This window comes from Microcoleus sp. ARI1-B5 (genome assembly GCF_036705795.1).
Classification (GTDB): Bacteria; Cyanobacteriota; Cyanobacteriia; order Cyanobacteriales; family Microcoleaceae; genus Microcoleus.
Map to the genome: position 1 here is coordinate 1 of NZ_JAUBVK010000032.1, position 82104 is coordinate 82104.

An 82104-nucleotide genomic window follows, 5' to 3' on the forward strand; every position below is an offset into this window, starting at 1 on the left:
ACAGCAGCTTTAAATCTCAGTAATCCTACCCTACCAACCGGATTTAGCATTGTCGGAAATTTACCTGCAACTGTCGCAGCCAACGGTAGTGCTAGTTTGCAAGTTCAAGTAGATACAGCAACAGCAGGAAATAAAACAGGTACGCTGCAATTTGTCAATAATGACAGCGATGAAAATCCTTTTGATTTTGCGATTTCCGCATCAGTCACAGCCACAGCAACGCCTGCACCCGTAACGACTCCAACGCCTGCACCCGTACCAACTCCCAATCCGACTCCGACTCCCAATCCGACTCCGACTCCCAATCCGACTCCAACGCCAACGCCGACGGGAACTCCGACTCCAACGCCGACGGGAACTCCGACTCCAACTCCGACTCCAACGCCTGCGCCGACGGGAACTCCGACTCCAACGCCGACGGGAACTCCGACTCCAACCCCAACTCCAACGCCAACGCCTACGGGAACTCCGACTCCAACGCCAACCCCGACGGGCACTCCGACGGCAACACCAACCCCTGATACAGACTGCATTTGCGACAAAATTGAGTATCCCAATCTCAACCAACCAAACCAACAAATTGATAACATTATCAATGGTGGTGGTCTGCTAATTGGTACTCCCAAAAACGACGCATATTTGGGCAGCAACAATCCCAATATCTTCGATGCCAAAGAAGGCAACGACAATCTATTTGGTGGCGAATTTAACGATATCTTCAACGGCAATGAAGGCAACGATTTTATTTACGGCAACAAAGGAGACGACTTCCTGTTTGGCGGCAAAGGAAACGATATCATTCTTGGCGATTTTGGTGAAGATACTCTTTTCGGGAATCAGGGCAACGATTCAATTAACGGCAAAGAAGATGATGACTTAATCTTTGGCAATGAAGGCAATGACTTCATCGACGGTGGCAAAGGAAACGATTCCTTATTCGGCGGTAAAGCAAACGATGTAATTCTCGGCAGTCAAGGCAATGATAGTCTCTACGGACAACTCGGCGACGATACTTTGTGCGGCGGTGCAGGAGATGACCTAGCTTATGGCGGTCAAGGCAATGATTTAATTGACGGTAGTAAGGGCAACGATTCGATTTATGGAGACTTAGGAAATGACACGCTTCTCGGTTGCGAAGGTAATGATATTTTGTTTGGAGGTTTAGGCAATAACAGCTTGAGTGGCGGTTTGGGTAAGGATACTTTTGTCATCGGATTCGATGGAGGATTTGATATTGTGTCTGATTTTGTGACAGGTCAAGATTTGATTGGATTGTCGGGAGGTTTGAGTTTTAACCAGTTAGAAATAACTCAGAACAATAACAATGCGCTGATTAAATTTAAGGGAAGTGGAGAAGTATTTGCTTCGCTAACTGGAGTCAATGCTACCTCCATTGGTGTTAACGATTTCCGCACAATCTGACTGTGGCATTAGGGTGTGTCAGCTTGTAGCTTTTGGATGATTGAGAAAATTATGCACTTTGCATCCTACTGCTGAACAGCTTAGTAAGGTGCGGAGCGAACATAGCTTCTCGATGATTGATAAAATAACGCATCCTGACGCACCCTACGACTCAAATCTCAAATCTCAAATCTCAAATTGGCTGAGGGTATTTTCTAGTTTTTCGGCAATGCCTTCTACCCAGTTTTCGTCTTGTTTGGTATAGCTGCGCGGCGCGTTAGCGCCTAAGATTAACACGCCTTGAGTGCCGATCGGCTGACAGATGACTCCTTGGGTATTTTCTGGCAAATAGTCGAATTCGATTTTGCCGGGATAGATATTGAGATTTACTAAATAAACTGGTTTGTTTTTGTCGAGCACTCGCTGCAATATTGGCCCTGGCTTGACTTCGGAATTGATGCCTAAGATGCCGCGCCTCAATAAGACTTTTCCTCGATATACAATGACGATCGCCCTTGTGGCAGTATTTGTCAAGAGCAAACGCGACGCCCAAGCTAATTCTAGTTTGACAGCCTCCGGCAAATCCGGTGCCAGCTCGAAACCTTCTTCGCCGATAAGCTGTACGGAATCGGGCGATCGAGCTTGCACCTGCTGCCACAGCAAACCTGTTAAAATCAGCAGAGCGCTGATAATTACTCCCAAAACGTCCGATCGAGCTTGAGAATCTGTAATTTGCTCTGTCAGCAAGCGGTTGACCATCAGCAGCGTACCTGCTAACCCTCCTGCAACTAAAGGCAATTGCCGCAACACTTTATTTGGGTCAGATTTTGTCATTGGTCAGTTGATAGTTGACAGTTGACAGTTGACAGTTGACAGTTGATAGTTGATAGTTGATAGTTGTCATTTAGGCTTTGACGCACTCGCTCACCCAGAAACCGGGTTTTTTACCGAGATTGAGGGTTTTAACCAAGTAGTTTGGTTGAAAAACCCGGTTTCTGGATACCCGTGCTTAAGTTTTATAATTAGTAGTTGGTAATTTAACAACTGCCAATTGCCAACTGCCAACTGCCAACTGCCAACTGTCAACTGTCAACTGTCAACCGACTTCGCCAATTTCAACAATTCGCTGGAACAGATAGCCGGTGCCGCGGGCGGTGAGAATTAATTCAGGGTTGCTGGGGTCGTCTTCCAACTTTGCCCTCAGCCGGGAGATGTGAACGTCCACTACACGGGTGTCTACGTGGCGTTCTGGCGTGTATCCCCAGACTTCCTGCAAAATTTCCGATCGCGAAAAAGGCTCTCCAGAACGGCTGACAAGCAGCTCTAACAAGCTAAATTCCATGCCTGTGAGCCGAATTCGTTCGTCGCCTTTGTAAACTTGGCGCTTGTTGGTGTCAATCCTAATGTTGGTGACGTGGATGACTCCAGAGCTGGGAATGCCTGACGCGCCGTTTTTGTCAACCCGGCGCAGTACCGAACGGATGCGGGCTTCGAGTTCTTTGGGAGAGAAGGGTTTGACGACGTAATCGTCGGCGCCTAATTCTAAACCGGTGATGCGATCGGCTACGTCTCCCAAAGCGGTTAGCATGATGATGGGTACGTCTGACTCTTTTCGCAACTCCTGACAGACGCCGTAACCGTCGAGTTTGGGCATCATCACGTCCAAAACTACTAAGTCGGGTTCGGTGTTGCGAAATGTTTCGAGAGCTTCTTCGCCGTCAGCAGCGGTGACGACATCGTAGCCAATCATGGAAAGGCGAGTCTCCAGAATGCGCCGGATACTGGCTTCGTCATCGACTACCAGAATTTTTTCTTTATGGTTTTCCAATTTACCGAGCACTCCTTAAGTTACATTTCAGATAATGTTAATTTTTTGTACCCTATCATAGAAGACACAGATTGAATCATGTGCGGCGATCGGTCTGAAAGCTTGATAATTGCTTTAACTCAGACTTTTCTAAATGTTAGGGTGACTATTTATCATGGTAAACAATGCCTAAGCCTCGAATACAATATATTTGTCGGGAATGCGGCTATGATTCACCACAATATTTTGGCAGGTGTCCTAGCTGTCAGAAGTGGGATTCTTTTGACGAGCAGGTAGAACAACCTACTGCTGGTGTGCCGCGGGCTGGTTTAACTGGGGTGACAACTAAGGCAGCGGGCGGTTCGCCCCCTGATAAGTCGAAGGGTCAACCGAGGGTATCTTTTAGATTATCGCAGATTGCTGACCAAACTCAGTCTCGCTGGCCTTCTGGTTTCGGAGAGCTCGATCGAGTTTTGGGAGGCGGGATTGTTCCGGGCTCGCTGGTTTTGATTGGCGGGGAACCGGGAATTGGGAAATCGACGCTGCTGTTGCAGGTGGCGAATATGTTGGCGCGCAAGGATAGAATACTGTATGTCAGTGCGGAGGAGTCCGGCCAGCAGGTGAAGTTGCGATCGCAGCGTTTGGGCGTGGCTAATCCGGTCGATCTGTCAAGCAACGGCGGACATAAATCTGGCAGCAACGGGGAAGTTAAAACGGATTCCGAGGACAATTCAGCGGAGAATTTCTACTTGCTTCCGGAGACGGATTTAGAAGTGGTTTTGCGGGAGTTGGAAGCGCTGAAACCGAATGTGGCGGTGATTGACAGCATCCAAACTATTTATTTTGCTAGTTTAACATCGGCTCCGGGTTCGGTGGCTCAGGTGCGGGAATGTACTTCGGCTTTGATGCAGGTGGCGAAAAGAGAAAATATTACTTTATTTATTGTCGGTCACGTTACGAAAGATGGAGCTTTGGCGGGGCCGAGGGTTTTGGAACATTTGGTAGATACTGTACTTTATTTTGAGGGCGATCGCTTTGCTTCTCACCGGCTTTTGCGATCGATGAAAAATCGTTTTGGCGCGACTCACGAAATCGGTGTTTTTGAAATGGTAGCACACGGTTTGCGAGAAGTAGATAATCCGTCGGAGTTGTTTTTAGGCAATAAAGATGAATTTTCGCCCGGTACTTCGACGACTGTTGCTTGCGAAGGAACTCGACCGATTTTAGTAGAAATTCAGGCGTTAGTCAGCCCTGCGAGTTTTGGTTCGCCGCGCCGTTCTACTACTGGTGTGGACAATTCTAGATTGCAGCAAATTTTGGCTGTTTTGGAGAAAAGGGTGGGGATTCCTTTATCTAAGTTGGATACGATTGTGGCGTCGGTGGGCGGGTTGAAGGTGGAGGAACCGACGGCGGATTTGGCAGTTGCGATCGCTGTTGTGGCCAGTTTTCGCGATCGGGTGGTTGATGCGCGCACTGTTTTGCTTGGGGAAGTCGGTTTGGGGGGACAGGTGCGGCCTGTTGCTCAGTTAGAATTGCGGCTGAGGGAGGCGGCTAAGTTGGGGTTCAAAAGGGCGATCGTTCCTAAGAATCAACCCGTACCGGATTTGGGAATGCAGATTATTCCGGTGGCTAAAGTGATTGATGCAATTATTGCGGCGATTCCGGCTACTCCGGCTCAGTTGCAGTCGGATGATATGGAGTTGCAGTCGATTGATTTGGAGTCAGAGGATTTATCAAATTGAGATTATGTTAAGGTAGCAATAACTGGGTAAATACAAATCTAAGACTCACATTATGAAAGCCTACGAATTTCCAGCAAAAGTTACATCGGAAGGAAAAATAAACTTGACAGATGACATTTTAAAATACTTGGCAGTCAACCAAGATGTAAGAGTGATCATTCTGGTGAATGAACAAACAAACTCAGAAGCAGATGAAGTAGAGGAAAAAACAGATTGGCATCGTCTTGCCGCCGAAGAATTCTTTGCTGATTGCAGCGAAGAAGATGCAATTTACGATGAGGTTTGAGCTATGACTAATTATCAGTCGGGAGAATTAGTTATAGTCGCATTCATCTTCGCGGGTGCAGCCGAAACTAAACGCCGTCCTGGTTTGGTACTGTTGGACACAGGAGATGAAGACATGATTGTTGCCAAGATAACCAGTCAAATTCCTCGTACAACCTTTGATGTCGAAATTCAGGAATGGCAACAAGCAGGATTAAAGCGACCTTCAGTGGTTCGTTTACATAAACTGAACACATTACAAAAAAGTTTAGTTGAAAGGAGACTGGGAATATTAACCCCTGATGATTTGGCGCAAGTGCGAAATAGAGTAAAACAAATCTGGTCTTTTCTTTGATGAAAATACAATATCGCAAGCTTCATTAGTCATTCCCAATTCTTCAATATAAAATGTATAGGGAGGCACGAGTTATGTATCAAGTAGATATTGTTGAGGCTCAAGAAAAACTGCTGGAATTAATCGAGGCGGCGATGAGAGGCGAAGAAGTTGAGATTAGTAAAGATAATCAGCCCGTTGTAAAATTGGTAGGAATTCCCAAACAAGCTAAACCCAATCGGAAAGCAGGAAGTGCTAAAGGCATGGTTTGGATGTCCGATGATTTTGACGAACCGCTAGAAGAATTTAAGGAGTACATGGAATGAGGCTGTTGTTGGACACTCATGCCTTTATTTGGTACAGGACAGACAGTTCAAGACTCAGCATAACAGGGCGATCGCTAATTGACAACGGAGATAACGATATTCTCCTCAGTACAGCTAGTGTCTGGGAAATGGCGATTAAGCACAGCATAGGCCGGCTAAATTTTAGTAGGCCTTTTATGGAGTTTGTCAAGCAGCAAATCGCAGTTAATAGAATTGAGATACTCGAAATAAGTTTTGACCACATTGAGGTTGTGGCTTCACTGCCTTTGCATCACCGCGATCCATTTGACAGGCTGATAATTGCCCAATCTATGGCCCAACAGAGACCCGTCTTGAGCGTTGATGCTATTTTTGATGCTTATGCGATCGCGCGGCTGTGGTGAATTAAGTTAGTATAAAAATAAAGAGGCAAAAAGGAGGTAATAGCAACGTGAGCGTTAGATTACATCCCCATGCTCGAGCACGATTGATTGAGAGAGGTGCAACTGAGGCAGAAGTAATTGCCACTGTTGAAAGTGGCACAACTTTTCCAGCTCAATTTGGCAGAACCGGATTTAGGCGCAACTTTTCCTTCAATGCCCAGTGGCAGGGAAAAGTTTATGCTATGAAGAAAGTGGAGGCGATCGCAGCGTCAGAAGGCGAAGACTGGCTAATTATCACTGTAATTATCAAATTCTTTTGATCAGGAGATTCCCGTGAAACTGACTTACGATCCGAGATACAACGTAGCTTATATATACCTGCAAGAAAAAACCGCACAGGTAGAAACTATCCAGGTTAGCGATCAAATGAATGTGGACATTGCCGCCGACGGTACTATTTATGGAATTGAATTACTCAATGCCAATCAACAATTAGGGGCAGATAGTCAAGGAAAACTGATTGTTGTCAACGAAGCTTTGGGAGAATCTTCCGAAATTCAGCTTGCACTTTAAGGGCATTGAAAACACTGAGTAAAAAAGTGGTTAGTGGATGAATACGAGGAGTAAGATCAAATGTTTAAAAACCCGCACGCAAACAGGATGAAAAAAATACAATGAGAAGGATTTAACAATTACAGGAATTACGCAAGGAGTCAATTTTCACACTATTTTTGATGCTTGTGCGATCGCGCGGCGGTGGTGAATTAACTTAGTGTAAAAATCAAGAGGCGCAGATGAAACAATTTAGAATCATCATTGAAAAACATCCCGACGGTTATGTAGCCTATCCCTTTGGCATCAAAGGTGCCGTAGTTGGTGAAGGCGACACCTATGAGGAAGCATTAGCTGATGTCAAGTCAGCTATTCGCTGCTACATCGAGGTATTTGGCAAAGAGATAAATGCCTTTGAATTTTTAAATGAAAAAGCTGACTTTCAACCTAGCCAGGAAGCAGGATAAATGAAAAAAAATTACACCATGAACGATTTAACAATTCGTTATACAAATCGCCAAACTACAGATAATGGGATTACTGCACATACTCATACTGTGGTGTTCGCTCGTCCGCTTACAGTTGAAGAACAGCAACAATTTACACAAATATTCAAGATTGTTTGCGAAAAGATTGAGGCATCACAAGGTTTAGATAATATTTTTTTAACTCAGCTTAATGTGACATTCACTGCTCCTAACCAGGCACATTATACAGTGAACCAGCACATTTTAGCAGGCTCGTGGAAGGATGAGCTCTTTGCTAGGTTAGCTGCATTCAGTCAGGAAGTTGCGAGTATTGCTGAACATGATGGCAATCCTGTCTTTAGCAAACTAAGAAAGTTAAAGCAACTGCAAGATTGGGCGCATTCACAGATTGACAATAGTGCCGAACCAGAAGTTAGACCAGATATTGCAATTACAGTGTTGCAGTTAATTGATGAAGTTGAAAGGTTGCAAAACCAAGTTAAGCAAAGAGAAACTAAATCAACAACTGCGTAATGTTGTAAAATAAAAATCAGAACTTATCAATTTTTAAATTAGCCGTTTAGCCGAAACATGAAGAAGGCAAAAAAACACCGTAAAAATCCGTGGTTTAACGAACTAAACGATATCATTCGAGGTGCATCGGGCGGCTTTTTGTTCGGGATTCCGCTGCTGTATACGATGGAGGTTTGGTGGATCGGTTCCTCTACTAAACCAGCGCAAATGTCGATCGCGATCGCAACTACTCTTATCGCCGTTTTCTTGCTGACTCGCACTGAAGGTTTTCGCAAAACCAAGGATATCCGGTGGCGAGACGCTGCAAAAGATACCGTAGAAGCGATCGCGATCGGGATTGTCGGTGCCGCATTTGTCCTGTTTTTGCTGCAAGAAATTACCCCGGATACTCCGCTGCAAGAAGCTTTGGGGAAAATCATCTTTGAAGGACTGCCTTTTTCTTTGGGAGTGGCTCTGGCAAACGGTTTTTTGAGCGGCGATCGCTATCAAAGCTCAGACAGCGACAGCGAACCTACGATTAACCCAACTGTAGCAGATATCGGCGCTACTTTAATCGGCGCTACGATCATTGCTTTCAACATCGCCCCAACTGACGAAGTACCCATGCTAGCCGCAGCTATTTCGCCGCCTTGGCAATTAGCAATTATCGCCGCTTCGCTGCTAATTTCCTACGGTATTGTATTCGCAGCCGACTTTACTTATCAAGCAAAACGCCAGCAGCAGCAAGGAATTTTTCAGCGTCCCCTCAGCGAAACTGTGATGGCGTATTTAGTATCGCTGGCGGCTTCTGCATTTATGCTGTTTTTCTTCCAAAAACTCAGTTTTGACGATCCGTGGTCGATTTGGTTGGGCTATACATTAGTATTGGGATTGCCGGCGACAATTGGCGGCGCGGCGGGGAGGTTGGCGGTATGAGTGAAAGTAACGAAGGGCGATCGAAAAGAAGTCCTGCTGAATGGGTGACATTTGCGATCGCCTGTTTCATCCTGTCTACCATCACCGGACTCGTACTCTACAACTGGGCGACTAAAAAACAGGAACCTCCGGTGATTTCTGTGACTCGCAACGAGCCAATTCGCGAAACCCAAGGGCAATTTTACGTACCGTTTACAGTTACTAACACTGGCGGCGAAACGGCAGAATCAGTGCAAGTTATAGCCGAACTGCGCGTCAACGGCGAAGTCTTGGAATCCGGCGACCAGCAAATTGATTTTTTGTCAAGCGGTGAAACTCAAGAAGGAGCTTTTATTTTCAGCCGCAATCCAGCGCAAGGTCAATTAATCGTGCGATCGAGCAGTTATCAATTGCCTTAACAAAGAGCGGATTCGGTGGTTTCAACAGCTCAAAAGTCAATTGATATCATGTCCCGTAAATTACCCGCAATAAAAAAGGTTCGATCGTTCGGAATGCGAGTCCTTAATAGATGCGGAAGGGAGTCCGAACGATCGAACCAATCTGATTGTGTCGTTCTCCGAGAATATGATATCAATTGTTAACTCTTTCTCTTCTCTTCCTTAGCGCCCTTTGCGTGTTCTTGCTTTCGTTAAATAAAAAAACCTTGCACCTTTTCGGCATTTATAGCTAAAGTCCCTCTATGCTGGGACGAAAGTGCGTGCAGGCGCGACTTCAATCGCCCGCTTTGTCCGTGCGATCGCCCTACCGCTTCAGCATAGTGTGTTCCCACTTCCAAACACAGCTAGAAATCAAATTCGTGCAGATATGAGCCGTAATAGGCACCAACAAATTGCCAGTAGCTAAAACACTGTAACCCAGCAACAATCCCACAGCAGTCGCCCAAACAGCATAAGGCCACTGATCCATTCCTCCCAAGTGCAGAATGCCGAAACAAAAACTCGATAAAACTAAACCGGTCACATTCAATCCCAAACCAGACAGCATCACGCCTCGAAATAGCAATTCTTCGCTAAGTCCCGGCAGCAGTCCCAGCCAAATTAAATCCGGCCAAAACAAAGGTTTGAGCACTACTTCCAAGTAAATGTCTGCACTCCGGCGATAACCCGGCCAGAGGCGATAAACGATCGCACTGCCACCTGTAATTGCCAGTCCGATCGCACATCCTGCGAGCAAATCCATTACGATCAATTTGACTGGCAAAAGCGATACCGATCCAAATAGCAACCACAATTTAGCTACCGCCAGCAACATAATGGCTGTCACGCCCATTGCTACTAAAACTTGAGTGCGCGTCAACGGTTCAATTTCGGGATTTTCGGGAAGTTTTTCTGCCACTTAATCAAGTTTATATTTTAGGTTTTAGATTGTTAGATTTGTTTAATGGAGTCAGACAAACACCGCAGGGGAGAGATGTCTGCACCCAAGGAAGCTGGACTGATGCCGGCCCGCAAAGCGACCAAGACTCCGATCGCCTCTAAATACGAGTTTACCTGCAAAGCTTTGATTCCGAGTTTTTCTGGGGAAGCTTGCATTTGAGTTTTGTTGTCACCCACTGCGATGATTTGTACTGTCGATCGCCCGCTCAAACTCAGAATAGCACTGCCGCCGCACGCTGTGGCGGGTATCACCACCGCATCGACTCGATCGGCTGCAATCACCGATTGGTCGCGATCCTCGGCTTTGTGCGCTGTAAATTGGGGAGCTTTGCTCAGCCCCGCGAGCACGCAAGGTAGGAAAGTATAACCGATTTCCTCCGCAGCCGATCGCGGGGACAGGTGCGGATCGAGGGGAAGCGGCAGAAGCGCGGGGGCGTGGGCGCAGGGGATTTTAAACGTTCTGACGACGAGGTGACTGATGAGGGCTTCCGCGCCTGCGAGGGGGTCAACTCCTTTACCGCGGCGGTAGTTTTCGAGCGCTTGGCTGCCTTCATCGTCGGGAAATCTGGCGACAACTGCGATCGCCTGGACTTTTGCTTGTGCGATCAATTTGTCGGCTGCGCGCAGTAAACTGTCGGGATTGCCGATCGTCCCCCAGGATGCCCCTGATTCAGACATTCGCAATTCTACTTGCAAAGGGCGATCGGTCAAAATACAATCAGTTACGTTTAAACCCAATGTAGCTCTAGCAGCATCCACCGCTTGCAAGTGGCGCAACTGCAACTCCGGTTCCATCGCCGAATCCAGGATTAAGCCGATGCGATTTTGATGTACCGGTTGCAAGCCCCAGCATCCGGCTGCAAATTTGTCAAGGGCGTAACCTTCAACGTAGAGGGCGTTTGGTATCGGCCAATAAAGTTGAGCGCCGTTGAGGACGTTGGGGTGAGCGATCAGGGTGTCGGAGATTTGGGCGATCGCCCTAGCAACGGGCAGCGCATCGCCTGCAAAGCCACCGATCGAGGCTCCAACGCCTGTGGGGACTATCAAAACCACTGTTAAAGGGCGGGGGTTCACGCTGCTACGGGGGATGCTTCCACGAGCACGTAGCCTTCTACCAAAGCCTTTTGTCGATCGACATCCACGTCTGTGACTGCCCAGCGCAGGGGTTCGCCGTGCTTTTGCAGTTCAATTTCAATAGCTGAGTGCAGTTCTTCGGCGGTGTCGTGGAGGTCTACTTCTGCGGAAATGAAATGGGTTGTCATAGGGCGATCCATAGTGGTTTTACCGCGAGCGGTACTTAGGTACTTACGTAAATCTTAGCTTAGTCCTAGGATTTACCGAACTGGCGATCGTAAACAATGTCTTCTTTTTCGGTTTCTATCTTCAAATTCGATCGGGGAAAAGCAACGCACAGCAACACATAACCTTCTGCCTGAAGATCCGGACTGACGCCCATGCAATCAACTTGCTCAACTTGACCCTCAATAACTTTAGCAGCGCAAGTAGTACAAACCCCCGAATTGCAAGAGCTCGGCAACTCAATACCCGCAGCGTTGGCCGCCCGCAGAATTTGTTTATCTTCCGGCACTTCTACGGTATAGGTACTGCCTTGGTGGATCAATTCAACAGTGTAAGTCTTAGACATATTGCGATTATTGGTTTTAATTCCCAGTTGGAATTTGCGCTAGATTTGCAAACAAAGCAATGAGTATTTTACCGCTGTTGGTGATTTTGTGCAAGTGGACAACTACATTGTTTATTGCTAATTATTTTCATTAATTGGCTGAACGGGCGATCGGCATTTTGTCAAGCATTTTTTCACAAATCATCACGAACAGAACGGGCGAACTCTGCCTGAAAGCACTTATACGTAACTAATACCATTTTTCCAAACTTATGCAACAGTATTCGTAGGGTGTGTCGCTAAGAGAAAATCCCTAAATGAGATCGACAATCTGATAGCCACGCACCTTACACATGGGGTGGAGAAAAAACAACACTTGTTTTGTAGCACGGCTTTTTATAAATGGTATAATGTTTGCCATCAACCCAACAACTCATCAACAGCAACACTAAAACCCGCCAACACTAGCTGAGTGCTGATTGTAGAACCCAAATTAAAAGTCAACTTTTGAGATTGAGTCACAATCATAATCCAGCGACTTTCAGGGAAAACAATCCAAACTTCCAGACAACCAGAATCCAAATACTCTTGTGCTTTGAGAAATATCTCTTCCGCAATATCAGTAGGAGAAACAATTTCAGCAATTAATAGCGGACTTTGAGGAAAAGTAGGAACATCGCCATATTCAGCAACAAGTTCAGCAGTCAGATAAGCAACATCAGGGCGACGCACTCGCCTGTCAGTACGGCAAGGAACTTCCGTATAAACTTCACCACCTTGTCCGCTAGATATCTTGTAATTTCTCCAAGAAAAATCTAGTCTAGATTGGATTCGACTGTGTTTTACTGTCATGCCATTTTTCTCCGATATTTGCCCGTCCACCCATTCCATATCGTCGGCGGGACAGGCTATAAAGTCTTCTAGAGAAACATTTTCTGATAAAACGGCTGTCATTACCATAGCCATTTACTCCCTTTTGCAGAATTCACTGATATTATACAGAACTTAGGCCCCGGTGCGTCGAAACCAATTTTCTACTAATTTTGCGAACTCTTTATTGTGGGGTGGGCTTTGAGCAGCGCCCGGTGCGTCGAAACCCGGTTTCTACGAATTTTGTGTTAACTAACGAGAAATTTATGAATAAACGAGGTTTTTGAGGTCATCGCAGGAGTTATGATAGCTTTATATTCTGTTACACGGTCAGGTTTATTTGCGCTTACCTACTTAATCTGGGTAAGTTAATCCCAAGCCAGATATTTACAGTCAGTTTTCAGACCTGCGACTAGAAGACGGTTTAATTATATTTAGAGGAGAAATGAAATCATGACAAATTCAACTTTGGGTCATCATGCGGTGGTGATTGGCGGGAGTATTGCCGGACTGCTGACGGCTCGGATTTTGACTGATTATTTTGAGCAGGTGACACTTATTGAACGAGATTGTTTTCCCCTTCAAGCAGAACCCCGCAGGGGCATTCCTCAATGTAATCAACTGCACATTTTGCTGACCCGAGGCCGTCAAATTATCGAAGAGTTGTTTCCGGGCTTGGAAGCAGAACTCATTGCTCAAGGAGCGGTAACAGTGGATATGGGAGGCGATGTGGAATGGCTCAATCCTTTTGGCTGGACTGCTCGTTTCCCCTCTGGATTTACAGTGCTCTCTTTCAGTCGGTGCATTTTGGATTGGTTGATTTACCGCCGGTTAGCGGGAATGAGCCAACTTCATTTCCTGGAGGAAAGCTATGTCACTGAGCTCATTTCAACTCCTGATGGAACGAGCATTGCTGGAGTGAGAGTCCGGCAGCGCCAGCAAACCGGAGAGACTCAAGAGCAGACCTTGGTCGCTGATTTGGTGGTGGATGCAAGCGGGTTTAATTCGCAAGCCCCCAAATGGCTGAAAGCATTGGGCTATGAGGCACCAAAGGAAACAATGATTACAACTGGCATGGGATACGCCGGCCGCGTCTACGAGATTCCTGCGGGATTTGAATCCGATTGGAAAGGCGTGTACCTGCAAGCGGCTCCACCCGAACGAACTTCAATGGCTATCCTGTACCCGATTGAAAATAACCGTTGGCTTCTGGGATTCTGTGCCACTGCACCCCACCGCCTCCCAAAAGATGAAGCTGCCCTTTTGGATGCGCTCCAGCAGTTACCCAGCCCTATGATTTACAACGCACTCAAGCACGCAAAACCTTGTACGCCGATCGAAATTTACTATCCTCCCGGCAATCGGTTATGCCACTACGAAACTCTGAAGCGACAACCCGAACGGTTTGTGGTTTTAGGAGATGCTGTGTGTTCGTTCACACCAATTTACGGTCAAGGCATGACCGTAGCCGCATTGGGGGTGAAGACCTTAGAGGCCTGCTTGCAAAACATTGTCGGACAACCCTCACCCAGCCTAACTGGATTGGCAAAAACATTTCAGAAACGACTGGCACAGATAAATGCAGGGCCTTGGATTGCCTCTACGACTCAAGATGCTAAATACCCGAGCGTTCGAGGCACTATTAAGGCTTCCAGCGCCCCGTCCAAGTTCATGGGATGGTACATGAACCAAGTCATTCATTTAACCGTTCGCGACACTCAAACTACACTCAGTTTGTTTGAAGTGTTCCATATGCTGAAATCGGCTGGCACACTGTTTCAACCTCGAATTTTGTTGCAGGTCTTAAAGCAGGTACTGGCAGGTCGATCGAACTCAAGTCAAGTTAAGAAGTCATTGACTCCTTTGTAAGACCAACTCTTACAAATTACCACTCACCTATTCCTACTTACCAATTTACTCAATATCAATTTGATTGGGAGGCTTAGGTTGATTCGGTTTGTCATCGTTCAAAGTTTTACGCCCAGAACTAGCATAATCCTTGTACAATTCCACAAACATCTTTGTCAACTGCTGCAAAGAAAGTTGTTCCCCATTAACTTGAGCTTTCATATAAGCTTTAAGCACTTCAATGTAAGCCAAACCGAGAGCAAGCGTGAGAGTTGCTGCGGTTGCAGCGGAGATAGCACCGCCGACAACAGTACCCGCACCCGGAATCATTTTAATCAAATTAGTAACAATACTTCTGCCCACAGCAGTAACCCCGCCTGTGCCGCTAATAGCAGACAGCATCGCCGAAATAAACCCCTTATCAAAGGGCATTCCAAAAATCACAGTAATATTAGCAATCATTGCCGTTTGCATCGTCATCAAAATCGGCGCATCAGCAAAGGGTACAGGAGTCGCACCGACAATTGCAGAACCTGCAACATAAGCACTTAGATACTTAAATGCCATATCGGATTTGAGCGCAATATTGGCAATTTGTTCTTTAACAAAAGCTTTTTTAGCTACTTCCGGCAGCAGTTGAAAAGTTGCATCTACTAACTTGTCTAAACCGTGAGATTTTACTGTATAATCCTCATCAATTTCTTCCGGTTCAGCCATCACAGGGATAATTTGACTGACTGGCAAATTCATGTGTTCCAGTTGCTTGAAAAACTCGCTCGGCTTTTTAGATGTCGTCTGAGTCAGCACTAAAATCACTGGGACCTCTTTGACTTCCATTTCTTTTAGCCAGTTTTCTTCCACAGATTCTATTCTATTGGCGCTGTGATTGATGCAGTACCAGATGACGTGAATGTGTTCTTTGGGGTGCAGGAGTCTTTGGTCTTCAATCAGTTTAGCAACGTTTAATTGAATAATTTTAATTTGTTCGTCGTTGAGTTCGAGTCCGGGAGTATCGTAGACGGTAATTGGGCAATTCGGTTTGGTATATTGGCGAATGCCTTGAGTGATGGGGCGGCCGACTCCGGTTTCTGCTAAGCGCTGGCGAAAAACCGAATTGATCAGGGTACTTTTGCCGACTCCGGTTTTGCCGATGACTAAAACATTGCACTGTCCCACTTGGTTTTCTGCCTCTTTGAAGGCGTAGTAACTTCTATTTAAAAGCTCGTCTAAGGAAAAGTCGTCTGACATGGCGGTTTGCTCCGATAATGGTGGGAGATTAATTAAATACCACCGAATAGAATTCCGATGCTCTACAAACGAAGTCCGCGAATGCGGACTGGGGGAGTCTTAACAATATTGTAGCAATTTGATTTAAGAACTGGTGCAACGGGTCGAGGAGAGTTTTGTGTCGCGTGCTGCTAAATGAAAGGTTGTAAAATTTAGTTTAAGCTAGCAATCGATCGACATCGATGCTAAAACCGATCAGGATTTGTTGAGTGCGGGCGGTATCGCCGGATCTAAATGTCAATATTTGATTTTGAGTCATCACGAATATTAAACGACTTTCGGGAAAAACTAACCAGACTTCCTGACAACTAGATTCTAAATATTCCTGTGCTTTGAGAAAGACATCTTCAGCGATATCGGTGGGTGAAACTATTTCGGCAACTAAAGGAAAACTTTGGGGTAAAGTGGCAAGATTGCCAAATTGTGCAACTAATTCGGGTGTGAGATAAGCGACATCGGGGCGGCGAATTTGTTGGTTAGTGCGGCAAGGTGGTGAAATATAAACTTCTCCTCCTTGTTTGCTGGAAATCATGTAATTTGCCCAAGCACAACCCAGGCTTGATTGAATTTTACCATGCTTGAGCGTGGCTCCATTTTTCTCCACGAGTTGTCCGTCCACCCATTCCATGTTGTCGGGGGGATTAGCCATGAAGTCTTCTAAAGTAAAATTATTCTGTGCAGCAGTAGCAGTGACCATAGTTATTTATTCGCTTTTAGTAAACTTACTTGTTACTATTATGGCTGATGCGGTGAGAAGTTGTTGGGTGATGGGTAAAATCGCGCTTCAGTATATTCGCTAATCCGAGTTCCAAGTATTCCATGAATTAATATTCCCTTTGATTTCAGAACTTGCCTGTATGATGTTCGCTCAAACCTTCACCACTGGCGCAAACTCCTCTAACTGCACTTGTAAGTCATCCACCAGCATTAAACGATACCTTTCTGTAGCTTTCACCTTTTGGAAAACATAACTAGCAAAATCATCACACCACTTTTGCCTCTCAAGTTCATTCGAGATGTTCAACGCTCTGATTGAGAGGTTATAAGGGTATTCTTCAAATTTGATATCTCGATCGTTTTCAAAATCATGCTTTCCTAAAGTAAGAGTGATTGTTGAGTTGCGAAACTCATACCAGTTGTCAGTACCATCAGAAACCAGCTCAAATTTGAGAGCTAATATAAACTCTAATTCTTTGACTAACTGTTCGATTTCCTGCGGAAAGTCTAGAAAAATATCTAATGTGCGAGACATAAAAACCTCCTTTATTGAAACTCAGTAAAAGTGATGTCATAGCTATCGCCAATAATTCGGACGCTATCAATTTTCCCGCGTGTAATATTTTTGGCCCTTTGCAAACCTCGTTCAGCCTCAGCTTCTATCAACCCAGACGCCCTAGCATCTATAATTATATCCCTAGCCTGTCCGCCTCGTCTAATCGAGTTGTTGATCTGATTTTTTACTGTCGCGCTTGTAGCACCGGCATCTAGACTTTTGAATTCAGTGGGTTTTCCATCTACCTCAGCATCGGGATTTCTACCTCCATCGGTTTTTTCTACCAAGGCTTTAACATTTTTTCCCTCTCTTTCTAGAAATTCAGCAATCGCTCTTTCGGTTTCACCAAAAGCTCGTTCTGATTCATCAATACTGCCACAATTAACCGAATTTTGCTCAGGGGTTTGGTTAGTCCCGTTATTCACCATTTTTTGTCCGTTAAAATTTGAATTCCATCGCACATTATGAGCCAAGCCACTTTAGAAACGTATAGCGAAATCTTGTCGGGCGGCTTAAATCCTGGTAAGTGACTCCTGGAATCGCGCACTGAGGAGTCTCAAGAATTATGGCACTTTTGCAAGAAGTCTGCTATTACTATTATGACCGATCGCCAAGGGCGATCGTACTTTGACCACAAAAAAGACAAATATCACCAACTCCACATCCTCAGCTATCAAGCAGTTTTCGGTTATGTTTTTGATGACGGCTTTCTTCAGACCAGTCTTTCAGCATTGACCATGTATCTCAACTCCTGATTTATTTGTCATTTGCCATGCTTGACAAATCTAGTGAGTGATGATAAACTTAAGTCTTACAAAATAACATAAGTAATTAAAAAATTTTGTAAAGTTAATTTATTATGACGAAAAAAAATCGTAAAATTCGTTGCGGTATTAATTACAAACATACTTTATTAGAATTATCTGTTAATAGGAAAGATCCATGTGAAGTAATTAGAGAACTAATTTCCAACTCCTATGATGCTACAGCATCTGTTATTGAAATATATCCTTTACTTCAATATGAAGGGTTTATATTTATTGATAATGGGATTGGTATAAGCTCTGAAAAAGAAGTTAATGGAGTAGCTCCAATAGATGCTTTCTTCTCAATAGGTCTCTCAACTAAAACTCTTGGGGAATCTATAGGCTACAAATGTCAAGGATCAAAACTTTGCTTTGCTTCAGGAAAATTTGCACTTATTACCCGATGTAAAGAGGACACGGAATATTACTGGCGTTCTGTAGTTATAGATAATCCAAGAGATACTTTAGACTCTGAACAAGATAACATTGAAATTCAAGAAGATATACAACCTTGGTTAACATTAAGAAAACTATTACCTCAGCCCGATGCTAGAACAGTGTCTATTATTCAACATTTAGATGAGACATATTTTAAATCAAATTTAAAAACAGGAACCATCATTATTGTCAAAAAATTAGAAGTAGATAACTTTTCCAACTATTACGGTACAGACAAAAAATATCCCTATATAAAAAGTTATATTAGATTTTATACCAGACATGGGGATGTCAGAAATTTAGATTATGAGAGAACAGGGTTTAGCGCGAAAGGAGCTACAACTTTTAAAAATTCGTCTCCTACCTATAATGATAAATGTCAGCTTTTTATTTGGAAAGGCAGTGAAAAAAACAGTAAATTAGAAAAAATTCCTCCTGGATATCCATACATTGAAAAACCAAGTGTTATTCCAGGTATGGAAGATCATTTCTGGAAACCGCCAGCAGAAATAAAGCGACTGAATTCAGGTAGATTTTATTATCGTAACTCTCATGTGTTTAAATTTCACGGAATTACGTACTGTTTGGTATTAGCTATTGATGGTAACCGAAGAGCTTTAGAATACTATGAAGATTTAGATCGCCAAGGAAGAAAAAAACAGTCAGGTATTGGATTTAGTTCACAAAGAGGAACTTTTGTTTGTTCGGAAGGACTAAAAATATGTTCTTATAATGAAATATTTAATGAGAGCTTATTACAAGATTATAGAGTTTTAAGTGATAATAAAGCTCAAACCCATTATGCTTTGATGATTAACGGTAGTTTTCTGCTAGTAACCAACAGAAATTCTTTAAGTGAAGCATCAATTAAAATTTTAAGAAATGACGATTTTTTAGAAGAAATTAAAAACTTCCTAGATCGCTCCTTGAATGATGGCAAAGTTTTTAAACAGTTGATAGAGAGAATAGGAAATGAAGTTAGTGAATCAAAAAGCGAAGTTCAAGTCAAGCAATTTAATAAAGTTAAAAATTCAATTCTTCAAAGAGATCATTTTTATATTTTAGATATTGAAATTTTAAAAAGTAAAAAATTTTTTGTTCCTAGTTTAGGAGAAGAACATGGAGTAGGTGCGTTATATACACTGTTAGCTCATTTGGTTTCTGTAAGCTCTCCTTACTCTAAGTTTTGGTTAAGGCCTTTAAATTTTTCCGGTCAAGGAATTGATAGTTTAGCCACCGAATTTAATGATGAAAAATTCCAACAAGAACTCAAAGGATTAGAATATAAATATATATTTTCAACCTATGAGCTATTTAACCATCCCTTAGTCGTCACCGATCATATTGTATGTTGGAAACTGGATGAATCTCTGCAAGAAGGTGATTCGGTTGATGATGGGGATTATAAAGGAGAAATTTCCTTTGCTAATGATTTAGAAGGTATAGGGTGTGAAATTATTAATATACAAAATGGATATGGTTCTTGTCATAATTCTAATATTAAAGTCATTTGCTTAGAAAAATTAATAGGTAAAACTTTCCGGTGTGAATGGAAAAGAGGTTTTAGCAGTTTAGCTTCACACTCATCAAGGAGACGAGCCAGATAGTTAAAAGTTATAAACATCAATAGGATTAATTTCGTTATCGATTAGAGTTCCTTAGCCAGAAAGAATCGGTCTTTATCAGCCCCCATTATTGGGCGGGGTTTGTATCGCAGGGTTTGGCGTAGGAGAAACAGTAGCATTTACATTTCTGGACAAATCAAAACCACAGAAACCGGGTTTTTTACCATATCTGCAGGCTGTAACGCATCTTCTGGGCAAAAAACCCGGTTTCTAACCACCCCTGCGTCTAGGACTAATTTAGAAATGTTCCAGTAGAGATTTCTCTTGTGCATAAACCTTTCGCAGCGACTCCACGGCTATTGATCGCAACATAAACTTAATCACCCCCACCATTTCCCCCCACTCCAACAATTCAGAAACAGAAACAGCTTTGTGAAATCTCGCCGCATAAAAATCCACCCAAAAATCCGGCGCGTGTCTCTCTTTCTGACTCGCTATCCGGCGCTTCCAATAACCAAAATCTAAACCAGAGGGCGATTCCACTCCCAAAACAGGCGGAAAGTCGGCATAACTCACAAACCGACTCATGCCTTTGGCGTGCACGTACAGGATATGCGCCCAGCACTCGAAGCGATATATTTGTTCTACCTTGATTTTCAGCAGCCGCGCGATCGCCTCTTTTGTGACAAACCGGCTCAATCTGTGTCTGGGGGTTGATTTTCGCGAAAATTTTGTTAACATGATTTATAGCAAATCCTTTGTAAAGAGTACAAACTTTTGTAAAGGGATTGAATTTGGATAGGCGATCGTCTTTAAGTTTTCCAGACGTTGGGGCGATCGCTTTTTACGATATTTTTATTAAAAACTAAATCTAGTTTTTTGTCAATGGGTTTAATTAGATTGCGGGTTAAAGAATTTGCTGCTGAGAAAGGCTGGACGATCAAAGAGGTTTCTGAGCGATCGGGAGTCATTTACAGCACACTCACCACCTATTCACGTTCTCCGGGAATGGCAATGGTTGATTTTACTTGTCTGCTGAAGTTGGCACGTACTTTTGACGTGATGGTGGAAGATTTGGTTGAGGTCGTCAAAGAGTAGGCGATCGCTTTTTACAGTACAATCCTCTGGCTTATATCAATCACATCTCAAGAGGTTATGGGCTTAATTAAGTTGCGGGTTCGAGAGTTGGCTGCTGAGAAAGGCTGGACGCTGAAAGAAGTTTCAGAGCGATCGGGCGTCGTCTACAGCACGCTCAGAACCTATGCCCGATCGCCTGGATTAGCAACAGTTGACGTGACAGCCTTGCACAAGTTGGCTAGGACTTTTGATTTGTCGATCGAAGATTTGTATGAGATTGTGCAGGAGTGAGCGATCGCTTTTGACGATAAAATTTTATCCCAGAGTAAATCTAGTTTTTTGTCAATGGGTTTAATTAGATTGCGGGTTAAAGAATTTGCTGCTGAAAAAGGCCCGACGATCAAAGAGGTTTCAGAGCGATCGGGAGTCATCTACAGCACACTCACCACCTATTCACGTTCTCCGGGAATGGCCATGGTTGATTTTACTTGTCTGCTGAAGTTGGCACGTACTTTTGACGTGATGGTGGAAGATTTGGTTGAGGTGGTAAAAGAGTAGGCGATCGCTCCTGTCTTCAGACTTCCCTTACAGTTTAAAAACTAAATGTCTTGCCCTGTATGCGATCGCTCCACCACTGCACAAAGCAGCTATGTGTTGTTTTGGTTTTGACTTGCTTCTATTTTTGGTTGCTCAGCCTTCATGACATATTGCTCCATAAATTCCAGCAAAACATCCCTCATATTTTTACCGTCCCTAGCAACAGCCGACTTAAATCGGTTCCGCAGCTCCGGTGGCATTTCTACTCTAATAGCCACAGTCTTGTTTTCATCCATACAGGCTCAAGGCTTTACAACATATACATTTTGACATTTTTATGTAGTTTGCCTAAAAACCAGCTTTTTGCATACAGGTGCATTGTTTTAATTATATGCCTTAGTGCATACTAATGCAATAGTGCAATTAATGCCGTTTTCCGCGAAAAACGCTACAGAGCGTTAATTTAGGTCATTTAGGTATGATTTACGCTCATAAACCCGGTTTCTGCAAAAAATCTTGAGTTTGGCTTTGTTAGTACATTGTGGTCAATTGTAACCACTTTATAAATAAAAAAAGCGCCTGAGTTCCCCCAGACGCATACCATAAAATCAACAAATTGTCAACCCTAACCTAACCGTTCAAAGCCTCAGCACCGCCGGAAACTTCCAGGATTTCCTGAGTAATTGCTGCTTGCCGCGCCTTGTTATAAGTCAGCGTCAAACTACGGATCAAATCGCTAGCATTCTCACTAGCATTGTTCATCGCCGTCATCCGCGCAGCCAACTCGCTAGCAGCAGACTCTTGCAAAGCCCGCAGCAATTGGTTGTTCAAATACAAAGGCAAAAGTGCCTCCAGAATTTGCGCCGGATCTTGCTCGAAAATCATGTCGCGCGGCAAACTCTTCGTAGGTGAAGAAACCTTCTCCCGCGATACTTGAAACTGTCCGCCTTTCGTTGTCAAGCGGAAGATTTCATCATCGGGAGTTTCCAAGCCTTGGGGGTCGAGGGGTAACAAGGTTTGAATTACCGGACGCGAACTAATTAGCGACACAAACTTAGTGTAAATTAGCTCAACTCTGTCCACAGTTCCCGACAGGAACAAAGACAGCAATTCGTCAGCAATTTGCGCTGCTTCCGGTGCTGTGGGAATTTGCTCTAAGTTAGTGTAAGTAGCATCGATCGGCTGTTCGCGGCGCTGGAAATACTGAGTAGCTTTGCGTCCTACCAACACGTATTTGTAGTCTAAGCCTTCAGCTTTGATTTCCTTAGCGCGATTTTCGGCGTATCTGATGATGTTGCTGTTGTAGCCGCCGCACAAACCCCGATCGCCCGAAACCACCAAAAGTCCCACCGATCGCACTTCGCGTTTTCTCAGCAGCGGTAAATCCTGGCTTTCAAACTGCAAGCGTTCCGCCAAACCGTACAATACCTCTGCGAGCCGATCGGCAAAAGGCCGAGTAGCAGTCACCTGTTCTTGAGCGCGGCGCACCTTAGCAGCAGCCACCAAGCGCATTGCTTCTGTAATCTTTTTAGTGTTCTTGACCGACTTAATGCGATCGCGAATAGTTTTCAGATTTGCCATAACTTTCTCCTTTTTTCTTAGCCTTTATTTCCGAGTTATTAGCTGCGGTAGGGACATGGCATGGCTGATTGGTGTCAACAAACACGTTAAACCGAACAAACACGTTAAACCCACAGTCCGGCAGGGGTTAAAACCCCTGCCTCAAAGCTAAAGTCCTCTCAAAGAGGACTAATGAGCTATTCAGTCCTCTTCAGAGGACTTTCGCTATTAGACAGGGGTTTCAACCCCTGGCGGACTAGCGGGTGGGCGAGAGGATTTGGTGGACTAAAAGCTTAAGTTGACACTAAGGGCAAGGCCTAAGTCCCTACAGACTTCGTGCTAATTACGCAGAAACCAAGAAAGTTTGCTTGTATTCCGCGATGCCTTCTTTCAGCAGCTTCTCAGCTTCATCAGTCAAAGCCTTACCGCCTTGAACGATTTCGCCGTACTTCGGCTTGCTAGTCCGCAAATAATCGCGCAAACCAACAGTAAACTTGCTAACTTTTTCTACATCGATGTCATCCATGTAGCCGTTAATGCCAGCATAGATCACAGCCACTTGTTCGTTCATCGGCAGAGGAGAACTTTGCGCTTGTTTCAACAGTTCGCGCAAGCGTTGACCGCGGGCCAATTGATTTTGAGTAGCTTTATCCAAGTCAGAAGCAAACTGAGAAAATGCTGCCAGTTCTTCAAACTGCGCCAATTCCAATTTCACCTTACCGGCTACTTTTTTCATGGCCTTAGTTTGAGCAGCCGAACCTACCCGCGATACCGAAATACCGGGGTTTACAGCCGGACGCAAACCAGAGTTGAACAAGTCAGAAGAAAGGAAGATTTGACCGTCGGTAATCGAAATTACGTTGGTAGGAATGTAAGCAGAAACGTCGCCTGCTTGGGTTTCAATGATTGGCAAAGCTGTCATGCTGCCTTCGCCCAAATCGTCGCTCAATTTAGCAGCGCGTTCTAGCAAGCGAGAGTGCAGGTAAAACACGTCTCCGGGATATGCTTCGCGACCGGGAGGACGGCGCAGCAACAAGGACATTTGGCGGTAGGCCTGTGCTTGCTTGGAAAGGTCATCGTAAATGACCAAGGTGTGCTTGCCTTTGTACATGAAATACTCGGCTAAGCTAGCGCCTGTGTAAGGTGCCAAATATTGCAGGGTTGCGGGGTCGCTAGCGTTGGCTGCTACGACGATTGTGTAGTCCATCGCGCCCTTTTCTTGCAGGACGTTGACGATGTTAGCTACTGTGGAGGCTTTTTGACCGATCGCCACATACACGCAAATTACATCTTCCGATTTTTGGTTGATGATTGTGTCGATCGCGATCGCAGTTTTACCAGTTTGACGGTCGCCAATAATCAGTTCCCGCTGTCCTCTTCCCACAGGAATCATCGCATCAATAGCGGTAATCCCTGTTTGCATCGGTTCGTAAACAGAACGGCGAGAAACGATACCAGGTGCCGGAGATTCAATCAAGCGAGACTCAGTAGTTTTAATATCGCCTTTACCGTCGATCGGACGCGCCAAAGCATCAACTACGCGGCCCAACATTGCTTCACCAACGGGGACTTCAGCAATTCTGCCAGTAGCAGTAACTGCGGAACCTTCTTGAATGCCGAGACCTTGGCCCATCAACACTGCACCGACGTTATCTTGTTCGAGGTTCAGTGCGATACCCACGGTGCCGTCGGCAAATTCTAGCAATTCGCCGGACATAGCTTTATCCAAGCCATAAATCCGGGCAATACCGTCGCCTACTTGCAAAACAGTACCGACGTTAGAGACTTTTACATCTTGGTCGTACTGTTCAATTTGCTGGCGAATAATGCTGCTAATTTCGTCAGGTCTGATTGCTGCCATGTCAGTTATTATGTGTCAGTTGTCAGTTGTCAGTCAGTCGATTTTAGATTTTAGATTTTAGATTTTAGATTTACTCGCAGCTCCGTGAATCTGGGAGTTTGAACTAGCGTCTAAAATTTTTATCTTTCCACGACTTTAAGTCTAGTGCTTCTACCCATTTTTTGGCGGGTGGATGTTTTTGGCAAGAAAGAATTGAGATTTGGTAGTAAGTATTTGGGACTAACCACTCAAAAACAGAAATTCATTGATTTCTGCCTTTTGTTTAATTCTTCCCTTATTCTTTCTTCCTTCTTCCTTCTTCCTTCTTCCTTCTTCCTTAAATTAGGAACTCAAGCGAATTCCGAGGCGGCGCAATTGTCCCCGCAGGCTGGCATCAATTACTTGAGAGCCTACTTTGATTACCACACCGCCGATTAAATCTGCGTCAATTTTGGTTTCAATTTCTACGCTTCGAGCGCTGGTCATCGCCTGTACTTTCTCGCGAACAGTTTGCTGTTGAGCGTCTGAAAGCGGAACTGCCGATGTAACTTCAGCCAATACAGTTTGGTTGAGTTCTCGGAGCCTTGCCAAGTATTGTTGACCAATTCCTTCTAAAAAAACAATTCTTCCTTTGTCTACTAATAGCTTCAGAAAGTTGTGCATCAACGGGCTCATTTCGTCACCCGCTATTTGCCCAATTACGGCTTTTTTAGCATCCGGTTTGATCAGCGGATTTCCTAAAAATTGACGCAAATCTTCCGAACCTTCTAGCAGGCTAAGCAAAGAACGAATGTCTTCGCCGAACTTTTCTGATAGATTGCTGGACTGAGCCAGTGACATCAAGGCAGATGCGTAAGGCTGCAAGACTTCTGTGCTGACTGTACTCACGTTTTAGCCTCCCAGTAACGCAATGCTGCGATCGATTAATTGGTTTTGAGCGCTGTCGTCCAAGCTAGTTTTTAGCTGGGCTTCCACCCTTTCTAATGCCATAGAAGCAACTCTCGCTCTGAGTTGGGCGATCGCTCTTTCCCGCTCTGCTTCCAACTCTTGACCTGCTGTTGCTTTCATGCGTTCAACGTCCTGCGCCGCTTGAGCTAGAATTGCTTCTTTGGCTCCGATCGCATTTGCTTCAGCAGCGGAGCGAATTCGTTCCGCTTCTGCTTGAGCCTGAGTCAATTTTTGCTGTTGTTCTGCTAGAGCTGCTGCTGCATCTTTTTGGCGAGTTTCTGCATCTTTAATCGCCTCTTCGATGGCGGAGCGTCTTTCGCTGAGGATATTCCCTAAAAAGCCGCGCCCGAAGTAAAACAGCAATCCAATAACAATGCTCAGGTTAATCAGGTTGGTTTCTAAAATATCGAAATTTAAACCGAAACCACCTTCCCGGCTAGCTTCTGTGGCTAGCAATAAAACAGTCCCCATGATTCTCTTCCATAATTGCGCGTGCAGGTTGGATGAACCGATTTTAGATTTTAGATTTTAAAATTCACCCAAAATCTAAAACTGTTCGATCGAGCTATTTTGCCAGTGCTGTGCCTAATAGCTTTTCAAGAATTTGTCGGCTCAGGACATCTACCTCTTGTTCTAGCGAGCGCATTGCCTCTTGTTTTTGCTGCTCAATCTCTTGGCCTGCCTTTTCTCGCGCCACTTGAGCTTCTTTTTGAGCATCAGCTACTTTCGCCGACGCGATTTTTTTGGCATCGGCTTGAGCCGTAGCAATTACTGCTTGAGACTGTTTGCGAGTTTCTCCCAGTTTTTGTTCGTATTCCTGCGCTAATTTCTGGGCTTTCGCCAAGCGTTCCTGAGCTGACAGTTGAGTGGTGCGAATGTATTCGTCCCGCTCGTCCAGCATCTTAGTCATGGGCTTATAGAAAACCGCATTCAGGACTACCGTCAAAACTAGGAACTGCAACGCCATAAAGGGCAAAGTTGCATCAAAATCAAACACTTTTAGTTCCTCCTTGTTTTTGGGGCGGAAAGACATCCGCCCCTTTTTGCAGTCCTTCAGTATTAAGCGAAGGGATTAGCAAACAGCAGCACCAATGCAATAACCAGACCGTAGATGGTCAGGGATTCCATGAATGCTAAGCTCAGCAGGAGAGTACCGCGAATTTTGCCTTCTGCTTCCGGCTGACGGGCAATACCTTCTACTGCTTGACCGGAGGCATTACCTTGACCGATACCAGGTCCGATCGCGCCTAAACCAATAGCTAGACCGGCGGCGATAACAGAAGCAGCAGCAATTGTCGGATTCATGATAAATTTCCTTAACCTTAGTGTACAGAGTTCAAGAGAGAATATTGGGTAATTAGTCATTAGTCATTAGTCATTAGTCATCAGTCTAATGACTGCGGACTGCGGACTCTTCGCTATTAGCCTTTACCCAATTTGAGAGTGTTAATCGTGGTGTTCGTCGCCGCCGTGTCCTTCCAATGCTTCGTGAATGTAAGCTCCTGCCAAGGTGGCAAATACCAAAGCTTGAATCGCACTGGTAAACAGACCCAACATCATTACGGGCAGAGGTACGAACAGGGGAACTAATAGCACCAGAACCGCTACCACTAATTCATCCGCTAAGATGTTACCAAATAAACGGAAGCTTAGGGAAAGTGGCTTGGTGAAATCTTCCAAAATCGCGATCGGCAACAAAATTGGGGTCGGTTCGATGTACTTAGTAAAGTAACCCAAACCCCGCTTGCTGAAACCCGCATAAAAATATGCCAGAGAAGTCAGCAAAGCAAGTGCTACCGTCGTGTTGATATCGTTAGTCGGAGCAGCTAGTTCGCCTTCTGGCAACTTAATTAGTTTCCAAGGAACTAAGGCCCCCGACCAATTGGATACAAAAATAAACAGGAACAATGTGCCAATAAATGGCAGCCAAGGACGATACTCTTTCTCGCCGAGTTGATTTCTAGCCAAGTCTCGAACGAATTCTAAGGCGTACTCCATGAAATTTTGCATTCCGCGCGGAATTCTCTGCATATTGCGAGTTGCCGCTAGGGAAGCTATCACGAGGAGAGCAATCACAATCCAGGAGGTAATGAATACCTGCCCGTGAACTTTGAGACTGCCTATGTGCCAGTAGAAATGCTTGCCTACTTCCAACTCAGCGAGGGGAAAAGCATTAAAAGCATTTAAGACATTTAGCATTTCCATTCACAAGAAGTTCACACAGTGGAGGGTTCACCGACTGCCTGACCCATTTGCAGGGTCGGGAACAAACAGGCTTTGCAGCATATAAAAGACGATCGCGCCCTTATACGTCAGAAATCCCAAAAATATGGGCAAAATCTGTAGCTCTTTCAACTGAGTTGCTACTACAATCAACCCAATAAATACAGCTAACCTATTTTTACTCAGACTCGTCTTTTGCGGGCCGATGCGTTCAACGTCTTTAGCCAACATTCTCAAGTAAACCACACCTGCGATCGCCCCAAGCATATAATTTAGGGCAATGTTGAGTGAATAAAAAATCCACACCGAGATAAAAATTATTCCCGTGAAAGCGAGCGTGACCACAAACAACTGTTGCTGAAGTTTGTAGAAATCTTGCATAGCGTCGGTGGACTCCGGTTCGGACGAACCTGTCTGAGAGATGTCCCCCGTTTCAGCGATGGATGCGCGAGATTGATCTGACAAGGTTACTTGACTTTTAAAGCAGTCGGTGTTAGTTGACTCCCACTACAATTAATTCGGTTGAAACCGTCTTGTAGCGACAAGTGTGACAAACGTTACAGCTCGTACACTTCACATCGAATAATACCACGTGCAGGTAACATAACTTAAAAAAAAATGAATTTTTCGATCTGCTTCAGAGAACGGTAGAGTCGAGGCCGAGCAAGAGCGATCTGCTCTGCCAGGCTGGAGGCTGGTAACGAGCAAACGAGTAAAACGCTTGTATCCTGGTTATCCTGGTTCCCAGGGTGGAGCCTGGGAACCCATGTAAGCGAGGCTCTGCCTCCGGAAAGGCCAGTCGAAGTGTCCCGAAGGCCGCCAGGGAATTAATTCCCACAGCGAGTAGCACAAGTCGGTTTTTAGGCGACGGAAAATAATAATTTTTAGTCGGCGACCGAGGACTTTCGCTCTCTCGACAGGGGTTTAAACCCCTGTCCGACTATCGGGTTGTCGGATTGTCCCGAAGGTCGCCTGGAAATTAATGCCCACAGCGAGTATCACAAGTCGGTGAAAAATTGAGATCTTGCAACAATATCAATCAAAGGTTATATCGTGGGGTAGGGCGGGTTTATTTAACCTGTTTGCACCATTTAAAGCTGTTGGCGAACCCGCCCCTACAAGTTAATTGAGAAGGGTGCCTGATGTCAGTTAAAAACCGACTTCTACGCTGAACCCCTCAGCCGTCAACCATTTAACTACTCGGCGGTAGTCGCACTTCTCGCTAAATGCGAACCAACGGTTACATTCTGATTCATATTCTGAACGGCGCAATACATCCTTGAAGCGACCAAATGCTCCTCGCCCTTGGATAGCAACCCCCAACAGATCTCGCAACCGCTCATCTGCAACAGTTTCAATGAAATCTACCATGTCTTGATAGCTATCCCTTGAACCTTCTTGAGGAATTGGCAAGTACCGGCGATCGAACTCAGATTCTACTTCCTCATAATTCTCATCTTCTTCATTAGGAATAATTTCCAATGGAGCATCATGGCATCCAATCAAAACCTCACCAGTTTCACGGTCAATATAGCCATAGATTCCTTCCCCATTTCGACTCTTCATAGTTTCAGTGATTAGGGAGATATCATTCTGTAAAATCTCTGTTTCCATTTTTTTAGTCCTTGCCTGCTTTTTCTGAATTTCTCACAGGCATTTAACGAGTATAACCCGAGCTCATTCAATCACCTTAAACTCTTGCAGCGCCGGGATGAAATTTTTATTCTCGTGGCTCGATCGACTGAGCTTGATCAAAGCAAACCGCTGTAGAGGCTGCAAACTCGCCCACTGAGCCAAAGAGATTGTCACGCCGAGCTCTTGGGCTTTTGCAGAAACCGACTCCGGTACAGTTGCAGCATCCATCCACGGGGGATTGTCATCAACGGCTAAATCAGTTCCCGGCTTTCCAGTCTGTTTAATTAATACTTGGTTAAGCTGCTCTCGGTAATCGCTAATTTCTGATGCAGTCAAACAAGGTTTCTCTACAAGCATTTGACGTTCTGCTTGGTTGAAATGATTCCAATCCTGCAACTTTAATTTAATGCCGCAAGTATCTAATTTGAGACGTACTTGCATCGGAATGCAGCGCAAAGCTTCGACAAAATCAGCTTCAAATTCAAAGAATGTCATAGATGTATAGACTTGCAAACTAGATTTTTTTTCTTAACCGCAGAGGACGCAGAGAGCACAGAGTAAGAGAAGAGAGAGAAATCGATGCAGGTTTTTTGCTTTCTATCAATAATTGCAGAAAATGCGATCGCCATTTATAATTAAATTATATTACAAACTATTGACATGAACGCCGTAGACTACCTCCGGATTAGCTTGATAGACCGCTGCAACTTCCGCTGTCTCTACTGTATGCCGGAAGGAAGCGAGTTAGACTACGTATTGCAGCAGCAGTTGTTAACCCACTCGGAATTGCTAACTCTGCTGCGGGAAGTTTTCATACCCGTGGGATTTACCAAGTTTCGCTTGACTGGAGGGGAACCGCTGCTGCGGCCTGGGGTGGTGGAATTGGTGAGGTCGATCGCATCTTTGCCGGAAACGCGAGATTTGTCAATGACAACTAACGGCTTTTTGCTGGCGGGAATGGCCGAAAATCTCTACAAAGCTGGTTTGCGCCGGATTAATATTAGTTTGGATTCGCTGGAGGCGGAAACTTTTGATAAGATAATTGGCAGTCGCGGACGATCGCGATGGACGCAGGTTTGGGATGGAATTCAAGCAGCTTATCAAGCTGGATTTGACCCGCTGAAACTGAATGTTGTGGTAATTCCCGGTGTCAATGACGGCGAAATATTGGATTTAGCGGCGTTAACAATTAACCGGAACTGGCACGTTCGTTTTATTGAGTTTATGCCGATCGGGAATGGGGATTTATTTGGCGATAAAGGTTGGGTAGCCTCAGCCGAATTGCGGCAACAAATTAACGACAAATACGGGTTGGTTGAGTCAGGAATTCGCGGAAATGGGCCGGCGGATGTGTTTCAAATTCCGGGGGCGAAAGGCACTTTAGGATTTATCAGCCAAATGTCCGAGTGTTTTTGCGATCGCTGCAACCGGATGCGTTTGTCTGCGGACGGGTGGCTGCGGCCTTGTCTGCTCAACGAAACGGGGCAAATTGACTTAAAAACTGCTTTACGGAATGGGGTGTCTACAGGCGAATTGCGCGATCGAGTGCGGCACATATTAGAGATTAAACCGGAGATTAATTTCAAGCAGCGAGATTCGGGAACTACTCAAGGAAATTACAGCCGCACCATGTCTCAAATTGGCGGGTGAACTGCCCTTCGTCGATCGCTCTTTTTGTTATGTGGGCCAGAGGGGCGATTCCCTACGGGATAGCTGCGCTTCAGGTACTTGGGCAAAAATGGGCGATCGATCTTTGTCAACTCTGTATCGATAATTTATTTGCTACACTTAAGACATCATCCAATTTTGTAAGTCAGATGAACACCATCTCGATCGCCATTTCAGACCTGCTGATTCTGAAGCTACAAAAAGTTGCTGCCCAGATGAATGTATCGATCGAAGAATTAATCTTGATGAGCATTGAAAGCTCGATCGCGCAACGAGAAAATGCCGCAGCAAATACCGATCGAGATATCTTCAATAAAAATGCTGAAATTTCGAGCGAGGTAATTGACAAATTTTATACTCTTGCTACGGAATGGCAAAGTGAAGTGGCGGGAATGTCTTCGACAGCTCAAATGTCTCAGCATCCTGCATATCAGGAAATTATTAATATGGGATCTAAAGTCGTGCCGCTGTTGCTATCGGAACTGCAAAAAAATCCCCTTTACTGGTTAGCTGCCTTGAATGCAATTACGGGTGAAAATCCCATTAAACCGGAACAAAGGGGAAGGGTAAAACAGATGGCATCAGCTTGGATAGAGTGGGGTAGAGATCGAGGCTACGCGATTGAAGAGAATGTATAGAAGACCGGAACTTGAAATTAAATGGCCTAACTTGTCTCGCACTGATTATCGAGTTACTAGCCAAAAGTCACAGGAATATAATTGCTTTGCATGGGCTGCTGGTGAAGAAGATCGCTGGTGGCAACCGATACCTGGAGAGCAATTCTATTGGCCAGAAGGCGTGCCGCAAGAGGAGACTTTAGACGCATATATTCAGGCTTATCAAACACTGGGATATGAACTTTGTAATGGTGATATATTAGAAGCTGGATATCAGAAAATAGCAATATAGGTTGACTCTAGCGGTATCCCAACTCATGCAGCCAGACAGTTACCTAATGGTAAGTGGACAAGTAAACTTGGATGGTTAGAAGATGTTGAACACGAATTGGATGGATTGACAGGCGACAGGTATGGAGTTGTCGGTCAAATTCTTAAACGTGCCATAAATTAGGGAAAGGCGATCGCTTTACATCAACCCAATTTATAAATAATTATATTAAATGCGATCGAGTGCGGCACATATTAGAGATTAAACCGGAGATTAATTTCAAACAGCGAGATTCGGGAACTACTCAAGGAAATTACAGCCGCACAATGTCTCAAATCGGCGGCTAATTATCTATCTGTCGGAAAAGTAAGGTAGGCTTTGATGTCTGTTATAGTTAGTTCAGAAAAATCTGCCTAAACTTCCGCTTTAGCCTTACCTTGGAGGGATTTAACTTTTGATTTGAGCCTTTTTGTGAGCAAGTGCAGCCACATTCTGGGTGGAAAAAGATCCCAAGTTTGCCAAACTATTTGGTCAGTTGTATTAAGGGCTGAATCGGGGATTTCAGTATTCTTAAATAATACGTTGTTCTTGAAATAGCCAATAGCTTTAAACTTGGGAAGTAAACTCTTTATCTGTTGAAGTGTGATTTGTCCCTCATAGAGTTCGTCATCTTCATACTCTGTGTAAAAATACTTGGTATGAGACAAGGTTTTAAGTCCTCCTTTAATCAAGTTTTCCTCTGCGCCTTGTACGTCAGCCCAAATTAAGTCAATTTGATCGATATCTTGTTCTGCAAACCAACTATCTAAGCTGCGCGTTGGCACTTTTAGTGTATTTTCCTTAAACTTACACCAAGGGTAGACTTCTAAATGATTTTTTGGAGTTTTGAGTGAAGAAGATTGCAGCCATTCTGATGATTTGAGCCATTCTGGACAGTCCGTTTCGTCATTGGTGCTCTGATAAAATTCAGCTTCTCCATCTACGTCTGATATGGCGATTGGATGTAATTGGCATCGCGGATCCTTGACTGTGTTTTGATGTATTTTTACGCAGCGAGGATCGGGTTCAAAACAATGCAATTGAATGTCTGAAAATTCTCGGAGGAAATCTAGGGAGTCTTCGCCGGTGGATGTCCCTATTTCTAAAATTACCGGGTTGTTTTTTTGGAGTAGTTTACTAAAAGTTTGTTTTTTCATGACTAACCCCTTTTTATTATTTATTGATGATAATTGACTGTTCTCAGAACAGGCTTTCCGGTCTGTTCCACAAAGAGTTAATTTGATTGTGGGCTGGGCCCTCCTAGCCCGCCCCAAGCATCGGAGATTCTTCGCTTCGCTTGTGAATGACAACTACTCAATTGGATTTTACCACCGGGTGTTAGCCATATTAGGGGTTTTGATAAGATCGATCGCACTTCATCTAATCCCATCTCCACATCCGCCAAAATCTCCCCAACTCTCTTCCCACCACCTTGTAGGGGCGGTGCCCCCGTGCCCGCCCTGTCTGGGGGGGGTACACAAGCTTGCAGAAACTCAAACTCGGCACTTGACAAATCGACCAATTGGTAGTTTCCATCAAACACCTAAAGAGTTAATTTGATGAGCCTGGGAACGAGCAAAGACTTAACTTCCAGGCTAGAGCCTCGAAACCGAGATCCCGAGGCTCTGCCTCGCCTGCGGACAAAAACAGGAGGCAGAGCCTCATGGAATGCGTTCCCAGGGTCTAGCCTGGGAACGAGCAAACACCTAGGCTTTGCGCGAACGACGGCGAATCAGCACACTCATGACTTGCTTCGGATTGGCTGCACGCTGTAGGGGACTCCAATCGCCCACTTGGGCAAATCCCAGGCGGTACAAGGTGAGTATGGTTTCCCTGACACCCTTGGGCGAACCTGTCACCGTTAAACACACCACATCCTGTTCGGATTCTGCTGCTGAGTCGTCATTTGGTCGATCGAATTTGTTGTCCTCAGGCAAGAATTCCTGTGACATAATTATGTTCTCCTGGTTTTGGGTTTTCTAGAAAAACCCAAAAACCCAGCCGCCCCGCTTTTCAAGACATAGCAGGGCGGCTACACAGAGTGTTATCATACTCCGTTAGCCTCCAGACTGCTGCTTTCAGTTTGGCGGTGAGCTGTCCATTGCTGCTGGTAACAGCTTTGGGCGGAGCGGAGCGGAGCGAGTGCAACCCAATTTTTGGGCGACGCGGGCTACTTCCTCTACAAGCAAAGCAACCTCTCACTTCAAAGCCTAGCCGCAGACGGGGGCCTGTGTCAATCCCTTTGAGATTTTACCGGGAGTAAGATTAAATGAACCGCGAAGGCGCTAAGGACGCAAAGGAAGAGAAAGAAGCAGATGCAGTTCTTCCTTCGCGCACTTCGCGTCTTCGCGGTTCGTTCAAATAATCAAAAAGCCCTATAATTTCGGTGTTAGCAAAATGAGCTGTTTTGATAAGATCGATCGCACTTCATCCAATCCCATCTCCACATCCGCCAAAATCTCTCCTATGCTTTTGCCAGACCGGCTTCCCTCTTTCTCCCCCCCTTGGCAAGGGGGGGCTGGGGGGGGTACACAACCTTGCAAAAACTCAAATTCAGCACTTGACAAATTGACCAATTGGTAGTTGCAATCAAACACTTGTTGACTGGGCCAACCGTGCATACAACCACTCAACTCTGGAATTGCCGCCAAAAGTGCCTTATCGTCCGACCAATCAATTTTATTAACAGGCTTTTTGCCCAAGAAAAACTCGTAATGAGTGATTTCCGTATCCAACAATTCAATTAATCGATAAAGCTCCCGTTCCGTCAAACCCTGAGCTCTTTCTATCAATTCCGGCGCTTTCCCCAAAAGTCTTTCTAACTGCCAATATCCCGGATTTGAAAAACCAAGAAATTCCAATCCCGAAGCGTCAATTAACTCGAACAAAGTCTCAATATTGTAGTCAATTTCCTGCGGGTGAACGTACATATCAGCAAAACATTCGTCCCGCTGATTTTCTCCTGCCCAACGCTGTTTTTCGTACTTGACAAGGCGGTTGTTTTCTGGTAAGGAAGCAAAGATTTGACGGCCGACTTTGACGCCATCGGGATAATCGCCTTTTTTGTTGCCTTGGAGAAGTCCGATCGCCCTTTGCATCAGTTGAATTTCCCAGCGTCCGAGCTCAGCATACACAAAAATGTGCATCAACCCACCCGGGGCCAACTTCGCCGCCAGCGCTTGAATGCCCCGGATCGGATCGGGTAAGTGGTGCAGCACGCCCACGCAGTTGATCAAATCAAACTCGCCCTCTAACTCGGCGGCATCGTACAGGCTGAGGTGGCGGAAATCTGCTTCGCGCGCTCCGGAGCGCCGACAGCGTTCTTGTGCTACTTTCAAAGCACCTTCACTCAGGTCGATCGCCGTTACCGCAGCTTCAGGATTGAGGTGAATCAGGTAATCGGTACTCGAACCAGTGCCGCAGCCAGCATCTAAAATTCGGATATCGAGTTTTTGCGGCTTTTGGCCGGTGCAAAAATTGTAAGCATCCGGCCAACTCCAGCGCCAGTTGTAGCCCGGGGGCGGTTCGTCGGACAAGGGATCGGGCGGAAAAGGGAAAGTATCGTAAAGCCGCCGCACGGCAGCACTGATATCGGGCGTAGTATCCATAGGTGAGGGATTAGTGCGTGAGTTTTGAGATTGCCATGAGCTGCGACAGAACGGCGCTACGCGGTACACTCCTATGGCTTCTAGGCGAGTCAATCTAAAATCTCAAATCTAAAATCTAAAATCGACTGACAGCTTCCGCGTAATAAAACTTATCATTTTTTCTCATATAAGCTCTCTTAAATCTATACAATAAATCTCGGCAGGCTTTTTAACAAACGAGGACTGTCCATCCCCACCGCTGAGCTTTCGGGTACAGCGGAGTCGTCTTTCGGCAGAAAGTAAAAGGCACAGACAAAGGCAGAAGAAAATTTGGGATTTTCTTTTTCCTTAATTGACGGCACTTGCTGCGATCGCCCACTGGTCAACTCTCCTGCCGAGTCTTGTGTTCCCGGGGTGTACGGGCGAAGCAAGTCCGGAGGGAGTGCCCCGCGCCTGTCTTCGGGTCGGACATTTCCCGGCAGGAAGAAAGATGAAACCAAAACATTTTAATCTAAGAAAGTAAGCGCCCTAACCTCATGACAGGTCAAGGCAAAAAGTAAACAAAGCAAAAATACCTAATTTTACCTGCATCAGAAGGCAAGGTTAGTCTGGGTAAATGCTGCAACGATTTAGATAGGGAGCGAAAGAGTCTAATGACTGTAAAAGCAAGTGGTGGAAGCTCAGTTGCACGTCCGCAACTATATCAAACTGTACCGGTCGCAACAATTTCGCAAGCAGAACAGCAAGACCGCTTCCTACAGCGGGGCGAACTCAGCGAACTGGCAAGTTATTTCAGTTCAGGGGCTCTTCGGATCGATATCTCTGCGACGCTGACCCAAAACTCGGAACTGATAGTATCCCGCGCAGCCAACCGGATTTTTACCGGCGGTTCCCCGCTGGCATTCTTGGAAAGACCGCAAGAACCTGCGATGGCTGTAGCAGGCGCGGCTCGCGGCGGTTCAGCGAATGTCTCTGAAGGCATGAAACTGGGAAATGTCACCTACGTAGAAAGCCGCGCTGGCGGCAACGGCGGTGGCGGTGGTTTCTTGGGGCTAGGAAATCTATTTTCTGGCAACGGTGGCGGCTACAGCGGCCCAATCCCCGCAGGGTTTCAGCCGATCAATGTCTCGCGCTACGGCCCGGGAAACATGACCAAATCTCTGCGGGACTTGAGCTGGTTTTTGCGCTACATCACCTACGCGATCGTAGCTGGCGACCCGAACATTATTTCGGTGAACGTGCGCGGATTGCGGGAAATCATCGAAAATGCTTGCTCTTCGGCGGCCACAATTGTGGCAATGCAGGAAATGAAGGCAGCATCTTTGGGCTATTTCAGAAACAATGCAGAGGCAAGTGCGATCGTCGGACAGTATTTCGACGTAGCAATTACCGAATTCAAAGCTCCCACACCTTCAGACAAGGTGCGGCAGCGCGAAAGCAACGACCAGCAAGGGCTGCAACTGCCTCAAATCTACTTCAACGCAGCCGAGCGACGGTCGAAATTCGTCATGAAAACCGGTCTGTCTTCGGCCGAAAAGCTCGAAGTAATCAAAGCAGCTTACCGCCAAGTATTCGAGCGCGACATTAGCCGCGCATACAGCCAAAGCATTTCTGACTTGGAATCCAAGGTCAAAAATGGCGAAATCTCGATGAAAGAGTTTATTCGCCGCCTTGGCAAATCTCCTCTGTACCGTCAGCAATTCTACGAGCCGTTTGTCAACAGCCGTGCTGTAGAATTGGCCGCCCGCCACTTCCTAGGCCGCGGTTTGAGCTCGCGGGAGGAATTTAGCAAGTATTTTGCGATCGTCACCAAAGGCGGCCTGCCAGCCCTCGTAGACGCGATGGTTTATTCCCAGGAATATTCCGACTACTTCGGCGAAGAAACAGTGCCTTACCTGCGCGGTTTGGGCCAAGAAGCTCAGGAGTGTCGCAACTGGGGCCCGCAAATCGATCTGTTCAATTACAGCGCTCCTTTCCGCAAGGTTCCTCAGTTCATCACCTTGTTTGCGGGCTACACTCAGCCGCTGCCAGACCAGCACGTTTACGGTGTTGGCAATGACCCCTTAGAAATTCAGTTCGGCGCGATTTTCCCGAAAGAAACTCGCAACCCCAAGAACCGTCCAGCTCCCTTCGGCAAAGACACTCGCCGTATCCTGATCCGTCAAGGTGCGGGGATTGAAAATCAATTGAGCAACCCGGAGGCTCGCGGTAAGGCTCCAGGCTCTCTGGGCCCCAAGGTCTTTAAACTAGACCAGTTACCAGGCGGCTATGTGGCTTCCAAGAAAACTGCCCGCGGTGTCTCTAGCAGCTACAGCAACAGTTCCAGTGTCAAATTTACCGAAAGTTCCACCCAAGCGGTGATTCGGGCAGCTTACCTGCAAGTGTTCGGTCGCGACGTGTTCGACGGCCAGCGCCAAAAGGTGGCGGAAATTAAGCTGGAAAACGGCGACATTCCGATGCGCGAGTTTATTCGGATGTTGGCGAAGTCAGACGTGTTCCGCAATATGTACTGGAGCAAGCTGTACGTTTGTAAGGCGATCGAGTATATTCACCGCCGACTCCTGGGACGCCCTACCTACGGCCGCCAGGAAATGAACGCTTACTTTGACATTTGCGCTAAGAAGGGTTTCTACGCGCTGGTCGATGGCATCATGGACAGCATGGAGTACAACGAAGCTTTCGGGGAAGATACAGTGCCCTACGAGCGCTATGTGACTCCCGGTGGTTTGTCGATGCGGACGATGCGATCGGGTTCCGTCGCTGAGCAAAATGTCCAAGCTGTGACGCCAGAAACTCCTCGGTTTATTGAACTGGGTGCAGCAGGCGATCGGGGCGATTTCGAGTTGCAAACTCGCCTCGCTCAAGGTGTCAGCAAGCGGCGCGAACAAACTAAGGTGTTCAAGCTGACGAATACTTCGGACAAAGTAGCTTTGAAAACTTTAATTCAAGCTGCTTACCGTCAAGTTTTTGAGCGCGACATCAACCCATATGTTGTGAAGAATGAATTCACGGCGCTGGAAAGCAAACTGGGCAACAATGAAATCAATCTCAAGGAGTTCATTGAGGCTTTGGGATCCTCCTCGCTGTACGTTAAACAGTTCTACGCACCTTATCCCAATACTAAGGTGATTGAGTTGGGAACGAAGCACTTCTTAGGCCGCGCTCCCCGCAATCAAGCGGAGATTCGGACCTACAACCAAATCTTGGCAAGTAAAGGGATTAAGGGCTTTATCAACGCGATGTTGAACAGTGTTGAATATGCCGAGGCGTTTGGCGAGGATACTGTTCCTTACCGTCGCTTCCCGACTCTGCCTGCTGCGAATTTCCCGAATACCGAAAGGCTGTACAATCTACTCACTAAGCAGAATGATGAGTTGGTGATTCCTAGCTTTGAGCCGGTAGCTGCTACTGACAGAAGCTAACAACAAACTGCAAGAAAGTTGATTTTGTAGGTTGACAAAAATCCCTCGCTATGGTAATGCTGTAGCGGGGGATTTTTCGTAAGGGCGATCGGGCATTGGGAATCCAGTAACAGATGAATCCAAAGGGCAATAACGAGCAATCAAATCCACTGAAAAAACTCAGGACTCCCCCTACAACCCCAGAGGCTCAATTAATTCAAAATCGAGAGACTTGGCTACCGCGTGCAGAAGCTCTAGCAGTAGATAAAGCTCAGGAAGTGATGAATGACCTTTACAGGGAGGGAGCAGAGTACGGTGATGGAAGTTGTGCTTTCATGGTAATGAAGGAACAATTTGAAGGAGGCGTAGGAAATCCACCGCAGTCGCTAAAAGATAGCACCCTCCACGCTGGAAAGTGCAAGGAGTACATTAAGGGACTTCGGAAGCATTTAGCAAAGTTGCCCTCTGAGGCAAAGCAAAAAATTGAGCAGGAAATTGTCAAGATGGAAGAGGCGCTAAAATGGGCTGAAGACTACCGCAACAGCGATGAACCGGAGATTCCCAGATGGGCAAAACCTTGGAAAGAACAATTGGGGAAATAAAGTAATGCTTAAGTTAGACAGCAAGCGCAGTCGTTATTTAGAAATGGATTGGCAAAGCAAGCAGCATCTATTTGCGATCGAGCCGAATGACTCTCTAATCTGTTGCGATTTAAGAGGTTGTATCTTTGATAAACTAGATTTATCGGGATGTGAGTTTTTTGGTTGTCGCTTGAATGGAACATCTTTTCAAGGAGCCACTTTATATGAAACAAAATTTATTGGCTGTTTTTCTGATGAAGGAGATCGCCCAACGGATTTTAGCAATGCGATCGCCACAAATGTATCAGTAGAAGATTGTCACATAAACTTTCTATCAAAAGAACATCAGCCAAATTTTCACAATAGTTTCTGGGATGATGATTTAATCTTGGCAGACTCTATCCCACAAGTTATGAAATGGCCTGCGGAAGTGGCAAAGGCGGCTGCTGATACACTCTCAGAAGGGAATGATGTTAGATATAATGCTGCTGTAAAATTGGGAGAATTAGATAATCCTGTGGTTGCTCTTCTACTGGGTTGCTTGCTTGCTGACAAGGAATGGGATGTAAGGGCGATCGCCCTGGAAGTGTTAGGAAAGCTACGACATCAGGAATTTCGGTACGGTGACGGAGTATTATTAGAGTTGATGTTTTTGTGTCTGGGAGACAAGCATTCGATCGTGCGGCAGACAGCGGCAGAACTTGTAGAAACTATTTCACCGCCAGAGCGCGTTTTGCTGACTTCTATTAATAGAATGGTTGTAGGTACTTCCGATGAGGAGCGACTGGCTGGTTTGCGGGCGGTTATTGAACTCTGCCAACTCGATGATAATTATGTTGATTTATTGGATCGAGAAGTAATTGATGCTCTACTTTTAAAGGAAGGATCTGAAATTCGCAGCGAATCCTCGCGGCTGCTGGAGATTATTGGCGATCGGGCGTTATTTTAGATACCAGACTTCTTCAAGAAGTCTGGTATCTACAAGAATTATTGAAATTGGCAAAATTCTAACATCCGTTTGATTTTTGGCAACTGTCTTTCAGATTTCCGAAAAGCCAGCCAGATACAATTGTTAACAGCCTGTGCAGGTTTGAGGACAAGTGTCAAGCGATTTTATTTCACCCAATCTGCACACAAGTAGTCGAAGAACGCTAAAGCCAAATCCCAATACAACCGCTTGTCTAATTGCTCTTAAATCGGGAATAATTAGTTTGGGTTGAACGTCGATTCTTCTACTAAAAACTACGCGCCAAAAGCGGGGGCGATCGGCAATTCTTCGCTGTAAGCAATCCAATCTTGGGTTAAAAGCCATTGAGACAGTGGGTTTAAATCTGCTTGACTGATTCCTTCGGAAATCGGAATCGCCATATTTGGTGGCCCGACTAGCCAGAAGTTCTCCTCGAATAGCAATTCATATTCAATATCAGACAAGGTAATTTTTTGTGTGGCAATTACAAGGTCTAGTTTTCCTGTTTTGAGTTGTTGGATTAATTCTGGCGTTAACCCAAATTGTATCGTGTAAAAAGTGCGATCGTCCTGCGGTAATTTACCCAGAATTCGTTCTATAAAAAATTCTTGTGGCGTACCGATTCTGATGGTTTGCGGAGTTTGGGCTGTTGAGTTTTTGTGGGGAACTGATTCCAGTTTCTCGATCGCACCAGCAACTTGAGTATACAGTCTTTGTCCCGCTTCCGTCGGCACCATCCGCCTCGGAGTCCTTTGAAACAAGGGATTTCCCAAAGCTGACTCTCTTGCTGCGACGTGTTGGCTGACACCCGGTTGGGTGAGGTGGAGAACTTGGGCGGCCCCCGATACGGTTCCCACGCGGTAAACCTCGATAAAGCTGCGGTACCATTCAAAGTTAATCATAAAGAAGGCAGTTCCGCAACGAGCACGCGATCGGATGTAACGGATTTAATTGAGATATTGCACCATTTTCAATAAGGCTTTTATGAACGGGCTAGGAGGGCCCGTTCCACAAAGAATGAATTTCTTGTGGAACAGGCCGGAAAGCCTGTTGCTGACAATGCTGCAACATCTCAGATGTAACGGATGTTAGGAAGTTCGGCATTGGCATTTGCCATAACTATATTTATACCAGCCCGAAACTTTTATAATTTGTATTCTAGATGAATTCGCCCTAGGATGAGAACAACAGGTACAAAGACACCCGCAAAAGGAATAGACTATGACTAGCCAAAAAGTTCTGATTGTTTTAACCAGCCACGATACTCTGGGCGAAACCGGCAAAGAAACTGGTTTCTATCTCCCAGAGGTAACGCACCCGTTGGACGCTTTTACTCGGGCCGGATTAACGGTAGATTTTGTCAGCCCAAAAGGCGGCAAAGCTCCAATGGTGGGGATTGATTTGGAAGACCCGCTAAATAAGGCTTTTTTAGACGATTCCGAGCAGGTTTCGCGAGTGGAAAATACGCTCAATCCCGCACAAATTGACCCCGCACAATACGGCGCTATTTTCTATGCTGGCGGACACGGGACGATGTGGGATTTCCCAAATAACGATCGGCTCGCTGAGATGGCGGCTGCTATTTACGAAGCAGGCGGAATTGTCGGTGCTGTCTGTCACGGGCCTGCCGCATTAGTCAATATTAAGCTATCTGATGGCACATACCTGGTTGCTAACAAGACTGTGGCTGCTTTTACTAATGAAGAGGAAGCCGCTGTGGGACTGACTGATATAGTCCCGTTTTTGCTGGAGTCAACATTAATCGAACGCGGGGCGAAGTTTACCAAGGTTCCTAATTTTGAGGTTTGTGTTGTGGCGAGCGACAGACTCGTCACAGGTCAAAATCCCGCTTCCGCCGCAGGTGTAGGCGAACGAATGGTAGAATTGATGCAAAATCAACTGACTAAATAATCGATCGGGGCGGTGGCAATTTTGGGCCCTTTCTACATTCGGTTAACCGTATTAAAATAGCTGCTTTTAGTCGAGAACATTACGGCTAACTGTTCGTCGTTGATTGGAAACTGCCCAATTCGCGATCGCCCGCGTTAGATAGTGTCCGGTGAATTACCGGCAATCAATGCGATCGCAGTCACTATTTTAGTTTACTTGAAAATTTAAAAATTCAAGTTCTCACTACTAACCAATGGTATTTAAGTGGGGTTGGTGATTGCGGATTATGAAATACATCCGGATATTGACAGACAAATAAAATATCAAAATAAACCGCTACTTGTTCGGATTGCTCAAATACCGAAATGAAGAAGTTATTAGGGCATAATGTTATAAAACAGGGAATATGGTATGGAACTAAATTTACGGAAATTTTATAAAGCTTGCAATCCCAGCTACACCCTGGCGGTAGCAAATGCAGAAGACAGACAATATTATATCGATTTTTCGTCAGTGCGGGGCGGCACAATCGTAGAACAATTGGAGCGTACCATCAGCCGTCTCTCGCCCGATGTACCTACCTGTCAATTGTTCACCGGTCACATCGGCTCGGGCAAATCAACGGAATTGCTGCGGCTGCAAGCACAATTGCAGGAGCAAGGATTTCATGTGGTTTATTTTGAGTCTAGCAAAGACTTAGATATGGCTGATGTCGATATCACTGACATATTGTTGAGCGTGGCGCGTCAGGTGAGCGAAAGCATTGAGAAAATGAAAATTAAGCTGCAACCGACAGGTTTTAAAGCTTTGCTGCAAGGGGTTGCGGATGTTTTTCAAACTCAAATAGATCTGAAAGCTGAAGCTGCTGTCCCCGGTTTGGGTGCAGTCAATGCCAGCACGGAGGGAGAATTTTCTTTGTCTTTGGGAATTGGCAAAATTACTGCGAAGGCGAAAGATGCTCCGAATTTGCGATCGGAGTTGCGGCAATATTTGGAGCCCAGAACCAACGTAATTTTAGATGCGCTAAATAAGGAGCTGCTGGAACCGGCTAATCAAGAACTCAAGCGCCAAGGTAAACAGGGACTTGTGGTAATTATCGACAATCTCGATCGCATCCACCTGTGCGCGAAACCGACGGGGCGCCTTCAGCCGGAATACCTGTTTGTCGATCGCGGCGAACAGTTGGCAAGACTGAATTGCCACGTCGTGTATACAATTCCTTTGGTGCTGATTTTCTCTAACGATTTGGGCCAGTTGACCAACCGTTTCGGGGTCGATCCCAAAGTTTTGCCGATGGTACCGGTGCAGTTGAGCGACGGTTCTGAGTGCTCTGAGGGTATCGAATTGCTGCGGCAGATGGTTCTGGCGCGCGCTTTTCCGACGGTGCAGCCTTCTGGGCGCTATGCTTTGGTTGGCAAAATTTTTGATTCTGGGGAAACACTCGATCGCCTTTGTCGAGTTAGCGGGGGTCATGTCCGCAATTTGCTGCAACTGCTGTATAGCTGTCTGCAGAAACAAGACCCTCCTCTGTCGCGGGAAACTTTGGAAAATGTGATCGTCCAGCGCCGCCACCAGCTTACTTTGGCGATCGAACCGGATGAATGGAAATTGCTGCGCCAAGTATCAGCTACCAAAACAGTCAGTGGCGAAACTAAATACCAAATTTTGCTGCGCAGTCTCTGGGTATTTGAATACCGTTACGGCGAGGATTACTGGTTTGATGTCAATCCGATTTTGGCTGACGCTAAAGAGTTTCGGGAAACAGAAGATGCGGCGCAACAGCTTTGAGCTGTAAAATACTCACAACGCCCAATTAACTTCGTTTGTAGTGAGGACTTTAGTCCGCATAAATGAGAGGACTAAAGTCCTCACTACCAACCCTGATTATTCTCTAAAACCGTTGCAGCGGACTATTGTCCGCTGCAAGTTCCCCTAAATGCTTTGCACTGCATTTAGTGAGAACAATATGTTTACTATATTATGATGTTACCTGCGCACAAGTCAAGAGTTTTATTTAACTGAGTTGAATAATAATTTTCAATCTCTGCTCAAAAAAGCTGTACAATAAATTTACCAAAATTAGTTTGATTCTTCATTCTGCCTTCGGCCTTCTTCCTTCTTCCTTCTTCCTTCAAACTATGATTAAAGGCACTACTAAACTGCTCGGAGTAATCGGTCATCCGATCGCACATTCTCTGTCGCCGGCGATGCACAATGCTGCTATTTCTCATTTGGGAGTCGATTTTGTTTACCTGCCGTTTCCGGTAAAACCAGAGGATTTAAAAGCTGCTCTTGCAGGATTTGGTGCGATCGACCTTCGGGGATTTAGCATCACGATTCCGCACAAACAAGCCATCTTACCGCTGCTGTCGTCGGTTTCTCCGATCGCCCGATCGATCGGCGCAGTCAATACCGTATATCGCACTGACAAAGGTTGGTGCGGCACAAATACGGACGTAGAAGGCTTTCTCGCACCGCTGCAAACGGGGGGTTTTCAAACTTTCCAATCAGATTCAGATCCCCCCCAGCCCCCCTTAACAAGGGGGGAGAATTGCGTCAAAGTCCCCCGGGAGGGGGATTTAGGGGGATCTCCGGGTTTAAAAACCCCCCTAGGGGGGGGTTCCGATTGGAGTCAGAAAGTAGCGGTAATTTTGGGGAATGGCGGCGCGGCGAGGGCTGTTGTGGCTGGATGCGCTCAATTGGGATGTGCCGAGATTCACGTTGTCGGCCGCAGCGCACCAAATTTAGCGGAATTTCAGCAAAGTTGGGTAACTTCTGGGATGCCGGTGCAGAATTTGCAGGTGCATACTTGGGATAATTTGTCAATGTTAATCTCGCAGGCGGATTTGCTGGTGAACACGACTCCTGTGGGGATGTACCCGCACGGGGAAAAGTCGCCGGTTTCTGCTGTTACGCTCGATCGAATGAAAGCAGGTGCGATCGTCTACGATCTAATTTACACCCCGAATCCTACCCAGTTTCTCAAAGATGCACAGCTTCGGGGGGCGCGAGCCATTGACGGACTCCCCATGCTAGTTCAACAAGGAGCAGCCGCCTTGAAAATTTGGCTGGACACAGAATCCGTCCCAGTAGATGTGATGCGCCAAGCCTTGCGGCAGCATTTAGGCCTAGACTAATGCCATGAAGGCTCGCGGTAGGGAAACGGCATTGCCGTGTCCGGCGCTTAAGTAGGAATTTGAGCATGAATTCGCGCTAAGCTGAGGGTTAAAATATACTTGCGCTGCCATTTATGAAATTTCGAGCTATCAGCCTTTTTTTTGCTACTTGCGCGATCGGAATTTTTAGCTTGGTATTCACTCCACCAGCTTGGGCTCGGACACAGATTAAACTTTCCGACCTTTCTTATCATGAATGTCCGGCCCAAATGGCAGAAGGAACAGTCACCAGCGGCAGTTCTATGGAAGCTAACTGTTTTTTGATTACTGGGAAAGCTGAAAATAGCAGCGGCAAACCTGTTGTCAATGCTGATATTTTCGGTCGCGTTTATGATGCAGATGACAATCCGGTGATGCAAAACCGGACTCGCTTGGGTTCAATCGAAGAAGTTCCGCCCGGAGTTAGCGATTTTCAGCTCAGAATTTCGGTTGCTGCCAATCAACCAACACCTTTGAAACTCAAGCAATTTAAAGCTACAGGTTTTACAGGCGTGGTTCGCCGCTGACAAAACTATTTGAGATTTTAGATTGCTGATGGGAGATTTTCCGTGGGCCGTTGAGAAACCCAGATGCAGTTTGCCATGGACGAGGGTAGATTTTGAGATTGTTGAGTGGCTGGCAATTTCCCATCTCTAATCTACAATTAATACCAGTTTCATCAAATAATGCAACAGTAGGGAGGCCCAAACGATTATTCAGTCATTCCCTATTCTTCAATCGCCAATCGCCAATCGCAAATAGCATAACTCCCCGGTTGAAAAGCCGGGGAGTTAATCTAAAAATCTCAAATCTAAAATTTAGTCGTCGGCTGCTAGGTCTGCCAAACAATTTAGCCTAGATGCTTAAAAATTTAAGCTTTTCCAACTACAAGGCTGTTTGCAAGCTGGTCAAAAGACCGATCAAGAATTCCGAGCCGAACTGAAGTACAAAAAATGCAATCAGCGGAGAAAAGTCAATCCCTCCCAAGGGGGGAATAATCGATCGGAATAGATTCAGGTAAGGGTCTGTTAACTGACTCAAAATCGAAAACGGGGGGTCGTACCAATTGATATTGGGGAACCAGCTTAACAGCACCCTAAAAATCATCAGGACTACATAGATTTGCAGAAATGTCGCTAGCGTGGTTGCCAAAAGGCCTATGGAATAACTCATAAATTTCGGTTGTAGTTTGAGTAAAGTTTACAGACACTTTAAATTCAAGTTTAGCATAGCTGGGGGAGAGTGCCAGAGGGGGAGAGGGGGAGAGTGCCAGAGGGGGAGAGGGGGAGAGGGGGAGAGTGTCCGAGGGGGAGCATTGGGAGCATCCCTCTGGAGTGTAAAAAGCGTTTTTTTAGAAGTGCGAGCTCGCTTCGTGCTCTGGGGCTGGCACTCTCGTGTGAAAGTCGATCGCCCGCATCGATACTCCCAGACCAATCTAAAATCTTAAATGGATTCAGGAGTCTTCGGCGATCGAACCCTCGCTGCTGTGGGCTTGCGAGTTCCCGTTTACATCGCCCAGTTGCAGCCGCACGTCATCGATGGCCTGATTTAGCTGAGCAATTTTATCTTCCAAACTCAGCCTTGCTACTTCCATCCCTTCGGCTTCGAGTTGGCTGGCTTTCCTCTGGCGGATCTTTCTTGCTTTTGCGTCTGAAGGTTCGCTCAGCAAAGCTTCAGCAGCGCGCCGCGACAGCACCGCGCCCAAAACTGCACCCACCAAGCCCCCCACTGCGGCTCCGGCAATAAATCCGCCTGTAAAACCCTCTCGATTGCTCATAGCTCCACTCAACTGCGCGATATTTCCTTAATTTGTCTATTTTGACACTCTCTGGAGTGAGAAACCGGGAGACGATCGTTCGATTTTAGATTTTAGATTTTAGATTGAAGAATTTTCGATTGACATCGATCTCAAACGATTGGGAGGGAAAAAACCCACAGGCGCATCAAGTCGGTTAATTGCCAGGTAAGGCGATAATTCCGACTTCTGAGTTGAAGCGGATCATTTCCAAAGATCGATCGCCATAAAGGTCTTCAATATGCTCTAAGCAGCAGTCGATCGCAAAATCATTCAACTCAGCCGGCTCTATGCCGTACATATCCTCAAACACCTCAGAGTCTACCCGACAAAAGCGCGGTCGATCGGCATAAATCCCGCATTCTCGCGTCCCTTTGTCAAAATTGATACACCAACCGTCATCTCCTACTAAGCTCAAATAGAGCGCCAATTCCTCTTCAGATAAATACTCGTCTAAGTCAGGGCGCTCTGTTGGTTCTAGGTAACAACAAGCACCGCACTGCTTTACGCAACGCCAAGTAGCCATAGTTTTATTTTAGATTTTAGATTTTAGATTTTAGATTGAGCTGGCGAGGCAGAAAATGCACAACCGCAGCAGATTTTAGCTTTTCAAGTATATCAATTGCCAGCGCCGGAGGCGGAAAGTCCCCGGTTCCCTGTCACTGGGAGGTCGATCGTTCTTTACAATTTGTTGATTTTTGTAAACTTCCTTAAAAAATAGGGTCGATCGCCCGGTAAAATCAGAAACGGATTTTCTAATTCAACAATCTAGACTTACTCACTACAGTCAGGAGGACACATGGACTTTATAACGGATCTTTTTAGCGGCCTGGGCGGTGTAAACTTCCAACTCATTGTTCAGGTAGCTTTACTTGCAGCAGTGGTGCTTTCGGGCCCGATCGTGATTTTTCTGTTGGCAGCTAAAGGCGGCGACCTGTAATTATAGCACGCTAGGCGGCGATCGACAATTGGGAGTTTTCAGTTTTAAATTATGCAAAATTGCCAAAGCTCGATCGCCAGTCAAGTCGATTTTAGATTTTAGATTTTAGATTTTAGATTGACTTGCAGCGCAGTAAATCTGCGAGGTTGAATTTTGGTCTCAAATTGTGGATTTGAGCCTAACACTCGTGTATGTGGCACGGTACCTGTTTTTGGCCTGGCCAATTTTCCCTGATTTTCACCGCGCCCGACGAGCTTTTTCATCGAATACCGAGGGCGTGTTTAGCAGTTTGAATCAAATTCTCAAAAAAAGGCAGAGATACATCGACTTCTTTAGCATCCTTGCGGGAGTTGCCCAACAAACCGATGTTTTGTCCGGGTGCAACAGCCAAAACTTGGCCTTGAGAGTTGCGAATTCTCAATTCCTCTTGAGAACCGGCGGGAGACAGACTGCAAGAATAAGTGCGATCGCAATAATCAAACTCAACTTTCCCGAACACCGGCGGTCTGGAACTAGCAGCACTTGCCGGCAAGCGGACACCCAACAATTCCAGCTCAACCGAAGTCTTGCCATTAAAAGTATTTTCCCGCAATCGGTAAGCAATATCAACCCGCCGAGGCAAAGGAAAATATTCGCCCCAACGCCAAGCAATCCCCTTCACACTAGCCGCTCCTTTTTCATCTTGAGTTGCAGTTAGTTTAACGTGACCTCCTTTACCAACAATTTTCTGTTCAGTTATGCAAACGTTAGGCGTCCAAAATACCGGAGCCTTATTTTCTATGCCGCAAGGTTCCAGAGCATCAATTTGTCGGTAAAGGTCGAGATTAATCTCAGCCAAATCCGCTCGCACGTCTACTGAAACCAGCGGCTTGAGGTGTTCCGGCTGCAAACATTGATTGGCAAAAATTGACAGTTGATTGCGGAATTGTTCTAGATTCTGGGCCGGCATAGAAAAACCGCCCGCCGCTTTGTGCCCGCCAAATTTAGTTAATAAATCCGCGCAAAAATTCAGCCCGTCAAATACATTAAACTCAGGAATTCCCCTCGCCGAACCCCGGATGATTTTACCCGTCTCGCCACCCTCATCTTCAAAAGTACCGATAAAAACGGGCACGCCGTAGCGTTCCACCAACCGAGAAGCCACAATCCCGATCACGCCGTGGTGCCAACCGGGCTGCACGACAACTAACACCCGTTCTTGCTGCAAGTCGAGCGCACTTTTCTCGCACCAAGCAATCGCTTCGAGCTCAATTTGCTGGCACAACTCCTGTCGGCGCTGATTGATTTGTTCGCACTGCACCGCGTTTTTGAGTGCCAATTCGCGATCGTCCGCCGTCAGCAACTCTATCACAATTTGAGGGTCAGCCAGCCGCCCCACAGCATTAATCCGCGGCCCCAGCCGAAAACCAATATCTTCAGGCTTTAACGAATTGTTAGCTTGATTTTTTGAATTAAGAAGAGGTAAACTTTCCGCACTTTGCGGCTGCACTCCCGCCACCTGAATCAAAGCCTGAACTCCCGCCAATTGCGAATGAGGCAACAGCCGCAAACCCCGCTTTACCCAGCGGCGGTTAACTCCAGTCAATGGCGCCAAATCTGCAATAGTTCCCAAAGTAAATAACTCCAGCAGCGGATTCACCAAGCCGCCAACCTTCTTCATGTCTTGAGCCAAACTAATCGCCAAAACATAAGCAACGCCTACTCCAGCCAAACCGCGATAAGGCGAAGATTCTGCAATTAATTTCGGGTTGAGAATAGCATCAGCCGGTGGGAGTTTTGGCGGCAAATCGTGGTGGTCTGTAATAATAACTTTGACACCGAGTTCTCGTGCTCTGGCCACCGGGCCAAAAGCTGCAATGCCGTTGTCAACAGTCAGAATGAGAGCGACACCTTCGGCGTGAAATTCTTCTACAATGCGAGCGTTAATCCCGTAACCTTCGCGCATCCGGCTCGGAATAGCATAATCCACATTCGCGCCCAAAGCTCTGAGAGCTCGCAGCAACAAAGCCGTGCTCGTCATCCCGTCAGCATCGTAGTCGCCGCAAATCGCAATTTTTCCCCCTCCCTCCATCGCCTCCCGCAACAATTTGACACTCGCAGCCAAATCGGGAAATTCATCAAGTGGCGCGGGCAAAACCAGAGATTCCGGTTCGATAAACCCTTCCACTTCTTGAACAGAATCGATGCCCCGGTTAATCAGCACCTGTGCCAGCAAGGACGACAAACCGATTTCTGCGGCAAACTGTTCGGCTTGCTGTGGTTGAGGCGAATAAATTTGCCACCGTTGGTTCGGCAATCGGTGAGAATGCGGGGGCACAGATGTCGGTAGCTCTTGCACGGAAGCTGAGGTTTAAACATACATAACCAATCTTACCGAATTAAGTGCATCAGTCAATCAATTTTAGATTTTAGATTTTAGATTTTAGATCGATCCTAAAGATGAGTTTTTTCGGTAAAATCCAAAGGTTGTTTGTAGGAAAGCTTTTTTAGGAAGCTCTCACCGCACCCAAATAGGGATACCAGCGCCCGATAGAAGTCGTGAAGAGCCCAAAATTTTAGACCCAAGTTCCAACCCCCAGATTGCATCTGCCCTTGTCAATCGCAAATCTAAAATAGACTTTGGGCGCAGACGACTGATTTAATTTTATGAGGAGAATTGCATGAATGTCGATCGACCGTCTTGGTTTAAAATTGCATTACAGGTTCGGGGGTCTGTCATTCCCTCAATTTTGCCCCGGGTTTTGCTGTGCGGCGGCTTTGGAGTTTTTATTTCCCTGCTGCACTTTTTTAACTTGCCCGTTTCCATGCCCATTTTGTCTAGTATTGTACCGAGTATTGTCCTGGGTTTACTGTTAGTTTTTCGGACAAATACAGCCTACGAGCGATTTTGGGAAGGTCGGAGAATGTGGGGAACTTTAGTCAACAACGTCCGCAATTTGGCGCGCCAAATCTGGGTAGCTATTGAGGAAAAAGACCCACAGGATATCGAACTCAAAAAGTCAGCCCTGCGCCTGTTACCTGCCTTTGCAGTGGCGATGAAACTGCACTTGCGGCAAGAATCAGTCAATCCAGAGTTGGAGCCGTTAATGTCCCCCGCGCAGTACCAAAAGCTCAAATCAATGAACAATCCGCCCCTAGAAATTGCCTTTTGGATTGAGGATTATATGCACGAGCAGTACGAGCGCAATTGCCTGGATGTCTATCAGTTAACTGGTATGAATCAGTTGCTCAATTCTATGATAGATGTATTAGGCGGCTGCGAGCGGATTTTGAAAACGCCTATCCCTTTGGCTTACGCGATTCACCTGAAACAACTATTGTTGCTTTACTGTTTGGCACTGCCCTTTCAAATGGTGAAAGATTTGACTTGGGGAACTGGCCCTGTTGTGGCTTTAATTAGTTTTACTTTGTTCGGCATCGAAGAAATCGGGATTGAAATTGAAAATCCCTTCGGGCACGATGCCAATGATTTGCCTTTGGACAATATTTGTGCTGCCATGCAGCGCAATATCGACGATTTAATCTCTTTATCTCCTAGCGTTCACGAACAGGTGAAAGATAAGTAGAGTCATTAGTCATTAGTCATTAGTCATTAGTCATTAGTGAACTGTAGGGGCCCGTGAGCCAATAACTCTGACACTGCAAACAGATTCAATAAACCCGCCCCCGCACCACCAGAAAACCCTTTAATGTAGGGGCGGGTTAACCAATAACCCTAACAGTGCAAACAGATTCAATAAACCCGCCCCCGCACCACCAGAAAACCCTTTAATGTAGGGGTGGGTTCACCAATAACCCTAACAGTGCAAACAGATTCAATAAACCCGCCCCCGCACCACCAGAAAACCCTTGACTAAGGTTAATTTCTAGCAATCAACCGCATTAACCCAGCCAAAACCAACAATAAAGGCGTCAGCCAATCTCCCCACCGCACGTACAAAGTCCGAGTTTGCCGCCGATAAATAGTAGCATCTCGGACTTCATAGGTATTAATTGCCGACTTCCAAACCGTCTCGCCGCGAGGATTTACAAAAGCAGAGTAACCTGTATTAGTTGCGATAACTGCCCATCTATCCGTCTCAATTGCGCGCATCACATCGAGAGCGTGATGCTGAGCCAGCATCGGCGGTTTGTAATGGGCATTGTTGGAAGCTGTGAGCATAAATTCGCCTCCCTTCGCCGCCTGATATCGGAAATTTTCAGCAAAGGCTGAATCGTAACAAATTCCGACAATGGCGCGGCCAAACGGCGTATCAAATAATTGTTTTGAGTTGCCGGGTACTAAATGAGCATCTAAGGGAGAAAGCCGATTGATAATCCCGCCTAAGATTTCGTAAAAAGGGATATATTCGCCTAACGGCACTAGCTTTAGTTTATCGTAGCGGCCGACAATTTCTCCCGTGCGATCGATCGCCAATAAGCTGTTAGTGATACTATTTTCTTGCTGTCCGAATCCTCCAATCCAAGCCACAACACCGCGTTCGAGAATAGCTTGGTAAAACGAAAGAGTAGAACGCTGATACTCGTTTGTCCAGATAAAAGGCAAAGCCGTCTCTGGAAGTAACACAGCATCGACTTTTCTGTCTGCTAACTGTTTGTATCCAGCCGTGTAACCTTCCAAAGCGCGCCGCCAGCCCGCTGAGTCAAACTTAATCTGGTTGGGAATATTGCCTTGAATGATGCCAATTTTTAATGATGTTCCCGCCTCTTGAATTAAAGGCCGATTGTACAAACTCCAGCCGACAATATGCAAAACTAAAAATAAACCCGCAGGCCAAATATAAGCAACCCACTTCTTCCCTCGGACTTCTCCCTTCTTACCTCGGACTCTCTCCTGCTTCCATCCATCCGTTACATCCGTTGCATCCGTTACACAATCCGTTGCCGAACTTCCCTCTTCCTTCTTCCTTCTTCCTTCAAGAAAAGCTTCGGCAATTAAGCCATTTACTGCTACAATTGCTGCTGTGACTGCGCTGGGCCCGGAGAGTTGACCGAGGTGCAATATTGCTAAGTTGTGCGGGCTTTGGGTGTATGATAGTGATGTCCACCACAGGGAACCTGTACTCCAAATACTTTCTAAGGCGCACCACAAAGCTGTGCCTATTAAAACGCGGGTTAACGGTGATAATTTAGTTCTACCCCCCCCAGCCCCCCCTTGTAAAGGGGGGGAGTTAAGAATAGGATTTTTTCCTGGTAAAGTGAGGGAGTTAAGAATAAGAATAGGAGTTTTTCCAGCTAAAGTGAGGGAGTTGAGAATTAGAAATAACCATGCCCAAAGGGTAACTAATGCGGCTCCCCAGAGGGTGATGAATGCCCAGCAAAAAAGTGCGATCGCCAAACTCGGCCACCAAGGAACTCCCAACCAAGTCATCGGGTGTATTCCCATAATCCAAGATAAGGCTAATCCGTGATAGCTGATTCCCCAGAGAGAAGGAAGAAGGAAGAAGGAAGTCGTCCGAGGGAAGTCGGAAGAAGGAAGAAATTTTTGTTTTTTTTCTGTGATTATTGGTCGTTCATAACTGACAACCAAAACCCATAGGGGAACTAATGCTACCCAAGCTAACGGCCAAGCATTGAATGGTGCTGTTGTCAATGCCATCAAAATGCCGCCCAAAAGTGCGATCGCCCCGCCTAATATTTGAGATTTCTCAACCGCGAGTTTTTCAAATTTAAGTCTGTTAAATATCGCCACTTTGATGATTGCCAATTAAATATAATAATTCTTAATCATATCATATCATAATGGTTTGTACTGAGGACTTTAGTCCTAAGTTATGGATGCGGACTAAAGTCCGAACGATCAAACCAATTTGATTGTCATCGTTCCAGCGGAAATAAGATCGGGTATAAATTTCTTATAGCAACCGCCACATCGGGCGCAGACCTAAATAACCTCATGAATAAAGCCTAGACTTCTTTACGCATCAACGGTTTGATTCCCGTACTTAAATGTCAACTGTCAACTGTCAACTGTCAACTGTCAACTGCTATAAATTCTACTTTCCCAAACAAAAAGCGCCCTCATTTGGAGAGAGCGCTTTTTGTTAATCAAAAGCTAAATTTAGCCGTTGATGGAAGGAGCAACCATTGCTACTGGGGTGACAGCACCGGCGGCCAAGTCGAGGGGGAAGTTGTGAGCGTTGCGCTCGTGCATTACTTCCATACCCAAGTTGGCGCGGTTGATGACATCCGCCCAAGTGTTGATGACGCGACCTTGCGAGTCGATAATCGATTGGTTGAAGTTGAAACCGTTGAGGTTAAACGCCATCGTGGAAATACCTAAAGCGGTAAACCAGATGCCGACAACTGGCCACGCACCTAACAAGAAGTGCAAGGAACGGCTGTTGTTGAAAGAAGCGTATTGGAAAATCAAACGACCGAAGTAGCCGTGGGCTGCAACGATGTTGTAGGTTTCTTCTTCTTGACCGAATTTGTAACCGTAGTTCATAGACTCGGTTTCACTTGTCTCGCGAACCAAGCTAGAGGTAACGAGAGAACCGTGCATTGCAGAGAACAAAGCACCGCCGAAGACACCGGCTACTCCCAGCATGTGGAAGGGGTGCATCAGGATGTTGTGCTCGGCTTGGAACACGATCATGAAGTTGAATGTGCCGCTGATACCCAGGGGCATACCGTCAGAAAAGCTGCCTTGTCCGATCGGGTAAATCAAGAATACTGCGGTAGCAGATGCCACAGGTGCGGAGTAAGCTACGCAGATCCAAGGACGCATTCCTAAGCGGTAGCTCAGTTCCCACTGACGGCCCATGTAGCAAAAAATGCCGATGAGGAAGTGGAAAATGACGAGCTGGTAAGGGCCGCCGTTGTACAACCATTCGTCTAAGGAAGCAGCTTCCCAGATCGGGTAAAAGTGAAGCCCGATCGCATTAGATGAAGGAACAACAGCACCACTGATCAGGTTGTTACCGAACATCAAGGAACCAGCAACTGGTTCGCGGATGCCGTCGATATCCACAGGAGGAGCAGCCACGAAGGCAATAATGTAGCAGACGGTGGCTGTCAGCAGAGTAGGAATCATCAGAGTCCCGAACCAACCCACATAAATGCGGTTGTCACTGCTAGTTACCCACTCGCAGTAACGTTCCCAAACGTTGCCGCTTTCGCGACGCTGTACGGTTGTTGTCATTTGTTTTATGATTGCTTAATTGAATTTTCAAGGTTCGTTGTGGGGATGCCCCACGCTTATATTAGTAACACCATTCACTAAAGTTTGCCAAGGGTTTAGTGCTTACAATTAAAAACTTTTACAATCCTTTACATTGCTTGATTTTTCTTGAATATTTGTAGTTATTTACAAAGTAATATTACAAAAAAAATACGGTTAAATACAGCGGACAGAAGAGCTGAATATATTTTCTGTAGGTGGGTTCAGCAGTTATGTCAAATTATTGTTGTTCAGGTCGATCGCCCTTCTCTTTAAATATCTCTTAATTAGGTCTTGAACAGATTATTTTTAATATTTATTTACATATCATCGGTGGATTTGGCAACCGTAAGTTTTTATAGGGAGAATAGTGAGAAGCTGGTTTATAGTGCGATCGCACTACACTCAATAATCCTCAATCAAGCGAGTTCATTAACAAAAAAACCCGGTTATATCGTGTCCGGTCGATTGACTGCAATAAGTAAGGAACGCACGTGTGGAATGCGAGTCCGCAACATACTGCGGACTCGCATTCCACACTACGAACAATCAAGCGAGTTCATTAACAAAAAAACCCGGTTAATCAGGCGCTTTGCAATTGCCATAAACCGGGTTTCTGAGGATGAGTTCGCAAGTTCTGCGTGAAAAATAAGCCTTTAGCCTGGGGGCCAGTTCATGTGGCGTCCGCCGAGAATGTGAAGGTGCAAGTGATCTACAGTTTGGCCGCCGTCGCTACCAGTATTAATGACGACGCGATAGCCGTTGCTGAGTCCGAGTTGTTCTGCTACCCGCTTGACAGTCAGCAGCAGGTGTCCCATGAGGGCATGATCTCCCGATTCGGCATCGGCTAATTTGGGAATAGGTTTTTTGGGAATGACGAGGATGTGGACGGGTGCTTGCGGATGAATATCTCTGAAGGCGAGGGCCAAGTCGTCCTCATAAACGATGTCTGCGGGAATCTCTTTGCGGATGATTTTGCTGAAAAGGGTTTCTTGAGTGGTCATGGGTGTTAAGGAAGTTCGGCAACGGATGTTGTAACGGATTTAACGGATTTAACGGATTTAACGGATGGATTTTGACACGAGGCCGAAGGCCGAAGGCGGAAGGGAGAAGGGGAAGAGGGAAGAGGGAAGACTCAGGAGGAGAGAAGGAAGAGGAGAAAAGGAAGAGGCAACGAAAAGTTTTTCTTGCCTCTTCCGATATTCATTAGTCATTGTTAATCATAATAGACGATGGAGCCAAGATAGCCGAACAAGGATGGAAGATAATGCTTGCTAGGGTTTGGAGTGCATCGATCGTAGGAATTGACGCGGTAAAGGTGGGTGTCGAGGCTGATGTGTCGGGGGGACTGCCGAAAATTGTGGTTGTGGGGCTGCCCGATTCTGCGGTGCAAGAGGCTAAAGAAAGGGTTAAGGCTACGCTAAAAAATTCGGGATATGGTTTTCCGATGCGGAGTATTGTGATTAATTTGACTCCGGCGGATTTGCGGAAGGAAGGGCCGAGTTTTGATTTGCCGATCGCCATTGGCATTTTAGCAGCATCGGAACAGGTCAGCGCCGAGCTTTTGGGAGATCATTTGTTTTTGGGGGAACTCTCGTTAGACGGGAGTTTGCGGCCTGTGGCTGGGGTTTTGCCGATCGCCGCTGCTGCTCAAAAAATGGGTATTTCGGGATTGGTTGTGCCAGCGGCAAATGCGACGGAAGCGGCTTTAGTACAAGGAATATCTGTTTACGGTTTTGATAATATATTTGAAGTTACTGATTTTTTGAACAATCCTCAAGCTTATTCGCCGGTAGAAGTAAACGGCAGACAAGAGTTGGCAAAAACGCGGTTTCCCGGTCTAGATTTAAAGGATGTAAAGGGGCAAATTCACGCGCGGCGGGCTTTGGAAATTGCGGCGGCGGGGGGGCACAATTTAATTTTTGTGGGGCCGCCAGGGAGCGGTAAGACTATGTTGGCGAGACGTTTGCCGGGGATTTTGCCGCCGCTGACTTTTGATGAGGCTTTGGATGTGACTCAGATTCATTCGGTGGCTGGGTTGTTGAAGGATAAGGGTATGCTGGTGAGCGATCGGCCTTTTCGCAGTCCTCACCATTCGGCATCTGGCCCTTCTTTGGTAGGCGGCGGCAGTTTTCCGCGTCCTGGTGAAATTTCACTAGCACATCGCGGCATACTTTTTTTGGATGAATTAACGGAATTTAAACGGGATGTTTTGGAGTTTTTGCGGCAGCCATTGGAAGATGGTTATGTGACGATTTCTCGAACGCGACAATCGGTGATGTTTCCGGCACAATTTACATTAGTTGCGAGTACAAATCCTTGCGCTTGCGGTTATTACGGCGACTCGATTCAACAGTGTACTTGTTCGCCGCAAAAAAGGGAGCAATATTGGGCAAAACTTTCGGGGCCTTTGATGGATCGGATCGATTTGCAAGTGGCGGTTAATCGTTTGAAACCGGAAGAAATTACGCGACAGCCGACGGGGGAGGAGTCGGAACCGGTGCGGGTGAGGGTGCAGCGGGCGCGAGAGATGGCAACTCGGCGTTTTCAGTCGGAAGCTGGCTTGCGGTGTAACGCGCAGATGCTAAGCAGCCACATTAACACATGGTGTCAGTTGGATGATGCTTCGCGGAATTTATTGGAGATGGCGATTCGGAAGTTGGGGCTTTCGGCTAGGGCTAGCGATCGCATTTTGAAGGTTGCGAGAACTATTGCTGATTTATCGGGGGATGAAAGCTTGAAAACGAATCATGTGGGGGAGGCGGTGCAGTATCGGACGATCGATCGGATGCAGTAAGTAAGCTTATTGCTGCTCAACACCCTTTGTTGCTAACTCTTCTTCTAAACGTTGAGCAAATATTTGGAATAATGTGACATCTTCTGATGATATATTACCCTCAACTTCCATATTTTGAACTCGCAGGATTTCGCCACGGCTATCTTTAGCAGTAATTGTTAGAGTTTGCCCTTTCATCCAGAGTCGATATCGATCTCCTTCATAAGATTGACCCCCTTCGGCTGCTGCAGTTCCCAACACAGTTAATGCTTTTTTCGCGGTTTCGATTACCAAATCGCAGTATTCGTAGAAACGAACCCTACTAGCAAATTCTGGGACTCTATTCTTTTTTTCTAAATTATCAAGAAGTTCGGCAACAGTAAGAGGCGGTTTTTTTAGATCCTCAGCCTGCTGCCGAATTACCTCAACCATTGATTCTGGGTCATTATCAAAAAGGTGAGTCAGAAATACATCTGGGTTCTGCACTTCGATGCCGTAGGGTTCTAAAGCCTCTTGTGGAAAGTGTTTGAGATTATCAGTGACAATGATTTTAGCCTTTGCTATTATAGCAGCAGCTACAACATGGCGATCGCCCGGATGATTTGTCATTGCTTCCACCAAACTTGCAGGCACTTCGACCATTGCTTCAGGAAAGGTGTTCTTTATCATCTCCTGATAACGAGCTGCTTTGACCTCTGTCATTTTTTCTTTTTTTACAAGATTGCGGGTAGCACCATCTAGAATTTCTTGTGAAAAATGAACGATATACAACTCAGTCTCAGCAGCACACAGCAGGGTATCACATAAAGGCATAGGGAAGATGACGCAGGAGTCTACAATAACAGATAAAGCTTCCATTCTACTCCTGAGCTATTTCGCATACCCCTTCGCCGTAAAACCCCTCCTCCTGAAGAAATTGGCTTAATTCCTTCATTCCTTGGCGACGCTTCACTTGACGCTGTTCCTTGTAGGTAATTACGTCTTGAAAAAGGACGCGCCGATGTTTTCCTACTTCGATATAAGGAATTGCTCCCTCCTTTAATAACTTGATAAAAAAGGGTCGCGATACCTTCAGGAGTTCAGCAGCCTCCTGCGTTGTCAGTTCGGAATTATGAAGTTCTACCGAGAAAGCTTGACCTGATGCCATTGCATGCACAATTTGACGCAGAATGCTGTATACAGATTCGGGAATCAGTATCTCTTCTCCGTTACTTCCGACTAATTTGGGCTGTGCAGATTCTCTGCTCAGTATTTGCTCTAATTGGTCTATTAATTCTTTTTCTGGTTCTTGAACTAAAACTGACTCTGGCGACGCTTTTTGCCTCGACATAATAAATCTCTCTTTTGATGTGTTTTTGGTGGAGGTAGAAACCCAATCGGCTATAATCAGGAGTTTAAACCTTTGATTTTAGCCACTCACTCTACTGCTCAACACGTTGAGGCTGCAATCAGGCAAAACCTGTGCAGCATTACTGGCAAAGGTTTGTAAGTATTTGTCCGACATGATACTTGGCTTTTCAATTTAATATAACACTACACGTGCTATAAGTGCAATATCCGCAATAAACGAAATATTCAAAATCCGCAGGTGCATAAGCGTTCCGTAACCGTTGGTATCGCCTCCTTCATCTCAAGTTGCTTAGCCCGACTCAAGACGGATGCCTCGCAGATGTACAATGGACGATCGCACTCCCCGACTCCAAGCGCGATCGAGCCCTACACCCTGCCCCAAGTCGGCAACATCAGATAGAATGCAGTAAACAAATATAAAATGGAAGCAATACAACTGTCTTTATTCTCAAATGAGTCAGAACCAATTCCTGCCAAAAAGCAAAAGAAAGCAAAATTAGGGCGTTACGAACGCATCCAACGCGAACTAGAAGCAAATGACTGCGACCCCTACAAGATATTCATTGATGTTGAATCTCAGTCACTGCCAAAATCAGACTATACATTTGTCGATATTTTTTGCGGTGCTGGCGGCATGACTCAAGGTTTATTGCAAGCAGGTTTTCGACCAGTAGCAAGCGTTGAAATTAATCCCATCGCCTCGGCAACTCATACAAAAAACTTTCCCGATTGCCATCACTTGTGCGACGATATAAAAAACTTAAATCCCCAAAAGTTGCTCGCTGAAATTGGTTCGCCAGAAGTTCATGTTGTTGTAGGCGGGCCGCCGTGTCAAGGCTTCTCAGTTGCAGGAAAACGCGACCCCAACGACCCTCGAAATCGCTTATTTAGAGAGTTTGTCCGCGTTGTCTCTGAAATACGTCCTTGGTATGTTGTCATGGAAAACGTACCCGGAATATTGACTATACAAAAAGGGGCTGTTAAGCAAGCGATTTGCGAGGCTTTCCAGGAAATTGGCTATCCCCATATGTCCGTTGCTGTTCTTGAATCAGCCGCCTATGGAGTCGCGCAAATCCGCCCGCGAGCCATTTTTATTGCCAATAGATTCGGGATGCAAAATCCCTATCCGAAGCCGCAATTGTTGTCGGAACAATACAAAGCGATTGAGTCAGCAATTGATGATTTACCCGAGTATACTCCCATACCGGAAATTAACCACGAATGGACTCGTCATTCTGTTCAGTACATGGAAAGACTTGCTAAAGTTCCACCAGGCGGTTCTTTGTATGAAAGCTACGCCGATGCTTTCAAGCGACAGTATCCGGGAAAACCGAGTATGACTGTTAAAGAAAATCACGGCGGCACTCATATTCATCCTTATCTCAATCGCGTTATTTCCGCTCGCGAAATGGCTAGATTGCAAACTTTCCCGGATTCATTTATTTTTGAAGGTTCGATGAAAAAGGCAATGTGGCAAATTGGAAATGCCGTGCCACCCCGTCTAGCAGAGTGTATCGGCTTTGCACTTATTCCATATTTGGCTGATATTGCTTTGAACAAAGCTAGTTTAGTTAATAAGTTCCTGTTCCAGAAATCTTAAATTAGTAAAAAACGTAAGCGCATCTCAGCTTGCTATTAATGGTTTTGTCTGACTCATAAGTTCATTAGCCTTCTCTTTCAATTTATCCACCTGTAATTTATCATTACCTACTGAAAATGATTCAAGCGCTTGCTTTAATTCTTTCAGTGTTTCTAAAGGTAAAGCTTGAGCTTTTAGTGATTGCTCTAAATCCTTCCTATAATCACCTAGAAGAGAGTCGAGAGCCTCAAAGTACCTTTTAATTTGTTGCTCCAATGATTGCTCAATCAATCGGTTAGATTGTTCTTGAATTTCTTCAACTTTATTGTCAAAGAATTTAACTATTTCACCCTTGAAAAGGATTATGTTAACTCTATATATTTCTTTATATAAATATTTGTCTAAGTCCACACGTAACCAACCGAAAACGGTGCTAACTGCACCATAAAATCTGCTCAGTATTGGACTGTTAGCTACCATTGCCACTAAGCCAGCAGCAAACTGCACAAACAAATTACCAAATGCTCCTTCTAACAATGCTGCGAGTAAATCAGATAACCCATATCCTCTGAATTCAAGATCGGGGGTATTCACTTCTATGTAAATATCAACTAGCTTGAATATATCTGGCTTAAAAATAACATCAAAATCTCTTTTTAACCGATATTGAGCGCGTTCAATAATAGGCTTAGTTTCATTATCTAGTAACTTGGATAATTCTTGAATCCTGCCTTCAGTCTGTTTATCCGTCTCTTTACAAGCGACATCCAATTGACGTTCAATAATTTGCTTCGCCGAAGCTGCTATTTGCTCAGCGAATAGCTTGGCATCTTGCTTACTATCAAATTCAAATTCATCCTTATCTCTATTAAAGATGTTGGATATGTCGCCCCACAAATTGGAAAATACTTTTATAGCAGAATCTAAAACATACTTTTTCAATAGTGTGTCAAGTTCGTTTTTTACGTCTTTTTTGAGCTTTTCTAGGTTGGCGTTTACGGTTTCCTTTATTTGCTTTTTTGTTTGGGCAACCTCTTCATCTAGATTCCGACGGCAAGCAGCTAGACTAGAAAGCTCTTTGTTAAGATCCTCAATTGCTTGCTGGAGCTTTTCAGCATTACTGTTAATGTAAGTCAGGTCATTTTTTGCATTGTTACATAAATCATCTAGATGAATAAGACAACGATTCAATGCAAACTCCATGCAGCGGGGGGCAACTTGTAGCAAAATTACATTAATTGCTTCTTCCAGAAAAGATGCAAACTTTGAGGCTTCCCAAAGTGTTACCGCTTTCTTTTGTAATTTCTCTACAGTTGCATCCTTCAGTTCATCCTCCCAATCAACAGTCCATACTTCTCTAGCTAATGCTTGGGCAGCTTCAGGATCTTTAATATCTTGACTACTGAGAGATGATTGACGGAGAAAATCCTTAGCGCAGAATGCTTGCCTCGCAGAAACTTCAAATACGCGGTTTGTGTTGCCCAGTTTGAGGTTATGAGCAACAAATTGTTTTACCATTTCGGTATTTATGTCACCTGGACGACGCTCATCAATTTTATTAACTAAAACATATAAATTTTCTTGACTGCTTGTTCGGATAACTTTTTGAACTTCTGCTTTAATTTTTTCGGCTGCTTCAGCCCTCAATTCAGTGAAATTCAGGACAAGCAGCACAAGTTGGCTACGCTTAAGTTGCTTGGAAACTACAATTTCTAGTTTTTCGCTGACTCCGGCTTCACTTGGCCCAGGCGTATCAACGATTACAAGATTACCTAGCTTCTCTAGTTGTTGATTTTGCTGTGTTCTGAAAAAAGGAGTTTCGATAGATGGAATGTCATTGTCATTGAGCAACTGGAGAGGATCTCGATCTTGGGATACGGCCAAAATGTTGCAAAGACGGATAATATGATTCAACTCTGTCAGGATCTTGTTAATATTCTTACTGCCATAGATTTCTTCGGAAATCCCAAAATCTGTATCACTGTGGATTTCTTGGAGTAAACTTGCTAAATGCGGATATTCACCAGTCTGCTTAAGAACTTCTTCCATCCCTTTCTGCTCAATTTCCTGCCTGATAGCATCCAATGCTTTCTTAAATGCTTCACAAATTCCAGAACTCAGTTTTAAAATTGCCTCTGCTGCATTTTCTTTCAATACAATCTCTGTGGGCAGTGTGGTCATCGCTGTAGCAGAACTTGGCAGGAGTTCTTGACCAATAATGGCATTAATAATTTTGGATTTGCCAGCATTCATAGGTGCGGCAATAGCCATTCTGAGTTTTAGGTCTGTGACTGTACCAATCTCCTTTGCAATTTCCTGTTGATATATGTGGTACTTGTTTTCTGAGCTATCCTCAGACTTAAGTTCTTTGCTTGCGCGACCCATCAGAGTGCTAACTTCTTGTAACAGGGCAATCACCTGTCTTTGCAGCTCTTGGACATTTGGGTTGGAGGCTTGAGAAGTCATAGGGTTTTTAGTTGGTGTTTGTTTTGTGTTCGGTGAGTTATTTGGCGCTCTTTATTTGTTGCAATCGCCATTCGTTAATTAATTATCCAAATAAGAAAATGCTTCTTGAGATAATTGTTCATCGGTAAATATACCTACTTTTTTTAAAACCTTACTCAATACTTTTTTACTCAAATCTAAAAGCTTTTTATCAAAAGAATTCCAATCAGTATCTAATCGTTCTTCGATGAGACGAATATGCACTTTATTTCGACTTTTCCTTAATGTATTGATATCATGATAAATTTCTGTGTCTTCACCTAAAAGCTTTTTGTTTTTTACTTTTTTAATCATTTGGTCTAAACTCATCTCTGTCGGAATAGCCTTTTCACGCTTGAAAAATATCTCACTTTCAATCTTATAGTATTTTCCGCTATAATTTTTTTTAATACCCGATACTTTACCCGTAACTGATTTCCACTCAATAGTATCTGTTTCATCATTGTAAATTCTTTCAAAAATTTCATTTTCAATCTTATACTCTTTGTCCCCAGCTTTTTTAGTATTTTTTATCTTCATAACTGATTCCCACTCAGTAGTTGCTGGTTGACCACGAGTCAATATTAAATAGTATAATATTCCCTCAATTATTCCTACACTAATAATAACAATACTTTTAATTGTCTGTTTTTGTAAAACATTTGTTAGCCTCAAGTATTGATTTTGATCGCTAACTATAAAATTAAGATATTCCAAATGTTGCAGATTATAGCAAATATTGCTTGTTAAAGCCTCCTGATATTGATATTTTGTATCATCTTGTTCTATAAAGTGCCTCATAAATCGTGTTAATTCAGCTACAGGTGTAGGGAAATACTTTGGCACTTGTTGTTTGTTAATTTGACCACTTTCTACTTTTCCCATAATTCTTTACTATTCTATAATAAGTTTAATTTCCTCATTCATCAACCCATATAAATGAGTTACCCCTATCATCTATCTCAGCTTCTCAATCGTCTATTAGCAATCTTTCGCGTCTAGACATTTCTGGATTAGGGTTGCGATCGCTAACATTCACCACCTCTCATCAGTGTATCATCCTATACTGCGGTACTCATGATTTTTTACATTTCTTAACCACCTCATCAATAAAACAACAATTTCATGCAGCCTGAAATAATAGTTCTAGCTTCTTAGTTGCTGGCAATGGTTTACCTTCAGCTTGACAACTCTCAATTAGTAATTCTATTAACTCTCGCGCATTGTATATAGCTTCTTCATAAGAATCTCCGTGAGTTACCGGCTGCATTACATCCTCAAAATCTGGCAAAAACACGAGAAAGCATCGATCGCCCTCTGACCATTGGATAACAACTGTATATTTCATGGTTCTGAAGTTTCGGGTTGAAATTATTGTAGCCGATCGCCCTTTTACCCGCTTTCTCCCACTTTTACCCGATCGCCCCAAATTCCGCATCCCGACTCAAGACGGAGGCCTCGCAGAGGTACAATAGGACGATCGCATTCCCCAACTCCCACCGTGATAGAGCGCTACACTTTGCCCGAAATGGGCAACATCTGGACTGAAACCGCCAAACTCAAAACCTGGCTGCAAGTAGAAATCGCTGTCTGCGAAGCTCAAGCCGAACTCGGCTACATCCCCGCCGCCGCAGTCGAAGAAATCAAAGCTAAGGCTAATTTTGACCCCAAACGAGTCCTCGAAATTGAAGCCGAAGTCCGCCACGACATGATCGCCTTCTTGACAAATGTCAACGAATATGTAGGCGATGCCGGCCGCTACATTCACCTCGGCTTAACCAGTTCCGACGTACTCGATACCGCTTTGGCGCTGCAATTAGTCGCCAGCGTCAATATCTTGTTAGAACGTGTCGAAGAATTGAGTCAAGCTATTCGCTATCAGGCTCAACAGCATCGCAATACCGTCATGGTTGGCCGATCGCACGGAATTCACGCCGAACCCATCACCTTTGGCTTTAAACTAGCAGGATGGCTGGCAGAAGTCTTTCGCAACCGCGCCCGATTGGTAAATTTGCGATCGTCCATTGCAGTCGGCAAAATCTCCGGCGCAGTCGGAACCTATGCTAATATTGACCCGCGAATCGAGGCGATCGCCTGTCAAAATCTCGGACTCGAACCCGATTGTGCATCGACTCAGGTCATTTCGCGCGATCGACACGCCGAATACGTCCAAACCTTAGCACTCTTAGCAGCATCGATCGAGCGTTTTGCAGTCGAAATTCGCAACCTGCAACGCACCGACGTTCTCGAAGTCGAAGAATTCTTTGCTAAAGGGCAAAAAGGCTCATCCGCCATGCCCCACAAACGCAACCCGATTCGATCGGAAAGACTCACAGGAATGGCAAGAATCGTCCGCGCCAACGCCGTCGCAGCCTTAGAAAACGTTGCACTTTGGCACGAAAGAGACATCTCTCACAGTTCCGTAGAACGGATGATTTTGCCCGACAGTTCTACAGTAACTCACTTCATGTTAGTAGAAACCACAGACTTAGTAAAACACCTGCTAGTCTATCCCGAAAACATGAAACAAAACATGAACCTTTACGGCGGAGTCATCTTCAGCCAGCGCGTGATGCTAGCCTTAGTAGAAAAAGGCACGAGCCGCGAAGACGCCTACAAAATTGTGCAATCTTGTGCTCACGAAGCTTGGAACAAACCGGGTGGCAATTTCTACAATTTGATTGCTAAGGACGATCGGGTAACAGCTAAGATGACAACCAAAGAAATTGATGATTGTTTCGATCCCCAGTATCAATTGAGGCACTTAGATTTAGTGTATCAGCGCTTGGGAATTTGAGGATAATTAACAATTAAAAAAGAGTTCGAGAAGTAATTTATCATTCTCGCCTTCTCGCGTTCTCCCCGTTTTCCGACAGTCCGCCGGGGGTTTAAACCCCCGTCTCATAGCTAAAGTCGGTTGAAACCGACTGAAAGACTCATAAAATTAATCGAAATTTCAGATAGATTTAGAGAAATATTTTAGTTTTCTTTTAGAGGACTTTCGCTATGAGACAGGGGTTTAAACCCCTGTCGGACTGTCGGAAAAATCCGAAAATTTTCCAAGACATGAAATGCCCCAAAAACTCATAAAATATTAAATTTACAGAACCATGAAAATAAATAAATTTACCAAATATTTTATTTTATTTATACTGGTATTACTATCTGCAACCAGGCTGCACCATCCAAAATTTGTTAGCGCCCAGAAGCCGCTGAAAGTGCAAATTTCCCAGGAAGAACCAAGCCCAGTATTACCAGAAAGCATTTTCATGAGTCAACTTCCAAGTTGGGCGCGACTTGTTGACATCCGCACCGTAAATCCCAACATTCGCCTCGACATCCGCTACGCCACTGCTAACAATTTCTTGAAACGAAAACTTTACACAGTAGCAAAATGCGCTTTGAGAGCTTCTGTTGCTCAAAAGTTAGCCCTTGTTCAAACAGATTTGGAAAAAATTGGATTGGGTTTGAAAGTTTACGATTGCTACAGGCCTTTTTCTGTTACTAAACAAATGTGGGAATTTTTGCCAGATCCGAATTATGTTGCCAATCCTGCTAGGGGTTCGAGGCACAATCGCGGTGCGGCTGTGGATTTGACTTTAGTCGATCGCACTGGCAAAGAATTAGAGATGCCAACGCCTTATGACGATTTTACCAAAAAAGCTCACAGAGATTACCAGGGCGGCAGCGCGCAATCTCGGAAAAATCGTCAAGTGCTGGAAGATGCGATGAAAAAACAGGGATTTATTGGCATCAGCACAGAATGGTGGCACTTTGATTCAGAAGATTGGCAGAAATTTGCGATTCTTGATATATCGCTTACTGAAATTCCTTAATTAACTAAGACGGCGGTTAAAACCGCGTCTTGTCAAACGAAGACGGCGGTTAAAACCGCGTCTACACAAAGGAAGTCCGCCGGACGCCGACTGAAGAAAAGAAGGTAATTTTAACCGCCTACTCTTCAACCGGCGTCCGGCGGGTTTTGTCTGTATAAACCTGGTTTCAACCGCCCGGTATTCTTGGGAATTTATCGGACTCGCACATAAAATTCGTATTCATAACCACGGAAATTTGAGTCGAGTTGAAATGTGTAATTTCCAGTAACAGGCATTTTTCCTGTCCACTCGGTTTTCTCCTCTTGCTTATATGGATCTCCTGCTAAAAGTTTGCCGCCAGGAGTGATAATTGATGGGAAAACATCTTTCCGATTCTTAACAGTCATGGTTTGACCTTTTGTGGCGCGAATCTTGTAAGAGTGAGTGCCGCCGCCGATGATTCTACCTTTAACAATTGCTTCATCTCCCCCCGGCAGAAAATTAATCTGCTGGTTGACGTTAGAACAACTGCTTTCGGTGCGGTTTTTAGCAATCCAACCGGGCGGTTCGGTAATTCGCAGCCAACCGTTATGTTCTTCGGCGACTGAAACAAAGGTATTATTTTTGAGTTTTCCTACTATTGTGCTGCCGCTTACTTGCGGGTGCGATCGCACATTCAGCGGTGGATTCGGATCGCTGACTACAGCCATACTGATTTTACATCCCGAATTTGGCGGTGTGACAACTACCGGGCCAACTTTTTCCTGCGAGACTCCGGCGATTAGCGGTGGTTGAAGTGCGGCGCTTTTGGCTGGTTGAGATTCAGATTTCGGGGCTTCCGCAGCCTGGGTTTGTACTTGCAGGGGTTCTGGTTGCTCAGATTCGGGGTTGTTCGCCGGAAAAAGTGCGATCGGGTTTCTGACGGCTGCTGGGGATTCTGCAAAGGGGGGATTTGATTGTTGAATCGCACCAGACTGTATAGTTGCAGCAGCCACTCCCACCGCTGTTGCTAATCCTGCTAAGCCTGTGATGATGATTTGAGTAGAAGTAAATGACATAAAAACCCCCTCTGTATTTATACTGATAATTTTTGTTTCGGAGTTGGCGCGATCGCCAGTTAATCTATAGGGAAAATACGTAATTAGGCGGATTTATCAAGATTTTCCCGGAAAATGGGGGGCGCGAGCCCTGCGATTTAGAGTGAAAATACTTAATCAAGGGTAATCTTTCCGGATGAGTTGCTAAAATTTAACATCGATAATTGTCACAATAATTTCAGTCCGTCTATACTTGACACCTGTAGTGATGGTACTGTTGCTGTGAGCCAGTTGTGTTCAAATCTAGCAAGGTAAGCATCCAGCGCGAGGTGCAGTTTATTAGTTCTCATGTCAAGATTTATTCCTTTCAGATTACAACCGCCTCGCGATCGACTGCTTTCGGAGGTAAAGCGGGAAGTTCAAGCAGGGCTCGCGCAGTCTTTGCACGCTGCTGTGTTGGCTAACCTCAGCCCTGACTCGCAGCCTGTGGGTATTACCCGCTGTTGGGATGTGGAAGTGAAAGCGGGAAACCGTCCGAGTTTTCGGCTTCCTCCCAAAGCTAGCATTTCTAAAGTGTTCGATCGCACCAACGGCAAATTAGTCATTTTGGGAGCCACGGGTGCCGGCAAAACCACGACGCTGCTAGAATTGGCTCAGGTGTTAGTTTCCCGCGCCGAAAAAGATCCTAGTTTACCAATACCGGTGCTGTTTGAACTCGGATCGTGGAAAGCAGAATCCGGGGCGATCGCAGATTGGTTAATTGCTCAGCTTCAGTACAAATACAGTATCTCTGCGGCTGTAGGCAAAAAATGGCTCGCCGAACAAAAACTGCTGCCTCTCCTCGACGGTTTAGACGAAGTAGAAACCCACCGCCAAGATATCTGCATTCAAGCAATCAATCAGTTTGTCGCCAGCGAATTAAAACCCAAACATTTAGTAGCTTGCAGCAGTTTTGAAGTCTACAAAAACTGCCCAACTAGATTTAAACTGCAAGCAGCAGTTTTGTTGAAACCTTTAACAGAAACTCAAATTCAAAATTACCTGATCGAAGCCCGAAGCCGCGAACTTTGGTACAGCATTGAGAACGAGCCGGAGTTGCTAAAATTGGCCAAATCTCCCTTATTATTGAGCATGATGGCTTTGGCTTATGATGATATTTTAATCGAATCTTGGAAGCGCATAAATTCCGCAGAAGAACAGCGCAAATATCTGTTAACTGCCTACATCCGCCACCAAATGACCGGGGAAGTCAAGCAGTATCCCAGAAATAAGGAACTGCGGCCGGAACAAATTCGCCGCTGGCTGGGATGGTTGGCGAGAAGGATGGAACAGCAAGGAACTCAAGAATTTTACCTCGATCGCATCCCGTCGAGCTGGTTGCAAACAGGCGAGGAGCAGCGGAAGTATCAGTTTGGGGTTAAGCTGCTTGGCGGGCTAATTTGGGTGATTTTGGGATTAATTTTCACCGTTGTCTCCGGGTCGATTTGGGGATTGATTGCGGGTGCTGCGGCTGCGGTAATTAGTGCTTTGCTGCCGCCAATTCCGGCGATTGACAGTTTGATATTGCGCCTCGTGCTGTGGTCAAACGGTTATATTCCTTGGGATTACAAGCGTTTTCTGGATGCTGCGGGCGATCGGCTGCTGCTGCAAAAAACGGGCGATCGGCGCTATCGATTTATCCACGATTTATTGCAAAAGCATTTTGCTGAAATTTAAATGCAGGAGCTTGACAAAATCCCATATTTGTGATATGAAAAAACGGGCGGTTGAAACCGCTTCTACACAAACAAAACCCGCCTCCGCGGGTTGAAGAGTAACTCATAAAAATGCGTTACTTTCTTCATTCCGCGGAGGCGGAATTAGTTTTTATAGACGCGGTTTCAACCGCCGTCTTATCTTATTGGGTGCTAAGAGAACTTTGGTGGTATTTTTGCCATCTGAAATAGCTGTGACGCAGTAAATTCTAATCCCTCAAAAAGTGGCTCTTTTAATAGGGTATCTCCCATATAAGTCTGCGGTGCTGCATCCGGGTAAAAAACAGTAATGCTTCTAGCCCGGGTATCTACTACCCAAACCCGCAACACCTGAGCATCTAAATAATTTCTCGCTTTAGCCGCTAACTGACCGAAAGTTTGTTCGGGTGAAATAATTTCTATGACTAATTCTGGGGCGACAGGACAGGCTTCATCTTGATTCCAGTCAGGAGACAAGGGTTGGTAAGAAACATATAAAAGGTCTGGTACAGGAACCCAGTCTCGCCCCAGTCGGGTTAATTTTACCGCCCATTCTACACCAATTTCTCCCCGTTCTTCACCCCACGGCTCCAAGATTTTTATTAAGCTTCTAGTGAGGCGAGAATGAAATTTTTTTGGTGACATCTTCGGTACTGCTTGCTCGTCAACAAGTTCGCAGGTAATATCGCCTTCTCCTTCGGGGAGAGCGAGAAACTCTTCTAGAGTTAGTTCAGTTTTTGTCGGGAGCATAATCTTCCTCTGCTGTGGGCGGGGGAATTCCCGCCTGTCTAGTTAACTTAAATATTGATTGACATAATACAAATGTTATGATAGACATTGGCAAAATTTCCAGTCTTAACTGCCAAATGTACGATCGCATCCTCATCGACACCCCCAAAAGGTTAAGATTCTAATTCTGACCCTCCTGCAATCATTGCTTCACCTCCTATGGCAGAAACCTTATTGTTCAACGCCCTCCGCGAGGCGTTAGACGAAGAAATGGCCCGCGACTCAGCCGTATTCGTACTCGGCGAAGACGTAGGTCAATACGGCGGTTCCTATAAAGTCACCAAAGACCTCTACAACAAATATGGCGAACTAAGAGTGCTCGACACCCCGATCGCCGAAAATAGCTTTACAGGCATGGCAGTCGGCGCAGCAATGACCGGATTGCGCCCGATCATCGAAGGCATGAACATGGGCTTTTTGCTCCTCGCCTTCAACCAAATTTCCAACAACGCCGGAATGCTGCGCTACACCTCCGGCGGCAACTTCAAAATGCCGATGGTAATTCGCGGGCCCGGCGGCGTGGGGCGGCAACTCGGCGCCGAACACTCCCAGCGGTTAGAAGCATACTTCCAAGCAGTACCGGGTTTGAAAATAGTCGCCTGTTCGACTCCCTACAACGCCAAAGGACTGTTAAAATCAGCCATCCGCGACGATAACCCGGTTCTGTTTTTCGAGCACGTCCTTCTTTACAACCTCAAGGAAAATTTGCCAGAAACAGAATATTTAGTGCCGTTAGACAAAGCGGAAATTGTGCGATCGGGCAAAGATGTTACCATTTTGACATATTCGCGGATGCGGCACCACGTCATGCAAGCCGTGCCCGCACTCATCAAAGAAGGTTGCGATCCAGAAGTAATCGACCTAATTTCTCTCAAACCCCTCGACATGGACACCATCGGCGAATCTATTCGCAAAACCCACAAAGTAATTATTGTGGAGGAGTGCATGAAAACAGGAGGCATCGGTGCCGAACTAATTGCTTCGATTAGCGATCGATATTTTGACGAACTCGACGCACCAGTTTTGCGGCTGTCTTCACAAGATATTCCCACACCATACAACGGCAATTTAGAAAGACTGACAATTGTTCAGCCCAACCAAATTGTCGAAGCAGTCCAAAAAATGGTAGCATTGCGAGTATAAATAGTCAGTTGATAGTTGATAGTTGATAGTTGACAGTAATTAGTTGACAGTAATTAGTTGACAGTTGATAGCTGCCATTACCAATTACCAATTACCACTGCCAACTAATTACTGTCCCAGGTAAACTGCAAACTACCTCAACCGTGCAGGAATCCACAGTCTCACCAACTGTCAACTGTCAACTGTCAACTGTCAACTGTCAACTACTATAAGTATGCAAAAACAGCGTTCAGTATTAGCCCTAATTTTGGTTTTAATCATCGCCGCTATTACTGTAATAGTAACAATTCCGACGCGGCTGGGATTAGACTTGCAAGGAGGCTCACAACTCACAATTCAGGTAAAAACTACCCCCACAATTCCCAAAATTGACCCGGGAATGTTAGAAGCAGTGCGGCGGATTGTCGAAAACCGCGTCAACGGTTTGGGCGTTTCCGAAGCATTAGTGCAAACAGTAGGAGTAGACCAAATTCTCGTACAGTTGCCGGGAGTCAATGACCCGCAGCAAGCAGAACGAGTTTTGGGGGGTACCGCCAAGCTAGACTTTCGGGAACAACTGCCGGGAACAGAAACGCAATTAGGCATTGAGAGGCAGTTGCAGCAGGAATTGCTGGCAAAGCAAGCCGAATTGAGAAACAGCAAAAATGAGGCCGCCATTAAAGAAAATCAGGCTGCTTTGAAAAGAAGCAATGAGGCGATCGCCAAACTCTACAAAAGCAGCGGACTCGGCGGCGAAAATCTCAAAGACGCTCAAGCTCAACCCACTGGTGGTAACGACTGGAATGTCGCTCTCCGTTTCGACACTAAAGGAGGCGAACTATTTGCCGAACTAACTAAAAATTTAGCAGGAACAGGACGGACAATCGGCATTTTTCTAGACGAAAGAATGATCAGTTCTCCTGTAGTAGGTGTGGAATTTGCCCAGACAGGAATTACTGGCGGCAATGCCGTAATTCAAGGTCGCTTTACAGCCCAAGACGCTAATGATTTAGGAGTGCAATTGCGCGGCGGCGCTTTGCCGGTGCCGGTAGAAATTATTGAAAACCGCACTGTCGGTGCAAGCTTGGGACGAGACAGCATTCAAAGCAGCATTAATGCAGGTATCGGCGGCTTAATTTTAGTCTTGATTTTCATGGTTGCCTACTATCGGCTCCCCGGCGTAATTGCCAATATTGCTCTGTTAATTTATGCTCTGTTAACTTGGGCAGCTTTCGTGCTGTTGGGGGTGACATTAACGCTGCCGGGAATTGCTGGTTTTGTGCTCAGCATCGGCATGGCCGTGGATGCTAACGTGCTGATTTTTGAGCGCACGCGGGAAGAGTTGCGGGCGGGGAAGACGCTTTACCGATCGGTCGAATCGGGTTTTTACCGAGCTTTTTCTAGCATTTTAGACGGCAACGTCACAACAGTTATTGCTTGTGCTGCTTTGTTCTGGTTGGGCGCGGGTTTAGTTAAAGGGTTTGCTGTAACGCTGGCCTTGGGCGTCGCAGTGAGTATGTTTACTGCTATTACTTGCAGCCGCACTCTACTTTTGGTAGTGTTGGGCTTTCCAGCGCTGCGGAAACCTCAGTGGTTTTGTCCCGATTTGTCGAAAACTGCTAATAGCTAATAGGTAATGGGTAATTGGTAATGGGTAATAGGTAATCGGTAATCGCTGTCGATAAGAGTTGCCAACAACTACAAACTGCTAAAAATTAGTTGTAAATTAATTCCCAATTCCCAATGCCCAATTCCCAATGCCCAATTCCCAATTCCCAATGCCCAATTCCCAATTCCCAATTCCCGCTAATTTATGAAATTCAGTGTTATCAAACAGCGATCGATCTGGTGGAGTATTTCCGCCGCTATCATCCTTGCAGGTATAGTGTCGATGGCGATTTCTTGGACTCGTCCCGACATCCGCGCACCGCTGCGCCCCAGTTTAGACTTTATCGGCGGCACCCGGCTGCAATTTGAACTCGACTGCACTGCACGAGAAAATTGTAAACCGATCGATATTGCCGCTGTCCGCGAAGTCCTGGACTCCCAAGGTTTGGCTGGTAGCAGCATTCAAGTTATCGGCCAAGAACAGCGCGGTTTGTCGCTGCGCACGAAAACTTTGGATGTCGAACAGCGGAGTAATTTACAAACAGCTTTGAGCAAAAAAATAGGCGCTTTTGCTCCTCAATCTACTCAAATTGATACGGTTGGGCCTACCCTCGGCAAACAGTTGTTTACTTCCGGTTTGCTGGCTTTGTTCCTTTCTTTTGCTGGCATTACTATTTATCTGACGTTCCGATTTCAGTTGGATTATGCTTTTTTTGCTTTTGTGGCTCTCTTCCACGACGTGTTGGTTACTCTTGGTGTTTTCTCGTTTTTGGGTTTAGTTCAAGGAGTGGAAGTTGACAGTTTATTTGTGGTCGCGCTCTTGACAATTATCGGTTTTTCTGTTAACGATACAGTGGTAATTTACGATCGCGTGCGGGAAGTTATCAAGCTAAATCCCGGACAGTCGATCGATCGAATTGTCGATGATGCCGTAATGCAGACGCTGGGAAGGTCAATTAACACGACGATGACCACGCTGCTGACATTGTTTTCCATCTTTTTGTTTGGCGGCGAAACCCTCAAATACTTTGCTTTAGCATTGATTGTCGGCTTTATTGCCGGTGCGTATTCGAGTATTTTCATTGCCAGCACGCTGCTAGCTTGGTGGCGCAGTCGCACGGGCAACTCCATCGCCGTCCCCGCAGAAGGTATTAACCCATCAGAAGAAGTTTAGTTGACAGTTGACAGTTGACAGTTGACAGTTGACAGTTAACAGTTGACAGTTGACAGTTGACAGTTGACAGTTGACAGTTAACCGTTAACCGTTAACTAATGACTACTGACTACTGACTACTGACTACTGACTAATAACTAATGACTAATGAAAGCGACCCAAATTTGCAAATTGAAGTCCACAGGCTTCACAAACTAACAGTTTACGGCCGTTGGTTAACTGTAATATTGCTGTGGATTAGCGTCGGTTCTTTGAGCATTTGGGGTTTGCGCGGCGAAATCGCTTTGTGGTTAGAAAACTTCACTTGGGCGGCGGTGCGCTACGGTTTATATTTTCACCGCTGGCCTACTCTCGGTTTGGTTTTGTGCTTGGGGATGACTTTAGCAGTGTTAACGAAGCAAAGTCGCAATGTGCGAGGATTGCCCCAGCGGGAAAAACAGCGTTTAGAACAACAAGTGCGCCGCATTCGCCAGCAGGGGCCGAGTCATCCTTTGTGGAAGTGGGTTTGCAAAGGTAGTCAGTAGTCAGTTGACCTGTGACAGTTGACAGTTGACCTGTGACAGTTGACCTGTGACAGTTGTCATTAATCATGAGTGCTGTCCCCGCTCGCCAACAGCTAGTGCGATCGCACAAGAGCGATCGAACAGCAGTTAGGCAAAGCGAGGTAACATATGTGCTGGGGAAGACTGTTGAAGTGGAATCTCGATCGCAAATTCTGTTCCTTTTCCCGGTTCCGAAAAGCACTTCAATTCCCCGCCGTGTTGGTTGACAACAATTTCATAGCTAATCGACAGTCCCAAACCCGTTCCTTGGCCGACAGGCTTTGTGGTAAAGAAAGGGTCAAACAACCGCTTCCGAACATCTTCTGTCATCCCCGGGCCGTTGTCATAAATTCTAATTATTACCTTTTTTCCCTCGATTAACTCCGTCCGAATCCGAATCGCAGGCATCCGACGGGTAGAATTAGAACTTGAGGATTGAGTGTTTGCACGGGAATCATTTTTCTCGCCGGCTTGCCAATTGTTCTGGCTTTTTTCATCGACATTTTCGTGTTTGTTCCACTCAACAAGAGCGTAAATGGCATTAACTAAAATATTCATAAATACCTGATTTAGCTGTCCGGGATAGCACTGCACCAGCGGCAAGTCGCTGTATTCTTTGTGAATTGCGATCGCCTCCTGCCCGGGTTTGCCTTTAAGCTGGCTTTGCAAAAGCATAATCGTGTTGTTGATACCGTCGTGAATGTTGACCGGCTTCATTTGGGCTTCGTCTAACCTGCAAAAATTCCGCAGCGACAAAACGATGTCGCGTACCCTTTCTGCACCTTGCTGCATGGAATTAAGCACTTTGGGTAAGTCTTCCAGCAAATAATCGAGTTCGATGTTTGCTGATTCCGCTTCAATTTCTGCGATGGATTCGGGACAGTGCTGCTGGTACAGGTAAAGCATCCGCATTAAACTTTCAGTATACTCTTTAGCGTGGTGCAAATTGCTGTAGATAAAGCCGATCGGATTGTTAATTTCGTGAGCTACTCCTGCTACTAACTGCCCCAAAGAAGACATTTTTTCTGTTTGAATTAGTTGGGTTTGAGTGCGCTGAAGTTCCAGCAGGGCCAGTTCTAGCTGTTGGGCTTGATACCTCAACTGTGCTTGGGATTCCCGCATCGCCACTGTTGACAGCTCGTGAATTTGCAACTGAGAAAGCAGCAGTTGGTGCACGTCTAAAAGTTTGTAATTGTCCGGCTCTACCTGCACTACAATTGGTTCGTGGATTAGTTCGGGCGATCGCTCCAAAGACTGCCGCACTGCCGTCATAATTGAGGTTTTGCGATCGAGAACCAACATATCAGTTTTAGTAAAGCGGTAGAGGATGAACAAAGGCTGTTGAGAAAATAACTCCAAGCTGTAGGGGCGGCTCATGTGTTCAAAATAACGCCGCCGCGAAATCATCCCTGTAAACTTTCCTTTCTCAGTAATGATGATGCCGGGAAGTAAAGGGTTTGCTTGAAAAATTTTAGCAACTTCGCCACCCAGACATTCTGACTCTAGGAGAAAGTTGTACAGGGTTAATTCCTCTAGAGTCGATCGCAAACCCAGCGGCGATTTCAGGGGACTCAACCCGTCAGTTTCATACACTGCTCCCTCCTTTGGTAATTGGCAGTTGCGGTTGGCTGCTAGAGTATTGACTGCGTACTATTTGCACTGCATTTTCAACTCTTTTTATAGCTTTGCAATCAACTATACTCGGCTCGCTCCCATCCAGTTAATTCAGCATGATTTGTTTTCCTTAAATCCTGCTGGTGTCACCCGGAAAGATATGGCAGGTTAGATTAATTTAACAGCAGACACCCCTTTGAAACCTGACTATTTAGTGAATTTCATCTATCTTTAATGTTTCATAACATTAATTTGATTCAGATTGATAGACATCCGCAACCTGTGCCAGTAGACTTGGTATTACTCCTTACTTAGAATTATATGACAATCAGACAAGGAGTAGCGACAAATCTGGAGCCGATCGCCAGCTTTGAGAATTCCAGCACAACCTGTTTCTGGGAATTGGCAAGAAATGTCAATTGTCAGTTGTTTCGCACAAATGCCGATCGCTCTCAACGCGCGGATTGTATTGCAGGTAGTCTCCCAGCCAGCGACAGCCGACTGCGAGCAATTTGTCAAGTTCGGTAGTTTCTTCTACTTTAGCAGCATCGAGACTCCAAAGCTTCACCGACGCATCTTTGCCTGCAGATGCTAAAGTTGTGCGATCGGGACTAAAACTCACACTCCACACATCGGCTTGATGTGCCCTAAAAGTTTGCAGCAAAGTACCGTCAGCCCGCCAAAGTCTCACCTTGCCGTCAGTGCTGCCCCCTGCAAGCATCTTGCTGTCTGCGCTCCAACTGACACTGCCCAAACCTGCTGTAGAATCGTCGAGAGTTTTGAGCAACTTGCCGTCAGCATTCCAAAGTTTCACAGTCCAATCGTGACTCGCAGAGGCAATCATCTCACCGTCTGGCGAGAAATTGCAGCCCCAGACTTCATCTCCGTGTCCCAAAAGAGTTTTCTCAAGTCGAAACTTTGTTTTCCCGCTGCGTTTCCAAAGTTTGACAGTTCGATCTTGACTGGTGGAAGCCAACATATTGCCGTCGGGACTGAACCTGACTGATGTAACTGGTCTAGTATGTCCTTTTAAAGTGTGCAGCAAAACGCCGCCGGCACCCCAAATCTTAATAGTTTTATCGGAACTAGCAGTAGCAATTAGTTGAGAATCCGGGCTAAAACTCGCACTCCAAACTAAATCTCGGTGTCCTTTCAAAATTTGCTGTAAACTTCCGTCGCGGCGCCAAATTTTGACAGTTTTGTCAAAACTTGTAGAAGCAATTAACTGACTGTCTGGACTAAAAACCAGCTCAGTAATTGACTGGCTGTGTCCCGGAAAACTCAAAATTAACTTGCCGTTAGGCTGAAACAAATTCACATGAAATTCGTCCCCCGCACTCACAATTAACTTGCCATCCGGGCTAAAATTAGCCGTATGTCCGTTAGGCAAACGATTGCGTTCTCGGACTGCATTTAGCGTTCGGTGCAGTATATTTACCGTCTGTGTTTTGAGCGCTGGGGAAACTTCAATTCCTCGCAATTTTTGGCCCGCGCTGACTGCTGCAATTAAGGCTCCTAGCTGGTCGTAGCTGAGGGAAATATCGGCGGTGGAGTTGAGCGCTTCTATGTGGGTAATTATCGCTTGTTTTTTTTGATTTTCAGCTTTCTGGGCAACTCGCTGCGCCTGCACGACGACGCTAGCAGAGATTGCGGAAATTGCAGCGAGTCCAAACAAACTAAATTGGACTGTTCGCTTGGCTTTTTGCTGAGCTTTAGTCAATACTAAATTTGCTTCGGCTAATATTTGCGAAGCTGCTTTTTCTAGTTCCAAAGCTCTTTGAACTTCCTGATTTTGGAGTTCTTGGCTAGCTGATAGGAATTGATAATCGCGATCGCCCAAACTTTTGTCTGCAGCCCAGGTTAACGCTTCTGCGAGAGCTCTGCCTTGCAGCAAGCGGGAAGTGTCGGTGCGGTTGGAGGCGAACCAAGCGCAGATAGACTCGGAGTAAGGCAGGAGCTTTGCTAATTCTTGCTGTATCCATTCTCGGTTAAAAACAGAGGCATAAATCGGGTTGTAAACTCTCAGTTTACCTCCGTCTTTGACGATTAAACCTGACAGTAAAAGTTCCATTTTTTCTGAACTGTCTTCAGAAGAAGCAGCTCGATCGATTAACTCTCCTGCTGGTTTTTCTGTGGGGTTCGGGAGAGTCACATCGCCGTCTAAAATTTGTTGGTAAAGTGCCAGCAAGCGGCCGGTGCGCTCTTGATTTCTCAGGAGGCGATCGCGAATTGTTTTGAGATGTTCCGGTTCGTCTTGAAATTCCCAATTGTCGATGGCGCTAGACTGCACTAATTCGGCAATGAATAATTGACAGTTGGCTGGGCTATTGCAGTCGCTGCTGGTTGGTGCTGCTAACTTCTGAGCTGTTAATTGACAAAGCTTTTGAGTGAGAAATGGCTGTCCTCCCGTCCATGCTAATATTTCTTTGAGAATTTCTTGGGAATTGTCGATTTTTTCGGGCCATCCTCGGGCTAAAGGTGCGGCTTCGGCAAGATCGAATCCTTTGAGTTCAATGGCGCGGCCGATATTAAAAGGAGTTCGGGTTTTGTCAGAGATTAAATCTTGAGGAGTTGCGACTCCAAATAAGGCAAAAGTCAGGCGGTTGTATTCGGGATTTTCGGCGCGTTTGTTGTAGCAGCCGCGCACCCAGGCAAAAAAGTCGTCGCTGGAGAAGTTGAGGGAGAGAATGCTGTCAATTTCGTCGATAAAAATCACGATATTGCGCTCGGTGGCCCGAAGCAATACCTGTTCGATAAATTCATTTAATCTGACGACTGGCGGCAAGTGTTCGCGATCGCGCCACCAAGTCTTGACATTCATTTTAATTTTAAAGCTGTTGGCGAGAGTGGCTGTAAAGCCTGCATACCACTGCACTGGAGTTATTTCGGCCGTGCCAATTCCTGTGATGTCAACAATTGAGCAGGCAATGTTTTCTGCAAGCAAGCGGCGGGCTGTTTGCACCCGCAGACTCGATTTTCCCATTTGTCGGGAGGTGAGCACGTAGCAAAATTCGCCTGCTTTTAACGAGTCGTAAAGTTCGCTATCTGCTGCTCTGGTGACGTAGGTAAGAGCGTTCGCCTGCAAACTGCCACCAACTTGATATGTAAATTCTGTTGCTGGCAAATCGGACACGGGCAATACAGGGGAAGCAGAAGGAAGTAATTCTAGTTTACCCGACTTTTTCCCAACCTCAATCTCAATTTGAGGAAGTTGGTTTTGTGGCGATAATATTTCGATCATAATTACTTCTCCTTCCCCTTGATTTTAAGCAATTCTCATTAGAAACTCTAAGATGTTCGTGGGAGGAACCTCGGGGGGCCGGGTTTTTTTGGGCGATCGCACGCAGTTGAATAGAAATGACTGTTGAGAAAAGTAAGCGACGGTTTCCATGTGCGGTTTGCCGAACTAGATGTGTTAACTCTATAAACGGCTGGGCGATCGCACTTTCAGTACGATGTCAGTATTTCAACCTGTACACCTGTTGAGTCTGAGTCTCTGAGAGCGTGAATGTAGCTCTAATCCTTTGGCTGTATCGATCGGAGGTTTTTCACGGGTGCGGCGGTGGGAGGCTCAGAGGTAGACAGTTAGCGTATTGGCACAAGGGGAGTGGGAGAGGGGGAGAGGGGGATTCGGGGAGAGAGGAAATTGCGCCCTCAAAGATGAAGAGAGAAATGCACGACAGCACCAGCAGCAATATCACCCAAAAGTATGATTTATCGACAAAAAGTTGCGTGTTATGTTTCTAAAGAATTCTATACAAAAATACTTTTACCGAAAAGGAGAACAAAAAATGGAGACACCTACAGACCGCCTACAAGAACCAGTCGGAGCCAGAGAACTCGAATCAATACCTGTATCGGGAAAAGTCTCTGCCGAAAAAGTTGCTGAGGTTAACTTTGAGGCGACTCCTTTAGAAACTCCTGTTTATAATACTCAGGATAAAGTTAGCGTCGAGGAGTTGAAGATTAACGGCGAGGATTTGGTTGCTAAAGTTAAAGAGCTGATTCACGAAGGAAATATCCGGCGCCTGATTCTCAAAAATGAAGAGGGACGCATTTTGGTAGAAGTTCCTCTAACGGTGGGACTTGTCGGCGGAGTCATCAGTGCGGCTTTGTTCCCAGTAATTGCAGCAGTAGGAGCGATCGGCGCATTAGTCGCTCACATGACCATTATCATTGAAAGAAAAGAGTAAAAAACTCAGTCTCCCGTAATGCTAATGTCCGGTTAATTTCCTGTCGTAAAGCTGGTTTGTAGTGAGGACTTTAGTCCTCTTTTTATTTATCAGGACTCAGGCCAAAAGTGGTTTGACGCGGGAATTATAGCGGTAAGGTGCAAGGCATGGTTCAGGGAGCATCTTAATTATTGTAAAAAGCATTTTTTGTGTTTGAGTGCTATTCAAGAGTTTTTGAATAGCGAGTCTTGTACAATAAACCTCTTGCAAAAATCGCAAATAATCTTGAAAAGCATCTGCGTTGCATCTGCATTGCATCTGCCTTGAAGGAGCGGTTTATCAAAAATCTGGGTTTAAAACCCCGTCCTTGCAGGACGGCTTTCTCTTAATGTACTATGACATCGGCTTGTTAAGCTTTGTGAACAAATTTAGCAATATTAAGCTGACGCTGTTAGCATAAGGATATCGTGATGAGGTCGAACTCATGCTAGTTTTTGAATTCAAAGCATACGGTAAAAAGCAGCAATTTGATGCTGTAGATGAAGCAATTAGAACAGTGCAGTTCATCCGTAACAAAGCATTGCGCTTTTGGATGGAAAACGAAAAAGTCAACAAGTATGACTTG

General features: G+C 45.5%; 83 protein-coding genes and 4 pseudogenes. 43 read left to right on the plus strand and 44 right to left on the minus strand.

Annotated features, from left to right (window positions below):
• Positions 1-1422, plus strand: a pseudogene (locus tag QUB63_RS29250) (calcium-binding protein); the annotation flags it as partial.
• Between the two features lie 165 nt (positions 1423-1587).
• Here the strand turns inward: QUB63_RS29250 and QUB63_RS29255 are convergent.
• Positions 1588-2235 (minus strand): cofactor assembly of complex C subunit B, encoded by a 648-nt coding sequence (locus QUB63_RS29255; protein WP_332948882.1) that lies wholly within the window; start codon positions 2233-2235, stop codon positions 1588-1590.
• 262 nt (positions 2236-2497) lie between these two features.
• Positions 2498-3229, minus strand: a complete 732-nt coding sequence (gene rpaB / locus QUB63_RS29260; protein ID WP_071587789.1) for a response regulator transcription factor RpaB — start codon at positions 3227-3229, stop codon at positions 2498-2500.
• 164 nt (positions 3230-3393) lie between these two features.
• Here rpaB and radA point away from each other — a divergent pair, with 164 nt between their 5' ends.
• The 11 genes from radA (at position 3394) to QUB63_RS29315 (ending at position 9102) form a co-directional block, all read left to right on the plus strand.
• Entirely contained in the window at positions 3394-4950 is a 1557-nt protein-coding gene (gene radA / locus QUB63_RS29265) for a DNA repair protein RadA (RefSeq protein ID WP_332948883.1), read from the plus strand.
• Between the two features lie 52 nt (positions 4951-5002).
• Positions 5003-5236: a hypothetical protein gene (locus tag QUB63_RS29270; RefSeq protein ID WP_332948884.1), complete on the plus strand. Its 234-nt coding sequence runs from the start codon at positions 5003-5005 to the stop codon at positions 5234-5236.
• 3 nt (positions 5237-5239) lie between these two features.
• A complete protein-coding gene (locus QUB63_RS29275; protein WP_332948885.1) occupies positions 5240-5569 on the plus strand; it encodes a type II toxin-antitoxin system PemK/MazF family toxin in 330 nt (109 codons plus the stop codon).
• Between the two features lie 74 nt (positions 5570-5643).
• Positions 5644-5874 carry a type II toxin-antitoxin system Phd/YefM family antitoxin gene (locus QUB63_RS29280; protein WP_332948886.1) on the plus strand — a complete coding sequence of 77 codons (231 nt, stop codon included), beginning with the start codon at positions 5644-5646 and terminating at the stop codon, positions 5872-5874.
• Positions 5871-6257, plus strand: coding sequence for a type II toxin-antitoxin system VapC family toxin (locus QUB63_RS29285; protein WP_332948887.1), 387 nt, complete (start codon positions 5871-5873; stop codon positions 6255-6257). The genes QUB63_RS29280 and QUB63_RS29285 overlap by 4 nt, the downstream gene beginning before the upstream one ends.
• 47 nt (positions 6258-6304) lie before the next feature.
• Complete coding sequence (locus tag QUB63_RS29290) at positions 6305-6556, plus strand: DUF4258 domain-containing protein (RefSeq protein ID WP_332948888.1); 252 nt, start codon at positions 6305-6307, stop codon at positions 6554-6556.
• Between the two features lie 13 nt (positions 6557-6569).
• Entirely contained in the window at positions 6570-6809 is a 240-nt protein-coding gene (locus tag QUB63_RS29295; protein WP_332948889.1) for a DUF2283 domain-containing protein, read from the plus strand.
• Positions 6810-7030: 221 nt separating this feature from the next.
• Positions 7031-7255 (plus strand): type II toxin-antitoxin system HicB family antitoxin, encoded by a 225-nt coding sequence (locus tag QUB63_RS29300; protein ID WP_332948890.1) that lies wholly within the window; start codon positions 7031-7033, stop codon positions 7253-7255.
• Complete coding sequence (locus tag QUB63_RS29305) at positions 7256-7789, plus strand: hypothetical protein (protein ID WP_332948891.1); 534 nt, start codon at positions 7256-7258, stop codon at positions 7787-7789.
• A 57-nt stretch (positions 7790-7846) separates the two neighbouring features.
• Entirely contained in the window at positions 7847-8704 is an 858-nt protein-coding gene (locus tag QUB63_RS29310) for a TIGR02587 family membrane protein (protein ID WP_332948892.1), read from the plus strand.
• Positions 8701-9102, plus strand: a complete 402-nt coding sequence (locus QUB63_RS29315; protein WP_332948893.1) for a TIGR02588 family protein — start codon at positions 8701-8703, stop codon at positions 9100-9102. The genes QUB63_RS29310 and QUB63_RS29315 overlap by 4 nt, the downstream gene beginning before the upstream one ends.
• Positions 9103-9445: 343 nt before the next feature.
• Here the strand turns inward: QUB63_RS29315 and QUB63_RS29320 are convergent, their stop codons facing one another.
• From QUB63_RS29320 to QUB63_RS29340, 5 genes are all read right to left on the minus strand, one after another.
• Positions 9446-10039 carry a CPBP family intramembrane glutamic endopeptidase gene (locus QUB63_RS29320; protein WP_332948894.1) on the minus strand — a complete coding sequence of 198 codons (594 nt, stop codon included), beginning with the start codon at positions 10037-10039 and terminating at the stop codon, positions 9446-9448.
• 32 nt (positions 10040-10071) lie between these two features.
• Entirely contained in the window at positions 10072-11154 is a 1083-nt protein-coding gene (locus QUB63_RS29325) for a DUF3326 domain-containing protein (protein WP_332948895.1), read from the minus strand.
• Positions 11151-11342 (minus strand): hypothetical protein, encoded by a 192-nt coding sequence (locus QUB63_RS29330; protein WP_332948896.1) that lies wholly within the window; start codon positions 11340-11342, stop codon positions 11151-11153. Before QUB63_RS29330 ends, QUB63_RS29325 begins: the two co-directional genes overlap by 4 nt.
• Positions 11343-11407: 65 nt before the next feature.
• On the minus strand, positions 11408-11725 hold the full coding sequence (locus tag QUB63_RS29335; protein ID WP_332948897.1) for a 2Fe-2S iron-sulfur cluster-binding protein: 318 nt from the start codon (positions 11723-11725) through the stop codon (positions 11408-11410).
• A 399-nt stretch (positions 11726-12124) separates the two neighbouring features.
• Positions 12125-12670: a Uma2 family endonuclease gene (locus QUB63_RS29340; protein ID WP_332948898.1), complete on the minus strand. Its 546-nt coding sequence runs from the start codon at positions 12668-12670 to the stop codon at positions 12125-12127.
• 357 nt (positions 12671-13027) lie between these two features.
• On the opposite strand from QUB63_RS29340, the gene QUB63_RS29345 reads away from it, so the two are divergent.
• Positions 13028-14443, plus strand: a complete 1416-nt coding sequence (locus QUB63_RS29345; RefSeq protein ID WP_332948899.1) for an FAD-dependent oxidoreductase — start codon at positions 13028-13030, stop codon at positions 14441-14443.
• Between the two features lie 45 nt (positions 14444-14488).
• Here QUB63_RS29345 and QUB63_RS29350 read toward each other — a convergent pair whose 3' ends face one another.
• The 4 genes from QUB63_RS29350 to QUB63_RS29365 all read right to left on the minus strand — a co-directional run bounded on the left by QUB63_RS29350 (position 14489) and on the right by QUB63_RS29365 (position 17410).
• Positions 14489-15670, minus strand: a complete 1182-nt coding sequence (locus QUB63_RS29350) for a YcjF family protein (RefSeq protein WP_332948900.1) — start codon at positions 15668-15670, stop codon at positions 14489-14491.
• Positions 15671-15866: 196 nt separating this feature from the next.
• Positions 15867-16406 (minus strand): Uma2 family endonuclease, encoded by a 540-nt coding sequence (locus tag QUB63_RS29355; protein WP_332948901.1) that lies wholly within the window; start codon positions 16404-16406, stop codon positions 15867-15869.
• Positions 16407-16577: 171 nt separating this feature from the next.
• Positions 16578-16961: a hypothetical protein gene (locus tag QUB63_RS29360; RefSeq protein WP_332948902.1), complete on the minus strand. Its 384-nt coding sequence runs from the start codon at positions 16959-16961 to the stop codon at positions 16578-16580.
• Positions 16962-16972: 11 nt separating this feature from the next.
• Positions 16973-17410: a hypothetical protein gene (locus QUB63_RS29365; RefSeq protein ID WP_332948903.1), complete on the minus strand. Its 438-nt coding sequence runs from the start codon at positions 17408-17410 to the stop codon at positions 16973-16975.
• 171 nt (positions 17411-17581) lie between these two features.
• On the opposite strand from QUB63_RS29365, the gene QUB63_RS29370 reads away from it, so the two are divergent.
• Complete coding sequence (locus QUB63_RS29370; protein WP_332948904.1) at positions 17582-17737, plus strand: hypothetical protein; 156 nt, start codon at positions 17582-17584, stop codon at positions 17735-17737.
• Between the two features lie 104 nt (positions 17738-17841).
• Entirely contained in the window at positions 17842-19833 is a 1992-nt protein-coding gene (locus QUB63_RS29375) for a hypothetical protein (RefSeq protein ID WP_332948905.1), read from the plus strand.
• 255 nt (positions 19834-20088) lie between these two features.
• Here QUB63_RS29375 and QUB63_RS29380 read toward each other — a convergent pair whose 3' ends face one another.
• Positions 20089-20532 (minus strand): hypothetical protein, encoded by a 444-nt coding sequence (locus tag QUB63_RS29380; protein ID WP_332948906.1) that lies wholly within the window; start codon positions 20530-20532, stop codon positions 20089-20091.
• A gap of 144 nt (positions 20533-20676) precedes the next feature.
• Here QUB63_RS29380 and QUB63_RS29385 point away from each other — a divergent pair, with 144 nt between their 5' ends.
• Genes QUB63_RS29385 through QUB63_RS29395 form a run of 3 tightly spaced genes read left to right on the plus strand, consistent with a single transcriptional unit; the run spans position 20677 to position 21426 of the window.
• The gene (locus tag QUB63_RS29385; RefSeq protein ID WP_006631112.1) at positions 20677-20889 is read left to right on the plus strand and encodes a helix-turn-helix domain-containing protein; all 213 of its coding nucleotides are present in this window, start codon (positions 20677-20679) and stop codon (positions 20887-20889) included.
• A gap of 57 nt (positions 20890-20946) precedes the next feature.
• A complete protein-coding gene (locus QUB63_RS29390) occupies positions 20947-21159 on the plus strand; it encodes a helix-turn-helix domain-containing protein (RefSeq protein WP_190657372.1) in 213 nt (70 codons plus the stop codon).
• A 54-nt stretch (positions 21160-21213) separates the two neighbouring features.
• Positions 21214-21426, plus strand: a complete 213-nt coding sequence (locus QUB63_RS29395; RefSeq protein WP_332948907.1) for a helix-turn-helix domain-containing protein — start codon at positions 21214-21216, stop codon at positions 21424-21426.
• An 89-nt stretch (positions 21427-21515) separates the two neighbouring features.
• Here QUB63_RS29395 and QUB63_RS29400 read toward each other — a convergent pair whose 3' ends face one another.
• From QUB63_RS29400 to QUB63_RS29450, 11 genes are all read right to left on the minus strand, one after another.
• A complete protein-coding gene (locus tag QUB63_RS29400; protein WP_190657378.1) occupies positions 21516-21701 on the minus strand; it encodes a copy number control protein in 186 nt (61 codons plus the stop codon).
• Positions 21702-22035: 334 nt separating this feature from the next.
• Positions 22036-22986 carry a F0F1 ATP synthase subunit gamma gene (locus QUB63_RS29405; RefSeq protein WP_332948908.1) on the minus strand — a complete coding sequence of 317 codons (951 nt, stop codon included), beginning with the start codon at positions 22984-22986 and terminating at the stop codon, positions 22036-22038.
• Between the two features lie 322 nt (positions 22987-23308).
• On the minus strand, positions 23309-24826 hold the full coding sequence (atpA, locus tag QUB63_RS29410; RefSeq protein WP_332948909.1) for a F0F1 ATP synthase subunit alpha: 1518 nt from the start codon (positions 24824-24826) through the stop codon (positions 23309-23311).
• 321 nt (positions 24827-25147) lie between these two features.
• Positions 25148-25693 (minus strand): ATP synthase F1 subunit delta, encoded by a 546-nt coding sequence (gene atpH / locus QUB63_RS29415; RefSeq protein WP_332948910.1) that lies wholly within the window; start codon positions 25691-25693, stop codon positions 25148-25150.
• Between the two features lie 3 nt (positions 25694-25696).
• Positions 25697-26224 (minus strand): F0F1 ATP synthase subunit B, encoded by a 528-nt coding sequence (locus QUB63_RS29420; protein ID WP_332948911.1) that lies wholly within the window; start codon positions 26222-26224, stop codon positions 25697-25699.
• 94 nt (positions 26225-26318) lie between these two features.
• Positions 26319-26786: a F0F1 ATP synthase subunit B' gene (locus QUB63_RS29425; RefSeq protein ID WP_332948912.1), complete on the minus strand. Its 468-nt coding sequence runs from the start codon at positions 26784-26786 to the stop codon at positions 26319-26321.
• 26 nt (positions 26787-26812) lie between these two features.
• Entirely contained in the window at positions 26813-27058 is a 246-nt protein-coding gene (gene atpE, locus QUB63_RS29430) for an ATP synthase F0 subunit C (RefSeq protein WP_015175641.1), read from the minus strand.
• A 141-nt stretch (positions 27059-27199) separates the two neighbouring features.
• Positions 27200-27958 (minus strand): F0F1 ATP synthase subunit A, encoded by a 759-nt coding sequence (gene atpB, locus QUB63_RS29435; protein WP_332948913.1) that lies wholly within the window; start codon positions 27956-27958, stop codon positions 27200-27202.
• Positions 27959-27985: 27 nt separating this feature from the next.
• Positions 27986-28357, minus strand: a complete 372-nt coding sequence (locus QUB63_RS29440) for an ATP synthase subunit I (protein WP_332948957.1) — start codon at positions 28355-28357, stop codon at positions 27986-27988.
• A 768-nt stretch (positions 28358-29125) separates the two neighbouring features.
• A complete protein-coding gene (locus QUB63_RS29445) occupies positions 29126-29590 on the minus strand; it encodes a UPF0158 family protein (RefSeq protein ID WP_332948914.1) in 465 nt (154 codons plus the stop codon).
• Positions 29591-29653: 63 nt separating this feature from the next.
• Positions 29654-30106, minus strand: a complete 453-nt coding sequence (locus QUB63_RS29450) for a nitrate reductase associated protein (protein WP_332948915.1) — start codon at positions 30104-30106, stop codon at positions 29654-29656.
• 165 nt (positions 30107-30271) lie between these two features.
• Between QUB63_RS29450 and moaA the strand changes: the two genes are divergently transcribed.
• The 4 genes and pseudogenes from moaA to QUB63_RS29470 all read left to right on the plus strand — a co-directional run.
• Entirely contained in the window at positions 30272-31261 is a 990-nt protein-coding gene (gene moaA, locus QUB63_RS29455) for a GTP 3',8-cyclase MoaA (RefSeq protein WP_332948916.1), read from the plus strand.
• Positions 31258-31917, plus strand: a complete 660-nt coding sequence (locus QUB63_RS29460; RefSeq protein ID WP_332948917.1) for a hypothetical protein — start codon at positions 31258-31260, stop codon at positions 31915-31917. The genes moaA and QUB63_RS29460 overlap by 4 nt, the downstream gene beginning before the upstream one ends.
• Positions 31910-32350: pseudogene (locus tag QUB63_RS35175) on the plus strand (DUF7689 domain-containing protein). Before QUB63_RS29460 ends, QUB63_RS35175 begins: the two are co-directional and overlap by 8 nt.
• Before the next feature lie 56 nt (positions 32351-32406).
• Positions 32407-32514 (plus strand): annotated as a pseudogene (locus QUB63_RS29470) (cyclic pyranopterin phosphate synthase MoaA); the annotation flags it as partial.
• 66 nt (positions 32515-32580) lie between these two features.
• Here QUB63_RS29470 and QUB63_RS29475 read toward each other — a convergent pair.
• From QUB63_RS29475 to QUB63_RS29490, 4 genes are all read right to left on the minus strand, one after another.
• Positions 32581-33363, minus strand: coding sequence for an FkbM family methyltransferase (locus QUB63_RS29475; RefSeq protein ID WP_332948919.1), 783 nt, complete (start codon positions 33361-33363; stop codon positions 32581-32583).
• A gap of 549 nt (positions 33364-33912) precedes the next feature.
• Entirely contained in the window at positions 33913-34158 is a 246-nt protein-coding gene (locus tag QUB63_RS29480) for a hypothetical protein (protein WP_332948920.1), read from the minus strand.
• A gap of 423 nt (positions 34159-34581) precedes the next feature.
• Complete coding sequence (locus QUB63_RS29485; protein ID WP_332948958.1) at positions 34582-35814, minus strand: class I SAM-dependent methyltransferase; 1233 nt, start codon at positions 35812-35814, stop codon at positions 34582-34584.
• 182 nt (positions 35815-35996) lie between these two features.
• Positions 35997-36293, minus strand: coding sequence for a hypothetical protein (locus QUB63_RS29490; RefSeq protein ID WP_332948921.1), 297 nt, complete (start codon positions 36291-36293; stop codon positions 35997-35999).
• A gap of 153 nt (positions 36294-36446) precedes the next feature.
• On the opposite strand from QUB63_RS29490, the gene QUB63_RS29495 reads away from it, so the two are divergent.
• The 3 genes from QUB63_RS29495 (at position 36447) to QUB63_RS29505 (ending at position 40724) form a co-directional block, all read left to right on the plus strand.
• On the plus strand, positions 36447-39215 hold the full coding sequence (locus QUB63_RS29495; RefSeq protein WP_332948922.1) for a phycobilisome rod-core linker polypeptide: 2769 nt from the start codon (positions 36447-36449) through the stop codon (positions 39213-39215).
• 113 nt (positions 39216-39328) lie between these two features.
• Entirely contained in the window at positions 39329-39796 is a 468-nt protein-coding gene (locus QUB63_RS29500) for a hypothetical protein (RefSeq protein WP_332948923.1), read from the plus strand.
• Positions 39797-39800: 4 nt separating this feature from the next.
• A complete protein-coding gene (locus QUB63_RS29505) occupies positions 39801-40724 on the plus strand; it encodes a HEAT repeat domain-containing protein (RefSeq protein WP_332948924.1) in 924 nt (307 codons plus the stop codon).
• A gap of 293 nt (positions 40725-41017) precedes the next feature.
• Here the strand turns inward: QUB63_RS29505 and QUB63_RS29510 are convergent, their stop codons facing one another.
• Positions 41018-41644 (minus strand): LysR family transcriptional regulator, encoded by a 627-nt coding sequence (locus QUB63_RS29510; protein WP_332948925.1) that lies wholly within the window; start codon positions 41642-41644, stop codon positions 41018-41020.
• 319 nt (positions 41645-41963) lie between these two features.
• Here QUB63_RS29510 and QUB63_RS29515 point away from each other — a divergent pair, with 319 nt between their 5' ends.
• The 4 genes from QUB63_RS29515 (at position 41964) to QUB63_RS29530 (ending at position 46314) form a co-directional block, all read left to right on the plus strand.
• Positions 41964-42653: a type 1 glutamine amidotransferase domain-containing protein gene (locus tag QUB63_RS29515; protein WP_332948926.1), complete on the plus strand. Its 690-nt coding sequence runs from the start codon at positions 41964-41966 to the stop codon at positions 42651-42653.
• A gap of 390 nt (positions 42654-43043) precedes the next feature.
• Positions 43044-44420, plus strand: coding sequence for a P-loop NTPase fold protein (locus QUB63_RS29520; RefSeq protein WP_332948927.1), 1377 nt, complete (start codon positions 43044-43046; stop codon positions 44418-44420).
• A 350-nt stretch (positions 44421-44770) separates the two neighbouring features.
• Complete coding sequence (locus QUB63_RS29525) at positions 44771-45769, plus strand: shikimate dehydrogenase (protein WP_332948928.1); 999 nt, start codon at positions 44771-44773, stop codon at positions 45767-45769.
• 113 nt (positions 45770-45882) lie between these two features.
• Complete coding sequence (locus QUB63_RS29530; protein ID WP_332948929.1) at positions 45883-46314, plus strand: hypothetical protein; 432 nt, start codon at positions 45883-45885, stop codon at positions 46312-46314.
• Between the two features lie 358 nt (positions 46315-46672).
• Here QUB63_RS29530 and QUB63_RS29535 read toward each other — a convergent pair whose 3' ends face one another.
• From QUB63_RS29535 to QUB63_RS29545, 3 genes are all read right to left on the minus strand, one after another.
• Complete coding sequence (locus tag QUB63_RS29535; RefSeq protein ID WP_332948930.1) at positions 46673-46960, minus strand: YggT family protein; 288 nt, start codon at positions 46958-46960, stop codon at positions 46673-46675.
• 280 nt (positions 46961-47240) lie between these two features.
• Positions 47241-47564: a hypothetical protein gene (locus QUB63_RS29540; RefSeq protein ID WP_332948931.1), complete on the minus strand. Its 324-nt coding sequence runs from the start codon at positions 47562-47564 to the stop codon at positions 47241-47243.
• Between the two features lie 175 nt (positions 47565-47739).
• Positions 47740-48108: a YkgJ family cysteine cluster protein gene (locus QUB63_RS29545; RefSeq protein ID WP_332948932.1), complete on the minus strand. Its 369-nt coding sequence runs from the start codon at positions 48106-48108 to the stop codon at positions 47740-47742.
• Between the two features lie 273 nt (positions 48109-48381).
• On the opposite strand from QUB63_RS29545, the gene psb30 reads away from it, so the two are divergent.
• Positions 48382-48522, plus strand: coding sequence for a photosystem II reaction center protein Ycf12/Psb30 (psb30, locus tag QUB63_RS29550; protein ID WP_332948933.1), 141 nt, complete (start codon positions 48382-48384; stop codon positions 48520-48522).
• A gap of 259 nt (positions 48523-48781) precedes the next feature.
• On the opposite strand, the gene recJ is transcribed toward psb30, so the two are convergent.
• Positions 48782-50860: a single-stranded-DNA-specific exonuclease RecJ gene (gene recJ, locus QUB63_RS29555; protein WP_332948934.1), complete on the minus strand. Its 2079-nt coding sequence runs from the start codon at positions 50858-50860 to the stop codon at positions 48782-48784.
• A gap of 322 nt (positions 50861-51182) precedes the next feature.
• Here recJ and QUB63_RS29560 point away from each other — a divergent pair, with 322 nt between their 5' ends.
• Positions 51183-52088, plus strand: coding sequence for a bestrophin family protein (locus QUB63_RS29560; protein ID WP_332948935.1), 906 nt, complete (start codon positions 51183-51185; stop codon positions 52086-52088).
• A gap of 293 nt (positions 52089-52381) precedes the next feature.
• Here QUB63_RS29560 and lnt read toward each other — a convergent pair whose 3' ends face one another.
• The 3 genes from lnt to QUB63_RS29575 form a co-directional block, all read right to left on the minus strand.
• Entirely contained in the window at positions 52382-54214 is a 1833-nt protein-coding gene (lnt, locus tag QUB63_RS29565) for an apolipoprotein N-acyltransferase (RefSeq protein WP_442921877.1), read from the minus strand.
• 369 nt (positions 54215-54583) lie between these two features.
• Positions 54584-55666 carry a photosystem II q(b) protein gene (gene psbA, locus QUB63_RS29570; protein ID WP_332948936.1) on the minus strand — a complete coding sequence of 361 codons (1083 nt, stop codon included), beginning with the start codon at positions 55664-55666 and terminating at the stop codon, positions 54584-54586.
• A gap of 674 nt (positions 55667-56340) precedes the next feature.
• Positions 56341-56688 (minus strand): histidine triad nucleotide-binding protein, encoded by a 348-nt coding sequence (locus tag QUB63_RS29575; RefSeq protein WP_332948937.1) that lies wholly within the window; start codon positions 56686-56688, stop codon positions 56341-56343.
• 263 nt (positions 56689-56951) lie between these two features.
• On the opposite strand from QUB63_RS29575, the gene QUB63_RS29580 reads away from it, so the two are divergent.
• Positions 56952-58481, plus strand: coding sequence for a YifB family Mg chelatase-like AAA ATPase (locus QUB63_RS29580; protein ID WP_332948960.1), 1530 nt, complete (start codon positions 56952-56954; stop codon positions 58479-58481).
• Between the two features lie 6 nt (positions 58482-58487).
• Here QUB63_RS29580 and QUB63_RS29585 read toward each other — a convergent pair whose 3' ends face one another.
• Both QUB63_RS29585 and QUB63_RS29590 read right to left on the minus strand, forming a co-directional pair.
• Entirely contained in the window at positions 58488-59318 is an 831-nt protein-coding gene (locus tag QUB63_RS29585) for a PIN domain-containing protein (protein WP_332948938.1), read from the minus strand.
• Position 59319: 1 nt separating this feature from the next.
• The gene (locus QUB63_RS29590) at positions 59320-59790 is read right to left on the minus strand and encodes a helix-turn-helix domain-containing protein (protein ID WP_332948939.1); all 471 of its coding nucleotides are present in this window, start codon (positions 59788-59790) and stop codon (positions 59320-59322) included.
• Between the two features lie 441 nt (positions 59791-60231).
• Between QUB63_RS29590 and QUB63_RS29595 the strand changes: the two genes are divergently transcribed.
• The gene (locus QUB63_RS29595) at positions 60232-61410 is read left to right on the plus strand and encodes a DNA cytosine methyltransferase (RefSeq protein ID WP_332948940.1); all 1179 of its coding nucleotides are present in this window, start codon (positions 60232-60234) and stop codon (positions 61408-61410) included.
• A 24-nt stretch (positions 61411-61434) separates the two neighbouring features.
• Here QUB63_RS29595 and QUB63_RS29600 read toward each other — a convergent pair whose 3' ends face one another.
• The 3 genes from QUB63_RS29600 to QUB63_RS29610 all read right to left on the minus strand — a co-directional run bounded on the left by QUB63_RS29600 (position 61435) and on the right by QUB63_RS29610 (position 65221).
• Positions 61435-63855, minus strand: a complete 2421-nt coding sequence (locus tag QUB63_RS29600) for a dynamin family protein (protein ID WP_332948941.1) — start codon at positions 63853-63855, stop codon at positions 61435-61437.
• A gap of 78 nt (positions 63856-63933) precedes the next feature.
• Positions 63934-64758 carry a hypothetical protein gene (locus QUB63_RS29605; protein WP_332948942.1) on the minus strand — a complete coding sequence of 275 codons (825 nt, stop codon included), beginning with the start codon at positions 64756-64758 and terminating at the stop codon, positions 63934-63936.
• 238 nt (positions 64759-64996) lie between these two features.
• The gene (locus QUB63_RS29610; RefSeq protein ID WP_332948943.1) at positions 64997-65221 is read right to left on the minus strand and encodes a type II toxin-antitoxin system HicB family antitoxin; all 225 of its coding nucleotides are present in this window, start codon (positions 65219-65221) and stop codon (positions 64997-64999) included.
• Here QUB63_RS29610 and QUB63_RS29615 point away from each other — a divergent pair.
• The 3 genes from QUB63_RS29615 (at position 65220) to QUB63_RS29625 (ending at position 67709) form a co-directional block, all read left to right on the plus strand.
• Positions 65220-65348, plus strand: a complete 129-nt coding sequence (locus QUB63_RS29615; RefSeq protein ID WP_332948944.1) for a hypothetical protein — start codon at positions 65220-65222, stop codon at positions 65346-65348. The two genes, QUB63_RS29610 and QUB63_RS29615, sit on opposite strands and share 2 nt — an antisense overlap.
• Before the next feature lie 26 nt (positions 65349-65374).
• Complete coding sequence (gene purB / locus QUB63_RS29620) at positions 65375-66670, plus strand: adenylosuccinate lyase (RefSeq protein WP_332948945.1); 1296 nt, start codon at positions 65375-65377, stop codon at positions 66668-66670.
• A 313-nt stretch (positions 66671-66983) separates the two neighbouring features.
• A complete protein-coding gene (locus QUB63_RS29625) occupies positions 66984-67709 on the plus strand; it encodes a M15 family metallopeptidase (protein ID WP_332948946.1) in 726 nt (241 codons plus the stop codon).
• Between the two features lie 191 nt (positions 67710-67900).
• Here QUB63_RS29625 and QUB63_RS29630 read toward each other — a convergent pair whose 3' ends face one another.
• Complete coding sequence (locus QUB63_RS29630) at positions 67901-68746, minus strand: SH3 domain-containing protein (RefSeq protein ID WP_332948947.1); 846 nt, start codon at positions 68744-68746, stop codon at positions 67901-67903.
• Positions 68747-69073: 327 nt separating this feature from the next.
• Here QUB63_RS29630 and QUB63_RS29635 point away from each other — a divergent pair, with 327 nt between their 5' ends.
• The gene (locus QUB63_RS29635; RefSeq protein WP_332948948.1) at positions 69074-70441 is read left to right on the plus strand and encodes an NACHT domain-containing protein; all 1368 of its coding nucleotides are present in this window, start codon (positions 69074-69076) and stop codon (positions 70439-70441) included.
• A gap of 191 nt (positions 70442-70632) precedes the next feature.
• On the opposite strand, the gene QUB63_RS29640 is transcribed toward QUB63_RS29635, so the two are convergent.
• Positions 70633-71208: a Uma2 family endonuclease gene (locus QUB63_RS29640; RefSeq protein ID WP_332948949.1), complete on the minus strand. Its 576-nt coding sequence runs from the start codon at positions 71206-71208 to the stop codon at positions 70633-70635.
• 198 nt (positions 71209-71406) lie between these two features.
• On the opposite strand from QUB63_RS29640, the gene QUB63_RS29645 reads away from it, so the two are divergent.
• The 4 genes from QUB63_RS29645 (at position 71407) to QUB63_RS29660 (ending at position 75675) form a co-directional block, all read left to right on the plus strand.
• A complete protein-coding gene (locus tag QUB63_RS29645) occupies positions 71407-72390 on the plus strand; it encodes an alpha-ketoacid dehydrogenase subunit beta (RefSeq protein WP_332948950.1) in 984 nt (327 codons plus the stop codon).
• A 214-nt stretch (positions 72391-72604) separates the two neighbouring features.
• Positions 72605-73999, plus strand: a complete 1395-nt coding sequence (gene secD / locus QUB63_RS29650; RefSeq protein WP_332948951.1) for a protein translocase subunit SecD — start codon at positions 72605-72607, stop codon at positions 73997-73999.
• Between the two features lie 183 nt (positions 74000-74182).
• On the plus strand, positions 74183-75151 hold the full coding sequence (gene secF / locus QUB63_RS29655; protein WP_332948952.1) for a protein translocase subunit SecF: 969 nt from the start codon (positions 74183-74185) through the stop codon (positions 75149-75151).
• Positions 75152-75291: 140 nt separating this feature from the next.
• Entirely contained in the window at positions 75292-75675 is a 384-nt protein-coding gene (locus QUB63_RS29660) for a hypothetical protein (RefSeq protein ID WP_332948953.1), read from the plus strand.
• A 126-nt stretch (positions 75676-75801) separates the two neighbouring features.
• On the opposite strand, the gene QUB63_RS29665 is transcribed toward QUB63_RS29660, so the two are convergent.
• Both QUB63_RS29665 and QUB63_RS29670 read right to left on the minus strand, forming a co-directional pair.
• Positions 75802-77286: a sensor histidine kinase gene (locus tag QUB63_RS29665; protein ID WP_332948954.1), complete on the minus strand. Its 1485-nt coding sequence runs from the start codon at positions 77284-77286 to the stop codon at positions 75802-75804.
• Positions 77287-77722: 436 nt separating this feature from the next.
• The gene (locus QUB63_RS29670; protein WP_332948955.1) at positions 77723-80548 is read right to left on the minus strand and encodes an AAA-like domain-containing protein; all 2826 of its coding nucleotides are present in this window, start codon (positions 80546-80548) and stop codon (positions 77723-77725) included.
• A 550-nt stretch (positions 80549-81098) separates the two neighbouring features.
• Here QUB63_RS29670 and QUB63_RS29675 point away from each other — a divergent pair.
• Positions 81099-81500 (plus strand): DUF4342 domain-containing protein, encoded by a 402-nt coding sequence (locus tag QUB63_RS29675; protein ID WP_332948956.1) that lies wholly within the window; start codon positions 81099-81101, stop codon positions 81498-81500.
• A gap of 463 nt (positions 81501-81963) precedes the next feature.
• Positions 81964-82104 (plus strand): annotated as a pseudogene (locus QUB63_RS29680) (RNA-guided endonuclease TnpB family protein); the annotation flags it as partial.

What these genes read in the sequence shown, in the direction of transcription:
- QUB63_RS29275 (WP_332948885.1), top strand. Translation starts at nt 5,240, where the DNA reads ATGACTAATTATCAGTCGGGAGAATTAGTTATAGTCGCATTCATCTTC.
- QUB63_RS29440 (WP_332948957.1), bottom strand. Translation starts at nt 28,357, where the DNA reads ATGCAAGATTTCTACAAACTTCAGCAACAGTTGTTTGTGGTCACGCTC.
- QUB63_RS29615 (WP_332948944.1), top strand. Translation starts at nt 65,220, where the DNA reads ATGGTTCTGAAGTTTCGGGTTGAAATTATTGTAGCCGATCGCCCTTTT.
- QUB63_RS29575 (WP_332948937.1), bottom strand. Translation starts at nt 56,688, where the DNA reads ATGACCACTCAAGAAACCCTTTTCAGCAAAATCATCCGCAAAGAGATT.
- QUB63_RS29335 (WP_332948897.1), bottom strand. Translation starts at nt 11,725, where the DNA reads ATGTCTAAGACTTACACTGTTGAATTGATCCACCAAGGCAGTACCTAT.
- QUB63_RS29610 (WP_332948943.1), bottom strand. Translation starts at nt 65,221, where the DNA reads ATGAAATATACAGTTGTTATCCAATGGTCAGAGGGCGATCGATGCTTT.
- QUB63_RS29395 (WP_332948907.1), top strand. Translation starts at nt 21,214, where the DNA reads ATGGGTTTAATTAGATTGCGGGTTAAAGAATTTGCTGCTGAAAAAGGC.
- QUB63_RS29370 (WP_332948904.1), top strand. Translation starts at nt 17,582, where the DNA reads ATGACCGATCGCCAAGGGCGATCGTACTTTGACCACAAAAAAGACAAA.
- QUB63_RS29400 (WP_190657378.1), bottom strand. Translation starts at nt 21,701, where the DNA reads ATGGATGAAAACAAGACTGTGGCTATTAGAGTAGAAATGCCACCGGAG.
- QUB63_RS29380 (WP_332948906.1), bottom strand. Translation starts at nt 20,532, where the DNA reads ATGTTAACAAAATTTTCGCGAAAATCAACCCCCAGACACAGATTGAGC.
- QUB63_RS29450 (WP_332948915.1), bottom strand. Translation starts at nt 30,106, where the DNA reads ATGACATTCTTTGAATTTGAAGCTGATTTTGTCGAAGCTTTGCGCTGC.
- QUB63_RS29345 (WP_332948899.1), top strand. Translation starts at nt 13,028, where the DNA reads ATGACAAATTCAACTTTGGGTCATCATGCGGTGGTGATTGGCGGGAGT.
- QUB63_RS29600 (WP_332948941.1), bottom strand. Translation starts at nt 63,855, where the DNA reads ATGACTTCTCAAGCCTCCAACCCAAATGTCCAAGAGCTGCAAAGACAG.
- QUB63_RS29280 (WP_332948886.1), top strand. Translation starts at nt 5,644, where the DNA reads ATGTATCAAGTAGATATTGTTGAGGCTCAAGAAAAACTGCTGGAATTA.
- QUB63_RS29515 (WP_332948926.1), top strand. Translation starts at nt 41,964, where the DNA reads ATGACTAGCCAAAAAGTTCTGATTGTTTTAACCAGCCACGATACTCTG.
- QUB63_RS29330 (WP_332948896.1), bottom strand. Translation starts at nt 11,342, where the DNA reads ATGACAACCCATTTCATTTCCGCAGAAGTAGACCTCCACGACACCGCC.
- QUB63_RS29475 (WP_332948919.1), bottom strand. Translation starts at nt 33,363, where the DNA reads ATGAAAAAACAAACTTTTAGTAAACTACTCCAAAAAAACAACCCGGTA.
- QUB63_RS29645 (WP_332948950.1), top strand. Translation starts at nt 71,407, where the DNA reads ATGGCAGAAACCTTATTGTTCAACGCCCTCCGCGAGGCGTTAGACGAA.
- atpE (WP_015175641.1), bottom strand. Translation starts at nt 27,058, where the DNA reads ATGAATCCGACAATTGCTGCTGCTTCTGTTATCGCCGCCGGTCTAGCT.
- moaA (WP_332948916.1), top strand. Translation starts at nt 30,272, where the DNA reads ATGAACGCCGTAGACTACCTCCGGATTAGCTTGATAGACCGCTGCAAC.
- QUB63_RS29365 (WP_332948903.1), bottom strand. Translation starts at nt 17,410, where the DNA reads ATGGTGAATAACGGGACTAACCAAACCCCTGAGCAAAATTCGGTTAAT.
- QUB63_RS29340 (WP_332948898.1), bottom strand. Translation starts at nt 12,670, where the DNA reads ATGGCTATGGTAATGACAGCCGTTTTATCAGAAAATGTTTCTCTAGAA.
- psbA (WP_332948936.1), bottom strand. Translation starts at nt 55,666, where the DNA reads ATGACAACAACCGTACAGCGTCGCGAAAGCGGCAACGTTTGGGAACGT.
- QUB63_RS29310 (WP_332948892.1), top strand. Translation starts at nt 7,847, where the DNA reads ATGAAGAAGGCAAAAAAACACCGTAAAAATCCGTGGTTTAACGAACTA.
- radA (WP_332948883.1), top strand. Translation starts at nt 3,394, where the DNA reads ATGCCTAAGCCTCGAATACAATATATTTGTCGGGAATGCGGCTATGAT.
- QUB63_RS29485 (WP_332948958.1), bottom strand. Translation starts at nt 35,814, where the DNA reads ATGGATACTACGCCCGATATCAGTGCTGCCGTGCGGCGGCTTTACGAT.
- QUB63_RS29505 (WP_332948924.1), top strand. Translation starts at nt 39,801, where the DNA reads ATGCTTAAGTTAGACAGCAAGCGCAGTCGTTATTTAGAAATGGATTGG.
- QUB63_RS29605 (WP_332948942.1), bottom strand. Translation starts at nt 64,758, where the DNA reads ATGGGAAAAGTAGAAAGTGGTCAAATTAACAAACAACAAGTGCCAAAG.
- QUB63_RS29480 (WP_332948920.1), bottom strand. Translation starts at nt 34,158, where the DNA reads ATGTCACAGGAATTCTTGCCTGAGGACAACAAATTCGATCGACCAAAT.
- QUB63_RS29445 (WP_332948914.1), bottom strand. Translation starts at nt 29,590, where the DNA reads ATGGAAACAGAGATTTTACAGAATGATATCTCCCTAATCACTGAAACT.
- QUB63_RS29355 (WP_332948901.1), bottom strand. Translation starts at nt 16,406, where the DNA reads ATGGTCACTGCTACTGCTGCACAGAATAATTTTACTTTAGAAGACTTC.
- QUB63_RS29675 (WP_332948956.1), top strand. Translation starts at nt 81,099, where the DNA reads ATGGAGACACCTACAGACCGCCTACAAGAACCAGTCGGAGCCAGAGAA.
- QUB63_RS29270 (WP_332948884.1), top strand. Translation starts at nt 5,003, where the DNA reads ATGAAAGCCTACGAATTTCCAGCAAAAGTTACATCGGAAGGAAAAATA.
- secF (WP_332948952.1), top strand. Translation starts at nt 74,183, where the DNA reads ATGAAATTCAGTGTTATCAAACAGCGATCGATCTGGTGGAGTATTTCC.
- QUB63_RS29390 (WP_190657372.1), top strand. Translation starts at nt 20,947, where the DNA reads ATGGGCTTAATTAAGTTGCGGGTTCGAGAGTTGGCTGCTGAGAAAGGC.
- QUB63_RS29385 (WP_006631112.1), top strand. Translation starts at nt 20,677, where the DNA reads ATGGGTTTAATTAGATTGCGGGTTAAAGAATTTGCTGCTGAGAAAGGC.
- QUB63_RS29535 (WP_332948930.1), bottom strand. Translation starts at nt 46,960, where the DNA reads ATGAGTTATTCCATAGGCCTTTTGGCAACCACGCTAGCGACATTTCTG.
- QUB63_RS29625 (WP_332948946.1), top strand. Translation starts at nt 66,984, where the DNA reads ATGAAAATAAATAAATTTACCAAATATTTTATTTTATTTATACTGGTA.
- secD (WP_332948951.1), top strand. Translation starts at nt 72,605, where the DNA reads ATGCAAAAACAGCGTTCAGTATTAGCCCTAATTTTGGTTTTAATCATC.
- atpB (WP_332948913.1), bottom strand. Translation starts at nt 27,958, where the DNA reads ATGGAAATGCTAAATGTCTTAAATGCTTTTAATGCTTTTCCCCTCGCT.
- QUB63_RS29670 (WP_332948955.1), bottom strand. Translation starts at nt 80,548, where the DNA reads ATGATCGAAATATTATCGCCACAAAACCAACTTCCTCAAATTGAGATT.
- QUB63_RS29540 (WP_332948931.1), bottom strand. Translation starts at nt 47,564, where the DNA reads ATGAGCAATCGAGAGGGTTTTACAGGCGGATTTATTGCCGGAGCCGCA.
- QUB63_RS29520 (WP_332948927.1), top strand. Translation starts at nt 43,044, where the DNA reads ATGGAACTAAATTTACGGAAATTTTATAAAGCTTGCAATCCCAGCTAC.
- QUB63_RS29580 (WP_332948960.1), top strand. Translation starts at nt 56,952, where the DNA reads ATGCTTGCTAGGGTTTGGAGTGCATCGATCGTAGGAATTGACGCGGTA.
- QUB63_RS29495 (WP_332948922.1), top strand. Translation starts at nt 36,447, where the DNA reads ATGACTGTAAAAGCAAGTGGTGGAAGCTCAGTTGCACGTCCGCAACTA.
- psb30 (WP_332948933.1), top strand. Translation starts at nt 48,382, where the DNA reads ATGGACTTTATAACGGATCTTTTTAGCGGCCTGGGCGGTGTAAACTTC.
- QUB63_RS29635 (WP_332948948.1), top strand. Translation starts at nt 69,074, where the DNA reads ATGTCAAGATTTATTCCTTTCAGATTACAACCGCCTCGCGATCGACTG.
- QUB63_RS29285 (WP_332948887.1), top strand. Translation starts at nt 5,871, where the DNA reads ATGAGGCTGTTGTTGGACACTCATGCCTTTATTTGGTACAGGACAGAC.
- QUB63_RS29660 (WP_332948953.1), top strand. Translation starts at nt 75,292, where the DNA reads ATGACTAATGAAAGCGACCCAAATTTGCAAATTGAAGTCCACAGGCTT.
- QUB63_RS29630 (WP_332948947.1), bottom strand. Translation starts at nt 68,746, where the DNA reads ATGTCATTTACTTCTACTCAAATCATCATCACAGGCTTAGCAGGATTA.
- QUB63_RS29360 (WP_332948902.1), bottom strand. Translation starts at nt 16,961, where the DNA reads ATGTCTCGCACATTAGATATTTTTCTAGACTTTCCGCAGGAAATCGAA.
- QUB63_RS29510 (WP_332948925.1), bottom strand. Translation starts at nt 41,644, where the DNA reads ATGATTAACTTTGAATGGTACCGCAGCTTTATCGAGGTTTACCGCGTG.
- QUB63_RS29350 (WP_332948900.1), bottom strand. Translation starts at nt 15,670, where the DNA reads ATGTCAGACGACTTTTCCTTAGACGAGCTTTTAAATAGAAGTTACTAC.
- QUB63_RS29255 (WP_332948882.1), bottom strand. Translation starts at nt 2,235, where the DNA reads ATGACAAAATCTGACCCAAATAAAGTGTTGCGGCAATTGCCTTTAGTT.
- QUB63_RS29530 (WP_332948929.1), top strand. Translation starts at nt 45,883, where the DNA reads ATGAAATTTCGAGCTATCAGCCTTTTTTTTGCTACTTGCGCGATCGGA.
- QUB63_RS29500 (WP_332948923.1), top strand. Translation starts at nt 39,329, where the DNA reads ATGAATCCAAAGGGCAATAACGAGCAATCAAATCCACTGAAAAAACTC.
- QUB63_RS29375 (WP_332948905.1), top strand. Translation starts at nt 17,842, where the DNA reads ATGACGAAAAAAAATCGTAAAATTCGTTGCGGTATTAATTACAAACAT.
- QUB63_RS29560 (WP_332948935.1), top strand. Translation starts at nt 51,183, where the DNA reads ATGAATGTCGATCGACCGTCTTGGTTTAAAATTGCATTACAGGTTCGG.
- QUB63_RS29585 (WP_332948938.1), bottom strand. Translation starts at nt 59,318, where the DNA reads ATGGAAGCTTTATCTGTTATTGTAGACTCCTGCGTCATCTTCCCTATG.
- QUB63_RS29305 (WP_332948891.1), top strand. Translation starts at nt 7,256, where the DNA reads ATGAAAAAAAATTACACCATGAACGATTTAACAATTCGTTATACAAAT.
- QUB63_RS29425 (WP_332948912.1), bottom strand. Translation starts at nt 26,786, where the DNA reads ATGTCTTTCCGCCCCAAAAACAAGGAGGAACTAAAAGTGTTTGATTTT.
- QUB63_RS29640 (WP_332948949.1), bottom strand. Translation starts at nt 71,208, where the DNA reads ATGCTCCCGACAAAAACTGAACTAACTCTAGAAGAGTTTCTCGCTCTC.
- QUB63_RS29405 (WP_332948908.1), bottom strand. Translation starts at nt 22,986, where the DNA reads ATGGCAAATCTGAAAACTATTCGCGATCGCATTAAGTCGGTCAAGAAC.
- QUB63_RS29420 (WP_332948911.1), bottom strand. Translation starts at nt 26,224, where the DNA reads ATGGGGACTGTTTTATTGCTAGCCACAGAAGCTAGCCGGGAAGGTGGT.
- QUB63_RS29595 (WP_332948940.1), top strand. Translation starts at nt 60,232, where the DNA reads ATGGAAGCAATACAACTGTCTTTATTCTCAAATGAGTCAGAACCAATT.
- QUB63_RS29590 (WP_332948939.1), bottom strand. Translation starts at nt 59,790, where the DNA reads ATGTCGAGGCAAAAAGCGTCGCCAGAGTCAGTTTTAGTTCAAGAACCA.
- QUB63_RS29315 (WP_332948893.1), top strand. Translation starts at nt 8,701, where the DNA reads ATGAGTGAAAGTAACGAAGGGCGATCGAAAAGAAGTCCTGCTGAATGG.
- QUB63_RS29300 (WP_332948890.1), top strand. Translation starts at nt 7,031, where the DNA reads ATGAAACAATTTAGAATCATCATTGAAAAACATCCCGACGGTTATGTA.
- QUB63_RS29525 (WP_332948928.1), top strand. Translation starts at nt 44,771, where the DNA reads ATGATTAAAGGCACTACTAAACTGCTCGGAGTAATCGGTCATCCGATC.
- atpA (WP_332948909.1), bottom strand. Translation starts at nt 24,826, where the DNA reads ATGGCAGCAATCAGACCTGACGAAATTAGCAGCATTATTCGCCAGCAA.
- QUB63_RS29545 (WP_332948932.1), bottom strand. Translation starts at nt 48,108, where the DNA reads ATGGCTACTTGGCGTTGCGTAAAGCAGTGCGGTGCTTGTTGTTACCTA.